General features: G+C 44.8%; 87 protein-coding genes, 3 rRNA genes and 1 pseudogene (2 of these 91 cut by a window edge). 43 read left to right on the forward strand and 48 right to left on the reverse strand.

Features of this window, described 5'->3' with window-relative positions:
• The 7 genes from ACZ5QV_RS03260 to ACZ5QV_RS03290 all read right to left on the reverse strand — a co-directional run.
• Window positions 1–354, reverse strand: partial view of a reverse transcriptase N-terminal domain-containing protein gene (locus ACZ5QV_RS03260; protein ID WP_464599831.1) — the 5' portion only. It extends 42 nt beyond the left edge of the window; only the first 354 of its 396 coding nucleotides appear in the window; the start codon lies at window positions 352–354; the stop codon falls past the left edge of the window.
• Window positions 355–845: 491 nt separating this feature from the next.
• Window positions 846–1,781, reverse strand: a complete 936-nt coding sequence (locus ACZ5QV_RS03265; protein WP_464601203.1) for an RNA-guided endonuclease TnpB family protein — start codon at window positions 1,779–1,781, stop codon at window positions 846–848.
• 209 nt (window positions 1,782–1,990) lie between these two features.
• The gene (locus tag ACZ5QV_RS03270) at window positions 1,991–2,161 is read right to left on the reverse strand and encodes a hypothetical protein (protein WP_464601204.1); all 171 of its coding nucleotides are present in this window, start codon (window positions 2,159–2,161) and stop codon (window positions 1,991–1,993) included.
• 305 nt (window positions 2,162–2,466) lie between these two features.
• Window positions 2,467–3,153 (reverse strand): ABC transporter ATP-binding protein, encoded by a 687-nt coding sequence (locus ACZ5QV_RS03275; protein ID WP_464601205.1) that lies wholly within the window; start codon window positions 3,151–3,153, stop codon window positions 2,467–2,469.
• A gap of 2 nt (window positions 3,154–3,155) precedes the next feature.
• Window positions 3,156–4,364 (reverse strand): ABC transporter permease, encoded by a 1,209-nt coding sequence (locus tag ACZ5QV_RS03280; RefSeq protein ID WP_464601206.1) that lies wholly within the window; start codon window positions 4,362–4,364, stop codon window positions 3,156–3,158.
• A gap of 14 nt (window positions 4,365–4,378) precedes the next feature.
• A complete protein-coding gene (locus ACZ5QV_RS03285; protein WP_464601207.1) occupies window positions 4,379–5,605 on the reverse strand; it encodes a COG1361 S-layer family protein in 1,227 nt (408 codons plus the stop codon).
• Window positions 5,602–6,093 (reverse strand): GbsR/MarR family transcriptional regulator, encoded by a 492-nt coding sequence (locus ACZ5QV_RS03290; protein ID WP_464601208.1) that lies wholly within the window; start codon window positions 6,091–6,093, stop codon window positions 5,602–5,604. The genes ACZ5QV_RS03285 and ACZ5QV_RS03290 overlap by 4 nt, the downstream gene beginning before the upstream one ends.
• A 245-nt stretch (window positions 6,094–6,338) precedes the next feature.
• On the opposite strand from ACZ5QV_RS03290, the gene ACZ5QV_RS03295 reads away from it, so the two are divergent.
• Window positions 6,339–6,863 carry a dihydrofolate reductase family protein gene (locus ACZ5QV_RS03295; protein WP_464601209.1) on the forward strand — a complete coding sequence of 175 codons (525 nt, stop codon included), beginning with the start codon at window positions 6,339–6,341 and terminating at the stop codon, window positions 6,861–6,863.
• Between the two features lie 247 nt (window positions 6,864–7,110).
• Here the strand turns inward: ACZ5QV_RS03295 and ACZ5QV_RS03300 are convergent, their stop codons facing one another.
• The 7 genes from ACZ5QV_RS03300 to tnpC (ACZ5QV_RS03330) all read right to left on the reverse strand — a co-directional run bounded on the left by ACZ5QV_RS03300 (window position 7,111) and on the right by tnpC (ACZ5QV_RS03330) (window position 15,918).
• Window positions 7,111–7,536 (reverse strand): hypothetical protein, encoded by a 426-nt coding sequence (locus ACZ5QV_RS03300; protein WP_464601210.1) that lies wholly within the window; start codon window positions 7,534–7,536, stop codon window positions 7,111–7,113.
• Window positions 7,537–7,649: 113 nt separating this feature from the next.
• Window positions 7,650–9,212: an IS66 family transposase gene (gene tnpC, locus ACZ5QV_RS03305; protein ID WP_464599444.1), complete on the reverse strand. Its 1,563-nt coding sequence runs from the start codon at window positions 9,210–9,212 to the stop codon at window positions 7,650–7,652.
• A gap of 79 nt (window positions 9,213–9,291) precedes the next feature.
• The gene (locus ACZ5QV_RS03310; RefSeq protein ID WP_464601211.1) at window positions 9,292–9,873 is read right to left on the reverse strand and encodes a hypothetical protein; all 582 of its coding nucleotides are present in this window, start codon (window positions 9,871–9,873) and stop codon (window positions 9,292–9,294) included.
• 146 nt (window positions 9,874–10,019) lie between these two features.
• On the reverse strand, window positions 10,020–11,120 hold the full coding sequence (locus tag ACZ5QV_RS03315) for a hypothetical protein (RefSeq protein WP_464601212.1): 1,101 nt from the start codon (window positions 11,118–11,120) through the stop codon (window positions 10,020–10,022).
• A 94-nt stretch (window positions 11,121–11,214) separates the two neighbouring features.
• A complete protein-coding gene (gene tnpC / locus ACZ5QV_RS03320; RefSeq protein ID WP_464599339.1) occupies window positions 11,215–12,687 on the reverse strand; it encodes an IS66 family transposase in 1,473 nt (490 codons plus the stop codon).
• Window positions 12,688–12,753: 66 nt separating this feature from the next.
• On the reverse strand, window positions 12,754–14,268 hold the full coding sequence (locus ACZ5QV_RS03325; protein ID WP_464601213.1) for a hypothetical protein: 1,515 nt from the start codon (window positions 14,266–14,268) through the stop codon (window positions 12,754–12,756).
• Window positions 14,269–14,355: 87 nt separating this feature from the next.
• Complete coding sequence (tnpC, locus tag ACZ5QV_RS03330) at window positions 14,356–15,918, reverse strand: IS66 family transposase (RefSeq protein ID WP_464599444.1); 1,563 nt, start codon at window positions 15,916–15,918, stop codon at window positions 14,356–14,358.
• A 485-nt stretch (window positions 15,919–16,403) separates the two neighbouring features.
• Between tnpC (ACZ5QV_RS03330) and ACZ5QV_RS03335 the strand changes: the two genes are divergently transcribed.
• Complete coding sequence (locus tag ACZ5QV_RS03335) at window positions 16,404–18,068, forward strand: IS1634 family transposase (RefSeq protein WP_464599431.1); 1,665 nt, start codon at window positions 16,404–16,406, stop codon at window positions 18,066–18,068.
• Window positions 18,069–18,229: 161 nt separating this feature from the next.
• On the opposite strand, the gene ACZ5QV_RS03340 is transcribed toward ACZ5QV_RS03335, so the two are convergent.
• A complete protein-coding gene (locus ACZ5QV_RS03340; RefSeq protein WP_464601214.1) occupies window positions 18,230–18,580 on the reverse strand; it encodes a hypothetical protein in 351 nt (116 codons plus the stop codon).
• Window positions 18,581–18,758: 178 nt separating this feature from the next.
• On the opposite strand from ACZ5QV_RS03340, the gene ACZ5QV_RS03345 reads away from it, so the two are divergent.
• Window positions 18,759–19,241 carry a flavodoxin family protein gene (locus ACZ5QV_RS03345; protein WP_464601215.1) on the forward strand — a complete coding sequence of 161 codons (483 nt, stop codon included), beginning with the start codon at window positions 18,759–18,761 and terminating at the stop codon, window positions 19,239–19,241.
• A gap of 205 nt (window positions 19,242–19,446) precedes the next feature.
• Here the strand turns inward: ACZ5QV_RS03345 and ACZ5QV_RS03350 are convergent, their stop codons facing one another.
• The 6 genes from ACZ5QV_RS03350 to ACZ5QV_RS03375 all read right to left on the reverse strand — a co-directional run bounded on the left by ACZ5QV_RS03350 (window position 19,447) and on the right by ACZ5QV_RS03375 (window position 24,399).
• On the reverse strand, window positions 19,447–19,962 hold the full coding sequence (locus ACZ5QV_RS03350; protein WP_464601216.1) for a gamma carbonic anhydrase family protein: 516 nt from the start codon (window positions 19,960–19,962) through the stop codon (window positions 19,447–19,449).
• Window positions 19,963–20,437: 475 nt separating this feature from the next.
• Window positions 20,438–21,484: a hydrogenase expression/formation protein HypE gene (hypE, locus tag ACZ5QV_RS03355; RefSeq protein WP_464601217.1), complete on the reverse strand. Its 1,047-nt coding sequence runs from the start codon at window positions 21,482–21,484 to the stop codon at window positions 20,438–20,440.
• Window positions 21,485–21,508: 24 nt separating this feature from the next.
• Window positions 21,509–22,171, reverse strand: a complete 663-nt coding sequence (gene hypB / locus ACZ5QV_RS03360; RefSeq protein WP_464602021.1) for a hydrogenase nickel incorporation protein HypB — start codon at window positions 22,169–22,171, stop codon at window positions 21,509–21,511.
• Between the two features lie 393 nt (window positions 22,172–22,564).
• Window positions 22,565–22,957 carry a hydrogenase maturation nickel metallochaperone HypA gene (hypA, locus tag ACZ5QV_RS03365; protein WP_464601218.1) on the reverse strand — a complete coding sequence of 131 codons (393 nt, stop codon included), beginning with the start codon at window positions 22,955–22,957 and terminating at the stop codon, window positions 22,565–22,567.
• A complete protein-coding gene (hypD, locus tag ACZ5QV_RS03370) occupies window positions 22,950–24,131 on the reverse strand; it encodes a hydrogenase formation protein HypD (protein ID WP_464601219.1) in 1,182 nt (393 codons plus the stop codon). Before hypD ends, hypA begins: the two co-directional genes overlap by 8 nt.
• On the reverse strand, window positions 24,121–24,399 hold the full coding sequence (locus ACZ5QV_RS03375) for a HypC/HybG/HupF family hydrogenase formation chaperone (RefSeq protein WP_464601220.1): 279 nt from the start codon (window positions 24,397–24,399) through the stop codon (window positions 24,121–24,123). The genes hypD and ACZ5QV_RS03375 overlap by 11 nt, the downstream gene beginning before the upstream one ends.
• Before the next feature lie 747 nt (window positions 24,400–25,146).
• On the opposite strand from ACZ5QV_RS03375, the gene ACZ5QV_RS03380 reads away from it, so the two are divergent.
• The 7 genes from ACZ5QV_RS03380 to ACZ5QV_RS03410 all read left to right on the forward strand — a co-directional run bounded on the left by ACZ5QV_RS03380 (window position 25,147) and on the right by ACZ5QV_RS03410 (window position 33,748).
• Window positions 25,147–26,301, forward strand: a complete 1,155-nt coding sequence (locus ACZ5QV_RS03380) for a hydrogenase small subunit (RefSeq protein WP_464601221.1) — start codon at window positions 25,147–25,149, stop codon at window positions 26,299–26,301.
• 3 nt (window positions 26,302–26,304) lie between these two features.
• A complete protein-coding gene (locus tag ACZ5QV_RS03385; RefSeq protein ID WP_464601222.1) occupies window positions 26,305–28,089 on the forward strand; it encodes a nickel-dependent hydrogenase large subunit in 1,785 nt (594 codons plus the stop codon).
• Between the two features lie 46 nt (window positions 28,090–28,135).
• Window positions 28,136–28,945, forward strand: a complete 810-nt coding sequence (locus ACZ5QV_RS03390) for a cytochrome B (protein WP_464601223.1) — start codon at window positions 28,136–28,138, stop codon at window positions 28,943–28,945.
• A gap of 82 nt (window positions 28,946–29,027) precedes the next feature.
• Window positions 29,028–29,513, forward strand: coding sequence for a hydrogenase maturation protease (locus ACZ5QV_RS03395; RefSeq protein ID WP_464601224.1), 486 nt, complete (start codon window positions 29,028–29,030; stop codon window positions 29,511–29,513).
• A 387-nt stretch (window positions 29,514–29,900) separates the two neighbouring features.
• Window positions 29,901–31,181, forward strand: coding sequence for a hydrogenase small subunit (locus ACZ5QV_RS03400; RefSeq protein WP_464601225.1), 1,281 nt, complete (start codon window positions 29,901–29,903; stop codon window positions 31,179–31,181).
• 3 nt (window positions 31,182–31,184) lie between these two features.
• On the forward strand, window positions 31,185–32,975 hold the full coding sequence (locus ACZ5QV_RS03405) for a nickel-dependent hydrogenase large subunit (protein ID WP_464601226.1): 1,791 nt from the start codon (window positions 31,185–31,187) through the stop codon (window positions 32,973–32,975).
• A 14-nt stretch (window positions 32,976–32,989) separates the two neighbouring features.
• Window positions 32,990–33,748 carry a cytochrome B gene (locus ACZ5QV_RS03410; RefSeq protein WP_464601227.1) on the forward strand — a complete coding sequence of 253 codons (759 nt, stop codon included), beginning with the start codon at window positions 32,990–32,992 and terminating at the stop codon, window positions 33,746–33,748.
• Between the two features lie 869 nt (window positions 33,749–34,617).
• Here ACZ5QV_RS03410 and ACZ5QV_RS03415 read toward each other — a convergent pair.
• Window positions 34,618–34,725 carry a hypothetical protein gene (locus ACZ5QV_RS03415; protein WP_464602022.1) on the reverse strand — a complete coding sequence of 36 codons (108 nt, stop codon included), beginning with the start codon at window positions 34,723–34,725 and terminating at the stop codon, window positions 34,618–34,620.
• 115 nt (window positions 34,726–34,840) lie between these two features.
• Here ACZ5QV_RS03415 and ACZ5QV_RS03420 point away from each other — a divergent pair, with 115 nt between their 5' ends.
• Both ACZ5QV_RS03420 and cgi121 read left to right on the forward strand, forming a co-directional pair.
• Window positions 34,841–35,686 carry a metallophosphoesterase family protein gene (locus ACZ5QV_RS03420; protein WP_464601228.1) on the forward strand — a complete coding sequence of 282 codons (846 nt, stop codon included), beginning with the start codon at window positions 34,841–34,843 and terminating at the stop codon, window positions 35,684–35,686.
• Window positions 35,687–36,129: 443 nt separating this feature from the next.
• Window positions 36,130–36,660 (forward strand): KEOPS complex subunit Cgi121, encoded by a 531-nt coding sequence (gene cgi121, locus ACZ5QV_RS03425; protein ID WP_464601229.1) that lies wholly within the window; start codon window positions 36,130–36,132, stop codon window positions 36,658–36,660.
• Between the two features lie 3 nt (window positions 36,661–36,663).
• Here the strand turns inward: cgi121 and ACZ5QV_RS03430 are convergent, their stop codons facing one another.
• Window positions 36,664–37,383 carry a type 1 glutamine amidotransferase gene (locus tag ACZ5QV_RS03430; RefSeq protein ID WP_464601230.1) on the reverse strand — a complete coding sequence of 240 codons (720 nt, stop codon included), beginning with the start codon at window positions 37,381–37,383 and terminating at the stop codon, window positions 36,664–36,666.
• 265 nt (window positions 37,384–37,648) lie between these two features.
• Here ACZ5QV_RS03430 and glpX point away from each other — a divergent pair, with 265 nt between their 5' ends.
• The 4 genes from glpX (at window position 37,649) to ACZ5QV_RS03450 (ending at window position 41,322) form a co-directional block, all read left to right on the forward strand.
• Window positions 37,649–38,734 (forward strand): class II fructose-bisphosphatase, encoded by a 1,086-nt coding sequence (gene glpX / locus ACZ5QV_RS03435; protein WP_464601231.1) that lies wholly within the window; start codon window positions 37,649–37,651, stop codon window positions 38,732–38,734.
• Window positions 38,735–39,248: 514 nt separating this feature from the next.
• Window positions 39,249–40,631, forward strand: a complete 1,383-nt coding sequence (locus ACZ5QV_RS03440; protein WP_464601232.1) for a tRNA (N(6)-L-threonylcarbamoyladenosine(37)-C(2))-methylthiotransferase — start codon at window positions 39,249–39,251, stop codon at window positions 40,629–40,631.
• A gap of 6 nt (window positions 40,632–40,637) precedes the next feature.
• Window positions 40,638–41,018, forward strand: coding sequence for a cupin domain-containing protein (locus ACZ5QV_RS03445; protein ID WP_464601233.1), 381 nt, complete (start codon window positions 40,638–40,640; stop codon window positions 41,016–41,018).
• Between the two features lie 70 nt (window positions 41,019–41,088).
• Window positions 41,089–41,322 (forward strand): hypothetical protein, encoded by a 234-nt coding sequence (locus ACZ5QV_RS03450; RefSeq protein WP_464601234.1) that lies wholly within the window; start codon window positions 41,089–41,091, stop codon window positions 41,320–41,322.
• 251 nt (window positions 41,323–41,573) lie between these two features.
• On the opposite strand, the gene mtaA (ACZ5QV_RS03455) is transcribed toward ACZ5QV_RS03450, so the two are convergent.
• The 8 genes and pseudogenes from mtaA (ACZ5QV_RS03455) to ACZ5QV_RS03490 all read right to left on the reverse strand — a co-directional run.
• Complete coding sequence (gene mtaA / locus ACZ5QV_RS03455) at window positions 41,574–42,596, reverse strand: methylcobamide:CoM methyltransferase MtaA (protein WP_464601235.1); 1,023 nt, start codon at window positions 42,594–42,596, stop codon at window positions 41,574–41,576.
• Between the two features lie 158 nt (window positions 42,597–42,754).
• Entirely contained in the window at window positions 42,755–44,227 is a 1,473-nt protein-coding gene (gene tnpC / locus ACZ5QV_RS03460; RefSeq protein ID WP_464599339.1) for an IS66 family transposase, read from the reverse strand.
• 183 nt (window positions 44,228–44,410) lie between these two features.
• Complete coding sequence (locus ACZ5QV_RS03465) at window positions 44,411–46,567, reverse strand: sensor histidine kinase (RefSeq protein WP_464601236.1); 2,157 nt, start codon at window positions 46,565–46,567, stop codon at window positions 44,411–44,413.
• A gap of 508 nt (window positions 46,568–47,075) precedes the next feature.
• A complete protein-coding gene (locus tag ACZ5QV_RS03470) occupies window positions 47,076–48,875 on the reverse strand; it encodes a chloride channel protein (RefSeq protein ID WP_464601237.1) in 1,800 nt (599 codons plus the stop codon).
• A 304-nt stretch (window positions 48,876–49,179) separates the two neighbouring features.
• Window positions 49,180–49,749 (reverse strand): flavodoxin family protein, encoded by a 570-nt coding sequence (locus ACZ5QV_RS03475; RefSeq protein ID WP_464601238.1) that lies wholly within the window; start codon window positions 49,747–49,749, stop codon window positions 49,180–49,182.
• Between the two features lie 203 nt (window positions 49,750–49,952).
• Window positions 49,953–50,423 (reverse strand): IS1634 family transposase, encoded by a 471-nt coding sequence (locus ACZ5QV_RS03480; protein ID WP_464601239.1) that lies wholly within the window; start codon window positions 50,421–50,423, stop codon window positions 49,953–49,955.
• A 164-nt stretch (window positions 50,424–50,587) separates the two neighbouring features.
• A complete protein-coding gene (locus tag ACZ5QV_RS03485) occupies window positions 50,588–52,360 on the reverse strand; it encodes an IS1634 family transposase (protein ID WP_464600267.1) in 1,773 nt (590 codons plus the stop codon).
• A gap of 128 nt (window positions 52,361–52,488) precedes the next feature.
• Window positions 52,489–53,718 (reverse strand): annotated as a pseudogene (locus tag ACZ5QV_RS03490) (IS1634 family transposase); the annotation flags it as partial.
• 212 nt (window positions 53,719–53,930) lie between these two features.
• Between ACZ5QV_RS03490 and ACZ5QV_RS03495 the strand changes: the two are divergent.
• The 3 genes from ACZ5QV_RS03495 (at window position 53,931) to ACZ5QV_RS03505 (ending at window position 56,976) form a co-directional block, all read left to right on the forward strand.
• Entirely contained in the window at window positions 53,931–54,260 is a 330-nt protein-coding gene (locus ACZ5QV_RS03495; protein ID WP_464601240.1) for a zinc ribbon domain-containing protein, read from the forward strand.
• Window positions 54,261–54,531: 271 nt separating this feature from the next.
• A complete protein-coding gene (pta, locus tag ACZ5QV_RS03500) occupies window positions 54,532–55,530 on the forward strand; it encodes a phosphate acetyltransferase (RefSeq protein ID WP_464601241.1) in 999 nt (332 codons plus the stop codon).
• A 219-nt stretch (window positions 55,531–55,749) separates the two neighbouring features.
• Entirely contained in the window at window positions 55,750–56,976 is a 1,227-nt protein-coding gene (locus ACZ5QV_RS03505; protein ID WP_464601242.1) for an acetate kinase, read from the forward strand.
• A 155-nt stretch (window positions 56,977–57,131) separates the two neighbouring features.
• On the opposite strand, the gene ACZ5QV_RS03510 is transcribed toward ACZ5QV_RS03505, so the two are convergent.
• The gene (locus tag ACZ5QV_RS03510; protein ID WP_464601243.1) at window positions 57,132–57,962 is read right to left on the reverse strand and encodes a DUF1638 domain-containing protein; all 831 of its coding nucleotides are present in this window, start codon (window positions 57,960–57,962) and stop codon (window positions 57,132–57,134) included.
• 372 nt (window positions 57,963–58,334) lie between these two features.
• Here ACZ5QV_RS03510 and ACZ5QV_RS03515 point away from each other — a divergent pair, with 372 nt between their 5' ends.
• On the forward strand, window positions 58,335–59,117 hold the full coding sequence (locus ACZ5QV_RS03515; protein ID WP_464601244.1) for an acetate--CoA ligase family protein: 783 nt from the start codon (window positions 58,335–58,337) through the stop codon (window positions 59,115–59,117).
• 610 nt (window positions 59,118–59,727) lie between these two features.
• Here the strand turns inward: ACZ5QV_RS03515 and ACZ5QV_RS03520 are convergent.
• The 3 genes from ACZ5QV_RS03520 to ACZ5QV_RS03530 form a co-directional block, all read right to left on the reverse strand.
• A complete protein-coding gene (locus tag ACZ5QV_RS03520) occupies window positions 59,728–59,919 on the reverse strand; it encodes a 4Fe-4S dicluster domain-containing protein (protein WP_464601245.1) in 192 nt (63 codons plus the stop codon).
• Window positions 59,920–59,949: 30 nt separating this feature from the next.
• On the reverse strand, window positions 59,950–60,141 hold the full coding sequence (locus tag ACZ5QV_RS03525; RefSeq protein WP_464601246.1) for a 4Fe-4S dicluster domain-containing protein: 192 nt from the start codon (window positions 60,139–60,141) through the stop codon (window positions 59,950–59,952).
• Between the two features lie 917 nt (window positions 60,142–61,058).
• The gene (locus ACZ5QV_RS03530; RefSeq protein WP_464601247.1) at window positions 61,059–61,676 is read right to left on the reverse strand and encodes a uracil-DNA glycosylase; all 618 of its coding nucleotides are present in this window, start codon (window positions 61,674–61,676) and stop codon (window positions 61,059–61,061) included.
• Between the two features lie 394 nt (window positions 61,677–62,070).
• On the opposite strand from ACZ5QV_RS03530, the gene ACZ5QV_RS03535 reads away from it, so the two are divergent.
• From ACZ5QV_RS03535 to ACZ5QV_RS03545, 3 genes are all read left to right on the forward strand, one after another.
• Window positions 62,071–63,309: a phosphoglycerate kinase gene (locus ACZ5QV_RS03535; RefSeq protein WP_464601248.1), complete on the forward strand. Its 1,239-nt coding sequence runs from the start codon at window positions 62,071–62,073 to the stop codon at window positions 63,307–63,309.
• Window positions 63,310–63,486: 177 nt separating this feature from the next.
• On the forward strand, window positions 63,487–64,089 hold the full coding sequence (locus ACZ5QV_RS03540; RefSeq protein ID WP_464601249.1) for a TIGR00296 family protein: 603 nt from the start codon (window positions 63,487–63,489) through the stop codon (window positions 64,087–64,089).
• Window positions 64,090–64,502: 413 nt separating this feature from the next.
• Window positions 64,503–65,705 (forward strand): MFS transporter, encoded by a 1,203-nt coding sequence (locus ACZ5QV_RS03545; protein WP_464601250.1) that lies wholly within the window; start codon window positions 64,503–64,505, stop codon window positions 65,703–65,705.
• Window positions 65,706–66,749: 1,044 nt separating this feature from the next.
• Here ACZ5QV_RS03545 and rrf read toward each other — a convergent pair.
• From rrf to ACZ5QV_RS03560, 3 genes are all read right to left on the reverse strand, one after another.
• A 5S ribosomal RNA gene (rrf, locus tag ACZ5QV_RS03550) occupies window positions 66,750–66,871 on the reverse strand.
• A gap of 83 nt (window positions 66,872–66,954) precedes the next feature.
• Window positions 66,955–69,866, reverse strand: a 23S ribosomal RNA gene (locus ACZ5QV_RS03555).
• Window positions 69,867–70,050: 184 nt separating this feature from the next.
• Window positions 70,051–71,528: ribosomal RNA gene (locus tag ACZ5QV_RS03560) — 16S ribosomal RNA — on the reverse strand.
• The 16S, 23S and 5S rRNA genes sit together here, the layout of an rRNA operon.
• A 977-nt stretch (window positions 71,529–72,505) precedes the next feature.
• Here ACZ5QV_RS03560 and eif1A point away from each other — a divergent pair.
• The 4 genes from eif1A (at window position 72,506) to ACZ5QV_RS03580 (ending at window position 76,127) form a co-directional block, all read left to right on the forward strand.
• The gene (gene eif1A, locus ACZ5QV_RS03565; RefSeq protein ID WP_464602023.1) at window positions 72,506–72,829 is read left to right on the forward strand and encodes a translation initiation factor eIF-1A; all 324 of its coding nucleotides are present in this window, start codon (window positions 72,506–72,508) and stop codon (window positions 72,827–72,829) included.
• A gap of 4 nt (window positions 72,830–72,833) precedes the next feature.
• Entirely contained in the window at window positions 72,834–73,616 is a 783-nt protein-coding gene (locus ACZ5QV_RS03570) for a serine protein kinase RIO (RefSeq protein ID WP_464601251.1), read from the forward strand.
• Between the two features lie 2 nt (window positions 73,617–73,618).
• Window positions 73,619–74,167: a KH domain-containing protein gene (locus ACZ5QV_RS03575; RefSeq protein ID WP_464601252.1), complete on the forward strand. Its 549-nt coding sequence runs from the start codon at window positions 73,619–73,621 to the stop codon at window positions 74,165–74,167.
• Between the two features lie 295 nt (window positions 74,168–74,462).
• Complete coding sequence (locus ACZ5QV_RS03580) at window positions 74,463–76,127, forward strand: IS1634 family transposase (protein WP_464599431.1); 1,665 nt, start codon at window positions 74,463–74,465, stop codon at window positions 76,125–76,127.
• A 135-nt stretch (window positions 76,128–76,262) separates the two neighbouring features.
• On the opposite strand, the gene ACZ5QV_RS03585 is transcribed toward ACZ5QV_RS03580, so the two are convergent.
• The 10 genes from ACZ5QV_RS03585 to ACZ5QV_RS03630 all read right to left on the reverse strand — a co-directional run bounded on the left by ACZ5QV_RS03585 (window position 76,263) and on the right by ACZ5QV_RS03630 (window position 89,712).
• Complete coding sequence (locus ACZ5QV_RS03585) at window positions 76,263–77,672, reverse strand: dihydroorotase (protein WP_464601253.1); 1,410 nt, start codon at window positions 77,670–77,672, stop codon at window positions 76,263–76,265.
• Window positions 77,673–77,794: 122 nt separating this feature from the next.
• On the reverse strand, window positions 77,795–78,445 hold the full coding sequence (gene phoU / locus ACZ5QV_RS03590; protein ID WP_464601254.1) for a phosphate signaling complex protein PhoU: 651 nt from the start codon (window positions 78,443–78,445) through the stop codon (window positions 77,795–77,797).
• Window positions 78,446–78,450: 5 nt separating this feature from the next.
• Complete coding sequence (gene pstB, locus ACZ5QV_RS03595) at window positions 78,451–79,227, reverse strand: phosphate ABC transporter ATP-binding protein PstB (protein ID WP_464601255.1); 777 nt, start codon at window positions 79,225–79,227, stop codon at window positions 78,451–78,453.
• A 22-nt stretch (window positions 79,228–79,249) separates the two neighbouring features.
• On the reverse strand, window positions 79,250–80,107 hold the full coding sequence (pstA, locus tag ACZ5QV_RS03600) for a phosphate ABC transporter permease PstA (protein ID WP_464601256.1): 858 nt from the start codon (window positions 80,105–80,107) through the stop codon (window positions 79,250–79,252).
• Entirely contained in the window at window positions 80,108–80,998 is an 891-nt protein-coding gene (gene pstC / locus ACZ5QV_RS03605) for a phosphate ABC transporter permease subunit PstC (RefSeq protein WP_464601257.1), read from the reverse strand.
• An 87-nt stretch (window positions 80,999–81,085) separates the two neighbouring features.
• The gene (locus ACZ5QV_RS03610) at window positions 81,086–81,961 is read right to left on the reverse strand and encodes a PstS family phosphate ABC transporter substrate-binding protein (RefSeq protein ID WP_464601258.1); all 876 of its coding nucleotides are present in this window, start codon (window positions 81,959–81,961) and stop codon (window positions 81,086–81,088) included.
• Between the two features lie 371 nt (window positions 81,962–82,332).
• Window positions 82,333–85,122 carry a DNA-directed DNA polymerase gene (locus tag ACZ5QV_RS03615; protein WP_464601259.1) on the reverse strand — a complete coding sequence of 930 codons (2,790 nt, stop codon included), beginning with the start codon at window positions 85,120–85,122 and terminating at the stop codon, window positions 82,333–82,335.
• Window positions 85,123–85,289: 167 nt separating this feature from the next.
• Window positions 85,290–87,038, reverse strand: a complete 1,749-nt coding sequence (locus tag ACZ5QV_RS03620) for a tetratricopeptide repeat protein (protein WP_464601260.1) — start codon at window positions 87,036–87,038, stop codon at window positions 85,290–85,292.
• 171 nt (window positions 87,039–87,209) lie between these two features.
• The gene (locus ACZ5QV_RS03625) at window positions 87,210–88,463 is read right to left on the reverse strand and encodes a P-loop NTPase fold protein (RefSeq protein ID WP_464601261.1); all 1,254 of its coding nucleotides are present in this window, start codon (window positions 88,461–88,463) and stop codon (window positions 87,210–87,212) included.
• A 244-nt stretch (window positions 88,464–88,707) separates the two neighbouring features.
• On the reverse strand, window positions 88,708–89,712 hold the full coding sequence (locus tag ACZ5QV_RS03630) for a PhoU domain-containing protein (protein ID WP_464602024.1): 1,005 nt from the start codon (window positions 89,710–89,712) through the stop codon (window positions 88,708–88,710).
• Window positions 89,713–90,166: 454 nt separating this feature from the next.
• Between ACZ5QV_RS03630 and ACZ5QV_RS03635 the strand changes: the two genes are divergently transcribed.
• From ACZ5QV_RS03635 to ACZ5QV_RS03710, 16 genes are all read left to right on the forward strand, one after another.
• Entirely contained in the window at window positions 90,167–91,210 is a 1,044-nt protein-coding gene (locus ACZ5QV_RS03635; RefSeq protein ID WP_464601262.1) for a PAS domain-containing protein, read from the forward strand.
• Between the two features lie 198 nt (window positions 91,211–91,408).
• Window positions 91,409–93,472 (forward strand): GAF domain-containing protein, encoded by a 2,064-nt coding sequence (locus tag ACZ5QV_RS03640; protein ID WP_464601263.1) that lies wholly within the window; start codon window positions 91,409–91,411, stop codon window positions 93,470–93,472.
• Between the two features lie 23 nt (window positions 93,473–93,495).
• Entirely contained in the window at window positions 93,496–93,627 is a 132-nt protein-coding gene (locus ACZ5QV_RS03645; RefSeq protein ID WP_464601264.1) for a hypothetical protein, read from the forward strand.
• 23 nt (window positions 93,628–93,650) lie between these two features.
• On the forward strand, window positions 93,651–94,457 hold the full coding sequence (locus ACZ5QV_RS03650; RefSeq protein WP_464601265.1) for a helix-turn-helix transcriptional regulator: 807 nt from the start codon (window positions 93,651–93,653) through the stop codon (window positions 94,455–94,457).
• 595 nt (window positions 94,458–95,052) lie between these two features.
• Window positions 95,053–96,972 (forward strand): methyltransferase cognate corrinoid protein, encoded by a 1,920-nt coding sequence (locus ACZ5QV_RS03655; RefSeq protein ID WP_464601266.1) that lies wholly within the window; start codon window positions 95,053–95,055, stop codon window positions 96,970–96,972.
• A gap of 213 nt (window positions 96,973–97,185) precedes the next feature.
• Window positions 97,186–99,135, forward strand: coding sequence for a hydantoinase/oxoprolinase family protein (locus ACZ5QV_RS03660; protein ID WP_464601267.1), 1,950 nt, complete (start codon window positions 97,186–97,188; stop codon window positions 99,133–99,135).
• Window positions 99,132–100,736: a TCP-1/cpn60 chaperonin family protein gene (locus ACZ5QV_RS03665; RefSeq protein ID WP_464601268.1), complete on the forward strand. Its 1,605-nt coding sequence runs from the start codon at window positions 99,132–99,134 to the stop codon at window positions 100,734–100,736. The genes ACZ5QV_RS03660 and ACZ5QV_RS03665 overlap by 4 nt, the downstream gene beginning before the upstream one ends.
• Before the next feature lie 155 nt (window positions 100,737–100,891).
• Window positions 100,892–101,911, forward strand: coding sequence for a methylcobamide:CoM methyltransferase MtaA (gene mtaA / locus ACZ5QV_RS03670; RefSeq protein WP_464601269.1), 1,020 nt, complete (start codon window positions 100,892–100,894; stop codon window positions 101,909–101,911).
• Window positions 101,912–103,334: 1,423 nt separating this feature from the next.
• The gene (gene iscB / locus ACZ5QV_RS03675) at window positions 103,335–104,756 is read left to right on the forward strand and encodes an RNA-guided endonuclease IscB (protein WP_464601270.1); all 1,422 of its coding nucleotides are present in this window, start codon (window positions 103,335–103,337) and stop codon (window positions 104,754–104,756) included.
• A gap of 285 nt (window positions 104,757–105,041) precedes the next feature.
• Window positions 105,042–105,755, forward strand: a complete 714-nt coding sequence (locus tag ACZ5QV_RS03680) for a helix-turn-helix transcriptional regulator (RefSeq protein ID WP_464601271.1) — start codon at window positions 105,042–105,044, stop codon at window positions 105,753–105,755.
• A 992-nt stretch (window positions 105,756–106,747) separates the two neighbouring features.
• A complete protein-coding gene (locus ACZ5QV_RS03685) occupies window positions 106,748–108,646 on the forward strand; it encodes a uroporphyrinogen decarboxylase family protein (RefSeq protein ID WP_464601272.1) in 1,899 nt (632 codons plus the stop codon).
• Window positions 108,647–108,801: 155 nt separating this feature from the next.
• Window positions 108,802–109,032, forward strand: coding sequence for a hypothetical protein (locus ACZ5QV_RS03690; RefSeq protein ID WP_464601273.1), 231 nt, complete (start codon window positions 108,802–108,804; stop codon window positions 109,030–109,032).
• A gap of 193 nt (window positions 109,033–109,225) precedes the next feature.
• Entirely contained in the window at window positions 109,226–110,833 is a 1,608-nt protein-coding gene (locus tag ACZ5QV_RS03695; RefSeq protein WP_464601274.1) for a TCP-1/cpn60 chaperonin family protein, read from the forward strand.
• A gap of 119 nt (window positions 110,834–110,952) precedes the next feature.
• Window positions 110,953–111,972 (forward strand): methylcobamide:CoM methyltransferase MtaA, encoded by a 1,020-nt coding sequence (gene mtaA, locus ACZ5QV_RS03700; RefSeq protein ID WP_464601275.1) that lies wholly within the window; start codon window positions 110,953–110,955, stop codon window positions 111,970–111,972.
• Between the two features lie 1,036 nt (window positions 111,973–113,008).
• The gene (locus ACZ5QV_RS03705; protein WP_464601276.1) at window positions 113,009–114,076 is read left to right on the forward strand and encodes a CobW family GTP-binding protein; all 1,068 of its coding nucleotides are present in this window, start codon (window positions 113,009–113,011) and stop codon (window positions 114,074–114,076) included.
• A gap of 347 nt (window positions 114,077–114,423) precedes the next feature.
• Window positions 114,424–115,343, forward strand: partial view of a methylamine methyltransferase corrinoid protein reductive activase gene (locus ACZ5QV_RS03710; protein ID WP_464601277.1) — the 5' portion only. 766 nt of this gene lie beyond the right edge of the window; only the first 920 of its 1,686 coding nucleotides appear in the window; it begins with the start codon at window positions 114,424–114,426; its stop codon lies beyond the right edge, outside the window.

Consider the following 115,343-nt stretch of genomic DNA (forward strand, 5'->3'; position numbering starts at 1 on the left):
TTCGCCGTCGATTCCGGGGGTTCTCTTGCCCTTATTCTGTATTGTCTTACGGACTGCCAATAATTTGGCATAATACGAATGGGTTAACAGGTAGCTTAGCCTTTTGACAAGATTCCAGTTACCTTTTTTAACAGCTTTCGTAATTCGGACTTGCATCCAATTGACATGTTCCTCTACCTTTTTCCAGTTGATGTTGTTCCATCTGGAATAGGGTCGAACGTCTGTGAGCTTCTCATTGGTTGGTTTGGTGTGAGCAATGTTTATGCCGTTGGCTGTTTCAGGGTTTTCCCACAACAGTTTAATGGTTAATGCTTCCGCTTCTTCAATCAATGTATTTGAATGTCTCACATTCATAGGGTATGCCTTCGTTCATACGTTGAGCTACCATAGAGTAAGTCTGCATCCTTTCGGATTGGGGCAAATTTTGAACCCTTATACAATTCATTACAGATTGTCATTCGCTTTTTACTCCGTTCCTTTACCCTCTAAGTCATCGTTATCCTTTGCAGGATTTCTACCCTTGTGGGAACTTATAGGGCTTACCAAGTTCTATAACATAAATAATTGTGAGTACCTTAGAAGCCATCTATAAACCGAGAATCATATGTCCATTTCCCTCAGCGTCAATAGAACCGCTGAGGTCTAATTCTACACCTTTTGGTTCAAGCGTATCAATCTAGTTTCGCTTGTTGCTGTTAACGATTCTTACGATGGTTCAACTTACGTTTCTTCATAGCACTCTTACCTTAACAGATCGTTTGTATTAGATTTACAAACTTCTCCATATTGTCCTATGAGCTTCACACCCAGCCGTTGCCAGCCACGCATGTCATAGTAAGGTTATCTCAGATGGAGGAGATAGCATTTCTGCAATTCATGTTATAACTTCTTGTCACACCTACCGCTACAGCTTGGTTCTCGCTTATAAGGTCATTACTAACCTTGTGCTGAAAATCGTTTCTTTGATTGCTTATCTTTTCATGAATTTTTGCAAGTTTTTGTACTGCTTTCCTTCGGTTCTTTGAACCTTTTTCCTTTCTGCTTACTCTTCTTTGAAGAGTTTTGAGCCTTTTAAGAGAATTTTTAAGAAATCTTGGGTTCTCGATCTTTTCCCCGGTGGAAGTTATTGCAAAATCTTTTAGCCCTACATCTACGCCTATTGTAGTACTTTCAGAATACTCTTGAACTTCTGGATATTCTTCTCCATCTTCGGTTAAGATGCTTACGTAGTACTTACCAGTGGGCGTTCTTCGAACTGTTGCCGTTCTAAAAAACTTCGAATTTAAGTTCTGTTCTATTATGGTTTCCCCATTGACTAGCGTTTTTTCAATGAGGTTATCCATAATTTCAGGGCTTAATAGTTCCCGATGGATTTTAATATTCATCCATCCAATTCCGGGAAAAAAGATCTCTGAGGAAGTGAGATTAATCTTGTACCGTTGGGGCACCTTGAATGATTGTTTAGTGTCTTTTTTTGATTTCCTTTGTGGGAATCCGTTCTGACCTTTGAAAAATCTTGTATATGCATCTTGCAGGTTCCTTCTGGCCTGCTGTAATGACTGCGAATTGACTTCTTTAAGCCACGGATATATTTCTTTGAGAACCGGAATTAGCTTATCAAGTTCAGTAAGAGATATGTTGATTCTAAATTTGTCATAGTAAATTTGTTTGTACTCTAGTAACTTGTTATAGATGAATCTGGAACACCCTATATGCTTTTCAATTAGCGTTCTTTGTTCATCATTTGCCGGATAGATCCGGTACACAAGCCCCTGTTTCATGCAAACCCCTATATACATTTAATATAATTTAAAAATACTTATCTACAGTTAAACATATTTAAACCGGCCCCTGTAGCCTTTACGCATTCATCTCCCACCTGCCAGTTCCGGCAAAGCCGGAACTGTCGAGGAAGGAGTCTTCTGCTGTTTGAGATAAAAATTGCATCATTTATTTCTGGCTTCAAACTTTTTTTTCCTAGATTCCAGTTTCACTTTTCTGGCTTCAAGTGCTTCATTTTTGGCTTTAAGAGTTTATATTCTGCTTCAAGTTTCTCTTTTTTAGTTTCAAATTCTTCATTTTCGGCTTCAAGTTCCTCAATATAAGATACAATCGCCTCGGGGTTCGAACGGGAAAGACTGAGAATTTCATCACGTTTCATGAACAACTCTCCAAAATTCAGTTACCTTTATATTAATCAATATGAAGAAAACAACAATTGAGTTTATACGAAAAACAAGTCAGAAATAAAGGTCTTCGGCACGAAAATGTGCCGCTTGCAAGCGAGTTTGAAAAGCTCTCCCTGAACACTCTTATTTTCCCGCCCCCGATTTCAAAGTTTGTAAATTATTTTAAGAACCCGGCCTACCTCACCGGCCATCAGGCCGGTTTCCGCGGTTAAGAGACCTGACTGAGATAGACCTGGACTGAGATAGACCTGACTGTGTGAACCTGAACGGGATGGTTTCATCTCTTTTCTATTTTCTCATCACTAATTAAATTGCCATCTTCGAAAGTGATTACTCTGTCAACATACTCAGTATGCCACGGTTCATGGGTTACCATTACAATTGTCTGGCCGTATTTTTCATTCAATTCTTTGAACACATCCAGTACCTGTTTTGAGTTTCTGGTGTCCAGGTTTGCACACGGCTCATCAGCAAACAATATGTCAGGCTTTTTTGCGATGGCCCTTGCGATTGCCACTCTTTGTTTTTCTCCACCGGATAATTCATCAGGAATCCTGTTATGTTTTTCTTTCAGACCAACCTTATCCAGGGCTTCAAGAGCAGTCTCATAAGATTCCTTTCTTGATTTTCCTTCCATCATGGAAAGGATATAAACATTTTCTGCAGCACTCATTTCATTTATGAGTGCATAGTCCTGAAAAACATAACCGACCTGCGTTAGCCTGTAATAACTTCTTTCTGCTTCAGGCAGGCTGGAAACCTTTAATCCCCGAATGGTATATTCCCCTTCCGTTGCGTCGTCCAGTAAAGCCAGTATCCTCAACAGAGTCGTTTTTCCGCTTCCGGATGCCCCCATTATCGCTACAAATTCCCCTTTCTTTATTTCGAATGAAACCCCATTGAGAGCCCTGGCAACAGTTTTCCCTGACCCATAATACCTTTTCAGGTTTTTTACTGTGATCATTTTTATCGACTCCATATGGCTTTGAGTATGCTCTCTTTTGATACACTCCAGGCAGGGAGTATCCCGGCTATCACTGATAGTGTAAGCATGGTAACTATGCTTTCAATAAGCAGCATATAATCGACCTGGGGTCTTATTTCCATGGTTTCGTAGAATGTTACCGGATTCATCTGGAAGTAGAACATAAGTGAAAAATATAGTATCAATCCTGCGAATATTCCTAAGGAAACATAGAACGTACTGAGGAATGCATAGGATAAGACTATTGATCCTGGAGTAATGCCTACTGCTTTTAAAATACCGATCTCTTTTTTTCTATTAAGGACGTTGATATAGATAATGATGAGGACCAGGGCTGCACCTACGATCAGACTCACAAACTTTGACATGATATTTATAGCACCCATGCTTTGCATTGCTTGCTTTATGAGAGTTTCTGACTTATCGGCCCAGGTGAAGATTTGCTCATTAACCCCGGCTTCTCTGATTTTATCCTTTATTTGATCTTCACTCCCCGGCCTGTCAACCCTTACGACTACACTGGTAGCTTTACTTTCTTCTAAACCATAAACGTCTTCAATTTCTTTGTAGTTAACTAACGCATTAAGATCAACAAGTTCAAATGAGCCTTCCATGATGCCTTTGACTTTATAGGTCCTCTTTACGCCATTGCTGTATGTTACATCAACAAGCGCTCCTGGTCTTACTTCACCCAGGTTATCATAGATTTCTGATCCGAAACCTGTACCTGCGATCATAGCCCCAATGATAATCTCGTCTCTGGAAAGCTCTCCTAAGAAATCGCCATCACTGATAATATAGGGGTATTGTGAAACGTCATATTCTTCTGTGGGAAGCAACCCCAGTACCGACGCTCCTACCACTTTTTGCTTATGTTCAATAGATGCTCCAACGTCCAGTCGTTTTGTTGCAGCTCTCACACCTTCTACTGCTCTGACTTTCTGCAAGACGCTATCAGCATTGTTAATGTAGCTGTTGTCGCCTGATGGTTCAATGACAATATCCCCGTAAGGGTAGTCTTGCATCATACCGGTAAATAGAACGGTCATTCCTCCTATCATTGATGGAAGAAATACCAGGTTCATAAAAATGAGCGAGAGAACAAAAACTATGAACATCAGTGTTTTTTTGTTTCCTCTTTTTACACTACAGTATGCAATGAGGGCTCCTACTCTGATATCATCGATCATGCTGAGACCTCTCATTATTTATTGTTGTTAGCAGAGTTATCGCTGCCTTCCATTAACTGCTTAATTATCTCATCTTTTGACTTTTTTGTTCTATAATTAATGTAAATTAGTCCTCCAATAACTCCCAGGATAAGCAATACGATTGCAACTGTTCCTGCTCCCCCAGTACTTTCCAGGACTATAAGATTAATTTTAGTTTCAATTTGTTCTTCCCCAAAATCATCACTATACGTTATGGTTACAGGAATTTCGTATTCTCCTGCTTGATCAACTATAAAAGTAATTACTGCAGGTCCATCTTCATTTGGATCAAGAGTTCCTATAAAGGATTCTTTTAATCCTTTGAACGGATGGTCAGCATAGACTCTTATTGAATTAATTGTCCTGTCCCCGGAGTTTTCAATTCTCATAGTCAATTCTACAGTATCCCCCATGTAAGGAAGGACAGGATCAACCTTTACAGATGCAAGGTTTAAACTTCCTTTTTTGTCAAGCACAGTTATTTTAATGGAATATTCATCTTTTTGCTTACCAAAATCATCATCATACGCTATAATGACAGGGATTTCAAACTCCCCTGACCTGTTTGCCTTAAACTTGAATAATGCAGTTTGACTTTCATTTAAGCCAAGAGTTCCGATTGTAGAAGTTTTAATTCCTTTAAACTCATGATCTAAACTAACTGACACGGATTTTGCTATTGCTTCCCCAAAATTTTCGATTCCTAATCTTAAGTCAACCGTATCTCCCTCATAGATATATTCAGGATTGGTTTTGACAGAAGAGATTCTTGGTTCTGCATCTTCGCCTATCACCCGGAGTTCAACTTCATAATATTTAGTAGTTTCAACGGGGGTATTTGCATATGTTAATTTCATTTTTATAAGATGAGGACCAGGTTTGGCATCAGGAGTTGTTCTCATGTGGTATATCAGGTACCTTTCACTTGTACTATAAGATAATTTAGAAATTTTTGTAACCAGGTCTTCCGTAACTATGATATCCGGGGAGATGCTGATTATTTCAAAGGTAACATCTTCAGGAGTTTTAGTACCGCAGCTCTCAAGATTAATTCCCAGGGTGAATTCTTCATCGATACCTATTGAACTGGGACTTATTTTTTGTAACTCTGCGTTTACGCATGAATAACTGGAAACTTCTGCTTCCGCAGTAGAGATTCCCATCAGGATAATTGCAAAAACGAATAAGAGCAAATATGTTAGCTTTGTATTCCGATTCATTTTTTATTCACCTCTGTTTGAATTTTTTCTGTAAATTCAACAAGATTTTTTAAAATTAAATCCAGTGAAATCATTTGCTGATAATAATCTTCGATTATTTTGAGCAGTTCTCCGGAATCCTCTGCTTTACTATTTTTACACCTTTCAATTATTGCAGGAAGATCTTTAATCGCAGGGCTGACCATGAGTTCCTTTTTGGATTTTACTGCTTTAATCGTCATTGTCAACATATCTCTTTGAACTGAGAAGTACAGTTTTTTTGAACCGGCTTTCTTTGTTTTTTCCACTGATTTTATTCCACTGAGCATTTTCATTGCTGCACTGACTGCTGAAAAACTATACCCGGTCATTATAGAAAGTTCTTCCAAAGTTAGTGGATCTGGTTCGGAGTAAAGTATTGCTAATAATTTAGAGTAAAGTTCATCTAGTCCCTGGGATTTTATCCCCTGATACACAAGATTCTCAAATTCTTTTTTTGCTGTGTTCATTTCAACGCCCTATTTACACAATTTACAGTAATTACTGTATATTGCAGAAATCGTAAATATACGTTTCGATTATGAAGGTTTTGACCAAAAAGTCAATTTTATTTTCGCGATATCAGAGACTTAAAAAGTAATCTGCTTACCCAAAAAACCGGCCGCTGGAAGTCCATGACCAGAGCATGACAAAATAGAAACCGCACTTCAAACTCAAACATTAATATAATAATTCAGTATTCAGGGTGGAAAAAATGAGTAGAAAAGTTATTCTGTATCTCGCAATGAGTCTGGACGGCTACATCGCACGAAAAAACGGAGATATCGACTGGCTCGACGGCGACGGCTCCGAACTGAATGCCGATTTTGGCTATGATGAATTTTACAGCTCCATCGACACAGTGATCATGGGCCGGAAAACATACGATCAGGTACTCACTTTTGGAGAATATCCCTACAAAGGAACCCAAGGATATGTTTTCACATCCGAAAAAAGGCCCAACAACGAAGATGTCATATTTACCGACGAAAACGCCGGGGCCCTCATCACAAAATTAAGAAAAGAAAAAGGCAAAGACATCTGGCTAATAGGCGGCGCAGAAATCATTGACACCTTCATAAAGAAAGGCCTGATCGATGAATATTTCATTACCGTCATACCCTGCATCCTGGGAGAAGGAATCCCCCTTTTCAAGGCCGGCAACCCTGAGATTAAGCTGAAATTGTTAAAGCATGAATCTGTGAATGGAATGGCAATGCTCCATTATGCAAAAAGGTAAACGAAGGTTGTGCGGTCATGTTGAGGGGTGGGTTTGCAGAGGGGCGAGGGTTTGAATCCCATCCCTCGCGCCAAAAGTATGGGGATAAAGGTAACTCAGAAAAATGCAACTCTTAATATTTTAATATAAAATCATGTAGTAAGGTTAATAAAATATGATTAAATATGAAATAATAATTTATTGAATTTCACAATAAAATCATCAAGGAATATATCCTTCAATATTCTTTACTAGAAACAATTAAAATTTAATTTTTGAATAAATCATTATTAATAAAGGTTAATAATTTATTGTCTAATTCTTCAGTAATTTTAATTTTGGGAAAATCAAATCCCATATTAAATTCTTCAAGCATTTTCTCAATTGACTTACGTTCAGTTTCACTTAATCTATTTTTTAATTTTGAATAAATGTGAAGCACTCGAGTTTCGACAGGTGGGTGTGATTCATCTTTATCTTCTTTTTCCTCTTCACAATTGTCTTGAATTAAGTAAAGCATTGCAAAAATTTCTATAACTACATGGAATTCATTCGCAAAGATCAACCAATCTTTTGCTAAATTTTTGTTTTTAAAATTAATTATCCATTCTGCAGCCTGTAAATCAGCTTCTAATTCAAGTTTTTGTCCAAAAGAAAGATATTCATAATCAATGCTGCTTTCGTTGAAGCTCATTTTTTTGACTTCAGCTATATCGAGGTGACCTAAATAAATATGTGCAAATTCATGCGCTATTAAAAATAATTCTTGTGCACAAGCAAATTGTAATGAAGATATTTTGTATCTATTCAGGGTAAGGGTGGCACATTTTCAATCGCCGCATGAAGTGAACTTATAGTAGGTATATTATTCTTTATTAGTGTAGATATGTATCCCCTAATTCTAAAGAAAACATCTGCTCCATGGGGTTTCCTAAAATCTCCCGATATTTTTTGCTGAACTGTTATCATTCTGAGATCTCTTTCTGCTTGGTTGTTACTGAAAGGAACTCTTAGATCCGTAGCAAACCTCAAGATTTCTTTTTCATACTTTGAAAGTCTATCAAGGAGATTTTTTGCATCGCTCTGCGCTTTTCTTCCTCTTTTAACCCCATTGTCTTTCGAGATTTCAGGTGGAGGATTGTCCTCAAATCCTTTCATTAGTATTGACTGATACTTTTCTTTAAAGGTCTTGAGCGTATCTTCATCTATTTGTATGCCCTGTTTTCTGGCAAAGTCTGCGCATTTTTTAATTTCATATAGGAGATCAGACATCTCCTCAGCCCACACTTGCTTGAATATGTTATAAATGTCTTTAAGTTCTCTTTGAATGTGGACATTACATGCCGCATGTTCACATTTGTATTTAAAATAGGGTTTCCAGAAATCGTGGACTATAATTCCTCTATATTTAGGCAACACTCCCATTTTATTCATTGCTTTTGATCCTCGACTCCTATTATGGAAATAGTATGTATATTTTTTTGTAGAGATTAAATGGCAGTATTCCCCTTGACCACCAACGTCGATTCCAGTTTCATCACCATGGATGACATTTTCTTTTATCAGTTGCTTCTTGATGTGGTTTGTAGCACCTTTCAACTTGTGAAATAACTTATTTTCTGCCCTAATTATTGTACCAACGCTTATATCAAATCCAAAGGCATCTTTAAATAATTTCTTGATTCGGTCATAGGGAATCAATTGGTAGTTTCGGAGGTAAATTGCAATTGTTAAAACCATATTGCCATATTGGACAGGTTTTGTAATTGATTTCGGAAAAGCAGCTTTGTTTTTGCGGTTACAATAAGGACATTTTTTGATCTCAGCACGATGTTCGGTCACTTTACGCCTTACAATTATTTCAAATTCTTGTCTCTTCTCGTAATTTATAACTTCAATCTTCTCAATGTTACAACCACAATGTTCACATTTATGTAGCTTATAAATGATTGTTTTATCAGGATTTTTAATCATCCTTAATGTAGAACCAGGATGCCCTTTTTGGCCGCCAGGACGTCTAAAACTTCCTTTTTGTGAACCTTTTGATTGAGGTATTTTATCAGTAGAATTGTTAGTAGAGGGAAGTCGATTTCTTTTTTGGTTTTGGTTATTCTTTTTTAGGCGAGATTCTAACTCATTAAGTCTTTCTCGAAGTTCGGTGTTTTCGGATTCAAGATTTTCATATCGAGATTCAAGCTCTTCGTGTCGAGATCCAAGATCTTCATACCGAGATTCAAGCTCTTCGTGTCGAGATCCAAGATCTTCATACCGAGATCCAAGATCTTCATACCGAGACTCAAGATCCTCAATATATGAAACAATGGATTCAGGGTCTGAACGGCATTGAGTAAGAATCTCTTCACATTTCATAAACCTCATTCCAAAATCCGATGATTTTTATATTAATCTATATGAAAAAAGTAATTGTTGAGTTTATACGAAATATAAGTTAGAAACAGAGGTAGCTGAATAGATACGATATTTTTACTTCAGAGGGTAAACTGTATACTGGTAATTTTTCGATTTTCTTTGTGAAAAAATCAACTAGTTTTTGCGAAGAATAATACAGATAAAAATGTGCTATTTTTTCATTATGCTTAAGTAATTCTGAAAATATTAAAAGTGATTCAACCTTGAAACTTAAAGCACCCAGTATTTTATCATGAATGATAACTACAGGTAGTGACATCGTGTTAGGCACATACTTACAAAGTGCATTGGGTCTATGAATGGGCAAATGTCCCACCCAAACATCTTTAAGTATTTCTTGAGCTAAACCCTCCAAACTATTGATAAATGGTTCAACTATTGTAGCTCTAAACTCAGCGACATTAACTTTGCGCATTTCATCAAAAGAAATATTTTCGCAAATTAGAGGATACATCTGTTGTATCTCATAAGGGTACACGTTATCTGTACCTATAAGCTCTTCTTCTAAGGAATTGACATAGTCTATAGATTTGTACATTTTAGAGTAATACTTAGAATATTGTTGAAGGCTCTCAGCGAATATTTTTTCAATATCTTCCATGTTGAAGAAGTTAAAAACATTTACTATATAAATTAGTTGTTACTTTTAATTTATTTTTTTGAAATATTCTGATATAAAATGATGGTCCAACTCTTTAAAATAAAAATGTAAATAAATTGACAAGATCAATATAAAATTGATTTATATCAGTTAAAGTACCACTCATAAATTGATCCAATCCCATCCAACACTATACAAAATCGTTCAGATAAGATTTTTGATCTTTGTTTTGCTATTCTTTTGAGTCCTGGTGTCTTGTCATAATGTTTTTGAATAACATGTTCGAAGGCATTAGACACATCTTTCTTGCTGATGGTTTTATTATGCAAGTCAACTGCCAATGAGTATAGGGAATTTACCCCTATATCTTCAAGATGATCTATCAAATCTCTTTCAAATGTAAGTGAATCCAACGTATCAATTTCAGCTTTTTTCAAATCATCGTTTTTCTGTCGAATAAATTCTGATATTGTTTTTGTCTTGATAACTTCGAATAAGTCGATATCTTTTTCTAAACCACCAATTACCATTTGTTCTTCTGTGCTAACATATCTGCTCGCAAGCCTAGTCATATATTCAGCAATATCTAAATTTTTGATATTAACATTGATTGGAAGATCTTCATCTTCTAAAATTCCAAAACTATATTTTGAAGGTGATATGCGTTGTATAATTAATCCACTTTCAAATGTTTGGTTTGTGTCACTAAGCATTGTTTTCATATCTTTTAAGAAATTATTTTGGAATTGAATAAATGACTCTCCTTTGTGTAATATTCCAATTCGAGTACTATCTGAAAAGTTAATAAAATCGTATGCTGGCTGAACTTTATAGTCTTTCTGAATGGCATTAACATCTTTAGACCTTTTCATCTCCCATCTCTTATCATAATTCGGGTGACCAGAATTCCGGATAGATAATTTATCTACCAATGTAAGAAGACTACCTTGACCCTTTTTGCTCATTATAAGATAAGCACCAAATGCTTGCGAATCAATGGCTTTGTCAATTGTTCCAATTTTAACTTTTCGAAATATCTGTTTGATAACTTCATTTATTATTTTATAATTTTCGAGTTTAGATAATTCATTCTTCAGTTCATAGGTTTTTGTCTCAATAAAATCAATCATAAAAGACGCACTGTTATCATACCAATTTCCTTCTTTTAGTTGGCTTTTCAAGAACTGAAAATCTTTATCATTGAGATTAGACAGATTTTGCTCAATTAACCCAATATCGTTTATCAATTCTGACAAATAGACAATATTTTGCCGATTTACTTCTTTGTTCTTATCGTAATATGCTGTAACTATTCAGCCTACTGATAAAAAAAGCATAGTTTCAGCTAATGTTGCAACTATCGGATAATAGCGGCGCTCCATTGAGCGCCGCTCGAATAGCATCCATGACATTCAAGCTATTCTTTCTAATAGTGGATATGTATCCCCGAATTCTGCAGAAAGCTACCGCTCCTTCGATGCTTCGGAAAGTTCCCGAAATCTTCTGTTGTAGCTTCATCATTCTGATGTCTCGCTCTGCTTGATTATTATCAAATGGAACTCTCAGGTCATTGAGGAATTTCAGAATCCTATCCTTGTATTTTATGAACCTATCAAGGAGATTCTTTGCTTTTGTTTGTGCTGGTCTTCCTCTTTTTTTAACCTGTTTTGAGAGGTCAGGAGGTGGATTTTCTTCAATTCCCTCTTTAATTATTTTATCGTATATTTCCTCGAATGCCCTGACTTTTATTGGATCTATTGGAATTTCCATTTCTCTGCATTCGTCGGTATATTTTTTTACTTCACTCAGAAGTTCATTTACTTTTTTAGCCCATTGCTGCTCAAAATTCTCTTCAACTCCAGTGAGGTCCCTCTTAAGATGAGCATTGCAGAGAGCATGTTCACATCCATATTTGTTGTATGATGCCCAACCATCATGAACTACTACCCCCTTGTATTCTGGAAGAAAACCCAAAGCATTCATTGCCTCTGATCCTCTTTTTGGATGTACAAAATAGTATGTCCACAGACTGTTTGAAACAACATGGAGCCACCATTTTGTCCCTAAAACCCTCATTCCTGTTTCATCACAATGTACAGAATAGGCTACCCGTAGATGTTCGAAAACAGCTTTTTCGAAAGGTTCCAATTTCTGGAATAATTCCTTTTCAGCTCTTTTTATGGTAGCAGGGCTGATACGTATTCCATAAAAGTCCTCTGACAAATCACAAATCCGTTTATAAGGAATCAATTGAAAGTTCCTTAAATATACAAGAGAGGATAAAAGGCGAGGTCCATATTGAATAGGGAATTTTATAGAGTCTGGAAAAGTACCTTTGTTTATTTTCCCACAGTGAGGGCATTTCTTGGACTCAGCACGATGTTCGGTAAATATGATGTTCACAGGAGGAATATCAGCTTCTTGCCTGCGTTCACAGTCCCGAACTTCAGTATCTTCAAGATCATGACCACAATTTTCACAGCAGTGAGGGGAATGAAATATTATATGGTCAGGATCCCCAACCATTTCGAAAGTACTTCCAGAATGACCTTTTTGACCACCAGGTTTTTTCCCACTTCTTGTGCGGCTACTCTTAGGTTTAGGTTTTTCATTCACAAAAACGTCAGTAGAAGGAGGTTTACTGCTGTTTTGGCTGTTTTGATTTAGACGAGCCTCTAAAACCCTTACACGTTCCTCAAGTTCAGCAATTTGAGAAGCCTGTTTCTCTATGATAGTCTCAAGTCTCTGAATTACAGCAACGACTGCTTCAGGGCCTTCTTCATAGATTTCAAGAATCTCTTCACGTGTAAGCATGATACTGAAGAGATAGAGTTATTTTATATGCAATTTTTCCTCGAAACGAGGAAAAATTGCCTTTGTTCAAAGTATGGCTGAATAGTTACAATATGCTTTAATAACAGCTGTGGAATTGTCGTTTCCTGAACATTTGCAAGCAAACTCACGCAATGAAACTTCATCATGGAATTTTATTGATATAGACACATTGACAAATCCATCCAATAATTCATCTAATTTATACTGTTTGGACAGTGCTTCGTAACCGATTTTGTATGATAGATCAATTATCTGTTTTTCAAATTTGTCATCTATATCATTGATTTCCGCGACTATAAATGCAATATTTGGATTGAAAGTAGTATCTATTCCATTTTTCACTAAAAACTCAACATATGAATTGAGGTAACCTAAAAGTCTAATTACTTTTGAAAGTATTTTGTTTATTTCTGATATGTTAAAATCATCAATCAATTTCAATATTGGAATAATATCTTCTGGATTATGTGAATCCGAATTAGGCATATCGACAAGTCTTTGACTGTAAATTAGTACGTTAGATAATGCACATAATTCATCGTCAGACTCTTTAATTAATCTATAAATACTTCGTGTATCAGTTCCACTATGCTCCTTGTAAAGCATTAAAATAATGTCAGGAGAAGGCCCAAACCCTTCTTTTTTGAGACTTATTGATATTTCCTCAGAAATTGTATTGTTCCATTCATTTTCGTTGGTTAATGAATTGAGATGTTTTGTAAGTTGGGTAATAGAATACACACCATTTTTGTAACTAAGTAACAAGTTGTAATACTCCATAGTTGCTATAAATGATTTTACACGTTGCTTTCGATTAACAACAGTATTTATTGCACCATAAGTTTTGTTTATAACTGGAACAAATTCATCGGCGAGCATGTAGCATGTATCGATTATATCAGCTATAGATTTGAAATGAGTATTCAGCGGTTTTGTTTTTTGTGTTAATTTATTTAAATCAGTTGAAGAGGGCTTGGCTTGGATTATTATATCTTTATTTTCACGTAAATGAGGTTCATCAAACTTGGATTTCTTGTATGCATCATTGTATTTTTCTGAAATAATTAAAATTCCAGCAAACATAATCATACATGGAATCAACTGGGAAATTTGTATTGAATAAATAGCGCTATTGAGTTGTGGATATACGTTGGGTAAAAAAATAGAGAGAAGCATCGCTATGGACAAAACAAATAGAAATTTCTGGTTTTTATCGTATGCTGATTTTAGTTTCATACGATTTTCATGATGATTTTTTATCGCAACCTCTAGATTTTGATTGAACTTGTTTTGTTGTTGTTTATACGTTTCATATAACTCTTTATTTTTTTTATTGTATAAGTCAAGTATATATTCGTTCAATCCAGAAATTGTTTCATCAAGGACATTAGGTGTAGATTCTATTTCACCTGCAAAGTTTTGTGCGTTATTAGCTGCTTTCGTTTTTAAAGATTCAATCTCATTTTTTATAGGTGATAATTTTAGTTCTTCCACGAGTTCCTCTCTGTTATCTGCAGTCTCCATATTTTGAAGATTCATTTTTGTGGGATTGTTTACCATCCATAATCATTCTCAATTAATTTTATTATAACAGTTGCAATACATAAAATATAAATTTATTGCGATATCTTCTAAAAAGGTATCTATTCAGGGTAAGGGTGGCACATTTTCAATCGCCGCATGAAGTGAACTTATAGTAGGTATATTATTCTTTATTAGTGTAGATATGTATCCCCTAATTCTAAAGAAAACATCTGCTCCATGGGGTTTCCTAAAATCTCCCGATATTTTTTGCTGAACTGTTATCATTCTGAGATCTCTTTCTGCTTGGTTGTTACTGAAAGGAACTCTTAGATCCGTAGCAAACCTCAAGATTTCTTTTTCATACTTTGAAAGTCTATCAAGGAGATTTTTTGCATCGCTCTGCGCTTTTCTTCCTCTTTTAACCCCATTGTCTTTCGAGATTTCAGGTGGAGGATTGTCCTCAAATCCTTTCATTAGTATTGACTGATACTTTTCTTTAAAGGTCTTGAGCGTATCTTCATCTATTTGTATGCCCTGTTTTCTGGCAAAGTCTGCGCATTTTTTAATTTCATATAGGAGATCAGACATCTCCTCAGCCCACACTTGCTTGAATATGTTATAAATGTCTTTAAGTTCTCTTTGAATGTGGACATTACATGCCGCATGTTCACATTTGTATTTAAAATAGGGTTTCCAGAAATCGTGGACTATAATTCCTCTATATTTAGGCAACACTCCCATTTTATTCATTGCTTTTGATCCTCGACTCCTATTATGGAAATAGTATGTATATTTTTTTGTAGAGATTAAATGGCAGTATTCCCCTTGACCACCAACGTCGATTCCAGTTTCATCACCATGGATGACATTTTCTTTTATCAGTTGCTTCTTGATGTGGTTTGTAGCACCTTTCAACTTGTGAAATAACTTATTTTCTGCCCTAATTATTGTACCAACGCTTATATCAAATCCAAAGGCATCTTTAAATAATTTCTTGATTCGGTCATAGGGAATCAATTGGTAGTTTCGGAGGTAAATTGCAATTGTTAAAACCATATTGCCATATTGGACAGGTTTTGTAATTGATTTCGGAAAAGCAGCTTTGTTTTTGCGGTTACAATAAGGACATTTTTTGATCTCAGCACGATGTTCGGTCACTTTACGCCTTACAATTATTTCAAATTCTTGTCTCTTCTCGTAATTTATAACTTCAATCTTCTCAATGTTACAACCACAATGTTCACATTTATGTAGCTTATAAATGATTGTTTTATCAGGATTTTTAATCATCCTTAATGTAGAACCAGGATGCCCTTTTTGGCCGCCAGGACGTCTAAAACTTCCTTTTTGTGAACCTTTTGATTGAGGTATTTTATCAGTAGAATTGTTAGTAGAGGGAAGTCGATTTCTTTTTTGGTTTTGGTTATTCTTTTTTAGGCGAGATTCTAACTCATTAAGTCTTTCTCGAAGTTCGGTGTTTTCGGATTCAAGATTTTCATATCGAGATTCAAGCTCTTCGTGTCGAGATCCAAGATCTTCATACCGAGATTCAAGCTCTTCGTGTCGAGATCCAAGATCTTCATACCGAGATCCAAGATCTTCATACCGAGACTCAAGATCCTCAATATATGAAACAATGGATTCAGGGTCTGAACGGCATTGAGTAAGAATCTCTTCACATTTCATAAACCTCATTCCAAAATCCGATGATTTTTATATTAATCTATATGAAAAAAGTAATTGTTGAGTTTATACGAAATATAAGTTAGAAACAGAGGTAGCTGAATAGATACCTAAAAAGAAAGCTTTTTCAAACGAAGGTCTTCTCAGATACAATTAGCTTTGAATGAAATGTGGCATTCTTTCAACCAATGATGCGAATTATCGGTCAAAGCATTAAAATCAAATTGCGTACGGCCACCCCGCCCTAAAGAAGCTGTCCAACAATTCAATTTCGGAGCAAAAACAGGAGACAAGAAGGCATATAAAGCCTTTAACTCAGCTTTCAAAGAAGAGCTATTTTTGCCTTGATTTGCCACAAAAATCAGTGGCAAGGAAGATCCGTTAAAAAAAATATTTGTAAGGCCTAAGTTCTAAATTACATTTAAAAAGCCTATTGTATCTGTTTTTTGAAGAAATATCTTTATATACGTAGAACCTAAATTTATATCATGGTTTTTTTAAAACAGAAAATAATCAACGGTAAAAAATACTGGTATATTATTAAAACTGGCAGAATTGATGGAAAAGTGAAAACTATATTTCAGATATATTTAGGCAATGCCGAAAAAATATTTGAAATGAAAAAACAGAGTGAATCATTGCCCTACATGAAACTGAAATCTTTTGAGTACGGCAAACTTGCCGCACTTCTTCATGTGAATGAAGAGCTTGGATTCGTTGACATAGTGAACAAGCACACTATGAAAAAATCAATCGATGGTTTAAGTGTCGGAGAGTATCTTTTACTTGATATAGTGGGGAAATCTCATGGAGTTTTAAGTGAAAACGGTATTGGGGAATGGTTCAAAAAATCGGCCTTATCTTTTAAGTGGAAATTCCCTCATAAATTAAATTGTCAGAATTTTTTGAATCATATGAATTACATTGATTCCGACACAATGAAAAATATTGAAGACGATTTGTGCCGAGTTCTCATCGAAAAAGGACTAACCCCTTCAGTACTGTTTGTGGATGAATCAAACTGGTTCACTTATGCTACCAATTATGATGAAAAAAGTGAATTGCTTCATAAAGGGTATAACAAAAAGCATCGTAAAGACAAAAATCAGGTATCTGTAGCGCTGGCTGCTAATGATTACAACTTACCTTTTATTCACGAGACATATCCAGGAAATGTGCATGATTCAGAGGAATTTTCAGGTCTGGTTGACAAAATAGTAAACCGTCTAACCGAATTGAATATTTGTTCGGAAGACCTTGTTCTTGTTTTTGATAAGGGAAACAATTCAAAGGACAACATTGAAAAAGCAACTTCAAAGATGAATTTTGTAGGGGCTGTAAAAGCAAATCAGGCAGATGATCTTCTTGAAGTGCCATTATCTAAATATCAATTTTTATATGAAAGCTCAGAAGGCCACAAAATTTATGGCTATCGGACAAAGCATCAGTTTTACGGGACAGAATTTACAACAGTAATTACTTTCAATGAAGGAACTCACAAACTTCAAAAAAGAACTTGTGAGTCAAATATGTCAAAAATAACTGAGAATCTGGAAGACCTACAGAGGAGACTGGAAAGCAACAGAGGAAAAGCAAGAAACAGGAGCAGTGTAGAAAAAGAGGTTGCAGACATTATTATCAAAAAATACAGAAGTATGGTGAAATATGAAATTACTGATGCTCCTGAAGGTAAGAAAAAACCTCAGTTAAAGTTCTGGATTGACGAAGAGAATAAAAATAAGCGCGAAAATTCATTAGGAAAAAATATACTATTTACAGATAAGCACCGTTGGCACACTAAAAAAATTGTGCAAACATACAACAATAAAGGCGCTATAGAGGATGATTTTAAGCTATTGAATGATCACCTGCTTGTCCCTGTGGGACCGGTGTACCACCACAAAGATGAAAATATCAAAGTTCACGTATTTCTGTCTATAATTGGCTTACTTTTCTACAGATATTTAGCCTGGGAGACAAAGAGATATGGTCTTTCTATGAGAAGACTAATTGAAAATTTGTCCGAAATTAGGCTGGCAGTTATCCAGGATAAAGAATCAAATAAGTGTAATATTATTCTGGAAGAGATGAGTACAAAGCAAGCATCATTATTTTCTTTCTTGAACTTGGGTAATTACCTGCCACCCCAATAAAAACGTCATCAGTAGGATTATTCATTCCTTAGGCCCACACAAACAAAGCCGCTTGATAACGGAAAAACATGCATCTTTGAAAGTAAAGTTTAAATCGAAAAAGACGGATTTCAGATATTACTGATAGTAATTGTCGGACAGCCTGTTTAGCGTGAGGCAGTTCACTTTACGGACGCATAAAGATAAACAATGTATGCAAAAACTGCAACAGCCAGAATGAGCCGGAACTTTTGTCCTGAGGAAGAGCGTGTATTCCCTCTGTCAGAAGACCCTGATTGAAGCATGTAGCCAATTATTGAGAAGATCGAAGAATCGATCAGGCCTTCTTTTTTCCTGTAGCGGACCATGAGTGAGAAGTGGCCGACTGTTAAAAGAAAAGCCAGAAAAATAGTTGTAAGCCCCCCGATTGAGACATATCCTTTAATATTCAGGGCTCCGATGACTAAAAAAAAGAAAAAGTAAACCGCAACCGACCGCCATAACTCTTCTACCTCAATCGGGTCCCGTTTCATATTTTGTCCTCAAGGATTAATTCAAAGATTATTGTGTAAGTAAAGCTTGTATCTTTTCTATATTATTTATACTATTGGAACCCCCAATCGCTTGAAATCTCCGGGCCCACCCCTGCACTTCCGTATAAATCAAAGGCAAAAAGGAGTTTTTTTAAGATAGCACGGCCCCCTATACCACATGGCTGTTGCAATCATCTACCATAGCATGGGCGGACATACGCAAGAAATCGCGGAGTACCTCGCCAGTGCTTTTGACGGCATGCTCATCGAGGTCGTCAGCCAGACCCATTACAACTTTGTTACCCGCTACCTGATAGGCGGGAAACGGGCATTGAGAGGGGAAAAGGATGAAATTGAGCCGGAGGTGATCGATGTTGCCGGCTTCGACCGGATAGTGGTGGGCACCCCTGTCTGGATTGGCCACCCAACCCCGGCCATCAATGGGGCGGTCGGTGCACTGCGGGGGTGCGAAGGAAAGGACGCCGTCATCTATGCAACCTGCGGTGGAATCGCGAGGGATGCGCTCAAACTACTACAGGCGGCCCTGGTAGAAAAAGGAGTGCGGGTGAAGGGAGAAGTGGTGTTTACCCGGCCGGAAATCCGGAGCGAGGAGAAACGAAAGGAGCTACTGGAACTGATAGAGTCTGCTGCCCTTCAGTAGCTCATTAGCCGGGGGATGGCGGCCCCGGCCTCCATGACCTCCGCTGCTTCAAACACGCACGACTCGCTGCCTCCCCCCCGGAGCACATTTTCCCCGCCGGGTAAAAGGCCCTTAAGAGGGCGCAGGTGGAGCGATAGCCGAAGTGCTCGCTCCAGGGCCTGTCGCAATCCGGAGTGGCGTGTGGATTGAAAGAAAATATCCTGTCTTAATTTTTACCAATTTCCATGTACTCTACGGCCAATACCACATACTCTGCCACATTTTCCAGTATGGCTCCAATATCCGTTTGCGTAAGTTCCCTCTTAACTTTTGCAGGAACTCCAAGAATAAGACTGTTTTCCGGAAAGACTCTTCCCTCAAGAACCAGCGCATTTGCTCCCACAATTGATTTTTTCCCGATTTCGGCCCCGTTCAGCACCGTTGCGTTCATCCCGATAAGCACATTGTTCTCTATTTTGCAGCCATGAATGACGGCCCCATGTCCGATTGTCACATTATCCCCTATCTCAACCTCATCACCCTCATCAACATGGATAACCGCATTGTCCTGAATACTCGTTCTCTCCCCAATCTTTATCCGGTTCCCGTCTCCTCGAATTACGGCCCCAAACCACACACTTGAGAAATTCCCAATCTCAACATCCCCGATTATATCCGCAGAACCTGCAACAAAGGCCTTTTCGGAAATCTTCGGGCTTTTGCCTTGAAAATCCATTATCATCGTCAATTCTCCCCTTTTGTTGAATATCGTCTATTTTACAATCATTTACCTTATGTGATACCCAGGAATACTTAGGAATGAGTCAAATATAATATCAAGTATTTTTGTTTACCATTCCTTAACCACGGAAAGACACGGAAACCGGCCTGATGGCCGGCGAGTACTTTGGACTTTTATATAATTTGATTCAAAAACAACTCCGGATTCTTGAAAGCGAACTAAAAAACACCAGAGCAACCTTCATTGCCGTCTTCCTGCATTCTTTTTCCGTGCTTTTCCGTGTCTTCCGTGGTTTGAATGCACACACACCAAACACCACCTTACACAAAAACACAACATGTATGAGTATGAAACAACTCCCAAAATAAAACATGAAGTTATATTTTCACCATTCCTTAGATACCTTTTATCCCTCAACAGTGATAAAAAATGACCCAAAAAATGGAATAAATGAAAAAAGAAGAATTGGGGGATCTCAACAGACTCTCGGAATAGGATCTCCGGCCGGAACATCGACATACCGCATCCCGCCAAGCCCGGTCCTCAAAATAACGTCCCCTTCGTTTTCCGCAGTAACCTCACCTATGACGGCCGCATCTTTTCCGTAAGGGTGTTTTCTGAGAATTTCCAGCACCTCTTCTTCAAATCCCACTTTTACTCCGATAATCGCTTTTCCCTCATTTGCAACCTCAAGAGGGTCAAGGCCCAGCATCTCACAGGCTGCGGAAACGGCGGGCTTGAAAGGAATATCGCCTTCTTCGAGGAGAATTCCGACCCCGGACTTTTCGGCCATCTCGTTTAAGGCATTTGCAAGGCCTCCCCGGGTCGGGTCTTTCATGGCTGTAATAACCGGCTCGCCTTCCGGGGTTTTGAGGTCGAGGAGGGGCTCGATCAATTTCCAGAGGGGAGCCGCATCCGAGACCAGGTCTGTATCGAAGTCAAAGCCTTCCCTGTGGGCCATAAGGGAAATCCCGTGGTCTCCTATTGTGCCTGTTACGAGCACCCGGTCCCCGGGCCGGAGGCCGCAGTCTCTTATCGGGTGCTCGGTTATGCCAAGACCCGCCGTGTTCAGGATGATCGAGTCAAGAGCGCCTTTTTCCAGGGTTTTGGTGTCCCCGGTAATTATCGGGACTCCGGCTTCGGCTGCCGTCTCGTCCATGGTCCTGATTATCTTTTCAAAATCAGATAGGAGAAAACCCTCGGGCATAATGACCGCGCAGGTCAGAGCCAGGGGCCTTGCTCCCATGACGGCCAGGTCGTTGACCGTTCCTGAAACGGCCAGCCTTCCTATGTTCGTGTCCGGGAAAAAGGTCGGGGAAATTACGTGGCTGTCCGTTGTCAGGACAAGCTCGGAATTCGAGTTGAAATTTTCAAGTTTTACCGTTGAGCCGTCGTCCAGGCTTTCCAGGCCCACGGAGCCCGCGCTTTTGTTCCGGAAGTTCTTCAGGATGACTTCGCATATCAGGGCCTGCATTACTTCTCCGCCGGCCCCGTGTTCCAGGGTAATTGTTTTTGAGTCCATTCTATTAAATCCCCTTAAATCTCCTTAAATACCCTTAATTTCCCTGATGCCTTTTTCAAGAAAGCCTATCCAGGCCTCAAGGCTCTCCTTATCGCGCTTTGAGGTTAAAAAGACCGGGATATTGGGGTTCAGGCTCAGAACATCCCGCTTCATCGTTTCAGGGTCCACATCCACAGCTTCCGCGATGTCCACCTTGTTAATCACGGCAAGTTCCGAGGTCTTGAAAATCATCGGGTGTTTGAGGATGATGTCATCTCCTTCACTCACGCTCACAATAACTACCCTGAGCTGTTCCCCGAGCTTGAAGTCCACGGGACAGATGAGGTTTCCCACGTTCTCAATTATCAGGAGGTCCGTATTCGCAAGGTCAAGCTCCCCCAGGGCCTTTTCCACAAGTTTTGCGTCCAGGTGACACTCTTTTCCCGTATTAGCAGGCACCGTGGGAACCCCCAGTTTCCTGATCCGGGAGGCGTCCATCTCGGCGATAACGTCGCCTGCGATCACGGCTATATTGTACCTGTCTTTCAGGGCTTTGACAGCCTCCTCGATAAGGGTGGTCTTTCCGGAACCGATAGCTCCCATGATGTTGACTGCAAAGACCCCGTGTTTTTCAAAATTCGTCCTGTTTTTTTCGGCAAGCTTGTCGTTTGCCTTGAATACGTCGTGTCCCATATGGATTACGTGCATTAACATGATTACCACATCACAAGTTAATCAGTTCAAAATTTAATAAAATCAGCTTAAGTCAACCGTTAAGGAATGAGTCAAATATAATATCAAGTATTTTTGTTAACAATTCCTTAACCACCCGAGTTTCGCTTCGGCACCCGAGTTTCGCTTCGGGAGCACGAGGTCCGTTTCGCTCGCTTCGCGAGCTCAAGCAGACAAAAAAACGCCAGAGCAACCGTAATTGCCGTCTTCCGGCCTTTCTTTTTCCGTGTGTTCTGTGTGTTCCGTGGTTTGAATGCCTGCACCAAACACCACCTCACACAAAAACATAACGTGTATTAGTATGAAGCAATCCCCAAAATAAAATCTGAAGTTATATTTTTACAATTCCTAAACCAGATCAACCTAAAATTATTTATCAATGTCAATGGATCTTATCAACAGTTCCCTGCCCCCTGTAATCCGGGCATTTTTCCCGCATTTCGGGCAGGCGAGGGCTGAGATGTATTCAAGGAGTTCGCTCTGTAACTTTTCCTCTTCACTTTCTCCGGCAGGCTCCTTGATCAGGCCGGTGTACCCACAGTCACATTCGATGGAAGGGGAAATCATCTCAACCTTAAACTCCGCCCCTTCGGCAATACTGTCTTTCGCCAGGACCTCGAAACAGAACGCGAGCTGGTCCGGGTTCGTATGGGTCAGCCGGCCCATTTCAAGGGTGACGGATTTTACTTCTTTAGCCTCGTGGGTTTCGGCCGTTGCGAGCACCTGGTCCAGGATCTCACAGGCAATGGAATACTCATGCATCTCTTCGGCCTCCCTCCCCTGTATCCCTGCGATCTCCGTCCCTTGCGTTCCTGCTGGCTCCGGCCCTGGCAGGCCGATTATATTTGAACCAGTTATAGCACATGCCCTCAAGGCTCACCATGCAGGGGCCTGTAGGGGCCTTCGGGGTGCAGGCCTTCCCGAACATCGGGCAGTCTGTAGGTTTTGCCTTTCCGGTCAGGATCAGGGAGCAGATGCAGTTCTTCTTTCCCTTCCCCTCTGCCTGTTTTTCGACATTTTCCCGGATTTCTTCAAGAGCTTTCCCGTAAAGGTCCTCATGCCGCTTTGCGGCGTCCTGTGCCTCAAACTCTTTTTTAAGGACCAGACCCGAAGCCTCTATTCTGCCAATACCTCTCCATTCCGAGGAGGCCGTATCGAACACTTCCTCCATCATCCTGAGGGCTATCACATTTCCTTCGGGTTTCACGACCCTCGGGTAGCCGTTATCAACCCTGGAAACCCCTTCCTCTACCTGTTCCTGCAAAAGGTTTATTCCCAGGAGGATGTCCCTGGCCTCAAAGCCGCTTACCACGACCGGGAAGCCTTTCTTTGCGAAGGGCTCGAAGGGTTTCGTCCCTATGATCGTTGCCACATGGCCGGGGGCGATAAAGGCGTCCACCTCGATATCTTTTGTGAGCAGGTCAATTGCGGGAGGGGTGCGTTTCTGAGAGGTCAGGAGGCTGAAATTTTCCGGGACTCCTCGCAGCAGGGTAGCGGCGTTTGCGGGGACTGTCGTCTCAAACCCTATCCCGAAAAAGACCACTTCCTTATCCGGCAGTTTTTCTGCCAGATTCACGGCGCCGTCAATGCTATAGACCATCCTCACGTCGGCCCCTTCGGCCTTTGCGTCGAGCAGACTGTCGCTTGAACCCGGTACCCTCATCATGTCTCCGAAGGAGACAAGCACGACCCCGCTTTTTGCAAGGGCAATGGCAATATCTATGTCCGCTTCCGGGGTTACGCAGACCGGGCAACCGGGGCCGCTCAGGACTTCGATTTCTTCGGGGAGCACAGTTCTGAGCCCGTGTTTTGTGATGGCTCTTTCATGAGTCCCGCAGACGTGCATTATACGCAGGGGCCGGGCCCGGGCCCTGAGCTTTTCCAGAAGATTTTTCTCAAGCTCCGGGATTGTTTCAGGGAATTTTTTACTGTCCATCAGGACCAGCTTCCCCTTCTTTGACGTCCGTTCCTTCGACGTCCAGGCCCACCATCAGCCTGAGGAGGCGCATGGTCTCTTTCCCTTCCTCTTCCGAAATTTCCGAAATTGCGTATCCGACGTGAACCAGCACGTATTTTCCAAGAAGGGACTCACTAGCCCCTCCGAGAAGATCCAGGTTCACGTCCCTGTTGATCCCGCCCATGTCCACGCTGGCGGTGTTTTCATTCAGAATTGCCGTTATTTTTCCAGGAATAGCTATACACATATTACCTCTGATGTTTTACATTCAGATTATTAGTATCCCATTGGGATTTGGTCAAATATTGGTTATTGAAATCTGGGAATTGAGTCGAGCAGGAGACCTCCGGAAAGCTATGGTTTCCGGAAAGTTTGAGCTTCTCCAACACCCGGGATTCGGGACAAAGCCTGAAATTATTAATGAGGCCCTCCTAAATTTTTTTGAAAATAAATATATATTTGTGTATATTTTCCGGATTTATAGTCTTCTATTATAACCTTTTTGATTTAAACCTGTTTTTGTACAGTTCCGGATAAAGGGATTTTTTGCGAATTCAGGGGGAAAAATACCTTTATTCCTGAAAGAAAAGGATATTAGCCCCCAATTCGATCACCCCTGCTAGAGCATTTACCAAAAATTGCTACGTAGATTCAAATTTTTAATACAACATATTAATTTTTAGTAATGTGTAAACTTACCTATAAAATTGTCATGATTAATTAATATAGATTATGCATACTCGAAGAATAGATTTTGGACACTGATGAACATAGATGGTTTTTATGCCGCATTATTTTTTTAAACCCCGTCATATATTAGTACAATTCAAGGCACCTGGCCCATAAAATTGCAAAATATATTTAAAAACTTATTTAAAAAACATTATATACCATTTGATCATTCAAAATATTATTGGTGAAATTATAAGACGTGGTATATAATTTGCATTGAATAAATTGTTCAGGGTTATTGAATAAAAAAAGATGTGGTAGAATGAGTACAGGAAAAAAGAACCTGGTTCGTACACTGGAGAGTATGGACTTTTTAAAAATGAATAGGCGTACATTTCTTAAAGCTGTAGGGGCCGTAGGAGCGACTGCTTTTCTCGGGACTTACAAAACAGATATAGTCAGTGCGCTTGAATTTGCCGAAACAAAAATCATCTGGCTTCACGGAGCCGAATGTACGGGCTGCTCTGAATCTCTTTTAAACGGAGGAAACCCTGACATCATACAGGCCATCTCAAAACTTAATGTGAACCTTGCGTACCATGAAACTCTGCTTGCTCAGCAGGGGATCTTCGTGGACGGTAAGGCCGCAAACACCTCAGAACTCAACTCCGAAATTCTCGTTGACGAACTTATCGAGGAAGGAAATTACATACTGATCGTTGAAGGAGCCATTGCAAACGGACCTGATGGGTCCGGCCGCTACTGCGTGATCGGAAACCGTACCTTCAAAGAACTTTTCTCAAAGGCCGCAAAGAACGCAAACGCGATCCTTGCCGTGGGCACCTGTGCCGCTTATGGGGGTATTAACTGCGCTGACAGTGCAATTGAAGAGCTTACCGACTTCAGGGGAGTGGCTTTCAAAAAGGAAAACGGGGACAAAGGCATGCTTCAGGAACTCGGAATCCGCAAGCCCGTAATCAACATTCCCGGCTGTCCTGCCCACCCTGACTGGATGCTCCTGACACTTGGAGCCGTAATCCTCGGAAAGATAAGAATCCCGGAAGACCTTGAAAACATACTTGATAAATATGGCAGGCCCAAAGTCTTCTTCCCACCCGACCACACGGTCCACGAAAACTGCCCCCGCCGCGGATACTACGACAGGGGAGAATTCGACACCGAAATCAGCGGGGACAAATGCCTCTGGAAACTCGGCTGCAAGGGCCCATACGCTCATGCAGACTGCGGAATGCGCAAATGGAACGGCGGAAACAGCATGTGTACCCAGGCAGGGTCTCCCTGTATCGCCTGTGTGGAACCCGGCTTCCCTGACAGTGCAAGACCATTTTACATCGAAGCCGAAGACAAGGGCATCCTCCTCGGGGCAAACATCGATACCGTGTCCAAAGTCGCAGTGGGAGCCGCAGCCCTTGCTGTGGGGGTACACGCAGTACGCAGAATGAAAGGAGATGAATAAAAAATGGTAAACGTTACAATTGATCCCTTAACCCGGATCGAAGGACATTTAAGATTATCCACGGAGGTTTCCGAAGCCGGGATTATCACCGATGCCCGGACCTCAGGCTTACTCTTCAGAGGCTTTGAGCGCTTCCTCCAGAACCAGGACCCGAGAGACGCAGCTCTTCTGGTCCAGAGGATCTGTGGAGTCTGCCCGACTTCCCACTCCCTGGCAGCCGCTGGCGCCCTTGACCAGCTCTTCGGGGTTGCCGACACCGTCCCCAAAGATGCCCTTGTTGCAAGGAACATCAACCAGGCCCTCAATACCCTCGCAAGTCACGCGACCCACATCTACATCCTCTGGGCTCCTGACCTTGCAAACCCCGCATACAGAGACATACTCACCCCCCTCGGAGACACAGGCTCAGCAGTCTGGAAAGAACTGGTTGGCAGGTTCGCTCCTATCAGTTACAAGCTCGACGGGCAGTCCGTGGCCCCGGGCAGTTCCTACCTTGCGGCAATCCCCGAAAAGAAGAGGCTACAGGAAGCAATCGCGGTTATTGGCGGTAAGATGCCCCACCAGGTAACCTCTTTTCCCGGCGGCTACACCTACAAGCCGACCATCGCGGACATCACCAAAGTTTCCTCTTACTACCTTCAGGTAATGGACTTCGTCTCCAGATACACCCTCAGGGTACCCTTCGAGACCTGGATCGAAAACACTTACAAAGCAAGTTCTCCCACAAAAGCCGTGAACTTTGTATTAGAACATCTGCAGGGCCTTGTTGACAGAACCTCAGGCTCCAACAACTTTAGCAGGGAAGCCGGCTGGGGAGACGCGGAGTTCTACACCGCCTTCGGGTCCGAACTCGTGGGAGAAACTCTTCTGGGCCTTCCGGCCTCCCTCAAGCACGACCGGACCGGCGGCTACTCCGACCCCTCAAAGATCGCCTTCCTCGCCTACGGGGCCTTCTACAAACCAGAAGCAGGAGAAGGATACGATCCGAAAAGCCCTGAAGGGGCCCGGTTCCAGACCTCGGGGGTTGTTACCGGAAACCTCGAGTACCAGACGTTCAACCCTGACCTCATCACGGAAAGCGTTGCTCACGCCTTCTATGAAGGTGGCGAGCTCCACCCCTCAAAGGGTGAGACCAACCCGTTCACCAACCCCGATGAAATCAGATACGACGGCGGTTCCGACAGCAGGTATTCCTGGATTAAAGCCCCGAGATACGGCGGAATCCCCGCAGAAGTCGGCCCTCTGGCAAGAATGCTTGCCATGAAAGAGCCCCTCACCACCGGCCTTGCCCTTGCTTTTAAGGAAAACGGCTACTCCCCGGCAAACACCTATACCAGGATGATCGCCCGGGTCCAGGAAATCGCAATCATTGCAAACGAACTCCTGAAATGGGTGACCGTGGACCTGGACCCGAACGGAAAGTATGCGGTCCACACCGACCTTTCCATGGCAAAGGACTCCGAGGGCATGGGGCTCTGGGAAGCTCCCCGGGGAGCCCTCGGACACTGGATTTCCACTGACAGCAACTCGAAAGTCGTGACCTACCAGCCTGTTGTCCCGAGTACCTGGAACCTGTCTCCGAGAGACGATGCAGGAGTTCCCGGCCCGCTTGAACAGGCCCTTATCGGCTCAAAAATCAACGCCCTGGAAAATGCGGGTGGAGTCGAGTATTCAAACCCTGTTAACATTCTTCACATCGGCAGGTCCTATGACCCTTGTATTGCCTGCGCCGTGCATACAATTGATCTCAGCGGGAAAAACGCTCCTCGTACCCTGAAACTCGTATGAAATCCTATGAAACCCGTATGAAATTTCTATAAAGGAGACGAACCCAATGAAAACCAGAAAGAACGAAACGGTTGTTGAGCGCTACACTGCCCTTGACAGGATGGCTCACGCCGTCCACGCTTTTGCGATGTTGGTGCTTATTTTAACCGGTTTAAAGATCTACGCAGGCTGGGACTTCATGAGTTTCCACAACGCCAGGGGCCTCCATATGCTCATGGTCCCGATTCTGCTTGCCGTGAACTGGATCCTGATCCCCTACAATATCTTCTCCGCAAGTGAGGGGGGAATCCAGAAGAAACTCGATCATTTCATGGACCACTATATCTTCGGGCCTGAAGACGCGGAACGGACGGTTGCAATCGTAAAGAATTTCTTTGGAAAAGGAGATTATCCGGCTTTCTCCATCTATGATAAGGAAGAGGGCCACTACATGACCAAGCTCCATCCCGTAATGAAGGTCCTTATCGTGATGGAAGGAACTGCAATCTTCCTGATTGCGGTCTCAGGCATTGTCCTCTACAAGCTTGACTGGTCTCTCTTCGGACTTCCGGTCGCGTCCTGGATCCTTTCCGCAGGCGACCTCTTCGCTCCGGCTCTGGGCCTTTCTTCCCTGCAGTTTTTCAGGCTGCTTCACCTGCTCATGACCTACTGGTTTGTCTTTGAGCTTGTGGTCCATGTGGGGGTCCTGGAATTTGACCCACACGTCTGGAAGTATTATAAAGCCATCTTCTGGTCCGGAAAAGAAGACCTCTCGGACAAACACTTTGTTGAAGTCGTGGACCATGCCCCCGGAAAAACCTATCCGGACAGCGAATTTGTCTGGTCGGATGCGGAAAAGGTCGCGGTAAAGGACTGAACCTCCGGGTTCAGTCTTCCGGAATATAAATAAGGAATAGACCAACCAAAATATCCGGAAACAAGCCTGTGCTGGTGAAAATATGCCTATATTAAACGCTCCAATCCGCATCCTGGGCTGTGGAAGCCCCCTCATGGGAGACGACGGGGTCGGCCTGAAGGTCATCGAGGCCCTTAAAGAAACGGAACTGAACGAAATCGAAGACCTTGATATAGAAGATGCTGGCGTCTGCGGGCTGGACCTCCTGAACCTCCTGGATGAGGCAAAAAAAGTAATCATCGTGGATGCCGTGATTTCCGGTTCCACCCCCGGCCTGGTCTACCGCATCAAAGGCTCCGACCTCCTTGAAGGAACGGCTTCCCATGATGTCCTTTCCGTGCACGACATGGGAATCTCCGACGTCCTTAAAATCGGCCGGGAAGTCCAGGAACTGCCCGAGATCGTCGTCATCGGGATCGAGATCGGAAAGCCTGTGAGCGGGCTCTCGATGGACCTTTCTTCGGCCGTTGCCGAGGCGGTTGAGAAAGCGGTAAGGGCGATTAAAAAAGAAGTTCTAGGGTCTGTCTGAATCCCTTTTTCTACTTTCCTCTTTTTTTTGAATTTTATTGTAAGCTTCGTTTTTTGCGAGATACCGGCCCGCATCATTTGAAGCCAAATATTCCCGGGTGTATCCCCTCTGTCTCCTCTAAATTAAAGTTTAAATTTTTTTCAGGGTATAAGAGAGCTTATTTAAAAGATACTCCCCAACTGGTAATATAATAATTAACAATTACATAAAAGAGAAAAGTGGCAAACAGACGTTAAAACCTGTCAGCCAGAGTAAATAGCCTTTAAACGTCATCTAATGCCGTTAAAAGTCTTCAACAATTATCAATATCATTTTCTTGCTCTATTTAAGGGGGGTAGCGGAGTGGGAGATAAATCTTTACCTGAACGGTTTAAACATCTTGATTTTATGAAAATGGATAGGCGGACCTTTCTGAAAGCTGTTGGGGCCCTTGGAGTGTCCGTCTTTTTGCAAAATTACAGGAGCGATATCGTAAAAGCTCTGGAATTTGCCGAAAACCGGATAGTCTGGATCCAGGGAGGGGAATGTACAGGCTGTTCCGAGTCTCTTCTGAATGGGGGGGTACCTGATATCGTACAGGCAATGCAGCGCCTGAACCTCAAAATTGCCTACCATGAATTGCTGATGGAACAGCAGGGGATTTTCATGGATGGGGTCCTGGTCAATACCTCCGAGCTCAATTCCGAGATTTATTTTGAAGAAGTGATTAAAGAGAAAGGGTATATCCTGGTCGCTGAAGGGGCAATTGCCAACGGGCCGGAAGGTTCCGGACGCTACTGTATCCTTGGGGGAAAGACCTATAAGGAAATCTTCCGGAAGGCTGCGGAAAACGCCGCATTCATCGTGGCCGTGGGGCAATGTGCGGCATTTAGCGGGGTAAACGCGGCAGATAGCGATATAAAGGACCTGCTGGACTTCCGGGGAGTCTCCTTTACCGGGGAAGACGGGACAAAAGGTATCCTTCAGGAGCTGGGAATCGACAAACCTGTGATCAACATCGCGGGCTGTCCCCCTCACGCGGACTGGATGCTTCTGACGCTTGCGGCGGTCGTGCTCGGCAAAATAAAAGTCCCTGACGACCTGCCCGAGGTGCTGGACAAATGGAAGAGACCAAAGATCTTTTTCCCGCCCGACCACACAATTCACGAAAACTGCCCGAGGCGCGGGTATTACGATCGGGGGGAATTCGACACCACGGTCGGAGGGGAAAAATGCCTCTGGAAACTCGGCTGCAAGGGCCCGTACACTCATGCCGACTGTGCAATCCGGCGCTGGAACGGTTACCACAGCCTCTGCCCCCAATCAGGTTCTCCCTGCATCTCCTGTGTTTCTCCCGGCTTCCCTGATAGTTCAAGGCCCTTTTTCCAGGAAATCGAAGACGTCGGACTTGTGGGAACCAATATCGATACCGTCGCAAAGGTAGCTGTTGGGGCTGCCGTGCTTGCGGCAGGGGCCCATGCTGTAAAACGTTTTTCCGGAAAAGATTCTGAGGAAGAAAAGGAAGAAGAAAAAGGAAAACGGGGAGAAGAAACCAGAAGAAGGGAAGAAGAAAAAGAAGCCGGAAAAGGAAAAAGTGGAAAAGAATCCGGAAAAGGGGGAAAAGAAACCGGAATAAGTGAAGGAAGAGGAAAAACAGAAACGGCCCCCGAAAAGAAACGGGAGGGATAAGCAGTGGTAAGGGTTACAATTGACCAGTTAACCAGGATTGAAGGGCATTACAGGATAGATACTCAGGTCAACGAGGAAGGGATAATAACGGGGGCTCTGAGTACGGGGCTCATGCCGAGAGGCTTTGAACGCTTCCTTGAAAAACAGGACCCAAGGGACGCGGCCCTTCTGACCCAGCGGATCTGCGGGGTCTGCCCGACCTCCCATTCCATTGCCGCCTCAAACGCCCTTGACCAGCTTTTCGGGGTGGAAGACAGTGTCCCGAAAGACGCCCTTGTCATGCGGAATATCCACCAGGCCCTGAACATGATAACCAGCCATGCGACTCACATCTATTTGCTCTGGGCCCCGGACCTTGTAAACCCCGCCTACCGGGACCTGCTTGGAAACTACGGGGATGCGGGAAACGCGGTCTGGAAAGAGCTCCTGGGAAGATACACCCCAATCAGCTACCGGATCAACGGAGTGGATATCCCACCGGGAGAGGCCTATGTCCAGGCCATCCGGGAAAAACGGCGGCTACATGAAGCAATTTCCCTGATGGGAGCAAAAATGCCGCATTCGGTCATGGCGCATGTGGGTGGGGTTACATATGGGGCCACGGTTGCGGATATAGGGCAGCTTGCTTCCTACTACTGGAAAACCATGGACTTTATTGAAAAGTACACCCTGGGAGGAATTTCTCCAGAGGCCTGGGTTGAGAATACCCATCTGGCAAGCTCTCCGCAAAAAGCCGTCGCTTTCGTCCTTGACCGGCTTCGGGAACTGACAGACGCCTCCCTGGTCTCAAACGACTTTTCCTATGCAGCAGGCTGGGGAGATGCGCCCCTCATTGCGGCTTTCGGCTCGGAACTTGTGGGGGAAGAGACCCTGGGTCTGCCCGTGAGCCTGAAGTTCGACAGGAGCGGGGGCTACAATGACCCCGGAAAAATCGGCTATCTCTCCTACGGGGTCTACTATAAACCCGAACTGGGAGACGGCTACGACCCCACAAGTCCGCCTGATTCCAGAATAATCCCTTCCGGCTTCATGAACGGAAACTTCGAGCTGGAACGTTTTGACCATACAAAAATCTTTGAGAGTAACGCTCACACCCTGTACGTTGACACGGAAGCAAACCGGGAACCCTTTAACGGGAGCACCGAGCCGGAACCTGACCCCGCAAAAATAAATTTTGATACGACTCCGGAAGCCCGTTATTCCTGGATAAAGGCCCCCAATTACGGGGGGATTCCCTGCGAGGTCGGCCCCCTTTCCCGTATGCTCATTATGGGGGACCCCCTTATAACCGGGCTTGCGCAACTCTTCCGGGAAAAGGGTTACCCGGCCACCAACAATTATCTCCGAATGCTTGCCCGGATCCAGGAAGTCCTGGTTATCGGGACCCGGTACTTCAAGTGGATTTCAGAGGACCTTAACCCGAACGGGAAGTTTGCGGTCCCGACCGACCTTTCCATGGCAAAGGACTCCAGGGGTATGGGGCTCTGGGAAGCACCCCGGGGAGCTCTCGGACACTGGATTACGACGGGGTCGGACTCAAAGGTTACGCGTTACCAGGCAGTTGTGGCGAGCACCTGGAACCTTGCCCCACAAAATGCCGAAGGAATCCCCGGCCCTGCGGAACAGGCCCTTTTGGGGACAAAGATATCGGCTGCGGAAAACGCCCTCGGGATAGATTATACAAACCCCCTGGGAATCCTGCACACGGTCCGTTCCTACGACCCCTGCCTGGCCTGTGCTGTTCATGCGGTGGACCTGACAGGAAAACATAAGGAGTGGAAAAGAGTAGTCTGAATGGAGGATTGAAAATGGCTGCCAGACAGATGATCGTTGAAAAACAGCTGGTCGTTGAGAGGTACACCTGGCTTGAAAGAGCCACCCACCTGATACACCTGGTCTCGATGATCCTGCTCCTTATAACCGGATTCAAGATCTACCTGGGCTGGGACTTCATGGTGTTTCACACGGCCCGGACCCTGCATATGATTGCGGTCCCTTTCTTCCTGGTCGCAAACTGGGCTCTGGTCCCCTATAACATATTTTCCGGAGGAGAAGACAGGTCTCTTGCCGGAATGATATCTCATTTCTTCGAGTCCTATATCTTCAATACGGAAGATGCCACCCGGGTAAAGGAAATGGTACTCAATTTCTTTGGCAAAGGAAAATATCCAAAGTTTACGGTTTATGATGCGAAGGAAGGTCACTACAGGACAAAGCTGCACCCTGTCCTGAAGCTTTTAATTGTTTTTGAAAGCACGGCAATTTTCTTTATTGCCTTTTCCGGAATTGTGCTCTATTCCCTGAACTGGACCCTTTTAGGGCTTCCGATCTCCCAATGGATCATCTCCGTGGCCGGGGTCATAGCCCCGTTCTTCAACGTCTCCGCCCTCGGGCTGCTCCGCATCGTACACCTGGCCGCAAGCTACTGGTTCCTGTTCGAACTTATCGTCCATGTGGGGATTCTAGAACTTGACCCGAAAGTCTGGAAGTATTATAAGGCAATCTTCTGGTCCGGAAAAGAAGATCTTTCGGACAAACATTTTGTTGAGGTAATAAAAGAAAAATGAGAGTTATATCATATAATATATTTTTCTTGTAGAACCCTTTGAATATGTATAAAAATTTCCAAATGCACATATAGTGGAGTTTACATAATAGTATATGGAGCTATATATGCACAGTATAGCCATTTCCAAGGCAGAAATCGGAAAAGCCACCCTCAATATCATTATACTTTTTTTGGCAGTTTTGTTTGGACTTGCCCTGTTTGAGGTTGTGCTCAAATGTTTCGTGATTTGGTGCCATGTATGAGGACATAGAGTATTAAAAAACGGCAGGCATCACTTTTTTTAAGTATCCGGATTCGGGAATCTGGGAATCCTGAAAATGGTTTATAAGAGCGAGTCTGACTTGACTTATAAAATGTGTAATTTATTGAGTAAATTATTGTAATTTTGAATGGACTAACTCCTTTTGCCTAAAGAGAAATAATAGTGAACTATCCCCCTACCAGCCTTCGGCTGTCTGAAATAAAAATTTCCAAATCCAAATGATTTTGGGGTATGAAATCCAGATCTACCTTTCTGAGCGCTTATATACTTTTATATATATGTGAATATAGGATTCATGAACTACCCCTAAGCTAAACAGGCTGTCCGGCAATTCAATTTCAGGACAAAAACATGTAAAAAGAAAGGCATTTAAAGCCTTTAAATCGAAAAAAAAGGATTTAAATTGTTATTAATAATAATTGTAGGACAGCTTCTAAAGTAGGGGGAATCCTGCTGAGAGGTCTTGAACAGACCCTCTCGGATTTCAGATTCGGAGAAAAACCGGAGAGCTTTGGAGGTCTCAAAGCCGGGGATTTTTTAGAGATCTTTGATGAAATAAGTTATCTTTCTTGAGCTTATCAAATTAGGTCATAATTTTCTCCATTCTAATTTGATAGTCTCTCTGAGGAAAGATTATAAAAATCATCATACTCTATTTCCCAATCTCTCAGTTGGTTTAAAAATGGAATGATGTTTTTTCCTTTATCTGTAATCGAATATTCTACATTTCAAGTTAAGTCTCTACTTCATGCGAACAGAATTAACATAAGGAAAAAGATTAACGTATTATTATTCCATATGTGCAACAATTATGATCAAGAGGACTATATGAACATCTTACATATTTCGGATATGCATTTCGGCCCCCGTCATTGGGATGGGGACGATCAAATTCTACTGGAAATGATCAATTCATTTGATGCTGATATCGTTATCAACACCGGGGACAATACAACAGATGGTCTGGAAGACGAGTGTGCTAAAGCAGGTCGTTTTCTAAAAGCCATCAAGTGCAAAAATGTAATATCTACTTTGGGTAATCATGACAAAAGAAATATGCGCTCTCATGAACTATTCCGGAAATATATTGATAATTCCGAGGTAATCACTATCTCCGAAACAATAAAAACAAAAAAGAAAAACCTTTTTTTAAACCGGGAAATTACTAAGGTTAATGAGAATTTCACCGATATAAATTTCATCAAATCCATTTTGATAAATGGAAAAATGGTATTAATTCTCAGTATCGATACCAGTGAACTATATAGTGATGATGGGTATGTTGAAAAAGAGATTCTAAATGCTGTTTCGAAAGAAATTGAACAGATAGAATATGACCTGCTTTTGTTGATGACCCATTATTCTATTTTGGGTACAGATGAGCTTCCTCTTAAAAATTCCGCAGCCCTGATTGATTTTGTACAAAAACATAAAATTGAATACGTTTTTTGTGGCCATACTCATGAACTGGAAATTATGCTAGCCAATGATCTATATAATGGTTATGCTTTTATCCATTCTATGTGTGGCAGTTTATCTTCTAGCAATCATCCCAATGATGATAACATGTTCTTGTATTATGAAAATGTGGGCAGTGAAGATATGCATCTGCATCTGATACGGATCTTTTTGGAGATGGGCAAGGTACATTTCAAACAAGAAAAGATCTTTTAAGGGGTATATAAGTAATAATATTATTAAAAGTTTATTTAATCCACCTTTCGACCCCCTGCCAAACAAGAAAAAAAAAGGATTTTGATTATTACTGATAGTAATTGTCGGACAGCTTCTAAAGGCTCAGGGGTTTTACGCTGCATTCTATAAATGTATATACGCGGCGCTTGTGGAAAAGGTAGACCAGGCTCTCTTCAACCTTATTGTAATTTTTCTAGCGGTTGTGCTCGGGGTTCTGGCAGTTCAGACGGCACTCAGAGGGTTGCGGTTCATTGTTAACTTCTGAAGTATGACCGACGTTCCTATTTCAGATCCCGGATACATCTTTTTTAAAATATATGCATTTAGAAACTCCTATTCCTGAAAATTCCATCCAGAATGTTCAGGAATATCCCATCGGATAACCGAAATCCTTATGGGCCCCCGTGTAATCTGGAATTCATATGGAAGCACATATGGAATACCGGATAATCTGCGGGACTTTGAGTATCCCAAAACTTCCCGGTTTTTTGAAAAAAACAAATGCTCTTTCCGCGGAGTACGGGGTTACCATCCAGGGCTTGAATTCGGACCTTATCGCAGGGGAACGACACCTCAATTTTGCGGTTGAAAAGGCGCTGCGGGCCTTTGCCGAGGGAAAGAACGTGGCAAATGACCCCGGGATAGAGATCATGCGTTATGCTGCCGGGGAGCGACAGATCGAAAAGAGTTTTTTAATTGGCTTATCGGAAGGAGAAAACCGGGCGGCTTTTGTGGTGCTCGGGGAAAAAGAAAAGGTTGAAGAGGCCCTTTTGGGACTTAAAAAACTCATTGAGGAAAGGCCCTGCGCCGGGCAGCTTGCCTATACGGTCAAAAAACGGGAAGGGATTCTTGAAAAATTTGGAATTGAAGATCCAGAACTCGAAGCCGCCGGAGAAAAGAAGATTCCGGAACTCGTGCTTGAAAGAGTCGCACTTGCGGACCTTTTGAAATGAGTATTAATTTTCCATTATTTTTCCAAACCAGTCCAGCAGGCCGAAGGTCAGTTCCTCAGCTTCCCGAAGGTTGGAATCCTGCCCGAGAATTTCGGCTTCTGTCTGAACGTATTTTCCGCCCGCAAGTTCAGACTCGCAGTTTTCCACAAGTTTCCCGATCCAGGCCCCATCGGCTTCGGGGTGAAACTGAAGCCCCAGCACTTTTCCGTTATAGATAAAACCCTGATTTTGACAGGCCTCACTTTCAAAAAGCTTTACTGCCCCTGCCGGAATTTCAAAAGCGTCCCCGTGCCACATGAAAGCGGTGAATTCTTCAGGGAAGCATTCCGGAAAGTCTTTCGGACTACTCTCTTCCAACCCGGAAGGCGAGCTGACCTTTTTCACCCCGTGCCAGCCAATTTCTTTAAACCTGTTTTCTAACACCCTGGCTCCAAGGACCTCCGCAATCAGCTGGCCGCCGAAACAGCTCCCAAGTATGGGTTTATCGGCTTCAATCATTTTTTTTACAAACTCCTTCTCAAGCTTTATCCAGGGGTGGTATTCTTCTCCGTAAACACTCATGAGCCCGCCCATGATGATAAGCAGGTCAAAATCACCGGGGTCCGGGAAATTCGGGGTCTCATGGGGAAGGGTTATTGTCAGCTTATGCTCCCTCTTTTCAATCCATTTTCTGATGGTACCAAACGTTTCAAATTCAAGGTGTTGCAGGCAGTGGACTCGCATAATCCGTATCATCCGATTGTTTTTAAAAATTGTTTATTAGTAAGAACCGACCGGAAGGCCAGCCATGCATAACACCAATTACTATATATTATGTTTTTCTTCAGGTAGATATTCTTTATTCTCGCGGAAAAAAACGCATATCTCTTAAGATTTCATTTCCATTATCAGGACAACAAATTCTTTAAACATTATCACATTAACTGGATTCATAAAGAAACACAGAATTCCAGGTTAAACATAATAAAAAGGAGAAGAGTTGACTATCATGCCTCATCCAAAAACCGTAGAAGAAATGACAGAATGTGCTGGCCCTATAGAATGCGACGTACTGCCCAAACTCATACAGGTAACGGAAGCAGCCGCCATTGCCGCCGCTTACCAGATGGGGCGCGGAGACAAGAACTTTGCCGACCAGGTCGCGGTTGCGGCCATGCGGAGGATGCTGAACAAACTTGATATTAAAGGCATAATCAAGATCGGAGAAGGGGAAAGGGACGAAGCCCCCATGCTCTTTATAGGCGAAAAAGTCGGGACCGGGAAAGGAGTCGAGGTGGACATCGCAGTGGACCCCCTTGAGGGCACAAACCTGACGGCTGATGGCGCTCCCGGCTCTGTTGCGGTCATGGCAATGGCAGAAAGAGGTGGGATCTTCCACGGGCCTGACATCTACATAGACAAAATCGTTGTGGGACCTGACGTTGTGAAATATGAAAACGAGCACCCTGACGAGAAAATTGACCTTGACGCCCCTGTAAGCCACAACCTGGAAATCGTCGCAAAGGCCCTTGACCGGAGTATCGAAGAGCTTGTGGTCGTAATCCTTGACAGACCGAGACACGCCCAGAAGATCACGGAAATCCGGGAAGCCGGAGCCAGAGTAAGGCTCGTCACGGACGGTGACCTTATGCCAGGAGTTGCAACCGGCATCCGCGGGTCCGGGATCCATGTGGTCATGGGAGCAGGAGGCTCGGGAGAAGCTGTCCTTACGGCCGCCGCAATAAAAGCCCTCGGCGGAAAAATCCTCGGCCGGCTTGTGCTGCCAAGTGTTGCAAACGAAATGTCTCAGGAAAAAATAGACGCCGAAATCGAGGAAAAACTTCCAAGGCTCATAAAGATGGGAATAACCCTTGAGTCCCTCAACGAGGTTATGGACACCGACAAACTTGTGCCCGGAAAGGATGTTATCTTTTCAGCAACCGCCGTGACCCCAGGCCACTTCCTGCGCGAAGTTAACCTTTTCGGAGACGGAGACGCAAGGGTGCACACGGTCTCCATGGGAAGCACCGGGACTGTCAAGTTTACGGACAGTATTTATATAAAGAATAAGCAGAAGACGCCCCTCTATCTGTAACTTTCTTTTATTTTTTCCATTTTTCCATTTTTTAAAAACCCTTTTAATCCTTCAATTTTTTAAAAACAAAAGGTCCATTGTTTAGGAATGGCTAAAAAATAACTTCATATTTTCAGTCAGGAAATCACTTTATACCGATACAGGTTGTATTTTTGTTGATTGAGACATTTAGTGTGTGCATCCAAACCACGGAAAAGCACGGAAAAAGAATGCAGGAAGACGATATTTAAGGTTGATCTGGCGTTTTTTAGTCCGCTTGAGATCGCACAGCGAGCGAAACGGACCCCGTGCTGTTGCACTTGCAGTGCAACTCCCAGGAAATCTTCGATTTCCTGTGATCCCGAAGCGAAACTCGGGTATTTAAAGTCCCGGCGTACTCACCGGCCATCGGGCCGGTTTCCGTGTGTTCCGTGTGTTCCGTGGTTAAGAGATGGTAAACAAAAATACTTGATATTATATTTGACTCATTCCTTAGCATTCACCCACAATTTAAAAATTTTCAATGGTTTTTAATATGAAAGTCTACCTTGAAACCTTTGGCTGCTCGGCAAGCCAGGCCTCGGCCGAGGTCATGCTTGCGGCTATAAGAAAACTCGGGCACGAACTCGTGACCCCGGAGGAGGCCGAGGTCTACGTCTGCAACTCCTGCACCGTTAAGTACACAACTGAGCAGAAAATCCTCTATAAAATCCGGCACATGGGCGAGGAAGGCGCGGAAGTGATCGTCACGGGCTGCATGCCTGAGGTCCAGTTAAAGGAAATTTTAAACGCCAACCCAAGGGCCCACATCCTGGGAATAAACGCAATCTCCCGCCTGGGGGAAATCCTCACCTCGATAGAAGAAGCCCGGCAAAAAGGCCAACCTGTCAAGCAGATGCGTCTCTCGGCCCCGGCCCCGTCCGGCTTTTTAAACGTTGCCCGGGAACGCTATAACCCTAACATCCACATCTGCCAGATTTCCCAGGGCTGCAATTTCGCCTGCTCCTACTGCATCGTAAAACCCGCCCGGGGCAAACTCCGGTCTTTCCCCCCCGAGGCCATTGTCGAGGACATTCAGAGGGCCGTTTCCGAAGGCTGCCGGGAAATCTGGCTGACCTCCCAGGACGACAGCCAGTACGGCATGGACACCGGCTTCAAACTCCCGGCCCTCCTCAGGCAAATCTCGGAAATTCCAGGAGACTTCAAGGTCAGGGTGGGCATGATGAACCCCTTTTCCGTTCTCCCGATCCTGGACGACCTGGTCGAGACCTTTGACTCCGAAAAAGTTTACAAACTCCTCCACATCCCCATCCAGTCGGCCTCCCACTCCGTCCTCAAACGCATGAACCGCCGGTACAAAATGGAGGCTGTGGACAGCATCATCACTAAATTCCGGGCCCGCTTCGAAGACCTCAGCCTCTTTACCGATATCATAGTCGGCTTCTGTGAGGAAACGGACGAGGACTTTCAGGAAACCGTGGACTGGGTAATAAAGTACAGACCTGAAAAGGTCAACATTTCTCGCTATTCCCCCCGCCCGCACACGAAGGCCTTTTCCTGCAGAAACCTCGATTCCCGCATCCCCGCACATCGCTCCCATGTCCTGCACAAAGTCTGCCAGCGGGTAAAGCTTGAGTCCAAGCAGGAACTTATCGGATGGAAGGGCCGGGTTTTTGCCTCAAAGTACACAAAAATAGGAGACATCATGACCCGCACGGACTCTTACCGACCTATCGTCATAAGCTCCCCGGAACTTCTACCCGGCCAGTACGCAAACGTGGAAATCATAGACACGAAGCCCGGTTATTTCCTCGGGAAAATCATTGAGGAATGCAACGAGGAATTTGCCGGAGAATGTATTAAGAAATGTACTGAGAAATTTACAGAGGAACGTGCTGAGAAATTTATAGAGGAATGAGTAAAATTGGCTCTCAAAACCGAATACGAAAAAGTCGAACCCTACACAACAAAAGACGGCTCGGAAATCCGCGAACTCATGCACCCGGCCGTCCACGGAAATCTTAAGCAGAGCCTGGCCGAGGCCACCGTACCGGCCGGAGGCGTAACCCTCCTCCACCGGCACATGGAAACCGAAGAAATCTATCATATTAAGGAAGGTGAGGGCCTGATGACCCTGGGAGAAGAAGAGTTCAAAGCCCGGGCCGGGGATACGGTCTGCATCCCGCCGGGAACGGGGCACAGGGTCAAAAATACTGGGCAGGTTCCTTTGAAAATTTTCTGCTGTTGCTCGCCGGCCTATGCTCATGAAGATACGGAATTATTGATAAAGAGATTTTTGAAGTGAACGGTATCTTCCTCGACAGCCGAAGGCTGACAGGTGGGGGTAGTTCACGTAAAGTATTGAGGAAAATAATATGAATAGAAATGATATTACACAGTTAATTGTCAAAAATTCAAAATTAAAATCTACAATTATGCTAGTTTTAGTATGTGGAATATTAAATGTAGGTACAGACTTAAGTGTTGGGCTAGTTCCTGGTGTGGGAGATGTTGCCAATTCTTTCATTGATACAATACTTCTTATTATTCAGATAGGGGCAATTGCTTTATTAAAATATAATGGAATTGAGTATAATCCAAATGAATAATTACAATAGAAGATAACTTGAATACTTCAACCACACCAGGTTTTTGGATCTAATCAGAGGGAAGCCCAGGGTTCCGGCTTCTCAATATACAATTTTGATGTGTCCTGTCCCGTTTTTTGTCCATCCTGCATCCAAATGCTGGCTAGGATTTTTTTGAACCGTATTTTTCTGTCTGTCACGAAAAGGCCGCTCGCAAGCAAGCGTGAAAAGAACGACCGGGATACGGCTAATAAGGTCGCTATGCCTTTTTTTTATTCTATTTCCTCATACCACTCGTCCCTCGCCTCTACAAGTGCCCGGAGATTTGCAAGCGGGGTCCGCGGAGCAATCCCGCAGCCTGGGGCCAGGATGTCCACACCATCTGAAAGGCACTGCTTCGCCTCCTTTTTTATATCAGCGGGAGTCCCGAAGAGCAGGGTATCAGAAGGAGAAACATTTCCGATTAGCACGGCCCTGTCTCCTATTGCGGCTTTCGCGACTTTTATACTCACCTTTTCCTCGATACTGATGCCTGCAAAGCCGCATTCCGAAAAGGACTTCAGGCCCCCTTCGACGTTTCCGCAACTGTGCAGGATTACAGGCCCCTTTACTTCCCGGCAGAGGCGGATATAACAGGGTTTTACGAAATCGTCCAGGCAGGACAGGGGCATCAGGTCCGAGCCCACAAGCCCGCCGTCCGGCATACAGAGGGCATCGGCACCGTGGTCGAAAAGGGCGTTTGCATACTCAATACAGATATCCGTACAGGGCTCCATAAACCGGGTTACGTAATCGGGTTTTATTATGAACCATTTCAGGAAATTGGCCACTTCCGCAAGATGGGAAAACAGGGTTGAAGGGCCTTCCATGCCTGCGATAAGGGGAAGCTTTGCGGCCCCTGTCTGGACTTTCAGGATTTCCGTCGCTTTCAGGACGACCGGGATTCTTCCCCTCTCAAGCAGGTTTACGGGAACTTCCAGACCTTCCGGACCTTTTGAAAAAGGGCTGGAAAGGACCGAGGGCTGGATATCCTTTGTACCCATACGGACCTCACAACCCATGATTTCCGCAAGAACGGTCAGGCAATAAGGGTAGCGCACAGCCTCAAGGCCCGCTATCCGGTGGCCGGCCAGAGCAAGGGCTGCCATCTTTTCAGGGTCAGAATGAGCTTCTGGCCAGGCCGCCCCGGTCATGTCCATCAATTCTACGGTCCCGGTTTGGGTGACCGAAACTGCAGGGATTTTCTCAACAGGCTTTCCGGCCAGAGCATTCATAAAATTTGTTTTCAGATTCATATTCGAGTTCGCCCCCTACGGGATTCTCTGTGAAATTATCTATAGAATTTTCTGTGGAATTGTCTACAGAATCTTTCACGGAATTGTTTACGGAATTGTCTACAGAATTATCTAGGAAATTAGTAACTATTCAGCCTACTGATAAAAAAAGCATAGTTTCAGCTAATGTTGCAACTATCGGATAATAGCGGCGCTCCATTGAGCGCCGCTCGAATAGCATCCATGACATTCAAGCTATTCTTTCTAATAGTGGATATGTATCCCCGAATTCTGCAGAAAGCTACCGCTCCTTCGATGCTTCGGAAAGTTCCCGAAATCTTCTGTTGTAGCTTCATCATTCTGATGTCTCGCTCTGCTTGATTATTATCAAATGGAACTCTCAGGTCATTGAGGAATTTCAGAATCCTATCCTTGTATTTTATGAACCTATCAAGGAGATTCTTTGCTTTTGTTTGTGCTGGTCTTCCTCTTTTTTTAACCTGTTTTGAGAGGTCAGGAGGTGGATTTTCTTCAATTCCCTCTTTAATTATTTTATCGTATATTTCCTCGAATGCCCTGACTTTTATTGGATCTATTGGAATTTCCATTTCTCTGCATTCGTCGGTATATTTTTTTACTTCACTCAGAAGTTCATTTACTTTTTTAGCCCATTGCTGCTCAAAATTCTCTTCAACTCCAGTGAGGTCCCTCTTAAGATGAGCATTGCAGAGAGCATGTTCACATCCATATTTGTTGTATGATGCCCAACCATCATGAACTACTACCCCCTTGTATTCTGGAAGAAAACCCAAAGCATTCATTGCCTCTGATCCTCTTTTTGGATGTACAAAATAGTATGTCCACAGACTGTTTGAAACAACATGGAGCCACCATTTTGTCCCTAAAACCCTCATTCCTGTTTCATCACAATGTACAGAATAGGCTACCCGTAGATGTTCGAAAACAGCTTTTTCGAAAGGTTCCAATTTCTGGAATAATTCCTTTTCAGCTCTTTTTATGGTAGCAGGGCTGATACGTATTCCATAAAAGTCCTCTGACAAATCACAAATCCGTTTATAAGGAATCAATTGAAAGTTCCTTAAATATACAAGAGAGGATAAAAGGCGAGGTCCATATTGAATAGGGAATTTTATAGAGTCTGGAAAAGTACCTTTGTTTATTTTCCCACAGTGAGGGCATTTCTTGGACTCAGCACGATGTTCGGTAAATATGATGTTCACAGGAGGAATATCAGCTTCTTGCCTGCGTTCACAGTCCCGAACTTCAGTATCTTCAAGATCATGACCACAATTTTCACAGCAGTGAGGGGAATGAAATATTATATGGTCAGGATCCCCAACCATTTCGAAAGTACTTCCAGAATGACCTTTTTGACCACCAGGTTTTTTCCCACTTCTTGTGCGGCTACTCTTAGGTTTAGGTTTTTCATTCACAAAAACGTCAGTAGAAGGAGGTTTACTGCTGTTTTGGCTGTTTTGATTTAGACGAGCCTCTAAAACCCTTACACGTTCCTCAAGTTCAGCAATTTGAGAAGCCTGTTTCTCTATGATAGTCTCAAGTCTCTGAATTACAGCAACGACTGCTTCAGGGCCTTCTTCATAGATTTCAAGAATCTCTTCACGTGTAAGCATGATACTGAAGAGATAGAGTTATTTTATATGCAATTTTTCCTCGAAACGAGGAAAAATTGCCTTTGTTCAAAGTATGGCTGAATAGTTACGGAAATTAATATATAAAATAATACGGGGGCCTTCCAGAATAACGTTTCCGGCCGGAATAAGGTTTCGATCACCCCTTTCGGACCTGAAAGTTTTTCAGGTTAAAGGGTCTTTCTTATTCTCTATTCCGTTTATCGGGAGCGTGAACGAAAAGGTGCTCCCACTTCCTTCTTTGCTCCGAAACCGGACTTCTCCCCCATGTAGGATCACCATCTTCTTTACCAGGGTAAGCCCGAGCCCCGTCCCTCCGTACTTTCTGGAGTGGGTGGAGTCCAGCTGCACAAAGGGCCTGAATAGTTTTTTCTGGTCTGCGTCGGAAATACCAATCCCACTGTCCATGACTGAAATTTTTGCAATCGTGCCTGAAATCCCGGCCTCTATGCGGACCAGGCCCTTTTCCGGAGTGAATTTTATGGCATTGCTCAGGAGGTTGTACATCACCTGAATGAATTTGTTTCTATCCGCTCTGAGTTTTCCCAAGCCAGGTTCAAGCTCAGTTTCAAACCTGAGCTCCTTTTTTGCGGCAAGGGGTTCGAGAGTAGCCTTTACTTCATCCAGGGCCTCGTTTAACCCGAAATCACTGTATTGCAGTTCCATTTTCCCGGCCTCCACTTTCGAAAGGTCCAGAATATCATTGATAAGCTTGAGCAGGTGTCTGCCGCTTGTTGAAATGTTATTTGCGTACCTTAACTGTCTTTCATCAAGAGGGGCGAATAACTGTTCCGAGAGGAGGTCCGAAAAGCCTATGATTGAGTTTAAAGGGGTCCTCAGTTCATGACTCATGTTGGCAAGAAAGGTGTTTTTTGTCTGGTTTGCGGCTTCAGCAACCATTTTTGCCCTGAGCACATGCTCCTCGTAGTTTTTTCTCTCCGTGATGTCGATGAAGTTTTCCAGAATGCCTGTGATCTGGCCTCTATAGTTTTGTACCGGGTTTGCTTTTACCAGCCAGGTCTTCCCGTCAGCAGTCCTGACCTCTCCTGAGACTTTTGCCCCACTGGATAAAGCCTCTTCAGCAGGGGAATTTATTATAAATGCTCCAGGGATGCTGGCTATTTCCTCCCTGCTCTTTCCAGCAGCGCTTTTCAGGTCCTCATTCATATAATCAAGGGCTGCTTTATTCGCCCACTTTACTTTCATGTCGGAATCCAGGAAAAACAGCAACTCAGTAAGGCTATTGAGTATCTCCTTCTTTTCCCGTCCACTGTCCCTTATTTCCTGCTCAGCTTCCAGAAGAGAATCCATCATAGTGTTTATTCCCAAGGACAGGCGCGTCATCTCGTCATTTCCTCTCGGAATAAGGCGTTTTGAGAGGTCTTTTTCCTTCCCGGTTTCCGTGACGAAGCTTTCGATTTCCAGAAACCTGGAAATAAATAACCTTTCCATGAGGACTTTGCTACCCCCTATTGCCAGAATACATGCAGAAAGCAAAAAGAGAATGATCAATCTTCTGATCTCCAGGCCCTGGGCATAGAGGTCCCTTTCCATCTCGGTCTTCAATATAAATGCAGGCTGCCCCTGGAGATCAGATCTGACGCCATACCCTGCAATTGTTTCATCACTCAGGGGTTTTACATAGGTTCGGCCTCTGGCGTTTGTGTACGCTTCCTGAAATTCCGCGGGCATGTTTCCATTTATTGCCCGGATTTCGACCGGCAAACGGACAATCTTTTCGAGTATTTCAACAAAACTCCGGTCCAGATACCTCCCCATAACAAGATTGCCTCGCACAGGCCCCTTCCAGTTAGAGGTAGTGATAGGAAAAACCGAGATGAGCATGGGCCTTTCTTCGACAAGCACCACTCCCTCAAGTTTGCCATCCGGTTCCCGGACCAGAAGCTCTCCGTTTTCCACCATTTGAAGCAGCTCTTCAGGAATGGAAATTTCTTCCCCACCTTCAAGGTCTATCATGTTCATATAGACCACACTGCCGTTATTGTCTGCAAAAAGAATGAGGTTCATGCCCAGGTCCTGGAGTGTACCTTCCGGCAGGTTCGACTCGATATATTCCGGAGAAGGAGCTACGATAAACTCGTAAGTATCATCCCAAGCGGCCCAGTCCAGATTTATTCTGCCCATATCAGATATTTCGGAGTCTATCAGCTCATTTAGCCGATCTATGTTTTCCTTTGCGTCTTCTTCTTCCAGTTCCAGAAAATTAGACAGGATTATGCCCTGGCTTACATATATCAGGATAAAGGTAAAGACCGCAAAAAACAGGAATATACTGAGAAGGACTTTTTTGTCTATATCCACGCTCAATTCTCCGGATTTGTTTTTATCTGGCCCCAGCCAAGGTAAGAAATTATGAAAATGTCATTCATATTTTTCAGCAGGAAACCTCCCCCCCAAAAACTTTAGCTGTTAGGCAAAGATTTTAGGAAAGGGTAGTTGACTGAACAACGAGTCTATTGAGTCTATTAATTGTATGTGAGAAGGTAAAAACAGAGAATCTGTTTCAGGTTTCAGGTTTCAGGTTTCAGGTTTCAGGTTTCAGGTTTCAGGTTTCAGGCCGAAAATCCAGAACCTGTTTTACCCTAAAATCGATAACTTGCAATCAACTACCCCTCCCTGTCGGCCTGCGGAGGTAAATCTGTTTTTAAAAACCGGAACTATTATTGTATTATAATTGATGCACTCATATCTATTTAATAATATATTGTTAATGTATAAAAAGGGGTCTTGCAAAAGGTTAGACAGAAAGTGGATAGGCAGGAAAAAAGTTGAACAGAAAAAGGTCGAACAGAAAAAGCCCCTTTCCCTCTTACTGCCCTTCTTTCTTGTCCCGGACCTTGTTAACGACTCTCTTATTATACGAATTTACGACATCGCTCCGGGTGATCAGGCCCAGCAGTTTTCTTTTGTCAGTGCGGGAGACCACGGGAAGCCTGCCGATTTCCCGAACTCCCAGGCGCTTTAAGACAGCATCCAGGCTCTCATCCGGGTAGGCGACTTCCACGTCCCGACTCGCGATGTCCCCGATTTTCTTGTCCAGTTCCCCGTACTTTACCTTGCTCCGGAGGTCGGAGAGGGTGACAATACCTGCTAGTTTTCCTTTTGAGTCCAGAACCGGAAAGCCCGCGTGCCTGCTTGCCTGCATGAGGGTAATGAGGGTACCTACATTTTTATCTTCGGAGACGGTCTGGACGTGCCTGATCATGGCGTCTCTTACTAACATGGAGACCATGACGTCCACTTCCCTGCCTTTCCGGATCTTGTAGCCTTTCCTGCGGAGACCTTCCGTGAAGATGGACTCGGGGTAGAGGGCGCTTGACATGACGTTACTCATGACGCAGGCGAACATTAAGGGGAGAATCAGGTTGTAGTCCCGGGTGATTTCGAAGAGGATGAGGATGGCGGTCAGGGGAGCCCTGGCTGTACCTGCAAAAACGGCTCCCATTCCCACAAGGGCGTAAGCTCCGGAGCCTGCCAGGATTCCGGGGAAAAGCAGATTTGCAACGGTCCCGAAGGCCCCTCCGAACATTGCTCCTATGAAAAGGGCCGGGACAATCGTGCCTCCGGAACCACCTGATCCAAGGGAGAGGGAAAAGGCAAGCATTTTCAGGACAAGAAGGATGATCAGGAACTTAAACGCAAAATGGGCTTCAAGAGCTGCTGTTATTACCGGGTAGCCGAGCCCGAAAACCTCCGGGTAAAAAAACCCTATGATTCCTACCCCGAGCCCTCCGAGGGCGGGTTTAAGGACAGGGTGGAGAGGGATTTTTTCAAAGCTGCTTTTGGTCAGATAGAGAGCCCAGATGAGGATGGTTGAAAGCACTCCCGCAAGCAGGCCGAGGATGAGGTATAAAAAGAGTTCATGGTAGGGGCTTACAAGTTCATGGTAGGCGATCTGGAAGGGCTTGATCCCGAAGACCGTGCTTGAGATCAGGGTTGCAAAGACCGAGGATATGACAATTGGGATAAAGGTTTTGGTCTCCAATTCCCCGTAAATGACTTCAACAACAAAAACGACCCCTGCAAGAGGAGCGTTGAAAGCGGCTGCAATCCCTCCGGAAGCTCCGCAACCAAGCAGGATCCTGAGCTGCCTTTCCGAACTTTTGAGAAGCTTCCCGATAAAGGAACCTATTCCCGCTCCGGCCAGGACACCAGGAGCTTCTTTCCCAAGCGAACCCCCTGACCCAATTGTGATTATCGAAGTTAATACTTCCAAAAAAGCATAGCGAGACCGGATTTTTGCCCCGTGGAGAGTTACGTTTTCTATAAGGCCCTCTACCCCGTAGTGCTGTTTTTGCAGAAAATGCGCAATTATCCCCACAAGGAGGCCGCCCAGGGCGGGTATAAGGATGATGGAATAGGGAGGAAGGAAAGAAGATAGAAAAGAAAATAGAGAAAAGGAAGATGTTTCCGCCCCTGTCCCGGCCTGCATCCCAAAGAATATGCTGCTGTATCGGAGGGTACGGTCGTAGATCCCAATAACAAGTCCCGTAAGGACACCTATGACTGCCGCTATCGAATTAACCCTGGCGGATTCAGTGTCGAACCGTCTGGCCAGGTAGTCCGTAATGCCATTTAACCGGGTTTTAGACTCTGAAAGCTCCTCCAACTGTGTGCGCCTCTTTAAGATCCGTTTTCTGCTGATTATACCTGATGAGTTTTATCTGAAAAAATGAAAGTGAATGGAACATGCGATTTCCTGAAAAATCAGGTTTTCCTGAATAATCCAGATACCCTTTCCCGGTCTATGGATTTCGCACAGTTATTTAAAAGTATCTATTTAAAGATAGTACTCCAATAGTATTTAATTTTAAAAAAAAGAAAAGATTGTCCAAAAGATTGTTTTTTGGACTGGTTTTAATAGAGTGGTTTTGAGTGTTGTTCACTTTTAATAGAGTTGTTTTGAGTTTTAGTCATTTTTTTTGGAATAGTTCCAGAACATCACAGACTTTTTCAACGGTGTCCCGGACAGTCTGCATCCCTACATTGTTATCTTCCGCCGGATTCCAGGTAATGCCTCCGAAATGGGCCCCATCTCCCACGATTATCATAGAATAAATGTGCGTCCAGTCCTGAACCGATTGAATTGTTTTTTCCTGGCCTCCGTTTCTTGAGCCGCCCACGGAAAGAGCCGCATCCACCTTGTTTTTAAGGACAAAGTCCTTCCGGCGCAGGAGGACGCTGCGGTCGAAAAGAGCTTTAAGCTGAGCCGGGTAATTTCCCATATATACCGGAGTGGCCACGATGATACCGTCGGCCTCTTCCAGTTTCTCGTAAACCGCATCCATGTCGTCCTCAAGGACGCAAAAACCCGTTTCCCGGCAGGTCCCGCAGGCTTTACATGGGGCCACTTCTATAGAGGAAAGCAGGACAGAATCGGTTTCAAAACCCCGCATTTCCGCAATATTCAAAACCGTTTTGACCATCTTTACACAGTTCCCAGATTTTCTGGTCGTCCGTTGTTGCATGATTGATGTTATCATGGTCATATATCCAATGGGTCTTATGCTTGTGTTTTTTGACCCCGTGCGCAGGTTGCCTCCGGCCGCAGCAAAAAATGGAAAACAATGGTTTATGGCCCCATTCTGATCATTTTAACTTTACTTTCAAAGATGCATGTTTTTCCGTTATCAAGCGGCTTTGTTTGTGTGGGCCTAAGGAATGAATAATCCTACTGATGACGTTTTTATTGGGGTGGCAGGTAATTACCCAAGTTCAAGAAAGAAAATAATGATGCTTGCTTTGTACTCATCTCTTCCAGAATAATATTACACTTATTTGATTCTTTATCCTGGATAACTGCCAGCCTAATTTCGGACAAATTTTCAATTAGTCTTCTCATAGAAAGACCATATCTCTTTGTCTCCCAGGCTAAATATCTGTAGAAAAGTAAGCCAATTATAGACAGAAATACGTGAACTTTGATATTTTCATCTTTGTGGTGGTACACCGGTCCCACAGGGACAAGCAGGTGATCATTCAATAGCTTAAAATCATCCTCTATAGCGCCTTTATTGTTGTATGTTTGCACAATTTTTTTAGTGTGCCAACGGTGCTTATCTGTAAATAGTATATTTTTTCCTAATGAATTTTCGCGCTTATTTTTATTCTCTTCGTCAATCCAGCTTACATTTCGACCCACCCTTGATTTTTCCACTTAATATTGATCCAATAACCATACTTTCTGGTTAATCCAGTAGTTCAACTTATCAAAATAGTTATATTTTCGTCCTTCATTAACCAAATTGTCAGCAAAAAACGTATAGCTACCGCTACAAGTTTACTTAGGTTTAACCTTTTATCCCTTTTGATTTAATAAGATCATCCAGGTTCAAGATTCAATCCCAATAGCCGTAGCAACTTTTGCAAGTGATCGACTTTACCGTTTTTTGCAAAAACTATATGTTTCCCACCCATAGTGATAACATTATGAAAGGAAAGTAACCTCAATAATTTTTCAGCGGTAGGATTTTTCAGGATATTCCTGCCAAAATCGATACGAAGAGGGTCTTTTTCGGTTTTCAAATTATTTCTTGCAATAATCCTCATAAGTACCCTTACTAACAAGGAAACATGCAGCAGCATCAGCAATGCTTCAATACGCTCTGGTTTTTTCAGAAATATACTGTAAAACATAGAAGGTTTTTTCAATTCTTCAAAATTAGTCTCAACGACATATTGACCTTTATATAACTGAAAGATTTTTTTATCATTTTTTGTTTTGGGTAGAACATTTGTAATCAGTACTACCGTTTCCAATGATCGCTTGCGTTTTTCCACTTTTTCTTTGTTTTGTTCAAGGCTTTTGAGTTTTACATGGAATTTACTGATGATTTCAAATATTTCTTGACTCTTTGATGGCCTTCCCCTTGGTCTTTTTATAATTGTTTCTTCCTGGATTTCGAATTTGATATTGAATAATGAGTTTTTATATTTTTTAATGAACTCATCAATTTCTTTCTGTGCATCTGGTTCACAGGAATAAGGGTCTTTAAAATTCTTCTTTATATCTGCTTCAATTATTTCCCTTTGTTTTTTAATCTCATAAACTATCTTTTCATTGTCACCGATGTCCCTATAAACAATCACACGACACTCTTTTTCATGAGCAATTTTATTAAAACTCTGTGCTTCATACTCCATTGCTCTTTTTGATTCTTCATCTTCACAGCAGGCCCCTATGTATTTCCATTTATTCTGAGAATAAGCTTCATTTATTGTCTTTTCTGCAAGTCTTGCACTGAATTTTTCTGGACACCTGGAAATAAAAGTGATTGGATTTGTTTTATCATAAAGAATTTTAAAATTGTTTTTACTGATCAGCTTACAATCTGCTATGAATATTGATTCATCACACATTTTACCAAAGAATTTTCTAAAATTGCGTATTGCATTTGGGATCCAAACAATGTCAGCAGTATTTCCATCAAGTGCTTCTGTATAAAGAGGAAATCCTGAAGAATCTGTGATCATACCACTCATTATTTGTTTTTTATCAGAACGATGAGCTTTGCTATGGCCGTAAGTGACTTTCAGGCCTTCATAATTTTCCTGTTCACATGCCTTATAATCCCCATAGCAAACGTGGGAAGTAGTATCCGCATGAAATACATTATCAAAAGGAATTTTGAATTTTACAAAAGTTTGCAATACAATCATGCTGAAAAGGCTAGAACACCCTGCTTCGTGAATTCGATCCAACAGCAAGCCTAAACAATCATCATTGAAGTAAAAATTGGGATATTCCTTACCAAAAACGAGTTTAGAATCCATGAATTCAACAATTTCTTCGACACTGCACAAAGGATATCGTTTATCTGTTCGAAAAAAAGGAGTTAACACTATACTCAATGCAAGTGTTCCTGGAGAAATTCTCCACTGATCTTGATCCCATCGAATATTGTCATTGATAATGGATTCAAAATTCATTTTATCCAAATAATTTTTGGAGGCCATAACTGTAAATGGGGTCGTTTTTGTCTGTGGAAATTCATTTGCATTCAAGTGTTTTGAAATGTTATTACAGTTGTAGTCCACTTCCATAGAAGATATCGCTTGTATTTTATTAAGAAGTGGAAGTGATTTATTCATCATGTGAATATATATCAATCACGTTTTATAAAAATCGTTTCTTATTTAATAAATTGTTATGAAGGGGAGCTCAAAATACTTATTTAAAAAAGAAATTATGTTTTATTGAAGGGTGGGGTCGAAATACGAGTCCAGAACTTTAACTGAGGTTTTTTCTTACCTTCAGGAGCATCAGTAATTTCATATTTCACCATACTTCTGTATTTTTTGATAATAATGTCTGCAACCTCTTTTTCTACACTGCTCCTGTTTCTTGCTTTTCCTCTGTTGCTTTCCAGTCTCCTCTGTAGGTCTTCCAGATTCTCAGTTATTTTTGACATATTTGACTCACAAGTTCTTTTTTGAAGTTTGTGAGTTCCTTCATTGAAAGTAATTACTGTTGTAAATTCTGTCCCGTAAAACTGATGCTTTGTCCGATAGCCATAAATTTTGTGGCCTTCTGAGCTTTCATATAAAAATTGATATTTAGATAATGGCACTTCAAGAAGATCATCTGCCTGATTTGCTTTTACAGCCCCTACAAAATTCATCTTTGAAGTTGCTTTTTCAATGTTGTCCTTTGAATTGTTTCCCTTATCAAAAACAAGAACAAGGTCTTCCGAACAAATATTCAATTCGGTTAGACGGTTTACTATTTTGTCAACCAGACCTGAAAATTCCTCTGAATCATGCACATTTCCTGGATATGTCTCGTGAATAAAAGGTAAGTTGTAATCATTAGCAGCCAGCGCTACAGATACCTGATTTTTGTCTTTACGATGCTTTTTGTTATACCCTTTATGAAGCAATTCACTTTTTTCATCATAATTGGTAGCATAAGTGAACCAGTTTGATTCATCCACAAACAGTACTGAAGGGGTTAGTCCTTTTTCGATGAGAACTCGGCACAAATCGTCTTCAATATTTTTCATTGTGTCGGAATCAATGTAATTCATATGATTCAAAAAATTCTGACAATTTAATTTATGAGGGAATTTCCACTTAAAAGATAAGGCCGATTTTTTGAACCATTCCCCAATACCGTTTTCACTTAAAACTCCATGAGATTTCCCCACTATATCAAGTAAAAGATACTCTCCGACACTTAAACCATCGATTGATTTTTTCATAGTGTGCTTGTTCACTATGTCAACGAATCCAAGCTCTTCATTCACATGAAGAAGTGCGGCAAGTTTGCCGTACTCAAAAGATTTCAGTTTCATGTAGGGCAATGATTCACTCTGTTTTTTCATTTCAAATATTTTTTCGGCATTGCCTAAATATATCTGAAATATAGTTTTCACTTTTCCATCAATTCTGCCAGTTTTAATAATATACCAGTATTTTTTACCGTTGATTATTTTCTGTTTTAAAAAAACCATGATATAAATTTAGGTTCTACGTATATAAAGATATTTCTTCAAAAAACAGATACAATAGGCTTTTTAAATGTAATTTAGAACTTAGGCCTTACAAATATTTTTTTTAACGGATCTTCCTTGCCACTGATTTTTGTGGCAAATCAAGGCAAAAATAGCTCTTCTTTGAAAGCTGAGTTTAAATAAAGTCAATCGAATATAAATGGATCACCAGCATGTTAAACAACACACATATTGGAACTTTAAGGAGCGTTGTTAAATGGGTGGCTGAAAAAAGTGGTAAAACATTTATAAAAGTTGATGAATACCATACCACTAAGGAATGTTGTATTTGTGGCGATTTGGAAGCGAAAGCTCCAGCCATAAGAACATTCACATGCAAGTCATGTGGTACAATGTTATATAAAGACATCAACAGTGCCATAAATATAGCTAAAAAAGAACTTAATTTGTCTTGCACGGACTATGAAGGTAATTTGGAAAAACCTTTGTATATAGCACAGTGGCGATTTAATAAATCCCAAATTAATGTGCTAAAAAATTAAACGAGAAAGATGATACGTTCTTACCTAAATATACAAATTTATATATAATTGAATAAAATTGTATATATGTAGGAGTGCGGAACTTCAGCAGGAATAAGATCCATTTGTCATAGATATTCAGTAAAATTATTATAATATATGTATATATACATCAATAGAGTAATATATATATATAATATTTTTATATATTTATCTATGCTTTTTACGTAAATTTATATATCAAGAACCTTCTAACTTCTAATTACTTATAAATATGTAGGAGGTTGGCTTATTGGCTAAATTTTTAGACAAAATCAGTGAAAGAGCAAAAAAGCTCAACAAAACAATTGTCCTTCCTGAATCTGAAGATATCAGAACTATCCAGGCCGCCGCAAAGGCAACAGAACGCGGTGTCGCTAAAATCATCCTTATAGGCAAAGAAGCCGCAATTAAAGAACTTGCAGGTGACCTGGACATTTCAGGGGTAACAATCATAGACCCCGAAACATACGAAAAGAAAGACGACTATGTGAAAGCTTTCTTTGAATTAAGGAAACACAAGGGCATCTCAATGGAGAATGCGGCAGAAGTCATGAAGGACTACATGTACTTCGGCGTTATGATGGTCAAGCTGGATGAAGCAGACGGTATGGTAGCCGGAGCAGCCCACTCCTCCTCAGACACCCTCAGGCCAGCACTCCAGATCGTGAAAACAGCCCCTGATGCTGCCCTCGCATCCGCTTTCTTCATCATTTCGGTGCCTGACTGCGAATATGGATCCGACGGGACATTCCTTTTCGCCGACTCCGGCATGGTCGAAATGCCAAGTGTAGAAGACCTGGCAAACATTGCAGTCATCTCTGCAGATACCTTCAAACTGCTGGTCCAGGATGAGCCAAAGGTCGCAATGCTTTCTTACTCCACATACGGGAGTGCAAAGAGCCCGCTGACCGAAAAGACAATTGCTGCAACAAAGCTTGCAAAAGAACTTGCGCCTGACCTCCTTGTAGACGGAGAACTTCAGGTAGACGCCGCTGTTGTTCCATCCGTTGGAGCAAAGAAGTGTCCAGGCAGCCCCGTTGCAGGTCAGGCCAACGTCTTCATCTTCCCGGATCTGAACTGCGGAAACATCGCATACAAGATCGCCCAGAGGCTTGCCAAGGCTGAAGCTTACGGCCCTATCACCCAGGGACTGGCCAAGCCTATCAACGACCTGTCCAGAGGTTGCAGTGACGAGGATATCGTCGGAGCTGTTGCCATCAGTTGTGTCCAGGCAGCCGCAAAGAAGTAACCCTTTTTCATTTTTTTTATTTTTATAAAATACGCTAAAATAAGCTGATTGAAGGAAAAACGACGGGTTAAGCCTGACGGGTTAATTCCGGAATAAGTTAAACCCGAATTGGTTAAACCCGAAATCGTGGATTGAACAGAAGTCAGCTACCTCTGAGTGAAAACTCAGGGGTTTTCTGCTGCATTCTTATAAAAAGAAGGATTGAATCGGGAGTTTTAGATGAAAGTATTGGTAATAAACGCCGGAAGTTCGTCTCTTAAATACCAGTTAATTGATATGACGAACGAATCAGCTCTTGCAGTAGGGCTCTGTGAGAGAATCGGAATCGACAACTCATTCATAACTCAGAAGGGATCTGACGGCAAGAAGTATGAGGTGCATATCGAACTGCCAAACCACAAAATCGCCCTTGAGGAAGTTATCAAGGCCCTTACCGACCCTGAGTTAGGTGTTATCTCCAGCATGTCTGAAATCAACGCTGTAGGGCACAGGGTCGTTCACGGCGGCGAGAACTTCACCTCATCGGTTATAATCGACGAAAGTGTTGAGGAAGCTATCGAGGGTTGCATTGACCTTGCTCCCCTGCACAACCCGCCAAACCTTACGGGAATAAAGGCCTGCGCAGAGATCATGCCCACTGTTCCGATGGCGGCTGTATTCGATACCGCCTTCCACCAGACGATGCCCGCATACGCATACATGTACGCCCTTCCCTACGAATGCTATGAAAAGTATGGGATAAGGAAGTACGGTTTCCACGGCACATCTCACAAGTATGTGGCCATGAGAGCTGCTGCAATGCTAGGCAAGCCTGAAGCAGAGACAAAGGTCATCACCTGCCACCTCGGAAACGGCTCAAGCATTGCCGCAGTAAACGGCGGGCATTCCGTTGAGACCAGCATGGGTTTCACTCCGCTCGAAGGTCTTGCAATGGGTACCAGGTGCGGATCCATTGACCCGGCTGTTGTCCCCTTCCTGATAGAGAAGGCAGGCATGACAGCAAGGGAAGTTGACACCATGATGAACAAGAAGTCCGGGGTACTCGGAGTATCCGGCCTGAGCAATGACTTCAGGGACCTCGATGAGGCAGCTTCCAACGGAAACGAAAGAGCCGAACTCGCCCTCGAGGTCTTCGCCTATAAGGTCAAGAAGTTCATCGGAGAGTACTCCGCCGTACTCAACGGGGCCGACGCTGTGGTCTTTACCGCAGGAATCGGAGAGAACAGCGCAAGCATCAGACAGCGCATCCTTACCGGTCTTGAAAACATGGGCATAAAGATCGATGCGGAGAAGAATAAGATAAGGGGCGAAGAAATCGACATCAGCGTAGAAGACGCCTCTGTAAGGGTTCTCGTGATCCCGACAAACGAAGAACTTGCAATTGCAAGAGAAACAATGGAACTGGTAGCAGACAGTCTCAAAAGTCAACCCATGCCTGCAATTTGATAACGGAAAATAATGACTTATCAAATGTAGTTTTGAGACAGCCTGTCAGGCTAAATTTCAAACTATTCTTTAAGGTGAAGGGAATTCTCCTTTGCCTTTTCAATCTTTTTTCTGTTAATCTAACTCTTTTTGTCTATTAAGCTGTTTTTAGCCAGTCAATAGATCCTGCATCCTGAAATACGAGCTTTCGGCAAGGCCTTTATATTTCTGGTCAACAGGTTCCGCATCCTGAAATATGAGCTTTCGGCAATTTCCGTACTGCCTTCAAGTTCTATCACCTCGAAACCGAAATCATGGGCGAACTTCTCAACGTTTTTGCCAAAATCGGGTTCGTATGAAAGCCCTGTCCTTATTTTCGCAACCTTCCTGTAGCCGAGTTCTTTCAGATGAGAAGGAGTGAACTCAAAGTTACTGAATTCCTTCTCCGTTTCTCCAAAAACAAGTTTCCAGTTTGCAGCCCACATGGGTGTGAAAAAAAAGGTATGTCTATAGCTTTTAAGGAGCTTACGGTACCGGAAGTTCCCCCCAAGGGCAACCGCCACGCAGTCGTCGAGAGGGGATTTTGATTTATCCTCATTTACTTCCTGTAAAAAACATACCGGACATTTCTCAGATCCTAAATAATTTTCCTCAAAATAAATAGGCTGTCCACAGAGCCCGTAAAAAAGCAGAACCCCATCCGTAAGCCGGGAAATAAAGTTCACGTTAGTGTGGATTGCTTTTTTGAGGCGGGCTGGATTTATGTGAAGCCCCATACTCTGGAGTTGAATAACCACATTGAATCCTCTGCTTTTTTCCAGTTCGGATTGGATTTCATAGAAGGGCAGGACCCTCGGGGCAAGCTCCACAGCTTCGAGTTTTTTTAGGATGCCTGCATTCTCTTCGTTTTCAACGATAAAGATCCGCTCTATCGCAGGGTCATTGACGAGTACATGTACGATTTCGTCCTCAAATATCCTGCAGCCCACTATGCCCAATGTTGTCATATTCAAAAGCTTGGTTTTGAACTATTAAAGAATATCCTGAACAATTGACCTAACAATCCTTAGTCCAAACCAAAATTATTTATATAATGTTTCAGAAAAAATGCGACATTCTGCTGATGAACTCAAAAAAGAACATTTTTTCCATTATCGTATTTTATCTCTTCAGGCGAGAGGGGGTCCAGTCTCCGCCTTCGATATCCGAAGGCTGGCGAGGAGGGCATTTAACCCTGATTCCGGATCATATTCATAGTTTTCAGGATTTCTTTTATCAGGAATCAGGTCCTTCTTTTCATTATCTGAAAAAGATTAAGAATACAATCCCACAATCGGCCCTTCGTTGGGCCTAAAGAAATATAGACTGAGGCCGGGTTAATGAAACTTCATTCTAACAGCAAAGCAAAAGAGGAGCAGAAACTCCCGGAAACAGAAAAAGAAGGATTTGATGTGGACAAGGAAAAGGTATCAAAAATCCTCGAAGCCGCAAAAGTGAAGGGGAACTACACCCTGGGCCTCGAATCCTTTGAAATCCTGAAAGCGTATGGCATCCCGACGGTCGGGACCGCCAGCACAGAGACCCTGAAAGAAACCGTAGAGGCCGCCGAAGAAATTGGCTATCCGCTTGTGATGAAGATCATCTCTCCGCAAATATCCCATAAGTCCGATGTCGGAGGGATCAAACTCGGCCTTAAAAACACCGACGAAGTGAAAACGACCTACCGGGAAATGATGCAAAAGATCCCAAAAAAACGGCCGGATGCAATCCTTGAAGGTGTACAGCTCCAGCAGATGCTCGCCGCCGGAAATGAGGTTATCATCGGGATGGTCCGGGACCCAACTTTCGGCCCCATGCTGATGTTCGGACTCGGAGGGGTCTATGTTGAGATCCTCAAGGACGTCAGCTTTGCTATCACCCCCGTAAGCGAAGCCGAAGCCAGGGACATGATTCGTGAAATTAAGACCTACCCGCTGCTTGCCGGAGCCCGGGGGGCCAGGCCAGCCGATATTGATGCGCTTGTGAGCTCCATCGTCAGGGTCTCCCGGCTTGTCTGTGATTTTCCGGAAATCTCCGAGTTTGAGATCAACCCGATGATGGTCTTTGAAGAAGGCAAAGGAGCCTTTGCAGTCGATATGAGGTTGATTTTGAGAAAAGAATGAGGGGCGGGGAAGATTTACGGCCGCCTTCTCAATTGATGCCGCAAATTTTCATTCCACTTTTTTACTCAGGCCCGCCAGTTATTCTGATTTATATTTTCACGCAGGACTGCCGGTTTATCTGATTTGTATTTTCACGCAGGATTGCCGGTTTTTCTGATTGGCGTTTTGTGTCAATTTATTTCAAACCGGCCGGCCTCCTCCGTCGGCCGTTGAGAGTGTCGGTTTCTGAGAAAACGAGCCATAATGTTTGGAGGGACGGGGGCGGTAATAGCATTTACAGAAACCTGGCCCCCGTAATTATCCGAAACATCAGAATCAAAAAAAGTTTTGGAGAAGTGAAAGAAACTGGCCAAAGCAACCGAAAAGAAAAAATAAGAATTTAACTCAGACAGCAGAAGTTCCCTTCCTCGGAAGCCGAAGGCTGACAGGTGAGGATAGTTCACATCCTCCATTTTTCGTCCGCTTGAGCTCGCGCAGCGAGCGAAACGGACCTCGTGCTCCCGAAGCGAAACTCGGGTGCCGAAGCGAAACTCGGGTGCCGAAGCGAAACTCGGGTGCCGAAGCGAAACTCGGGTGCCGAAGCGGAACTCGGGAAGTGAAACTCGGGTGTTCAATCTACAAGTTCAATGGCATCCGTCGGGCATTCGTCAACGCACTGCTCGCATTCCGTACAGTCCTCGGGCCGGACCACGACCGCCTGTTTAACTCCGTCTCTTACTTTGACTTCAAAAACATCGGCAGGACAAACTTCATAACAGGCGAGTGCGCCTGTGCATTTTTCATAATCTATTTTAGGATGCATTTTATATTCCCCCTATTTGACTAAATCAGGTCAATCTACAAGTTCAATGGCGTCCGTCGGGCAGGCATCCACGCACTGCTCACATTCAATACAGTCGTCGGCCCGGGCCACTATGGCCTTTTTAACTCCATCTCTTTCTTTGACCTCAAAAACATCGGCAGGGCAGACCTCATAACAGGCAAGTGCGCCCGTGCATTTGTCATAATCTATTACAGGATACATTTTTCCCCCCCTGTTTATTTTATTTTTAACTTCACCTGATTAGGAAACTATATTAGGTGAAATTTTAGCCCCCTTTTCAAAAAGAATAAAATCAAAGCTAAATAAGTAATGGGCGGATTTTTATATATAATTTCTCAATCATTAATTGTAGGTGTCGGCCTGTTGTCAAAAATGAGGACAGGAAGGTTTGAGAAAAAAAGAAGTTTTTGTTAAGAATCAAGAAATGGATTCCTGAAGGGCCCTGAAAAGATTTTTAGCGGGAGAAGAGAGCTTTTCGTCCTGTTTCCGCAGGCTGGTTGGCTGACCTCAAATGAAGAGCTCAAAGCTTTATCCCGAATTTCTTTTCAACTGTCTCAGCAGGAGTCCCCTTCCTCGGAAGCCGAAGGCTGACTGGTGGGGAAGGAATGCGTCAAGACTACAGGGCCCGGTTTTTTCATCCAACGTTTTTAAATATGATTAATTATATATAATTCGTTGTGAAACAGGTTGCCCCGGTACCTCTTTAGAGGTTGGGCACTCTCACTGAGAGATAACAGCTATAAGATTGGGTCTACAACCTGAAATAGTTCTATAGGACATGATTGTTTGGTAACAAACACGTTGAAATTGCCTTTGAAACGTTTCGATAGAATTGGGTCGCCGTTCTTGAAAAGGAACTGGTGGTTGGCAGCCACTAAGTCAACCGGCCATACGAATAAGATGATCTGAGAACATAATCAGTGATATTCAAGCCCCTTCCTCGAAAGCCGAAGGCTGACAGGTGGGGGTAGTTGACACTCAGCCCCTGAAACAGTCCCTACTTTTTTATATTGTCCAACCTTTCAAGGTATTCCTCATTGACTGGATGTGAGCCAGCATCACTTTTTCCGTGAGTTTCCTCAATTTTAAAAATATTCTTCAAAACCCACCCTCTTCTCTTACTCCCACAACTCTCTGTTCTTATCGATCATCTCTTTCTGAACCTCTTCCCTTGAACGGGTATAAATCAGGGCCGCCGGATGATAGAGTTTCAACACAACCCTCCCGTCAAACTCTTCAGGAATTCCCCATTCCAATTTCCGGCCGGGACAAAAAGCTCTCTCAGCCGTATTTCCAAGGAGAATTAGAACTTTAGGGTCAAGAAGCTCGATCTGGGCCAGCAGGAAAGGTTTGCAGCACTCCAGTTCGGCCTTTGTCGGGTTCCGGTTTTTTGGGGGCCTGCACTTGAGGGTGTTGATTACAGCCCAGTCCTCAGCCGGCAGAGCCATGTATTCCAGCATTTTATCGAGCTCTTTTCCGGCCCGGCCGCAGAAGGGAATTCCTTTTTCGTCCTCGTTTTTGCCGGGGGCTTCCCCTATGAAAAGGACTTTCGGAGCCTCAGAACCTTTTCCAATTACCTTGTTGGTCACGGTTTCATGGAGAGGGCATTTTTCGCAGGCGAGGATGGCTTCTTCGATTCCCGAAAAACCACTTTTTACAAGATCACGGATCAATTTCAGGGCCTCGACATTCTTAGCGGCATTCTCATCATTGTTGTTTATTTCTATGGTTGCCATGGTTTCACTGTCATTTTAATTTTCCTTAATCTATATAAAGTAGGAAGGAAGGAGGTGGAGAAGAGGAAGAAGGTCCCGGTCTAGTTGAGACGAGTCCGAATGTTATGGTTGTCTCGATTTATCCCGCAGGCCCCAAAAATCCTGCTTTCGAGGAAAAAAAGTGCTGTAAAAACCTATTTATGGCAATAATCCTATCAAAAAGGAAAATCATTAATATACATTTGAGAATTGATTAACATTTACTTAAATTTACTCAATTCTTAACATTCACTCAAAATACACTTAACTCTTAATATTTACTTAAATTTGCTCTTTGCTAATATTTATCAAAATTCACTTAAATTTACTCCATAATACTTAAGAAACTTTATTTTCAAGCGGCGTTGAGGGAAACATGACTTCCAGAGACTTTCTTACTATCGATGACTTTGATGTAGATGGCAAGACAATTCTAGTGCGGGTAGACCTGAACTCTCCCATGGACCCTGAAGGCAACATTCTGGATGATATGCGTATCCGGAGCCATGTTGCCACCTTAAAGGACCTGGAGAATGCCAAAGTCGTGCTGCTCGCCCACCAGAGCAGGCCGGGAAAACAGGACTTTACCACCATGAAGCCCCATGCCAGGCTCATGTCCAAACATCTCGGACGAGAGGTCCGTTATGTGGACGACATCTTCGGGACTTACGCGAAGATCCAGATCGCGTCCATGGAAGACGGAGATGTAATCATGCTCGAAAACGTCAGGTTCTACTCCGAAGAGACTCTGGAGAGACCGGCAGCCGAACAAGCCAGGAGCTATATGGTGCAAAAGCTGGCTCCCTTTGTTGACATCTTCCTGAACGACGCCTTTGCGGTGGCGCACAGGGCCCACCTGTCAGTCCTCGGCTTTACCGAGGTCCTCCCGTCAGGAGCCGGCCGGATCATGGAAAAGGAGATAAAATCCCTTAACCGGGGGATCAAAGGCGGGGAGCGGCCCTGTATCTTCGTGCTTGGAGGAGCAAAGGTAGACGACTCCCTCAAGGTTGCGGAAAACGTGCTTGAGAGCGGGGGGGCTGACCGGGTGCTTCTTACCGGCGTCGTTGCCAACGTGGTGCTTGCAGCCAGCGGGGTGAATATTGGAAAGGTCAACCTCGACTTCATCAGGGCCCAGGGCTATGAGGGCCAGATCGAAAAGGCAAAGGGAATGCTTGAAAAGTTTAAGGACAAAATAGGTATCCCCAAAGACGTTGCCCTGAACGACGGGGGCAAACGGGTCGAGGTCCCGGTTTCGGAACTACCTTCGGACTCCATTCCGATCAACGATATAGGGCTCGAGACCATTGTGGAGTTCACAAAGGAAATCGAAGAGGCCAAGACCGTTGTCCTGAACGGGCCGGCAGGGGTCTCTGAAATCACAGACTTTTCCCTCGGGACCCACGAGATTATCAAAGCGGCCGTCAAATCCGAGTTTTCCATCATCGGAGGAGGACACATTTCGGCGGAAGTCGCACACCTCGGACTGGCACACCGCTTTTCCCACATCAGCACCGGTGGAGGGGCCTGTATCGACTACCTTGCGGGAGAAAAGCTGCCTGGAGTCGAGTCCCTGAAGACCGCTGCGGCCCGATACAACGAAGCGAAGAACCAATGAACAGTTACAAATAATTACAAACAGTTGTAAACAGTTGTAAACAGTTGTAAACAGTTGTAAACAGTTGTAAACAGTTATGAACAGTTAAGACCCTCAGAGTCCTTAACTTCCCCCATACTTATAACATAATTATCAACAGGATACAATCCAGTGCTCAAAGGATAGGTGTTAGCAAAGATGCTTACGGAAACTGAAGGCAAGGTTGCAGTTAAGCTTGCAAGGACCACCATAAAATCATATCTGGTAGACGCAAAACATTTTGAACCCCGGGAGGAGGACTTTGACTATTCTCCTGTTTTCAGGGAGAAACGGGGAGTCTTCGTAACCCTTACAAAACACGGGCTTTTGAGAGGCTGCATTGGCCACCCCTATCCCGACTCCCTGCTCGTGGAGGCGATAATCGATTCCGCAATCTCCGCGGCCTGCCGGGACCCCCGCTTTCCCCCGGTGCAACCCTCCGAGATGCAGGATATCATTGTCGAGGTAACAGTCCTTACCCAACCCGAAAAATTCGAGGGCCCGGCCGAGAAACTCCCGGAACTTGTGAAGATCGGACGGCACGGGCTTATCGTAAAACAGGGCTACTACCAGGGCCTGCTCCTCCCACAGGTCGCGCCGGAAAACGATTTCGATGCCCTTGACTTCCTTAACCACACCTGCATGAAAGCGGGACTTTCTCCGGACGCCTGGGTCACAGGAGCCGAAGTTTACTGGTTTGAGGGCCAGATCTTCAAGGAAAAGGAAGCCGAAGGCGAGGTCTTTGAGGAAAAATTCGAATAACATTTCTTCTTTTTTTTCATAATATTTTCTGAGTCCTTCTTCAGGATTCAGGCCTCATTTGTAAAAACTGGCAGGTGCAGACCTGTTCGGCCCAACTAAAAACGGATTGCTCTTTTTGATCCAGACTTAATTTCCGTTAAGGGACTGGTTTTTATTTTTAGACCGGTTCCCAGACCACACTTTCATTTTTGTTATTAGAAGGCGTGGAAATGCCTCATATTGGAACTGGTTAATTATATTTTAAGTATTAATAAATCCAGTCCTGAAACTCCTTTTCAGAAAATTTCAACATTCTTATATATGGCCGGGTAAAAGTTACTTTTCAATTAAATTATAGGTAAACCATGAAGACATCTCACTCCTTCCCCCTACTCCATCAAAATTCTTTTGAGGGCATAAACCCGGAACTTTACATGCTGTCCCTTTCAAGGTTCTGCGAGGACCTGGGCTCCGGTATGTTGGTGGCCCTTATCCCCCTCTATATCGCCGACCTCGGGTCCTCTATTTTTACGGGGCTCCCCCTGGTAACGAAAGCCGGGCTTGCAATGACGATTTTCGGGCTTTTCAGTGCTCTTACCCAGCCCCTGATGGGCAGGCTCTCCGACCGGCTCAACATGAGGAGGCCCTTTATAATTTTCGGACTGGTAGGCTACACACTTTTTTCCTTCCTCTACGCAAAGGTCGCGAGTTACGAGGCCCTGCTCTTCATCCGCCTCCTGCAGGGAATCACTGTCGGGGCCACAATCCCGGCGGTTATTGCGATGGTGACCCGGATCTCAACTCCGGATACGCGGGGAAAATCGGTTGGAGTCTACACCACCATCCGCGGGGTAGCCTTCGGGCTTGGGCCTGTTGTCGGGGGGGCTATTGCAGGCCGGTATGGCTTTGATGCTGGGTTTTACTGCTGCACCCTTCTCGGGGTCGTGAGTCTCCTCCTGGTCAGGATTTTTGTCAGGGAGACGAGCGATGGGGCCGAAGATAAAAGGGGACCGGAAAACGGAAAGGAGGGGCTTGGGTCCATCTACTCCCTTGCGGGAGCCATGCTCATGATGATGGTAGGAATTATGATGGTCGTAGCCCTCCTTCCCGAATACGAGGTCAGGCTGGAAGCTTCCGAATTTTCCCTGGGGGTAGCTGTGTCGGCCTATATTTTTGCAAGGCTCCTCTTCCAGGCCCCTCTGGGCAGCCTCTCGGACAGGATCGGGAGAAAAAAACTGATTATCGGAGGGCTTTTCCTTAGCGGGCCCATAGTCATCGGGATGGGCTACGTTACGAGCGTGAACCAGTTGATCTTTGCAAGGGCCCTTCAGGGCCTGTTCGTGGCCGCAATCGATACTCCTGCCATGGCCCTTGCAGCCGACCTCTCGGAAGGCTCCTCCCTCAGCTCGAAGCTCAGCATCATCACCACAGCCCAGGCCGCAGGCATGGCTCTGGGGCCCATTTTCGGGGGGCTTCTGGCAGGTTACGTCACTTTCACAACCCCTTTTTATGCCTGCGCGACCCTTATGGGCCTGGCCGGACTTGTGGTGATGAAAAAAGTTGAGGAGCCAGCAAGGAAAGGAAACCCACAGGCAAAGGAAATTGAGGGGAAAAACAGGACAAAGTTGAAAAATTGAAACATAAACACAGTCGGAATCTTTATCCACTCTCTCCCCTGCATCCTCGGCTTTGGGCCCAGGAGTAGTTTTACACCCCTTGGAAAAGGGACAAGCTTGCTGAACCTTGAGGATTTCATCCTGAGAAATAACCGGCTCCCTATAGAGCCCTCGTCTTCGTACTATTCTATACGTACAGGGTCGGCTGGGGCTGGGAGAACTTCATTGAAGAGGCCGATACGGGAGAAGGAATCAAATTCCCGAAGTGGCTGAAACCCTACCTCTACGTCCTGCCTCTTATCATACTTGTGGTGCTGGTTAAGGGCTGGATGCCAATAATTACAAAGATCCTTGCCTGAGTGATCTAGAAGCTTTTCAGAGGAAAACCTGTTAGTTTCATTCAGGCAGAAAAATACAGGTTTCAGGGTTAAGCCTGAAACCACCTCTTTTTTTTAAATGTTATACGATTCTTCCGAAAAGGCCCGGAATCTGAAAGGTCTGTTTTCAAAAAATTTGGACTGGAAATGAAAGTATATCGAAACAGATTATTTCGGGCCCGAAAATTTCGCGAAACGGTGGAGCAGCCTGCAAGAGAAAAAAGAAAAACTCCCGGAAAGAAGGAAACGAAATGAAAAACGCATTTCAGAAAGCAAAAGAAAAGAAACATAAGACAGGACAGGAAAAAAATTATCAAACCTCTTTCCAGACCCCAGTTTTCCGCGAAGCGGACAGCGCCCCCCAGAGAAAACAGAAAGGTCCCCGGTAAGAAGGAAACGAAAAAAAAAGAAAAATAGCATCCTGTAACAAGAAGAAACGAAACAAAGACAAAGCCGGAAATGAAGCTAAAACTATTATTCCAGACCCCAATTTTCCGCGAAGCGGACGGCCTCCCCCGGAAAAGAAAAGAAACAAAAAAAACAGATGCTGAAAAGCAAAATATACGACAAACAAAAAGCCGCCTGCTATAGAAATGGTATAGAAATGAAAAAAATATAGAAAAACAAAAAAACAAAGCTCTTAATAAAAAGTATCAGAGAAAAGTTTGAATGAATTATATTAAGGTGAGTATGGCAGCGATCCAAACTTCCCGAAGGCTCGCGCACTTCAGTACAATAGAGAACGTGGGCAGGCTTATCTTCTGTGTTCGGGATGGGTACAGGAGTACCCCTGCCGCTATGGCCGCCAGACTCAACTTGTAAAATGGATTGGATTTTACGAAAGATGAATCATGTATATTGGTGCTGCATTTTGGATTTCGCCTGGACCTGGAAAAAGCAACGGAACGAATGTTTAGTAAACGCGGACTTAACACCTCGTTGCCTTGGTGCGCACATCCCGTTTCTATCAAACCGGTCTTTTACCGGGATTCTTAAAAAGGTCTCTTTTTAGGCGGGATTTCGAGCTTAGATGCATTCAGCTCTTATTCCGTGGCGCGTAGCTGCCCGGCGATGCCTTGTCAGACAACCGGTACACCAGAGGCGCCGTTGCTCTGTTCCTCTCGTACTAAAAGCAACTTACCCTCAGACCTTGAACACCTCTAGTAGATAGTAACCGACCTGTCTCACGACGGTCTAAACCCAGCTCACGATCTCCTTTAATAGGCGAACAACCTCACCCTTGGCTGCTGCTGCACAGCCAGGATGGAAAGAACCGACATCGAGGTAGCAAGCTGCCGGGTCGATATGTACTCTTGCCGGCAACGACACAATTATCCCCAGGGTAACTTTTCTGTCATTTTTGGCCCCCACCAAGGAGGCTCAAAAGTTCGCTAGAACCGACTTTCGTCTCGTCAACCACTGCTATGCTGATTAACGTCAGGCTGACTTATGCTCTTGCACTCTTCAGCGAGTTTCCGACCCGCTTGAGTCAACCATTGCGCGCCCTTGATATCTTTTCAAGGGCGTCCCGCCCCAGGCAAACTGCCCACCTATCGGGGTCCTCCTCGCGGAGTTAGGGTCGTAATTTCGGAAGGGTAGTGTCCCAATTGTGACTCCACGAATGCTGGCGCACCCGCTTCGACGTCTCCTACCTACACTGTACATCCAAAATCACAACACAACGACAGGCTGCAGTAAAGCTCCATGGGGTCTTCACTTCCCCCTAGAGGTCTCTAGACTTTGCACTAGAATGTAAGCTTCACCGGACTCCAGTTAGGGACAGTAGGGCTCTCATTGATCCATTCATGCAAGTCGCCAATTAAGCGACAAGGTACTACGCTACCTTAAGAGGGTCATAGTTACCCCCGCTGTTTACGGGCCCTTCTTCCCGTTGAACCGGGGTTTCAGGTACCCGCACTGAGCAGGATTCAGAGATTGTACTAGCCCTTACGGGTTTGCAATCTCCTATGTTGATATTAGACAGTTAGAGCCCCCTGGTCACTGCGACCTGCTGTTCTCACAGCAGGCACTCCTTCTCCCGAAGTTACGGAGCTAATTTGCCGAATTCCCTTAACTGAATTGATCCGACACGCCTTAGCCTTTTCAGCTAGGGGCACCTGTGTCAGTTCTCGGTACGGACATTTAACCGCCCTTTTCACGGGTTCCGGGGTGAAGCTGACTTTCGCCATAACACATTCGCCCGCTTCTCGCCATTACGGCTCTCCACGGGATTCGGTGCTTGGACGGCGCGACAACGCCGCTCAACCTGCCCCAAAACGTCAGGCACTTGGTGTTAAATGGTACAGGAATATTAACCTGTTTCCCTTTCGGCGTACTCGAATTACGATACGTCTTAGGACCGACTAACCCTCGGCTGACGAACATTGCCGAGGAAACCTGGCCCCTTCGGCGGTAAGGATTCTCACCTTACTTTGCTGCTACTATTACCAGGATTTTCGTTTGTGAACGGTCCACAGGACTTCACAGCCCTGCTTCTGCCCGAACACAACGCCTTCCTACGAGATTACCTTACGGTACTCCGTGGTATCGGTGGTCGACTTGAGCCCCGTCAATTTTCGGGGCCCCAAACCTCGACTGGTGAGCTGTTACGCACTCTTTAAAGGGTAGCTGCTTCTGAGCTAACCTTCCAGCTGTCTTGGGCTTGGGACGCCCTTTAGAGTTAACACTTAGTCGACACTTGGGGACCTTAACCACGGGCTGGGTTGTCTCCCTTACGGACTACAAGCTTACCCCAGCAGTCCGGACTCCGGTCTTCTTAGATGACGGTGGGTTCGGAGTTTGACAAGCGAGTGAGGGATTTCTCCCCCGGGATCGCCAATCAGTGCTCTACTCCACCGACGGTCTCCAACCAGGTCATGCTGCGACATGTTTCGGAAGGAACCAGCTGATGCCGGGCTAGATTAGCATTTCACTCCGAGACGCAGGTCACACGAATGATTTGCAGATCAATACCGCTTGCGGTCCTCCACGTAGCTTTCGCCACGCTTCAACCTGCCCACGCCTAGATCGCCCGGCTTCGGGTCGTATCCCGATGACTCCACGCACTTGTATACGCCGTGCCTCACCCCGAAGGGTTGCGCACATGTTGCTTTCGCTTCGGCTGCCCAATTAAAAGGTTAGCCATCGCCATCAAGATACACTCCCTGGCCCGTTCTTCAAAACGTAAGATATGACATCGGCAGTGATACTCGTACTGCAGCCTCACGGCTGTTTCCTTCGTATCAAAGATCCTTGCACGCCATATCGTTCTATCACCACCAGGTTTCAGGCACTTTGCACCTCCCTTCTCGGGGTACTTTTCAGCTTTCGGTCACCCTACTATTTCGCTATCGGTCTCAAGGAGTATTTAGTTTTGGAGGTTGGTGACCCCCAAATTCCCGCGCGATATCCAACGCACGGTACTCAGGGACTTGCTCCCATCCGTTAACATACATCTACGTGACTATCACACTCTACGGTCTGCCGTTTCAGGCAAGTTTGATTTCGTTGAAGGATTTTTGAGCAGCCCTATAACACCACATGTCCCCGAAGGGATTCGGTTTGAACTGTGCCGCTTTCACTCGCCGTTACTTACGGCATCTCAATTGATTTCTCTTCCTGCCCCTACTGAGATGTTTCAATTCGGGGCGTTCCCGATCATTACTGATCACTAGGAGAGGTCTCATTCGGAAATCTCGGGTTCAAAGGTTCCTTGCACCTAGCCCGAGCTTATCGCAGCTTGGCACGTCCTTCATCAGCTCTTGAGCCGAGCCATCCACCTGGAGGCATAATACCGGATACTTTAACCAGATCCAGTAAGCGTCCAAAATACAGCACCTATACATGATATCATATGCTCCTGAAGTGGGTACTTCAGAAACAATCCATCCTTCCCCGACAAATTGCTTTGTCGGGTGCATTTTTGAGAAATGTAATGGGATATTGGATCTGTTGGTTTTACGGCTTCTGATCGGTGGCTTCTTTTGCTTAGGAGGTGATCCAGCCGCAGATTCCCCTACGGCTACCTTGTTACGACTTAACCCCCCTTGCGAAATTCAGGTTCGAACACGACACGATGTTCGTGCCCTCACCCATACCTCACTCGGGTGGTTTGACGGGCGGTGTGTGCAAGGAGCAGGGACGTATTCACCGCGCTATGTTGAAACGCGATTACTACGGATTCCAGCTTCATGAGGGCGAGTTACAGCCCTCAATCCGAACTAGGGACAGGTTTGTGAGATTGCCAACCCCTTTCGGGGAAGGGACCCATTGTCCTGACCATTGTAGCCCGCGTGTAGCCCGGGAGATTCGGGGCATACTGACCTACCGTAGCCCGCGCCTTCCTCTGATTTAACATCAGCGGTCCCCACAGGGTACCCATCATTCCGGAGAATATGCTGGTAACAGTGGGCACGGGTCTCGCTCGTTGCCTGACTTAACAGGATGCTTCACAGTACGAACTGGCGACGGCCATGCACCTCCTCTCAGCGATTCAGGTAAAGTCTTTAGCTTGACCTACATATTGCTGTCGCCCCCGGTGAGTTTTCCGGCGTTGAGTCCAATTAAACCGCAGGCTCCACCCGTTGTTGTGCTCCCCCGCCAATTCCTTTAAGTTTCAGCCTTGCGGCCGTACTTCCCAGGTGGCTCGCTTCACGGCTTCCCTGCGGCACCAAACACGGTCGCACCGTGCCTGACACCTAGCGAGCATCGTTTACGGCTGGGACTACCCGGGTATCTAATCCGGTTCGTGCCCCCAGCTTTCGTCCCTCACCGTCGAACCCGTTCTGGTAAGACGCCTTCGCCACAGGTGGTCTCACAGGGATTACAAGATTTCACTCCTACCCCTGTAGTACCTCTTACCTCTCCCGGTTCCAAGTCTAGCAGTATCCCCCGATAGCCTACCAGTTAAGCTGGCAGATTTCCCGGAGGACTGACTAAACCGGCTACGGACCCTTTAGACCCAATAATAACGATCACCACTCGGGCCGCCGGTGTTACCGCGGCGGCTGGCACCGGTCTTGCCCGGCCCTTGCTAACACGTGCAATTTAAGCACATGGACAGCCAACAATTGTTGCTGGCACTCGGTGTCCCCTTATCACGGTTGCCCGCATTGTAAAGTTTTCGCGCCTGCTGCGCCCCGTAGGGCCTGGATTCATGTCTCAGAATCCATCTCCGGGCTCTTGCTCTCACAACCCGTACCCGTCGTAGGCTAGCAGGTACATTACACCCGCTACTACCTGATAGGCCGCAGACCCATCCTTGGGCGGACGAATCCATTTCAACCATAAAGCATTCCAGCATATACGGTTTATCCGGAATTATCCCCAGTTTCCCGGGGTTATGCCGGTCCCAAGGGCAGGTTATCCACGTGTTACTGAGCAGTACGCCATGTTCACGAAGAACATATGACTCGCATGGCTTAGGCGAACACCGATAGCAGTGACCTCTGGCAGGATCAACCAGAATTTTGTATTGCACACTTAAAGGAAAATTGTTGATGCGGAAAAACAGTGTTTTATTCGAAAAACACTTTCTTGCACTAAGATGGCCTGATTCGACCAATCCAAATTGATAGATAGAATACCTACCGATCAGAATTAACCGAACCAACAGATCCAATGTCGGACAGAAAAAGCTCCTGTCCCCATCACATGATAAAATAGAATTTTGAAACCAGTGCACCAAAGATACACCAGATTTTATAGTTACACGCTTATGTCATATAAAGGTTATCATTGTCCGAATTAACGGAAAATAAACACCAATGACCATAACATACTAATGATGTACATTATGATAAACATAACACGGTAAATATAATAATGGAACTTGTCCTATATAAAGGCTTCTGTTGATCCATTTTAGAACAACTTACACCGATACCCTTTTACCCTCACCGAAAGATCAGTGAAGTAGGGATCCATAGTACAGTGACTATGATATATAAACCTATTCATTCAACGAATTATTTCGCTGAATCCCAATCCGAATCGACTATAAAGCAAATTCCGGATCAAGCCCCGCAAACATTTCACGGGAACTCATAGAAAGCAATAACTTATATATATAACTTTCGCAATAATTAGGAGCTCCCACCTGCAAGTTCCGACAAAGTCGGAACTGTCGAGGAGTGGGTCTTCTGCTGTCTGAGATGAAAACTCCTGTAGGAAATAACAAATGAATGAACGTTTTGAAAGAGCACATACTTAAAATAAAAACCGGCAATTAAAGAGGGGACCCCTTCATCCATATACCAGAAGAATCAAAGTGGATAAGCTTAAAGCCAAAAAACAATATATATAAATCTAGTTTAAAGTGCTTTAGTCAACTATTCCTGAACTAAAAAATTCAGGGTTTTTCTACTGCATTCTTATAAAATATTTAAAAATTTCACAAATATTCAGAATTATAAAAATTACAACCGAGGAATCAAACTGCCTGCACTGAGAAAACCCACAACAGAAAGCAAAACCGGCACCGAAGAACCGGTATCAAGGGTCCGCACCCCCCGCAAGGACAAAAACGAAATCCTGGCAACCGTGGAAAGTTTACTTGGCGCAAACCGGTTGAAATTGCGGTGCATGGACGGAATCGTTCGGATGGGAAGGATCCCGGGCTCAATGAAGAAGAAGAAAGCCTGGATAAGGGAAGGAGACCTTGTGATAGTCGTGCCCTGGGCCATCCAGGAATCAAAGGCCGATGTTATCTGGAAGTATACAAGACCCCAGGTTGACTGGCTTGATAGCAAAGGGTATCTGAAAGGATAAAAACATGACAGAAAAGATGGATAAAAAAATAAGGCGCATTGATACGGATGTAGACAAACTGCGCATAAAGATAAAAAACTCGAATTCCCTGAAGCTTGAGGAAAACGTATTCGACGAACCCACCTTAAAAATCCTTTACAAGCTCTCAAGAAAGGATTTCATAAAAGAACTGGGTGGATCAATCAGCACAGGGAAAGAAGCAAACGTCTTTTATGCGGTGGGGCCTGAAAGAGAGCTGGCCATAAAAATATACAGAATCACAACAAGCACCTTCAAGGCTATGGACGCCTACATAACAAAGGACCCGCGTTTCATAAACATCCGACACACAAGAAGAGATATCGTATTTGCCTGGACACAGAAAGAGTCCCAGAACCTGAAACGCGCAAGAAGTGCAGGTGTCCGGGCCCCTGAGCCCATAACAACCGAAAAAAATATCATGATCATGGAATTTCTCGGGGAAAATGAGGTCCCGTACCCACAGCTCAAAAACATATCTCTTGAAGAGGAGGACGCTAAACGCATTTTTGAGATAATCGTGGAATACATGCGGCTGCTCCTTACAAAAGCAAACCTGGTCCACGCCGACCTGAGCGAATACAACATCATAATAGACCCCAACACCTTGGAACCGATAATCATAGATATGGGGCAGTCCGTAACCAGAGAACACCCAAACGCCCGGGAATTTTTAAATAGGGACGTGCAGAATATCCTCAGATACTTCAGTCGCTACGGGATCAAAATGAGTCCTGAAGAACTACTTTCTAAAATACAGGCGAAATAACTATGACCCAATACGTCAAAATCCCAAAAGAAAGAATAGGTGTGATCATAGGCCCTAAAGGGGAAATGAAAAAACTCCTTGAGACAAAAACCGCGGCTCAGCTTGAAATCGATAGCGAAAGCGGAACAATTGAAATCAACTGCGAAGAAGACCACCTGCGGGAATTCAGACTGCTTGAAACCCTCAAAGCCGTAGGCAGGGGTTTCAGTCCCGAAAAGGCCCTCGAAATCCTGGACAATGACCTGCTGATGCTTGAAGTCATCGACCTTTCCGACGTTGCCCACACCCCCAAAGAAATGCTGCGGATCAAGGGCCGTCTAATAGGAAAAAACGGAAGGACCCGGGAACTTGCAGAAACCCTGATAGACGTAAAGATCTCCGTGTACGGAAAAACCGTGTCAATAATCGGATACCCTGACCACAATACAATCGTCAGGAACGCAATCCAGATGCTCATAGACGGGGCTCCCCACGGAGTGGTCTACAAATTCCTGGAAAAGAAACGCCAGGAACTTATACGGTCTCAGCTTGACTCAATCGAACTTTACTGAAAGCCGGGAAAAAACCTGGGGGGAATAATTATTCAACCCCCCGAATCCTCTTTTTGCCATTCTGCTTCTGGAATTATCATATTTATTAATCAGGGCTAAGAAGCCCTCCAGCTCATTTTAACTCAGCTTTCAAAGAAGAGCTATTTTTGCCTTGATTTGCCACAAAAATCAGTGGCAAGGAAGATCCGTTAAAAAAAATATTTGTAAGGCCTAAGTTCTAAATTACATTTAAAAAGCCTATTGTATCTGTTTTTTGAAGAAATATCTTTATATACGTAGAACCTAAATTTATATCATGGTTTTTTTAAAACAGAAAATAATCAACGGTAAAAAATACTGGTATATTATTAAAACTGGCAGAATTGATGGAAAAGTGAAAACTATATTTCAGATATATTTAGGCAATGCCGAAAAAATATTTGAAATGAAAAAACAGAGTGAATCATTGCCCTACATGAAACTGAAATCTTTTGAGTACGGCAAACTTGCCGCACTTCTTCATGTGAATGAAGAGCTTGGATTCGTTGACATAGTGAACAAGCACACTATGAAAAAATCAATCGATGGTTTAAGTGTCGGAGAGTATCTTTTACTTGATATAGTGGGGAAATCTCATGGAGTTTTAAGTGAAAACGGTATTGGGGAATGGTTCAAAAAATCGGCCTTATCTTTTAAGTGGAAATTCCCTCATAAATTAAATTGTCAGAATTTTTTGAATCATATGAATTACATTGATTCCGACACAATGAAAAATATTGAAGACGATTTGTGCCGAGTTCTCATCGAAAAAGGACTAACCCCTTCAGTACTGTTTGTGGATGAATCAAACTGGTTCACTTATGCTACCAATTATGATGAAAAAAGTGAATTGCTTCATAAAGGGTATAACAAAAAGCATCGTAAAGACAAAAATCAGGTATCTGTAGCGCTGGCTGCTAATGATTACAACTTACCTTTTATTCACGAGACATATCCAGGAAATGTGCATGATTCAGAGGAATTTTCAGGTCTGGTTGACAAAATAGTAAACCGTCTAACCGAATTGAATATTTGTTCGGAAGACCTTGTTCTTGTTTTTGATAAGGGAAACAATTCAAAGGACAACATTGAAAAAGCAACTTCAAAGATGAATTTTGTAGGGGCTGTAAAAGCAAATCAGGCAGATGATCTTCTTGAAGTGCCATTATCTAAATATCAATTTTTATATGAAAGCTCAGAAGGCCACAAAATTTATGGCTATCGGACAAAGCATCAGTTTTACGGGACAGAATTTACAACAGTAATTACTTTCAATGAAGGAACTCACAAACTTCAAAAAAGAACTTGTGAGTCAAATATGTCAAAAATAACTGAGAATCTGGAAGACCTACAGAGGAGACTGGAAAGCAACAGAGGAAAAGCAAGAAACAGGAGCAGTGTAGAAAAAGAGGTTGCAGACATTATTATCAAAAAATACAGAAGTATGGTGAAATATGAAATTACTGATGCTCCTGAAGGTAAGAAAAAACCTCAGTTAAAGTTCTGGATTGACGAAGAGAATAAAAATAAGCGCGAAAATTCATTAGGAAAAAATATACTATTTACAGATAAGCACCGTTGGCACACTAAAAAAATTGTGCAAACATACAACAATAAAGGCGCTATAGAGGATGATTTTAAGCTATTGAATGATCACCTGCTTGTCCCTGTGGGACCGGTGTACCACCACAAAGATGAAAATATCAAAGTTCACGTATTTCTGTCTATAATTGGCTTACTTTTCTACAGATATTTAGCCTGGGAGACAAAGAGATATGGTCTTTCTATGAGAAGACTAATTGAAAATTTGTCCGAAATTAGGCTGGCAGTTATCCAGGATAAAGAATCAAATAAGTGTAATATTATTCTGGAAGAGATGAGTACAAAGCAAGCATCATTATTTTCTTTCTTGAACCTGGGTAATTACCTGCCACCCCAATAAAAACGTCATCAGTAGGATTATTCATTCCTTAGGCCCACACAAACAAAGCCGCTTGATAACGGAAAAACATGCATCTTTGAAAGTAAAGTTTAATTTTCGTTATTTTCCGTTATTTTCTTCGTTATTCGTTATTCGTCATTCTTCGTCATCGTCTTCATTCTCGTCCTCGACCTCATCCAGGGACATATCCTTAAAACCGGCCCCTTCAAGGAACTTTCCACGCCCCGCTTTTGCCGTAATTGACTCCTCCATCCAGATTACCTCCCCCCTCGAAAGCGTATACTCCGGGAACACCCCTTCCATACCCTCAAACGGTGTCCAGCCGGCCTTGCTATGCAGCAGTTCACCCTTAATCGGACGGATGTCCCTCGGGTTTACGATAATCAGGTCCGCGTCAAAACCTTCCGCAAGCCTCCCTTTGGAATGCCGGTCAAGCCCGAAAATCTTTGCGGGGTTCAGGCTCGTAGCCCGGATCATCCGCCCGAGAGGCAGGATATTCTTCTTTACAGCGGCGAGCATAAGGGGCATCAGGGTCTCAACCCCCGGGACTCCGGAAGGCGCTTCCCGGATATCCGTATCCTTTTCGGACAGCCGGTGGGGGGCATGGTCCGAGGCGACCATGTCAACAGTCCCGTCATTCAGGCCGTTTGTCAGGGCCTTGATGCTCTGCAGGTTCCGGAGAGGAGGGTTCATCTTACCAAAAGCCCCGAGCTTTTCCCAGTCCCTTGTTGAGAGGAAAAGGTGATGGGGAGTGACCTCACAGCTTATCAGAGAAGCCTGTTCAGCCTTTTTTGCAAGGTACTTCTCTTTCCGGATAATGCCCACGGCTTCAAGGGTGCTTATATGACAAAAATGGGCCCTGGTCTTGAGGGAAGTTACAAGTTCCACAGCCTTTTGGACCGCCGTTGCCTCGCAAACTGGAGGACGGGCCTTTGAATGATAGTCAGGAGAAGTATAGGTATTCAAAAGGGCCTCACACTCCAGCCTCAGCTTCTCGTCCTCGGCATGAATGGTAGCGAGAGCCCCAAACTTCTTGATTTCTCCCAGAGCGTCCTCAAAAGCCTCCTCGCTGATATTGAGCCCCCCGGTGGACTCGGCCATGAAAATCTCCCCGAAAGCCATGGACCCCAGCTCCCAGAGTTCCTCCAGTTTTTCAATGTTGCCGGTAACCCCCCCGTTAATCCCGAAATCCACAATGGACTTTCTCCGGGCCAGTTTGTGTTTCAGATAAAAAGAACGCCTGTCCGTGGTGGGTGGTATGGAATTGGGCTGGTCTATGACCGTGGTAATCCCCCCCGCGGCTGCAGCACAGGAACCCGTGTACCAGGTCTCTTTGAACGTCATCCCCGGATCTCTGAAATGCACATGCACATCAATTCCCGCTGGCAGGGTGAGGGCCCCCTTAGCATCAATTATAAGGTCCGAACTGGAGACCCTGAGGTCCTTTCCAATCCGGGTGACCTTCCCGTCCTCAATGATGATTTCAGCAGGCTGAAGACAGTTATCATGGTAAATTTTGGTATTTTTGATGAAAATATCGGGCATGGGCGATTATATGCTCAAAAACATACTTAAAGCCCGCACCTGAGAGGAAACCGGGATAAAATAGAAGAGAAAAGGGGTTCCTCTGACCCCGTAAAAAAGAAAGCGGCTCAGTTCAGTTCAATTCAGTTCAGCTTAACCCTTTCAGCCGTTGCAAGGTAAACAGCGTCCTCGCAGACATTGCAGCAATGGTCAGCAATCCTTTCCAGATAGCGTATCAGGAAAAGCAAATACGTCCCCCTGGAAATAATGGTCGGGTCCTTTGCCATCATCTCAATCAGTTCCACCCAGACCGCATAAAAAAGCTTATCGACCCTCTCATCCAGGGCAGCGGTTTCCCGGGCCAGGTCAGAATCCCGGGTTTCAAAGGCCCTGAGGGATTTTGAAATCATTTCCCCTGTGAAATCAGCCATCTTTTTTGTGTCCACAAGTGGCTTTATGTGCCCGCCTTTGATTTGTCCGGGAATTTTCGCGATATTAATGGAAAGCCCCACAATTCGCCGGAGGTCGGCCGTGACCTTGAGCCCGGATATGACAAAGCGGAGGTCCCCTGCAAGGGGTTGCTGAAGGGCCAGCAGCTCGAAAGTGGAAACCTCGATTGCCCGCTCAAGTTCGTCCACCTCAGGCTCCAGGTCAAGCGTCCTCTGCGCAAGCTCGACATCGAGCTCCAGCACCGACTCCATGGAATCCCGGAAAATCTGCCCGGTCATTTCCCCAAGCGAGACTATAGACTCCTTCAGGAAATCCAGTTGCTCATGGTACTTGTTCCGGACCATTTAAATCACCCGAACCTTCCGGTAATATAATCCTCGGTACTCTGCACCTTCGGATTCTCAAAGATCTGCCTCGTCTCGCCAAATTCAATCAGCTTCCCCATAAGGAAAAAGCCTGTATAATCGGATATCCTTGCTGCCTGTTGCATATTATGAGTTACGATTACAATGGTATAATCCTTTTTCAACTCCATTATCAAATCCTCGATCCTGGCCGTGGAAATCGGGTCAAGCGCACTGCATGGCTCGTCAAAAAGGAGGATTTTCGGCTTTACGGCAAGGGTCCGGGCAATACAGAGCCTCTGCTGCTGCCCCCCGCTCAGAGAAAATGCAGAAGATGCCAGCCGGTCCGAGATTTCGTCCCAGATCGCGGCCGAGCGAAGGGCCTCCTCGACAAGCCCGTCAAGGTCTTTTTTCCTGACCCCGTGGATGCGCGGGCCGTAGGCGATATTGTCATAAATGGACATTGGGAAGGGGTTTGCTTTCTGAAAAACCATCCCCACATGTTTTCTTAATTCCACCACATCCAGGTCTCCGGAATAGATGTCCTTTCCCCCAATTGAGACCGGACCTTCAATTCTACAACTTTTAATAAGGTCGTTCATCCGGTTCAAACAACGGATAAAGGTGGACTTCCCGCAACCTGAAGGCCCTATAAGAGCGGTGACACTTTTTTCCGGAATCACTATAGAGATGTCCTTAAGAGCCTGTTTTTCCCCGTACCAGAGATTCAGGTTTTTAACTTCTATCTGGGGCTTAGCCATGTTTTTAACAGCTTTACTCATTTAATGTACCTCAATGAAATAATCAAAATTTCAACTTTTTCCGATAATGCCTGCGTATAAGAACCGCAAAGAGGTTCACACTCAACACGATCATCAACAGGACCAGGGCCGTCCCGTACTGGAGAGGCCTGGTCTGACTAATGTTGGTACCAGCTGTTGCAAGCACGTAAAGGTGATAGGGTAGAGCCATAAACTGGGAATAAATGGAGTCCGGCAGTCTTGGCAGGAAGTAAGCCGCCCCGGTAAGCAGGATAGGAGCCGTTTCCCCTGCAACCCTTCCCACACTCAGGATAGCTCCCGTAGTTATCCCCGGGATTGCGGCCGGAAGCACCACATTCCTGATAGTCTGCCATTTGCTGACCCCGAGCGCCAGGGAAGCTTCCCGGTATTCCATGGGAACCGTTATCAGGGCCTCCTGGGTGGAACGGATGATCACGGGAACAATCAGGAGCGCCAGGGTCAGGGAAGCTGACAGAAGCGAAGCCCCGAAGCCCAGATACTTAACAAACATGGCAAGCCCGAAAAGCCCGAAGACCACGGAAGGAGTCCCTGCAAGGTTGTTTATTGCCATTTCAATAGCCCAGGTAGCCCGGCTTTCCTTTGCGTATTCGTTTAAGTAGATGGCAGCCAGGACCCCCAGAGGTAGCGCCGCGGCCAGGGAGCCCACAATAAGGCCCAGAGTCCCCACGATTGCCGGATAGATCCCGCCTTGGGTCATCATTTTCCTGGGCATCTCAGTTAGGAACTCAACACTTATCGCCCCGTACCCGCTGGAAATGATGTTGTAGAGGATAATAACTACAAAGGAGACGACCAGCAGCGGAGCAAGAGTCAGGAAAGTAAAGGCTATCTTTTCGCTTGTTTTTGCACTCAGGCCCATTCAATCCACCTTAAACCTGTATTTCTTCTTAACCGCGTCCGCGAGCAGGTTAATCAGGAAAGTGATTATGAAAAGCACGGACCCGACCGCAAACAGAGCATGGAAATGGGCACTTCCCTGAGGAACTTCCCCCATCTCAAGCGCAATCGTGGCAGTCATTGTCCTGGCCGGGTTCAGTATCCCTCCCGGAAACCCGGGGATTATCGCGGTATTTCCGGTTACCATCATGACAGTCATGGTCTCCCCGATTGCCCTGCCCATCCCAAGCATCACCGCCGCGGAAATTCCGGAAAGGGCCGCAGGCACAATAACCCTGTAGATAGTCTGCCACCTTGTGGCCCCGAGAGCCAGAGACCCTTCCTTGAGAGACCTGGGAACCGAACTGATCGCATCCTCGGAGATGGAAATGATCGTGGGTAGAGCCATTATCCCGAGCATGACCGAACCTGTAAGAGCTGTCTGGCCCGTGGCAAGCCCGAAGGTCTCCCGGATAAAAGGAACAAGCACGACAAGCCCGAAGAACCCGTAGACAACAGACGGGACCCCCGCAAGGATCTCAATAAAAGGCTTCAGGAACTCGGCGACCTTCGGGTGAGCCATTTCAGAGATGTATATGGCAGAGGCGACCCCCAGAGGAACTGAAAAAACAATTGCTCCGGCAGTCACAATCAAAGACCCAAAAAACAGAGGCAAGAGCCCGAACTGCGCATTTACTGAAGTTGGGTACCAGAACTTTCCGCCTGCAAAGTCCATGAAGCTGAAATTTTCAAAGAGGGCAAGCCCGTCTTTGAATAAAAAAATACATATAAGGAAAAGGATGACGACCGTCAGGGCGCTCACCGAAAAGAGAGCGGATTCGATCACTTTTTCCTTATAAATTCTGTTGAACATTATTTCCCCTTGTTAAATTGTATTCCCGGATTACGGTTTTATGATTCACCGAGATTTGCATTACTGCTAAAAACTTTAGTATACAGTTTATTTTACAGGGAAATATCCTACTTCCTGTACGAGTTCCTGGCCTTCGGCACTCAGCACGAAGTCGATAAATTCTTTTGTAAGCCCGGAAGGCTCGCCGTCAGTGTAGAAGAAAAGAGGCCTTGCAAGCGGGTACTGCCCGCTGATGATGTTTTCAGAACTCGGGTATTGGAAACCATCTCCGCCGTCCACACTCAGCGCTTTTAAGTTTTCGTCGAGATAGGCCACTCCGATGTATCCGATTGCATTGGGGTTCAGGGAAATTTCACCGACAATTGCCCCTGTGGTCGGCTGGGTAAGGGCATCAGGCCGGAATTCGTCTCCCAGAAGAACATTCTCTTTGAAGTACTCATAAGTCCCTGAACTGCTGTCCCTGGACATTACCGCAATCGGCCCGGCTTCTCCACCGACTTCCTGCCAGTTGCTGATGCTGCCGTTGTAGATCCCGCGCAGCTGGTCAAAGCTGAGCTCGGAAACAGGGTTTTCAGGATTGACGACAACGGAAATCCCATCCCAGGCAATTACATGCTCCAGAGGGGTGACACCATTTTCCTCTGCGTTTTCGAATTCCGCACCCTTCATATTTCTGGAGGCGGCAGCAATGTCAATTTCCCCGTCAATAAGAGCGGCAATTCCTACCCCGGACCCGCCCCCTGTGACTGCAATATCCTTGCCTGTATAGCGGATCATAAACTCTTCAGCTTCATACTGGGCAACGGGCAAAACCGTGTCAGAGCCTTTTACGGAAATACTCTGTGTATCAACTGCCGGAGCACCCTCTCCCCCATTATCACCGCCAATGCAGCCGATTCCTGAAAAAACAAGCCCCATTAAAAGGACCGAGAGAATTGCATATTTTTTAAAATTGCCTGCCATGTTGTGGTTATTCCTCCGAAACTAAACACGAGAGATATCAACAATCTATATCATTACACAGTATTCTTTAGTAAATCCCAGTATAAAGAAAGGTGTTTATAAAGATTGTCCATATAAACTATAGATGGAGTTGTTGAATTCATATAATCAGAATAAATGAATAGAGTATATAGAAATTGAAAAAGCGGGGAGATTGAAATTGCAAAACATGCTGCAAAACAAAAAATGCAGAGAACAGTTTAAAAATTGAAAAGTAAACTGAAAGACTCAGAAAAAGTAGAGAACAGTTTGAAATTTTAAAAAATCAGAACCGAAAGGCCCGGAAAAAGAGGACGAAGAGGAAGAAAAGGAAGAAAAAAAGGCTAGAAGACTCAGAAATCAAAGAGTGAACTCTGAGCAGCCTTCTCATTCCCGCATGTTTCCTGTTTGTTTTCCATTTTTCTGAAAGGTTTTTCTTCTTCCTTAGGCTTTGCTTCAAAATCAAAAAGCCCTTTCTGCTTCGAATCGAAATCAAGAGAAGAAGACTTTACCCCGAAAACCCCCAGGATGCGCTCCTCGGGGGGCAGGATCTGCTTTTTAATATAGTAATCCACATCAATCGAGATGTTGTGTTCCCGGACATAGTCAGGGTCTTCGGCCCGGGTCACAAAGAGCCCTCTGCCGGCCACAATGACAAAGGGAATTCTCGTCCCGATGGGGGTCATAATCCCGGTGCGTTCTTTAATCTTCTTGACAACGGTCAGGTGGGGCTGCTTGCTCTTATAGCTTTCAATTTTCCGGGAAAAGGTGCGGGTAAGGATCAGGTCTTCAACGAGCTCGGTGTCTTTTGTCGGGTCAAGGTTCCGGACGGAATTTACCACCTGCCGGACATGTTCCACGGCCCCGTCAATGTCACCCTCAATCAGTACGAGTTTCAGCACCTTATTCAGGGTTTTGGAGGTCAGCTCGCACCAGTCCCTGCGCACCGTTTCCATACCTTTAACCTTGATTTTGTTCTCCCATCCGGAGTTTTTGGGCTCAAACAGCCAGAGAGCGTAGCGTTTCTTGGCAATCAGGAGGGCACGCTTTGCAATCGACTCGAACTCAAGCTCCATGGGATCAGGAAGAGAGTCCGAGACCAGCTTTGCCAATCGGTTTCCGACAAGGCTCACGTCCTCAAGGGAAATGTCTTTTTCAGACTTACATTGGACAAAAACACTGTCCGTATCCCCGTAAGCGACCAGAAGCTCCACCGCCCGGTCCTCCGGAAAAGGAGCCTCAATTTCTTCGGTCAGGAAAGCCACTTCGTCCCTGAGGATGATCTTCCCGATGGTATCGTTAATAAGAGCCCGCGTGTTCAGGATATTGCTCCTCCCGAAACTGGTAACGGCGTTGGCAAGGGGCAGGCTGTAGAGCCTTGCGCGGGCGTAGCCCGAATAGCCGTAGAAACTGTTAAGGAGGATCTTTAAGGCGAGCTGGGTTGCGTCAAGGACCCTGTATTCATTATCATCCGTGGCCTTTTTCATCCTGACCTTGGTCTCGCCTCTCTGGGCCAGAAGGTCTTCCAGGATGGAAGGCACGATCCCCTTTGAGACACTCGCAGGCACGAACTCCCCTCCGGAAGGAGGTTTAATAGTATCTTCCTCAGGCCGGTCTCCGGTCACGACGGTCGTATAACAGAGGTTGTGCGCCATCATGATTGTCGGGTAAAGGGACTTGTAGTCAAGGATCACAACCTCTTCAAGCAGGCCTTTCATGGGCTCAAGCACTTCTCCGCCTTTCAACTCGGAACTTTGCTTGTACCGTTTTGTCGAAAGTTCATCATCGGGCTTCGGGGGAATTACCCTATCTCTTGACCCAAATTCCCGGAGCATGAGCTGCTCGACCATGGAGGTCTGCCCCCCGTCCACCACTTCCTGCGGAAGGGCCCCACTGACGCGGGAAAGGGCAACGTATTTATCGAGCAGTTTCAGTTTGAGAATTAGTTCCAGAGCAAGCTCGGAGTCCCTTCTTGAGTAATCAATGAATTTATGCAATTTTTCTCCGGAATCCAGCCAGTGCTCTTCCATCTCTCCGGGGAGCACATCGAGCTTTTCCCGGTCCAGGAGTTCCTTTGAGACCACCCGCAGGGTGTACTGCTTGAGACTGAAACCCCGGCGCACCAGGGGAAGGGCGTCGGCCACCACCCTGCCCTTCATTTCGGTCCTGGTAATAAGCCCGAACCTCCGGTAACCCATGGGACTGCCATCCCGCCCGGCCGTGGAGTTGATCTTTTTCCCGGCTTCGGTCAGGGTTTTGACCCTGTCCGTGATATAGGGGATGTCGAAGCCCTGGTGGTTATAGCCCACAACGATGTCGGGGTCATATTCGCAGATGATTTCAAAAAATTTGTTCAGCATTTTCCCTTCATTCGGAAAGTGCAGGACATCGGGGGCTGCTCCCTCGACAGGTTTTGCGACCAGGATAAGAGTCTGATGCCCCTTATAAGCAGGCTCGAAGCAAAAACTGATCATGATAACCGGAGATTTATCCGGAGTTGGCATCCCCCCATCCAGGGGCAGGCATTCGATGTCAAAAGCCAAGTAGCTGAGAGGAGCGTTGGAAAGGTTTTCGATTTTCCGGACTTCCGATGCAAGGATTACGGAATCACAGGTAAATTCCCAGGGAGAAAAAGAGGAAGAATAGGAGGAAGAAGGAGAAGAGGAAGCCTTAACTTTCTTATTTAACCCGAGTTCGGCTGCAAACTCCGGGTATCTCTCATTATCATCTTCTGCGGAGACCCAGCCCATTCCCCCGAGACCCCGGTCAACCAGGAAACGGTTCCTGAAAAGAATGTCAGTTTCGTAGACCTCTTCTGCCCCGCGTATTTTTAAAATTTCGTCCCTGATCGCGGGGACGTCTCTTGGTAAAAGGGTAGTGATCTTGAGCATGTTTTTCCTGGCTTTCTGGTAGCCCACAGGCTCGAACTTTTTAACGGTCTCGACCTTTTTCACCTGCTCAAAGGTGTCTTTTATAAGCCGGCCTATGGCATCCAGATCCCCCTCGGCCCGGAGATAAAAATAGGGCTCAAACCCGGGAACAAGACAGCACACACTCCTGCCGTCCGCCCCCCGCCCGAAAAGACGAATGACCGGTTGATTATTGATAACTTTATAATCCGCATCCAAGACCTGAAAATCCATGGGCAGGTTTACTGTTTTAGGTAAACATATATCTTTTGTTGTAGGTGGGCAAAATAAGCTTTAAATGTAAAATAGAGCAGGCCCTGAAAAGGGATAAAATGAAAGTGAAAAACCTGCCTGAAAAGTGAGAATACCTTATAATGGAAAATAGTCATGTTAAAACGAATTCAGTTTGGTTGAAGCGATTTCAAATGTTGCTCACAAAACCCAATTATCTTTGAGTCTTTGATTTTTTTTCCAATTGCCAGGGATTTTTTCAAAAAATCAATCGCTTTTCCTGATTCTCCGAGATCGCTGTGTGCTGACCCTAAATTTCCAAGGGCTGCACTTTCTCCGCGCCGATCTCCAAGTTCTTTAGCAATTTTGAGGGCCTGTTCATAATATTCAATTGCTTTTTTTAGGTATCCCAGAACACTGTAGACATTCCCTAAATTCCCAAGGTGAATTCCTTCTCCAAGTCTATCGCCCATTTCCTTATCAATTTTAAGTGCTTGTTTATAATATTCAATTGCTTTTTCTGATTCTCCCAAAACATTGTAGACATTCCCTAAATTCCCAAGGTGAATTTTTTCTCCGCGTCGATCTCCGAGTTCTTTAGAGATTTTGAGGGCCTGTTCATAATATTGAATCGCTTTTCTTGGTTCTCCGAGATCACTGTATGCTAACCCTAAATTTCCAAGGCGATTTCCTTCTCCTCGCCTGTCCCCAATTTCTTTAGAAATTTTGAGGCCCTGTTCATAATATTGAATCGCTTTTCTTGGTTCTCCGAGATCACTGTATGCTAACCCTAAATTTTCAAGGGCATTTCGTTCTCCTCGTCTGTCCCCAATTTCTTTAGAAATTTTGAGGGCCTGTTCATAATATTGAATCGCTTTTCTTGGGTCTCCGAGATCGCTGTATGCGTTCCCTAAATTTCCAAGGGCATTTCGTTCTCCTCGTCTGTCCCCGATTTCTTTAGAAATTTTGAGGGCCTGTTCATAATATTGAACCGCTTTTCTTGGTTCTCCAAGATGACTGTATGCTAACCCTAAATTTCCAAGGGCATTTCCTTCTCCTCGCCTGTCCCCAATTTCTTTAGAGATTTTGAGGGCCTGTTCATAATATTGAACCGCTTTTCTTGGTTCTCCGAGATCACTGTATGCGTTCCCTAAATTTCCAAGATCTGTACATTCCCCTCGCCTGTCCCCAATTTCTTTAGAAATTTTGAGGGCCTGTTCATAATATTGAATCGCTTTTCTTGGTTCTCCGAGATCACTGTATGCTAACCCTAAATTTCCAAGGGAATTTCCTTCTCCTCGCCTGTCCCCAATTTCTTTAGAAATTCTCAGAGAAATTTCAAAATATTTAATGGAATCCTCAGAATAACCCCTCAGTAATTTAATCATTCCAAGATTAGAATTCCAATAAGCCAGTTTATAAAGATCAATAGACCCTTTTTCCATATGTTCCCTTAATAAACGGGAATAATAATCCCACCTGTCCTCGAGTTCTTTTTTGCTTAAGGATGAAAGTTCCGAGTCCCCAAAATCAACCGATGTTACGGCCCTTATTTCTTTTTCCATTTCAAACTCGATAACAGTGGTGCGCCAGGAAAAAAAGTCCTGAGCTTCGGAAAGGACCGCCTGAAAAGATGCGGTGTTTACCCAGATAACTATCGTATGCTTGAAATCGAGAAACTTTTCCCTCATCATGTTTAGAATTGCAAGGGCCTCGGACCTTCCTGATTGGCTTTTTTTTCTTATTGCTTTATCAAGCCCGAAAACGAAGAAGGCGGGCTTTTTGTTCTCTCTTATTTTTGAAGCATACAGGTCCGAGGCCACGGCCTCATTTAAAAGTTCCAGAAGATCGGGAGAGTCCTCATTCATATTAACAGGATAAACAAAAAGTTCATGTTCCAGCCTCTCTGTAATCTCCACACAGATAGCGTCACAGAGGACGGGTTTGTTGCAGCGCACGAAAACAATTGTAAGGTCTTCCGAGATGCTGAGGACGGTGGCCAGTTTATCCAGTTTGAAAAGGTTTTCAGGCGTAAGTTCAAGCTTTTTTCCTGTTGAGAACATCCGATAAACCCCTGGAATCAATATCATTTATTGAAGCATATTTTTTTCAGCAAGGATTGCGCGAACAACCGGGTTCAGGTCACACCAGCTCCTTCCGTTTGTATATTCAAGGACACTTAGATTGTGAAGCAGGCCCACGAGCACCCTGTTCCGTTTCATATCTTTGGAACTGGAAATTTCAAGAAGCATATCATAGTCTTCGTCACTTAACTGGTTCTGGTAGGTATTTTTGAGGTCATTGACCACTTCTTCCACAACCGCCTTATCAATAAGCGTTTTACCTCTCGTAAGAGCTGTAACCGCCGAATCCCTGATAATCCTTATGTATTCCCTCAAAACCCCCCCGCTCATATCGATAATATACTCCAGGGCTTCGGGTTCAAACAACTCGGGATTTACCCTTTTAGCAACAATTTTCTTCATGAGTGCCCGGTCTGTGGACTCCCTGTCCACACTACCGTCCTGATTGTGGACCTTGATGTTGGGATACATTATATCATCACTGAAATTCATCCGGATTTGTGAAAATCGATCCGAATTTTTCAGAGAGATTGGGAAGGTGTAAATAATTTTGCACTTCGGCTGAGCAAGCTGAGTACCGTGGATTTCGAAGAGGTCAAAGGCATTTTCAGGGTTTGATTTTTCGAGGTTATCAATAATTATAAGCACCTGTTTCCCGGTTTCCTCGATTTCAACAACAATATCATTGATGATGCTTATTAACTCCGAGATCCTTGGCCTGATTTCCTTTCTAATTTCTTCTCTGGTCTCTGTCTCATTTTTCATTCTGGCAAAAAGCTCCATGAAACGCAGAAAACGGACTCCAATGCCAGCCCCAAGTTCATTTTTTTCAGAAGAGATGATTTCTTTAGTAATGGAAGAGCCCCATTTATTTGCCCGCTCAATCGGATCCTTTCCAATTTCGATTTTCTCTTCCCTGGTTCTTTCAATTAACTGGGCAAGAATAGAAAAGAGAACATCGGCATAATTGACATCATTCGGATCCAGCATTTCCAGAACGTCGTAACTTACCACAAAAAAGTCATCGCTCAAACTGGAAACGAGCCGGTTTAAGGCTGTCGATTTACCTGACCCCCTGTGGCCGGTGAAGAGGATTTTAATAGCCTCCTTTGACTCCAGACCCAGATCCAGACGGGTTCTGAGTTTGCGGATCCGGGTCTCATTTTCCCCGATTTCAACGTAGTATTTTTTCAAATCCTCATCAAACAGGGCCTTGTCGGGATTAAAAAGGTGATAAACAGCTTTAAGATCGTCAGTCATTGCCTGTACTTCCTGTAAAAATACTGAATTTTTAGATTATGTTCTGTGAAGTCAGTATTTATTGCCGATATTATAAGAACATGATCTGTCAGCCCCCGGCATATTGGAAAATATGCAGAAAATGACAGCAGAGATATCAGGCAAGAAAAAAATCGAAATGATGGGGAAAATGAAAAATAGAGAAAATAACTAAAAAATAAAGAAATCGTTCAAAAAAAAGTAAAAAAGTAAAAGCCCTGAAAACTCAGGAAACCTTTATGTTCATATTAATGGCAACTTCCGCGATATCGGCACTGTACTCAGCAACCCTTCTAAGACTTTCCAGGATCATGGTGAGTTCTATTTTATCTTCCCCGGCCCATTCATGAGACTCAAGGGAGACCCCGAACTGGGAGACTTTTTTAGCTTCCACAACGATATCGTTGATTGCCTGAAGGTCCTCCTGGCTCATTGAGTCGATGGAACTTTCGAAAACCCGCCTGGAGAGATCGGACATTTTGAAGATGGAGTCGTCTTTTTTCACGCTGTTTTCCATCTTTATGACGTTTTTGGCAATCCGAACCGCATGGTCCCCCACACGTTCGATACTCTTTGTGATAAGCCGGTAGCCCAGGCAGTCCCTTGGATGCGCGATTCCAATCTTTTCGGAAAGTTCGATGTCCTCGATGGAAGCTTTGAGCTGACGGACCGAGAGCAGGTAGAAACGGTCCACGTCATCGTCTCTCTGGATAACGTCTTCGGCGATTTCGACGTCATGGTCCCGAAGTGCACTCATCGAGTCCTCAAGCATGGAGAGGACAAGCCCATACATATTCTTGATTACCCTTGCCAGAGGCAGGTCGTTGTAGTTCAGGAGACACTGAAAAACCAGCTCGTTCCTGGACTCTTCAACAAGCTCGAGCCCGATCAGTTTCTGGCGTACGGAATCCTTGATAAACTTCCGGTCGTAAGCGCTGAAGCCTTTCTGAGTGGTCAACCTTATGACGTCATATCCCACGAGGTAATGAGAAATCAGGATCCTGAGGTTGTTCTCCGCACTCTCGGAATGGATGTACTCAATAGTGGCCTTAAGAAAAGAATGTTCTCTGGAAGTCGCACCTGAAGACACGAGCAAAGTCTTGTTGGGCATAGGAGAAAGAGTGAGTATGTCCCCTGCGGAAAGTCCGATCTCCCGGACCCACTTTATAGGCAGAGACACAATGTAAGTAGAATTACCTGTAAACTGAACTTTTCTTTTATCCTTGGTAATGATGAAACCCCCTAAGAGATTATACGGCATCTATATAGAACATTGGCATATAAAAGAGTATCCAGCAGGTAGGGGAAGATATTGAGATCTAAAGACAGAAAATAAAAAAATTTTAAAAACATGAAAAGATATAGAGAATGCTAAAAAAATAGAGATCAAAACAAAAATTCTAACTTTTGCAGGAAAACAAACAAATTAAGGACGCTGCCCCTGACAAATTCACAGTTGAAAATATAAAATATAATAATATATAAGGATGTGCGTAAGTAATTGGTCAACAATCAGGAAACATGCATTAATTATAAGTTCTCAAAATAAGAGTGGAAATATTGATTCAAAGCAGGTCAAAAAAATAGAAGAAAAATTCAAAATCCGGATAATTCTCTAACCCTGATGTCTCCAGTAGTTCGAAAAAAGATGTTTCAGAGAACAAAAAGCTTGGGAAAGGACCACAATGCAATTTGACATTAAACTTCAATCACTTATTAACAACAGCCCTGTAATTATCTTTTTGTGCAAGGCAAAGGAAAACTGGCCGGTAGAACTACTCAGTGAAAACATCAGTCAATTCGGGTACAGGGAAGAGGAGTTCATCTCCGGGAACTTACAGTACCTTGACATTGTCTACCCGGAAGATCTGGAACGGGTAAAGGCTGAAATTTTCGGATATTCGGAGGAAGGCCGGGAAGACTTTACTCAGGAGTACCGGATCCAGACAGATTCCGAGGATGTTTTGTGGGTGGAAGCGAAAATCCGTGTCCAGTTCGGGAAGAATGGGGAAGTGACCCACTATCAGGGCACCGTATACAACATCACGCAGCGGAAAATTGCAGAAGAGTCAATGCAGAAGGCCCTGGAAAAAAAGAAAGAACTCGAAACGGTCATAAACAGCAGTCCCGTAATCGTCTTCTTATGGAGGGCCGAGGAAGGCTGGCCTGTGGAATTGGTATCGGAAAATATCACAAAACTGGGATACAGTCCGGAAGAATTCACCACAGGAAAGCTCCTTTACACCGATATCATACACCCCGAAGACCTGGCCCGGGTATGGGCGGAAGCCTCCCGGGCCGCTGAGGAAGGGAAAAAGGAGCTGACTCAGGAATACAGGGTCCTGACGAAGGACGGGGATGCGCACTACGTTGAGGAAAGAAACCTGATCCGAAGAAACGGAGAAGGCAGGGTCACACATTATCAGGGAATTATCCTGGACATCAGCGAAAAGAAAAAAGCAGAAGAGTCAATGCACCTCGCCCAGAAAAAGAAGGACGAACTTACAGAAGTCATCAACAGCAGTCCCCTTTACGTCTTCCTTTGCGGGACGGAAGAAGGCTGGCCCGTGGAATTTACTGCGGAAAATATCAGAAGACTGGGTTACACCCCGGAAGAGTTCACTTCCGGGAAAATCAAATACCTGGACATAGTTCACCCCGAAGACCGGGAACGCATACTTGCCGAAGTGGCCAGGTATTCCAGAGAAGGATACACGGAGTGCACCTAGGAGTACAGGGTCCTGACAAAGTCAGGAGAGGTCCGCCACATAGACGACAGGACTCTGATTCAGAGGAACGAGAAAGGAGAGATAACCCACTACCAGGGAATCGTCCTCGACATCACCGAAAAGAAACAGGCCGAAGAGCGGATAAAAGGCCAGAACCTGGTCCTGGGAAAACTGGCGTCCGGAGCACCGCTCAAAGAAGTGCTCCTCCTCCAGGCCCGGAACGTGGAAAAAGCCAGACCTGGCTCTTTATGCTCGGTAATGCTGCTTGACAGGGAAAAAGAGAGGCTTTTTTACTGTGTCTCCCCCGGGCTTCCGGAATTTTACAGGCAGGAAACCGACGGTTTCAGGATAGGTTTTGGTGCTGCCTCCTTCGGAACCGCGGCCTATCTCGGAAAACGGGTAACCAGCGATAACCTGCAGGAACACCCTTATTGGACCGAATACAGGGAACTTACGGAAAAAGCAGGATTGAAAGCCTGCTGGTCGGAACCAATCATCTCAGCCGGAGGGGAAGTGCTTGGAGTCTTTTCCATCTACTATGGAGAAACAAACAGGCCCGATAAAGAGGGGATAGAGTTCCTCAGGACAAACGCCCAGCTTGCCGCGATTGCGGTCGAGCATAAACTGGCAGAAGAAACCCTTCGAGAATCCGAACTCAAATTCAGGACTGTTTTTAACAATATAAACGACCAGCTCTACATCCGCGAACCGGACGGAAAGACCTACATGGACGTAAACCAGGCTGTGGTGGACCGGCTCGGCTACGATAAAGAAGAAATCCTGAAAATGAAAGCTGAAGAGATCATTCCAGCTGAGTACTGGGACTCGGTCAGGGAAAACATGAAAAAGATCCGGACCGAAGGCTCCCGGATATTTGAAGCCGGAGCAATCTGCAAAGACGGGACGAGAATCCCCCTGGAGGTAAATGCCAGGATCATTGATTATGAGGGCAGGAAAACAATCCTCTCGGTTGCCAGGGACGTGACTGAACGCAAAAAAGCGGAAGCTGCCCGGAGGCTGAACAAGGAAAGGCTCGAAGCCCTGGTGAAACTTAACCGGATGGCCGGAGCTTCCTTAAAAGAAATAACGGACTTTGCCCGAGAAGAAGCCGTCCGGCTGACCGGGAGTAAACTGGGATACCTGGCCTTCATGGACGCCTACGAGACCGCCCTTGTCATGCATTCCTGGTCAAAGAGTGCAATGGAAGAGTGCGCAATCGAAGACAAGCGTTTTATCTATCCCATCAAGACCACGGGGCTCTGGGGAGAAGCCATACGGCAGCGAAAAGCCATAATTACAAATGACTATGAAACTCCAAGCCCGCTCAAGAAAGGCTACCCGAAAGACCATGTCCACCTGAGCCGGCATATGAGCGTGCCCGTGTTTGACGGAGAAAGGATTGTCGCCGTCGCAGGAGTCGGGAACGCGGACAGAGACTACGATGAATCGGACTTACGCCAGGTAACCCTGCTCACCCAGGGCATGTGGCAACTCATCCAGAGAAAACAGCTTGAAGATGCCCTGAAGACCTATGCGGAAGAACTTTCGAAGTCCAATGAAGAACTCAGGTCCATTAACAGAATAAAAGCGGAATTCATAGAGGAAAACCTTTCCGAGGCGGACTACAGTGAGATTATCGATTACGAGACCTGGGAAGCCGTAGAGGGGCAGCAGCAAAAGGCAATAGACACGGTTATTAACAGTTCGGAAAAACTAAAAAATATGGTAAATTCCCTCCTCTATCTGAGCCTTGAACAGGCAGGCAAGATAGAATACGCCTTTACACGGGTCCAGCTCGATAAAATATTCTCAGATACTTTCCTGAACATGATCCTCTTGATTGATGAAAAGGAACTGGATGTTGTGAGGGATTTGCCTGAAGATTTGCCACCCATAAAAGGAGACAGAAGCAAGCTGACCGAACTTCTGACCATCCTGGTAGGTAATGCCATCAAATTCACCCCCCGCAGAGGAAAACTGGAAGTAAAAGCCGAAGAAGAAGCCGATAATATCCACATAACGGTCAGGGACAGCGGGACAGGAATTCATAAAAGGTTGATCCCACACCTTTTCCACAGGATATATCAGGTGGAAGACTCCCCCACCCGCAGATACCAGGGACTCGAATACGGCTATTACATCGGCAAGAATATCGTCAACGCCCATAACGGAGAGATCTGGGTTGAGAGTGAAGAAGGCTCAGGGACCACCGTGCATGTAAGGCTGCCCAGGGAAATCCCGGATTCGGAAGAGGGCACGTAAACCGGGTTAAGAGGGGTGAAAGGATGAAGATAACAAAGGAATATTCAAAACTGAATAATTCAAAACCGGAAAATTCAAAACTGGTAGGTTCGGAATTCGGAGGAGACGAAAACCCGGCATCCTCAGGAAAAAAGAGAGCAGGAAGAAAAACGTAAAATCAAAGGGCTGGAGAATTACGATGAAACTTGAACTATTAGGCACTCTCTTCCTTTCCGATAAAAGGAAAGACCTTCTGCTATTATTAATGGAAGAAACCCGGAATATTGATGAGATCAAAAACATACTGAACGTGACGTCCAGTGCGATCATGACCCAGATCAAGATCCTCATCAACCAGGGGTTAATTATCCATGAGGATGACCTCTACAGGCTTTCGGACATAGGGGTAGTAATTGTCAAGAAGATGAACCCCCTGTTAAACACCCTGAGGGTGTTTTCGGAAAACAAGGATTACTGGGAAAACCACAACATCAGCGCAATCCCCCCCCACCTGCTGGAGAGGATTGAGGAACTCGGACACTGTGAATTCGTGGAACCGGAACTTGACAGAATGTACGAAACTCCAAAAAGAATCGAGGAAAAACTGATCCGGTCCACTCAGGTCATGGAAATCTCTTCCTATTTTAACCCGGCCTATTCATCGACCTATATAGAGCTTATAAAGAAAGGAACAAAAGTTTGCCTGATAATAACAAAGCCCATATTTGAAAGATTAAAAAACGAGTACAGTGCAGTACTTCAGGAATACCTTACCCGGGAAAACGCGAACATCTTTGTATGCAACTGTCCCATCAAGGTGGCCTCAAGCGTTGTAACGGACCGCTTCATAGCAATCTCCCTATTTTACAAAAACGGGATATTCCACAACCACGCCATGATGAGTTCCGAAGAGACGGCCCTGAAATGGGGAGAAGACCTTTTCCTGCATTACATGAAAAACTCAAATCTGATAACGGAAAAAGAATTAGAAATTCCCGGGGCATGAACTAACCATTGATTCCCTCACCTTATTTGTTCCAGCGCTTACGGAACAGATATTCACTTTTTTCAGATATTTCAACCGGATGCCCGGTCCTCAAAAACTTTCGCCATCATGCGAAGGTTTTAGGGATGGGGAGTTGACCAAAACACAACCTCTTTTTTTAAGATTGCCTGAATCAGGCTGCTTATTTGATCTGCCAGAATCAGGCCACTTATTTGATCTGCCAGAATCAGGCCACTTATTTGATCTGCCTAAATCTGGCCTGAGGAGATCAAAGCCATTGATCAGATTAAAGCCTTTGACCGGATAAGCCAGCTCCACGAAATCCGGGAAATGCATGAAATCATGTAGATGTATAAAATCAGGCAAATATGAAAAATTAACATCGGGAAAGGTGTTAACCCCGTTAATCTGATGCCTGCGCTTAGGTTATATTCTAAAAAAAGAATGTAAGAAACAGAAGTTAATGGTGGTAAACGGTTACAAACATAAGCCCCGTAAAATGTAAACTGAACGGGACCGCTTCCCTGTTAACAAAGGGATTATCAAAAAAGTAAGAAGCATTTAACTTAAAAAAAGATACAGGGAGATTTTTTTTATGTCAACCGATATTCTGAACCAATTAGCGGAAGCTGTCGTCGAGGGAGAAGACGAAGAAGCAGAAGAACTTGCACAGAAAGCCCTCGATATGGGCGTTGACCCTTATGAAGCAGTCATCAACGGCCTGGCAAAAGGAATGACAATTGTCAGTGACCAGTACGAGAAAGGAGAAGCCTTTGTCCCCCACCTCCTGCTCGCATCCGGAGCAATGTACGCAGGTATGGACATCCTCGTCCCTCACATGAACAAAGATGGGGCCTCCAAACAGGCTGTAGGTATTATAGGGACCATCGAGGGAGACGTGCATGACATAGGTAAGAACCTTGTTAAGACCATGCTCAGTGCAAACGGGTTTGAAATGATTGACCTGGGCGCAGATGTCCCCATAGAGAAATTTGTGGAGGCCGCAAAGGAGCACAAGGCCGACCTGATGTCCATGAGCGCGCTTATGACCACGACCATGACAAACATGGAAAAGGTCATTGAGATCCTCCAAGAAGAAGGGATCCGCGATGCCATGAAAGTCATGGTAGGTGGAGCCCCCGTCTCAGAAGAATATGCAGCATCCATCAGCGCGGACTCTACCCACCCCGACGCTTTGCACGCAAGCACCTGGGCAACCGAAATTGTAAAGGAACTCGGGACTACGGAGGAACGCTGGAGTGACGAGAAGGTCAACCTGGGCAAGATCAAATACAGGGAGATCCTGGCAAAGAAGGGAGTCTCTGAAAAAGTAGACATCGGCCTGGCAACTGCCACAATGATCAAGGAAGAATTTGAAAGGGCAGAATTCGAAAATATTGGAGTAAAGACCACCGAAGAAATGTCCCACATGGACAGGACCCTGGCCGCTCTTGGCGACAAGAAAGTTGACCGCCTGCCTGTCTACCCACTTGCCTGTGGAGTGCTCAGGAAGTTTGTACCTACAACTTACAAGGAATACGCAACAAACGAAGACGCCTTTGTAGAGAGCGCCTTCCTCGGGTCCAAGTACCTGGACATGGACATGTTTGTGGGGCTCATTGACCTTTCCGCAACCTCCGCGGACTTCGGATGTAAGATCAAATACCCCGAAGACGACACCCCCTCCTCCGAAGGTCACCTTAAAGCCTACGAGGAGCTCGAAGTCCCCGAACTCAAGAAAGGCACCCGGGGCTACGACCTTGTCATGGCTTCAAAGAAGGCAAAGGAAAAACTCAACAGGGAACTCAACACCCCCTTCGTCGGTTTCCACGAAGGCCCGCTTCTCACCCTTACCCAGCTCATGGGAGCGGACAGGGTCCTTATGGACATGAAGACCAACCCTGAAGCTGTTCTTGAAGGAGTTCAGAAGTGTACCGACTACATCTGCCAGCTTTCCGAGCTCTTCTTCGAAGAAGACGCCTGTGACGGACTCTGTGTGGATAACCTCTGGTCCAACAACATCATCATGAGCGAGGAAGACTACTGGAAGTTCGATGGGCAGTTCGTCTACGACCAGCACATCCCACTCTACAAGAAGTACAACCAGCCCTACATGATCCACAACTGTGCGGACGCGGTTCACTTCGAGACCCAGATCAAGAAGTTCGGAACATCCCTCTTCAGCTACGCCTACTACGAAAAGACAAAAGAAAAGGGCTCCCAAAACTACGCAGACCTCATCCCCAAATACGGAGACATGTGCTGTATGATGGGAGAAGTCAACCCGGTCGATTTCATGGACGGCTCCGCTGCAGGTGTCCAGAAGGTCACCGACGACACCAGGACTCTGCTCGAAAACGTAATCCCCGTACTCAAGGAGAGCGGACTCCAGTCCAAGTACATCCTGTCTACTGGCTGTGAAATCCCACCTGCCGGCCCGCTGACCACCGTAAAAGCAATGGTCGATACCGTAAAGGAACTCGGCCCGGAACTCCAGAAGAGCAACATGGGATAAAGAGATCATCCTGGAATAAAGAACAGATATACAACAATACAAACCATAGAGTGAGGCAGAAATCACTGAGTGAGGGCCTGTCTCCCCTATATTTCATATTTAACTTTCCCGTTCCTTAATTTCCCGTCTCCAGGGAAGAAAGGACGAGACCTGTTTCTGAAAAATGTTTCTGAGAAATGTTTCTTAAAACTCAGCGGAAAAGGAGGCGATGCCATGGATCTTGGGCTGGGCGTTGATACGGGCGGAACCTATACCGACGCTGCAATTATGGACATGTTAAAAGGAACAGTAATCGATTCGAACAAGGCACTGACAACATATCCCGACCTAATAACAGGAATAAAAAATTCACTTGACGGTTTAAACCCCGCATACCTGAAGAGTATAAAGTATGTCTCGGTTTCAACCACTCTTGCCACTAATACCACTCTTGAGGGAAAGGGATACCCTGCAGGACTGGTCCTTATCGGACACAGCGTTCCGGAGAAACTTGCCGGGGCTTACGCGATATCCGTCAATGGCGGGCATGACAACGACGGGAATGAAATCGCACCCTTAGAAGATCTCGAAACAATCAGGAATTTTGTCCTGAAGGTTAAAGACAAAGTCACAGCCTTTGCGGTTTCAGGCTATTTCGGAGTCAGAAACCCCGAACACGAACTCCGGGTAAAGGAAATAATCCGGGAACTTACAGGTCTGCCCGTGGTCTGCGGACACGAACTCTCTCAGAGCCTCGGAGCTTACGAAAGAGCTTCAACGGCCCTCCTGAACGCCCAGCTCATCCCGGTCAGTAAACAGTTTATAGGAGCTGTCCAGACCGTGATGAAAGAAAAGGGGATTAAGGCAACCCTCATGATGATGAAATGCGACGGGTCTCTGGTAAGTATTGAAGAGGCCCTGCAAAAACCTGTGGAGTCTATCTTTTCAGGACCTGCCGCAAGCCTTGTGGGAGCTGCCTACCTGACAGGCTTAAAAGACTGCGTAACCGTTGACATCGGAGGCACCAGCACCGACATAGCCATGATAAGCGGGGGAATTCCCGAAATCAGTGAGACGGGCGCAAAAGTAGGGGACTGGAAGACGATGGTAAGGGCCATCAGGATGGAGACCTCGGCGCTTGGCGGAGACAGCCTCGTTTGGATCAAAAGAAAACCTTCCCTCGGCCCCGGAAGAGTAGTCCCCCTCTGCCTTGCTGCAACACAGTTTCCAGGCCTTCTGGAGAAACTTGAAACCGCGCTCAGGCAGAACGGAGGCATAAACGAACGCATAATGGACGAGACCATACAACCCACGGTGTTTTACCTCAGAAACGAGCCGGACTCCGGGGGACTGTACGGAGGAGACCTTGAGGAGCAGGAAGAAAAACTCCTTGAGTACCTGGGTCCCGAACCCCTCTCAATCCTCGAAATTTCAGAACGCTCAGGAAAACACCCCCTCCTGTTTTCTTCGTACCTGCAAACCCTGGTCCGGAAAAGGTACGTGAGCCAGATCGGGTTTACTCCGACCGATGCCCTCCATGTGCTCGGGGAATACGAGCAGTGGGACGCCAGGGCTTCCAGACTCGGAGCAAAAATCCTTGGAAACTACCTGAAAAAAGGAGAGGAAGAATTTTCCGCGGAAGTCAAGGCCAGGGCAGTGAGAAAAATTGCTCTTGAGCTGATTTCCTTCTTTGCCAGGGACCTGAAGAAAGCAGACATTGAGAATATATTTAAAGAAGGGGACTTCCTGAATTTCCGCATAAAAGTCCCTGTGGTGCTCGTCGGAGCCCCGGTAAGACCTTATCTTGAGGCCCTGAAAAAAATAATAGACGCTGACATAAGGGTTCCGGCCTACCATGAAGTCGGAAACGCCGTGGGAGCCCTTGCAGGCAAAGTGATCCGCAGGACCGAAGTGCTCATCCGGCCCCTTGATTCCGGAAACAATGGGTACGCGGTCTTTTCCGAACTCGGAAAAGAAAGCTTTGAGGAATACAGGGAAGCCCTGGATTACGGGCTTTCCCTCAGCCAAAAACTTGTCTCGGAATACATGGACGGGTACGGGCTGGAAACGGATAATGTAAAATTCGACCTTAAAAGAAATGATGTGAGCAGTGCAGGTAAAAACCCCCTGGAAACCCGGCTTGAAGGAGTTGGAGTGGGGACCGTAGGGAGAATAACAGCATGAGCGCAGTCATAAACCCCCATACAGAAACAAGCCAGATGCCCGAAACCATGGAATCCCTGAGACAGGGTATAAAGGACAAGATAGGGATTAAAGAAGCGATAAAAGAAGATGGACTGATCGACCAGCTTGAAAAAGCGGCTTCGGAAATCGGGGAACTTTTATCTTCATCCCTGGGTCCCCGGGGAATGGACAAGCTCATCGTAAACCCTGTAAATGATATTTTTGTAACAAGCGACGGGAAGGTCATACTGAAGGAAATAGACATCCTCCACCCGATCGTGACGACCCTCAAGAAACTTGCGGAAGCCATGGACAGGACCTGCGGAGACGGGACAAAGACCGCGGTCATCCTTGCGGGAGGCCTGGTCAACGGGGCTATCAAATTAATCAGAGCCGGAGTCCACCCCACAACCATAATCAAAGGCTACGACCTCGCCCTCAGAAAAGCCTATGAAATGCTTGAGTACAGCGTAAAGCAGGCAGATGAGGAGGAAATGCGCACGACCGTTGCCTGCGCCGCCATGGGCAAAGGGATGGAAAAAGCCCGGGCAGAAGAGATTGCTGACGCCGTCCTGAGGGTTGTAGGCCACATTAACGAAGTCCGGGAAAAGAGTTTTGACCTGAACCGGAACGTGAAGGTCATGAAAAAGGTGGGTGGGCCGGAGATAGTGACTCTTGAGGGGGTCATTCTCGACGAAAGCCCGGCAAGGTCCGATATGCAGGAAGAGTTTGAGAAACCTGCCGTGCTCCTCCTGAACTATGACCTGAAAATCAAAAGCGAGTATCTGAACCCCCAGCACAACCTGAGGATGGATTCTTTCCAGACGGCCAGGGCTTTTGGGGAAAGAAAGGAAGAGATGTGCAGGGAAATTGCGAATAAAATCATTTCCGCCGGGACAAACGTCCTCTTCTGCGAAGGCGACATTGACCCCTATATCGAAACTCTGTTGCGAGACGGCGGAATCCTGGCTTTCAAGAAACTCAAAATGAAGGACCTGGAAAAACTGGCCGAAGCCACGGGTACGACACTTATGAGCATGAGAGACGAGATCCTCCCCCACCATCTCGGAAAAGCCGACGGTGTAAGAGTGGAGAAGCGAAACCGGGAAAGTTTCGTCTTTGTCACCGTGAAAGAAAAAGCGATTTCCACCATCCTGATCTGGGAACCTGTAAGATACTGGCTCGAAAAGGTAGAAGGGGCTGTGGATGACGCTCTGAATACCGCGGCCTTCCTCGGAAAAAACAGGAGCATTGTAAAGGGCGGAGGAGCCATCGAGTTTGAGCTCGCGCACATGCTGAGAATCTTTGCCTCAACCCTTGAGGGAAAGGAACAGCTCGCAGTGCAGGCCTACGCCGAAGCTCTGGAGAAAATCCCGGAAGCTCTTGCCAGGAACGCAGGAATGAACCCCATTGACGCTATGGTGGAGCTGAGGACGGCCTATTCCAGAGGGATCGAGGCAAGGATAAACCCCGACAGGAAGGTCACGGACAAAGGCCCTGCAGTTTATGATTCGGCGAGCATCAAGAAACTGGCCCTCGTTTCAGCCAGCGAAACAGCCCGTAACATCCTCAGGATTGACGAAATCATCCCTAAGAGATAAACAGGGAAAATAAACCGGAGATTAATTACGCTGATCGCAGTGCCTGGAACGTTGATAACCCCCATTTTCCAGGCACTGTTATCATAATAAGTATCCCCTATTAGAAAATTACGATTATAGATATAACAAAATTTATGGACAGAGATGTGACAGATATGAGCAATTTTACAATGAAAACGAGACTTTTAGCCGCCCTGAAAGGCGAAGCTGTTGACAAAGTACCGGTTTGTTCCGTAACCCAGACAGGAATTGTGGAACTCATGGACGAAGTGGGTGCAGCCTGGCCGGAATCCCACACCGATGCTGAACTCATGGCAAAACTCTCTATCGCAAACTATGAACTCAGCGGGCTTGAAGCCGTGAGAGTCCCCTACTGCCTGACCGTGCTTGTCGAGGCAATGGGTTGTGAAATCAACATGGGAACAAAGAACAGGCAGCCCTCTGTCACGGGCCACCCTTACCCAAAGACCCTGGACGATGCAGCAATTCCCGAAGACCTCCTGCAAAGAGGTAGAATCCCCGCAGTACTCGAAGCCATAAAGCTTGTCAGGGAAAAGGTCGGCCCTGAAGTCCCCATAATCGGGGGTATGGAAGGCCCGATTACCATTGCCTCTGACCTCTCAAGCGTGAAGTCCTTCATGAAGTGGTCCATCAAGAAACCCGAACTCTTTGGACAGGTCCTGGACCTGTCAACTGAAGCTGCAATCATCTACGCAAACGCAATGGTCGAAGCAGGCGCTGACATAATCTCCGTTGCAGACCCCGTGGCCTCCCCGGACCTTATGAGCCCGGACTCTTTCAGAGACAGCCTTCAGCCCAGACTCCAGAAGTTCTCCGGAAGTGTGGACTCCGTTACCATCCTCCACATCTGCGGAAACGTGAACTCGGTCCTGAGCTACATGGCCGACTGTGGTTTTGAAGGACTCAGTGTTGAGGAAAAGATCGGCAGTGTAAAGCAGGCCAAGGAGGTCATCGGAGACAGAGCAGCCCTTATAGGAAATATTTCAAGCCCCTTCACCCTGCTTCCTGGCCCCGAGGACAAAATCAAGACCGAATCAAAGCGGGCCCTTGAAGAAGGCATCGATGTACTGGCCCCCGGCTGCGGAATTGCTCCCATGACTCCTCTTGAAAACATCAAGGCCATGGTCGCTACAAGAGACGAGTACTACGCCTGAAAAATTTTGAAAATTAAGAAATGAACCAGAATGATGACAGTGTCCAATCCTCCATAAAAAGACACTGTTATCAAAGATCTCCAGAAAAATTTATCACGCTGATGACAGTGTTCATCCCTCTCTCAAAAGCACTGTTACCAACATATCTCCAGAAAAGTGGGGTATAGACCTGTAACGCCTTCCCGGACAGCACAGATTTGCCATTTAAATGTGGATGCCCGGGTATTAGGATCTATATCCGTAAAATACCTGAAATCCGGTAAAAAGGGAACTTGCTTTGCCATTTTGAAGGACCCCTGCCGAGCCGGACCATCAGGCCTCAAAAGAGGGGCGTTGCCTCAGGCCCATAACCTCCGGGCATGAAAGGCATCAAACCTCCTGGTTTCAGGAAACTACCAGACTTTATACCCCGGTTTTGCCATTTCTGGGATTAAAAAAGGTTTGGAAATTCCCGACATTCAAACCTGGTTTCGCCATTTCCAGGTTTGAAAAACCTTATCACCCACTTTTCGCAGATGTCTTTTCAATTTTCATTATTTTACTGCTATCATTTTTTTCTAAAAAATTATTGAATTATTCTAACCTGTCCCTTTGATCTCTCGTTCATTTCAACCCTGGGAAGTGAACTACCCCACCTGTCAGCCTTCGGCTGTCGTGTTAAACCACAGGTTTAACAGGAGTTTCTAATTTTCAATTAAAAACATCGAGGAAGGAGTCCTCTGCTATTTCAAGATAGAAAAGGTTTCTCTGATCTTCGCTTTTTTGATAGCAACAATTAGGATGCAAGCTTCAAATTTTTGAAAATTGATTCGATAACGATAGCAAGAGATATGTGATTTTTTATAAATCAACTGTGGAAAATCGTAGATATAATGGATACATCATAAAATATATAGAGTGTGAAATATAAAAAGAGATATATTAGATATAGGCAATAAATAGTAAGATATGATTGTATTTGAAACTTAGTGAACTACCCCTCCCTGCCTCCTTCGGAGTCGTGTTAAACCATAGGTTTAACAGGAGTTTCTAATTTTCAATTAGAAACATCGAGGAAGGGGACTTCCCGCCTGCGGAGTTAAAAAATGGCACAATACCTCCCACATTTCAAAAAATGAATTTTTTTCATAAAGAGAATGTATTGCTCAGGACGACTCCAATAAGTCAACTACCCCCACCTAAAACCTTCGCCTAACGGCTCAGGTTTTTGAGGAGGGGGCTTGTTTCGACAAGTCCCTAGTGTAATGTCATGCATGTAATGTCGCATGAAATCAATTATAATAGCTCGTAATTACTAAACACTTTGTTGTTGACGCGACACTAGTTGAATAGCCTTTCGTTATACTGGTCATGATATTCGAGGATACTCCACACGTTCTCGGAGATTTCGATCTGGATTAAACATCCCTGAGAGGTAGGGGAAGTGTTCAGGTCATTAACAAGCCAGTATAACAGTGGCGATGTGGACCCACTCCAATCAAGGAGGACAAAACTTTTGAAGGTCTTTGTTATTAACAACAAAAAAGAAACACTAATGCCCACGTCACCCAGAAAAGCGAGAATATTGCTAAAAGAAGGACGTGCGGAAGTGGTACAAAGGAATCCTTTCACTATCAAACTTCTTTATCCATCGGGAAAAAATACTCAGGAAATAACCCTGGGAATCGATACTGGGTTCCTTAACATAGGATTTTCGGCAGTTTCCGAAAAAGAAGAACTTATTTCAGGAGAGGTAAAACTTCTTGCTGGAATACCAGAGCGAAACGAAGAGCGGAGAATGTACCGAGGAAACCGAAGAAACCAGATCAGACACCGGAAACCTGGGTACAACAAAAACACCAACAAAGAAGATTGGTTGGCTCCATCTATCACGCATAAGCTTGAAAGCCATATCAGATTAATAGAGGATCTTGCCGAAATCTTGCCCATAACAAAAATCGTTGTCGAGGTTGCGAACTTCGACATTCAAAAAATCAAAAATCCGGAAATGGAAGGCAAACAGTATCAGGAAGGGGAACAGGCAGGTTACAATAACGTTCGGGCCTATATTTTGCACAGAGACGGCTACTCTTGCCAGAACCCGGACTGCAAAAACACATCAAAACAGCCTTTGCTCCAGGTGCATCATATCCAGTACAGAAGTAACAGTGGTTCTGATCGGCCTGAGAACCTTATCACACTTTGCAATAAGTGTCATACTCAAAAAAACCACAAAGGATTCCTTTTAACATGGAAACCAAAGGTAAGAGGCTTCAAAGATGCTACATTCATGAATATAGTACGCTGGAAGCTCATTGATATTTTAAAAGAAAAGTATGATGTTGAGCACACTTTCGGATATGTCACAAAAGCGAAAAGGTACGAGCTTAATCTTGAGAAAACTCATTCAACCGATGCCTTCTGTATTGCTGGAGGGGGAACTCAGGCTCGATATGCTCCCCATGAAATACGACAAATAAGAAGAAATAACAGAAGCCTCTCGAAATTCTACGATGCGAAGTATATTGATTTGAGGGATGGCACTCAAAAAACCGGACAGGAATTAAATTCTGGAAGAACTACCAGAAACAAAAATCTTAACGGGGAAAATTTGAGAGTGTATAGGGGTAGGAAAACAAAGAAAGGAAGATACAGCATAAGGAAAAATCATTATCCAATTCAGCCAATGGATTTAGTTGAGTACGAAGGAGAGCTATATTATGTAGCTGGAGCACAAAATTACGGAAAGTATGTGAAACTTCGAGCCTCAGCAATTAAATCATCCAAAGTAGTAAATATTCAAAAAGTTAAAATTGTAAAGTACGGCAAAGGATTCTGTTGGATTGACCAATCAGTACCACGTTAAAAAAATATAGAATCCGGCCCCCGTAGTCTCGACGCATTCATCTCCCACCTGCCAGTTCCGACAAAGCCGGAACTGTCGTGTTAAACCATAGGTTTAACAGGAGTTTCTAATTTTCAATTAGAAACATCGAGGAAGGAGTCTTCTGCTGTTTGAGGTAAATTATTGAGAGTACAGACTATAATAAGATCCGGGAATTTTCCGGTAATGAGGGCAAAAGTTGATACCATGAGTTCTCTGATAGATTTAATCTTTTTTTCTGAGAAAAGGAAGAAAATCCTTATCCTGTTGGCAAAGGGGCCGAAAGACGTTGATGAAATAAAAACCATACTTAAAGGCAATGCATGTGCGATAATGCCACAGATAAAAAAACTAAGGGACATGGATATCATTGTCCAGACAGGAAATACTTATGAATTATCGGACATCGGAGAGATAATTGTTGAAAAAATGTTGCCTTTAACCGAACTTCTTCAGATCTTCGAAGGAAACAAGGATTACTGGTCAAAGCATGACAGGAGATCGATTCCCCCACATTTGATGAAGAAACTTCACATGCTTGGGAAATGTAAACTGGAAGAACCTGAGCTGGACCACCTTTTTGAGTTCCCTGAAAATTTAAAAGGGATGCTGTCAAGGACAACAAAGCTCAGGACTTTCTATTCATTCTTCTGCCCGGATTGTCCTAAAATACAGGCAGAATGTGCAAAAAAAGGCGTGAAAGTGGAGCTGGTCCTGAATGAAAAGGTATACAACAGGTTGAAGGATGACTTTGAAGATGAATACAAGACCCTGATTGAAAACAAGGCTTCTATTTACATCTACAAAGGTGAAATGAAGCCATCTTCTTTCATAGTCACGGATGAATTCATGATACTGAAACTCTTCGGAAAAGAAGGAGAGTTTGACCACAGGAAGATCGAAAGTTTCAGTAAAAGTGCCATTGAATGGGGTAATGAACTGGCTGATTACTACATCGAACGTTCTGAACAAATTCACTAAACTGCCTCCTGCATACCGCCTTCCGAGTTCAGGGGGGACTTTCCTGCCTGTGGACTGAGGACAAACACCCCTGCTAAAGCAAGGGAGTTTTCTCAGTCCAATGTACCCAATTTCATAACAGAACGCATTTTTGTCTTTTTTGTCAGAGGTTTCAACGAAGCCGTATGTGGAATTGTTCAAAAAAGGAAAGCAAAATCTATATATGTTAGAATAAATTGTATTACCCATTAAAAAGGCTATAGAACTCGAATAACTAAAAGATAAGAAAATCGATAAATATATATAGCAGAATATGCATACTGAGGGCAAACAGGAATAAGGAAAACAGAAAAACCTGGAAGAAAGCAGATAACAACACAAAAAAACCAGGACATTCCAGAAAAAGCTATTTTTGAAGGCATCTATTATTTCATATGATCTATTTTTTCACGAGTGTTATTTTATCACATGAACTAATTTTTTAAGAGTTCTAATTTTCCAAAAATCTGATTTTTTCACGAGTATCATTTTACCCAATTTCTCAAAAATAACTCTGCCAGTAAGAAAGTGAAGGGTTATAAAAATAAATCCTGTATTATTTTATAGGAATATAAAAAAATTCAAGGGATAAAAAAGAAGGAACCCCGGAAAAAACAAAGTTCCTGTAAAAGAAGTCAAATACTCTTTTTTGATGCCGGGAAATATTATAGAATTTCTAAAAAGCAGTAGCGGACATGCTATATAAAATCAAGGATAACTTTAAAATAGTCATTAACTTTAAGAAAAGATGGTCTTCCGAGATCCGGGAAAAGGCCATTTTTATCAGGAAGCGCCTGATGTAAAAATGACTTTTTCCGGTCACGTTACTGACTGCTGGGATATGAAATCGAGCAGCAGGGATTCTTAAGGAGGGTCTCTGCCCATGCTTATAAAACAAAAAAACAGGAATGCCGGGACCAGAAACAAACAGGGAGATTCTGGCCCTTCTCGTCCTGAAAAAAGGAGATTTTTCAATGGCTAGAGAAGATATTTTTAACGAGTTAGCGGATGCTGTGGTCGAAGGCGACGATGATATTGCAGAAGAGCTTGCACAAAGAGCAGTCGACGAAGGTGTCGATGCTTATGAAGCAATCACAGAAGGCCTTGCAAGAGGAATGAAAATCGTCGGTGACATGTATGAAAGGGGAGAAGCCTTTGTACCCAGTCTTCTGCTTGCAGCCGATGCCATGTATGCCGGAATGGAAATCCTGACCCCCTATATGAACATTGACGGAAGCACAGCCCCTCAAAACGTTATCATCGGGACAGTGCAGGGCGATGTCCACGACATCGGAAAGAACCTTGTAAAAACAATGATATCGGCTGCCGGATACAATGCCATTGATCTCGGAACAGATGTTCCTCTTGAACAGTTTGTGGAAGCCGCAAAGGAACACAAGGCCTCCGCAATTTCCATGAGCACCCTGATGACAACCACAATGGGCGGCATGGAAACTGTCATTGAGCAACTTCAGGAAGCAGGATACAGAGACTCCGTTGTTGTAATGGTTGGCGGCGCTCCTATTTCATCAGATTACTCAAGCAAGATCGGAGCCGACGGGACAGCTCTTGACGCAAGCATGGCAGTAAGTACCCTCAACTCCCTTGTAAGCGAACTTTCGGACTCCAGATGGGAAGACAAAACCATTGTTGACAACAAAATGAAGTACAAGGAGATCCTCGCAAAGAAGGCTCCTAAAGACACTACCGACATCGGCCTTGTCACCGCCGAGACCATCGTTTCAGAATACGACACTGTTGTGCCCAAGTTCAACGAAACGATGACCAAGAAGGAAAGGTTCGTTTCAGCCTTCCAGGACAAGAAGGTAGACAGACTTCCGGTAGCTCCCCTCGTCTGTGGACTTGCCAGAAAGTTCGTACCCGACTGCAGTTACAAAGATTATACTACAAAGGCAGAAAAGTACGCAGAAAGTGTCTACGGCGGTATCAAGTACTTCAACATAGACAACTTCGTCGGCCTTACCGACCTCTGTGTGGTTGCCGGCGACTTCGGTGCAGAAATAAGATTCCCTGAAGAAGACACCCCTGCGGCAGTCGGGCACCTTGAAGACTATGAAAGCATGGAAGTCCCCGAGATCACGGAAGACAGCCGTGCCTACAACCTGATCCAGGGCAGCAAACTTGCAACCGAAAAGGCCCACGAACTCGACGCATGCCACACTGCACTCTTCGAAGGCCCAATGGTTGCCCTGACCCAGATCATGGGAGCTACCCGTGTGCTTTCCGACCTCCAGACCAACCCCGACGCCGTCCTCAAGGGCCTTGAAAAGACCACCGAGTACTGTAAGGAAATGGCCAAGATGATGTTCGAGGAAGCTCAGCCCGACAACCTCTGTCTGGTAACCCTCTGGACAAACAACGTCATCATGAGCTCAGACGAGTACATGAAAACTGAAGGCAAGCTCCTGCAGAACGTATTCGCTCCACTCTACAAGGAATACGACAAGCCCATGGTCATCCACAACTGTGCTGACGTTCCCCACTGGGACCTCATCAACAAGTGGAACACCCAGTACTACAGCTACACTCACTATCCGGATGAGGTAGACAAGGGGTCCAGAGACCACAAGTATCTCATTGAGAACTACGGCAAGGACGTCATGTTCGGCGGCGAAGTCAGCCCGGTCATATTCATGGACAACAGCCCCGAAGGTCTTGAAAAGATCAGAAACGACACCATGGTCCTCCAGGAGAGCGTCCTGAACACCCTCAAGGAGAACGGAATGCAGTCCAAGTACGTGATTTCAACTGGCTGTGAAGTCCCACCAAAGGGTCCATGTGACTCCATCACCGCCCAGACATACACTGTGGCAGATAAGGGTCCTGAACTCTACAAGAAAATCATGGGATAAGCTGAAAAGCCAGAATTCCCGGAGATAAAAGAATTAGTTGAAAAAATAGACATGGGACGGTCTTTCCGGACCGCCTCTATCCCTATTCCCAAAGGCCTGAACTGATAGCGAAGATCCCGAGCATCGAATCGTTTCCGTGACAGAGGTGAAAAAAAATGGAATCCTTCGGAAAAACAGAAATTGAAGAGAAAGAGGAACTGACATCGTTTCCGTATAGCAGTACCCGGAACTACAGTTACTACATGAGCTATTCCTCAAATGGACATTTCTTCCGCTACTCAGTTCTTGAAAATTACCCCCTGAAATATGACGCCTGCGGAGATCCCCGAAACACCCCATATACTCCGTTTAAGGAAGTTTATCCACAGAGGGGACCAGAGTTTTAAAAAAACGTTAAAAACGGAATTCTAAAAATGGAATTCTAAAAACGAAATTCTAAAAACGAAATTCTAAAAACGGAATTCCAAAAAATAAACATTCAAAACAGAACTCTGAAGACGGGCCTCCGGAATTCTGGTCTGCATAAGACCCGAATAAAGGTCTGCATAATATTCATGTTATTCATGGGAGAGCGAAAAAATGGCAAGTGAGATAAATATTCCGGGAAGTCAGGGCAGCCTTACAGGACCGGCTGGAATGGACCGGCTGGTAAAGACGGTCAGAGACAGGGTCATGATAAAAGAGCCCGTAAGCGAAGATAACCTTATAGACCAGCTTGAAAGGGCCGTTTCCGAAATTGACGAATTGCTGGCATCCTCCCTGGGCCCAAAGGGAATGAACAAGATAATCGTAAACCCGGTAAACGACATCTTCCTCACGAGCGACGGGAAAGTGATCCTGAAAGAAATGGACGTCCTTCACCCTATCGTGACTTCCCTGAAAAAACTTGCCGAATCCATGGATAAGGCCTGCGGGGACGGGACAAAAACCGCAGTGCTTCTCGCAAGCAACCTTATCAAAAACGCTATTGAGTTAATTAATATGGGGATGCACCCCACGACGATAATCAGGGGTTATGAGCTCTCCCTTAGAAAAGCGTACGAGATGCTTGAGTACAGTATTAAAGAGGCTGGAGAACAGGAACTGCGAACCGCAGTCATGTGCTCGGCCCGGAGCAAGGGCGTGGAAGAGCATCAGGCAGAGGAAATTACAGAAGCTGTCCTGAAAGTCACAGCCCACCTGAATGAAAAAACGAGAGGCCGTTTTGACCTTAACAGGAATGTAAAGCTCCTGAAAAAAGTAGGCGGCCCCGAAATCAGGGTCCTTGAGGGAATCATACTTGACGAAAACCCCGCAAGGACCGACATGCTCCGGGACTTTGAAGAGCCTGCCGTGCTCATCCTGAACTACGACCTCAAGATAAAAAGTGAATACCTCAACCCGCAGCACAACCTGAGGATGGACTGCGCTAACACCGCTTTCCTCTTTGAGGAAAAGAAAAAGGAAATCTGCAAAGGGATCGCAGAAAAAATAATATCAAGCGGCGCAAAAGTCCTTTTCTGTGAAGGGGACATCGACCCCCATATTGAAACCCTTCTGAGGGACAGTAATATACTTGCCTTCAAGAAGCTCAAGCTAAAGGACCTTGAAAAAGTCTCAGACGCCACCGGGGCTCCCATAACGACCTGCAATGACGAGCTCACACAGCAGCTGGGAAAAGCCGACAGGATCTGGACCGAAAAACAAAACCGGGAAAACTTTGTTTTCATTGCCGTAAAAAACAGCGCGATCTCCACCATCCTCATCCGGGAACCCTCGAAATACGGGCTTGGCAAGGTTGAAGAAGCTGTGGATGATGCCCTCAACAACGCGGCCTTTCTCCTGAAAAACAGGGGTATAGTAAACGGCGGGGGAGCCATTGAGTTCGAACTGTCGTACATGCTCAGGCTCTTTGCATCCACCCTCGAAGGAAAAGAACAGCTTGCCGTCCAGGCTTATGCGGACGCCCTTCAAAAAATCCCCGAAACCCTTGCGAAAAACGCAGGCATGAACGTCATTGATGCCATGACTCAGATGAGAAGCGCATATGGCAGGGGAGAAGAAGCAAGGATTGACCCTTCCCGTAAGGTGACGGCCGAAGGACCGGCAGTTTACGATGCGGCGACCATTAAAAAACTGGCCCTTGTTTCAGCCAGCGAAACGGCCCGCAACATCCTGAGGATTGACAAAATAGTCCCCAGAAGATAAAATTTAAAAATTTCCTATGGAAAACGTGCGATTAAATATAAAAATCATATAAAAAATAATTATACCGAAATATAATTATACTAAAAAGTGATTATATAAAAATAAAAGGTGTGACAGATATGAGTAATTTTACTATGAAAACGAGACTTTTAGCTGCTCTGAAAGGCGAAGCTGTTGACAAAGTACCGGTTTGCTCCGTAACCCAGACAGGAATTGTGGAACTCATGGACGAAGTGGGTGCACCCTGGCCGGAATCCCACACTGACGCCGAACTCATGGCAAAGCTCGCTATCGCAAACTATGAACTCAGCGGACTTGAATCTGTCAGGGTCCCCTACTGCCTGACCGTACTCGTCGAGGCAATGGGTTGTGAAATCAACATGGGAACAAAGAACAGGCAGCCCTCTGTCACGGGCCATCCTTACCCCAAGACCCTGGACGACGCAGCAATTCCCGAAGACCTCCTTCAGAAAGGTAGAATCCCGGCAGTACTCGAAGCCATAAAGCTTGTCAGGGAAAAAGTCGGCCCTGATGTTCCCATAATCGGGGGTATGGAAGGCCCGATTACAATTGCCTCTGACCTCTCAAGCGTGAAGTCCTTTATGAAGTGGTCCATAAAGAAGCCTGAACTCTTTGGACAGGTCCTGGACCTCGCCACCGAAGCTGCAATCATCTACGCAAATGCAATGGTCGAAGCAGGCGCTGACATAATTTCCGTTGCAGACCCCGTGGCCTCCCCGGACCTTATGAGCCCTGACTCTTTCAGAGACAGTCTCAAGCCCAGGCTCCAGAAGTTCTCCGGAAGTGTGGACTCCGTTACCATCCTCCACATCTGCGGAAACGTGAACTCGGTCCTGAGCTACATGGCCGACTGTGGTTTTGAAGGCTTAAGCGTTGAAGAAAAGATCGGCAGTGTAAAGCAGGCCAAAGAGGTCATCGGAGACAGAGCAGCCCTTGTCGGAAACATCTCAAGTCCCTTCACCCTGCTTCCTGGCCCCGAGGATAAAATCAAGACCGAATCAAAGCAGGCCCTTGAAGAAGGAATCGATGTACTGGCCCCTGGTTGCGGAATTGCTCCCATGACTCCTCTTGAAAATATCAAGGCCATGGTTGCAGCAAGAAACGAGTACTACGCCTAAAAAAGCAAAAATCCAAAAAATCCAACAAACCCAAAAATTTATCACGCTGATGACAGTGCTCATCCCTCTCTCAAAAGCACTGTGGTCATAGATCTCCAGAAAAGCGAGTTATAGACCTTCAACGCCCTTTCCCGGACAGCACGGATTTGCCATTTAAATGTGGATGTCCGGGATCAGGGTCTATATCCGTAAAATAGCTGAAAAACGATGAAAAAGGACTTGCTTTGCCATTTTGCAGGAACCCTGACGATTCGAACCAGTGCATCAGAAGAGGTGCAGTGCCTCAAGCCCACAACCTCCGGGCAAATAAGAGGCAGCCTGACCACCTGATTTCAGAAAAATACCTGAAATTCAAGCCCGGTTCCTCCATTTCCGGGTTTGGAAAAGTATAAAGGTAGCAGTAAGTCAAACCCGGTTTGCCATTTCCGGGTTTGGAAAAATATAAAGGTAGCAGAAATTCAAGCTCGGTTACTCCATTTCCGGGTTTGGAAAAGTACAAAGGTATCAAAAATTCAAACCCGGTTTGCCATTTCCGGGTTTGGAAAAGTACAGAGGTATCAAAAATTCAAACCTGGTTTTGCCATTTCCGGGTTTGGAAAAGGGTACTGAAAACCATCGAAAAACCTTAAAAAAACCACGAAAACGGCAAGGGATCCTCACATTAAAACCTCCAGGTGAAAGGAGTTCCTTGCCACCCTTTTTTTAAAAAAGATGACAAACGAATAATCAGACCTTTAACCGCTGGATTCAGAGTTATGGAATTTCGTCGTTTTTCGGCGTACATGAGATCAAAGCCTTTAATCAGATTAAAGGGCCTGATAAAACAAAAGGGGCCGGAATTATCAAAAACCCGCATAAAACATCCCAAATTATGTTATATATATTTAGATTTAAAAAAGTATTGTAGGCAATGCGAAAACAAAAAGGGACAAAACATTTCCCGGTAAAAATCACCGGTATAAATTCCTCAAACTCACAACTTCTAAAATAGATTAAAAATTATTGCAATAAAACCGAACAGAGGGCTGGTAAAACCATGAAGTGCATGATAATCGGGGGTTTTCTTGGAAGCGGGAAGACCACAACGATCAGAAAGCTGCTGGAAACCCTGGAAAGGCAGGGAAAGAAAACTGCTATCATTGTCAACGAGATTGGGGAAATCGGAATTGACGGAGACACGGTTTCCGGAAGCGGGGTTGAGACCCGGGAACTTACAAGCGGCTGCATCTGCTGCACCCTCAGGATCAGCCTGCAGGACACACTGAAAACCCTGATAAAAGAGTACTCTCCGGACACCGTGATCATAGAGCCCACAGGCATAGCGTTTCCAGCGCAGATAAAGGACACTATAAGCGATATGAAACTTTATGACCTTTCTTTTGCCCCGATAGTGACCCTCGTGGACGCCAGCCGTCTGAACACCGATCCTGAAAAACTCCAGAACTTCATGAGAAACCAGATAGAGGACGCGGAAATCCTTGCCATAAACAAAGCCGACCTGATAGGAAAGGAAAGGCTTCTGGAAATCTGTGTCTTCCTGCGCAGGCTTAACCCGAAAGCCAGGATGCTCCATTTTTCAGCCAGGGAGGGGGGAGAAGAATTCGAAAAGTTCCGGGGAATGCTGGGAGGCTTCGGTAGAGAAAATGCAGCGGAGAGGGGGCCTAAAAGAAATTCAATAGACATTTCCGGGGTTTCGGCTTACTCTTCCGAATTTAAAATTGGAGCCCGGGAAATTAGCCCTGAAAATGCCATTTCGATTTCTGGACAAATCCTTGAAAACATAAGGGATGAAGCCAGGAAACTGAACCCCGAGTTTACAGGCCACATAAAGCTTTCTTTCACCCACCAGGGCACCCGGATAAAGGGAAGTGTGACTTCAGCCTATGAAAGTCCTGAAATTGAGGTCCTTGAACAGACCGGAAGCACGCGGTCGAAAATAAAGGTGCTCTCGGCCCTGACGGATGTTTCCGGAGAAAAACTTGCCGAACTCGTGGATGCGGCCGTATTAGGGCAATTTGAGAGCCAGCAACTTGAGGTTGAAAAAATAAAGCAGACTTTAAAACACACTGAAATGCATAATCAGGGCCTTCCGATGAAACTCTAAAAACCCCTTCGGAGTTATGGAATTTCGTCGTTTTCCGACGTATGGGAAATCAAAGCCTTTGATCAGATTAAAGGGGCCTGAATTATCAAAAACCCGCATAAAACACCCCAAATTATGTTATATATATTTAGATCTAAAAAAGTATTGTCGACAGTGGAAAAACAATATAGTACAACACATTTCCCCGGCAATGATCACCTGCAATAATCACCTGTAACTGATTACGAATTCCGACCTTAGCAACAGGCCATTCATTGTTATTTTTTTGTTTTTTTATTTTTTATTTTTTATTTTTTTAGTTTGTTTTTATCTTGATTAACATGGAAAGAGGAAAAAGAGGGACAAAAATGTACGGAATTGCACTGGATCTGGGAACCAGCGGTTTTAGGGCACATCTAATTGATATGGAATCGAAAAAGACCGTAAGAACCGCAATGACGATGAGACATCCCCTCCCCGGAGGAAATGTCATAGACCACCTGGACTTTGCCCTGGAAGTGGGAGAAGAGGTTACGCACTGCATAATTATGGACGCGGTGAAAAAGGTCATTGAAACCCTGGAAGTGGACCCCATAGAGGTTGAAAAACTGGCGGTCTGCGGAAACCCTATACAGCTCTCCCTCTTCCAGAAATCGGAGATAAGGGACCTGGCCTATGCCGGGAAGAACATGCAGAAACGCCTTGGGGTTGAAAATGTAACGCGGGAGGCCAGGGTTTTTCCGGCATCTGAAATATTCGAAGGCGTCCTGGATATGCCGAACTGCAAAATCATTGTGCCCCCGGCAATTGCCCATGAAATCGGAGCCGATGCCCTGGCAATGATGATAGAGACCGATTTCCTCAATCAGGACGAGGTCTCTATTGTTACCGATTACGGCACGAACGCCGAGATGGCGATAAAGGTGGGAAACAGGATCATCACGGGAAGCGCAGCCGCAGGGCCTGCAATCGAAGGGCAGGGTATAAGCTGCGGGATGGTCGCAAGTCCGGGGGCGATTGCGGACGTGAACCCAGAGGGGGCTTACTGGAGGCTCACGGTCCTGGACGACCGGATGGAAGGACAACCCGGAGCCCTCGTAAACCCCGTTACGGGAGAAGTTAAGGAAAAGGGCTGGATTGACGCCGTGGGGATTACAGGCACCGGAGTGATTGCAGTTATTGCCGTCGCAATTGAAACGGGCCTGATGGAACAGCCTCCGAAACTGCCCAACGGGAAACTTATCCTGGGCGAGGGTATTGAGATTACGGAAAAAGACATTGCTGAAGC

Source organism: Methanosarcina baltica, from assembly GCF_055394095.1.

What these genes read in the sequence shown, in the direction of transcription:
- ACZ5QV_RS03530 (WP_464601247.1), bottom strand. Translation starts at nt 61,676, where the DNA reads ATGGCAACCATAGAAATAAACAACAATGATGAGAATGCCGCTAAGAAT.
- ACZ5QV_RS03310 (WP_464601211.1), bottom strand. Translation starts at nt 9,873, where the DNA reads ATGGAAGATATTGAAAAAATATTCGCTGAGAGCCTTCAACAATATTCT.
- ACZ5QV_RS03270 (WP_464601204.1), bottom strand. Translation starts at nt 2,161, where the DNA reads ATGAAACGTGATGAAATTCTCAGTCTTTCCCGTTCGAACCCCGAGGCG.
- ACZ5QV_RS03535 (WP_464601248.1), top strand. Translation starts at nt 62,071, where the DNA reads ATGACTTCCAGAGACTTTCTTACTATCGATGACTTTGATGTAGATGGC.
- hypE (WP_464601217.1), bottom strand. Translation starts at nt 21,484, where the DNA reads ATGGACTCAAAAACAATTACCCTGGAACACGGGGCCGGCGGAGAAGTA.
- ACZ5QV_RS03275 (WP_464601205.1), bottom strand. Translation starts at nt 3,153, where the DNA reads ATGATCACAGTAAAAAACCTGAAAAGGTATTATGGGTCAGGGAAAACT.
- ACZ5QV_RS03285 (WP_464601207.1), bottom strand. Translation starts at nt 5,605, where the DNA reads ATGAATCGGAATACAAAGCTAACATATTTGCTCTTATTCGTTTTTGCA.
- hypD (WP_464601219.1), bottom strand. Translation starts at nt 24,131, where the DNA reads ATGGACAGTAAAAAATTCCCTGAAACAATCCCGGAGCTTGAGAAAAAT.
- ACZ5QV_RS03650 (WP_464601265.1), top strand. Translation starts at nt 93,651, where the DNA reads ATGAAACTTGAACTATTAGGCACTCTCTTCCTTTCCGATAAAAGGAAA.
- ACZ5QV_RS03450 (WP_464601234.1), top strand. Translation starts at nt 41,089, where the DNA reads ATGAATAGAAATGATATTACACAGTTAATTGTCAAAAATTCAAAATTA.
- ACZ5QV_RS03705 (WP_464601276.1), top strand. Translation starts at nt 113,009, where the DNA reads ATGAAGTGCATGATAATCGGGGGTTTTCTTGGAAGCGGGAAGACCACA.
- ACZ5QV_RS03665 (WP_464601268.1), top strand. Translation starts at nt 99,132, where the DNA reads ATGAGCGCAGTCATAAACCCCCATACAGAAACAAGCCAGATGCCCGAA.
- ACZ5QV_RS03690 (WP_464601273.1), top strand. Translation starts at nt 108,802, where the DNA reads ATGGAATCCTTCGGAAAAACAGAAATTGAAGAGAAAGAGGAACTGACA.
- ACZ5QV_RS03625 (WP_464601261.1), bottom strand. Translation starts at nt 88,463, where the DNA reads ATGACTGACGATCTTAAAGCTGTTTATCACCTTTTTAATCCCGACAAG.
- ACZ5QV_RS03420 (WP_464601228.1), top strand. Translation starts at nt 34,841, where the DNA reads ATGAACATCTTACATATTTCGGATATGCATTTCGGCCCCCGTCATTGG.
- phoU (WP_464601254.1), bottom strand. Translation starts at nt 78,445, where the DNA reads ATGGTCCGGAACAAGTACCATGAGCAACTGGATTTCCTGAAGGAGTCT.
- ACZ5QV_RS03395 (WP_464601224.1), top strand. Translation starts at nt 29,028, where the DNA reads ATGCCTATATTAAACGCTCCAATCCGCATCCTGGGCTGTGGAAGCCCC.
- tnpC (WP_464599339.1), bottom strand. Translation starts at nt 44,227, where the DNA reads ATGCTTACACGTGAAGAGATTCTTGAAATCTATGAAGAAGGCCCTGAA.
- ACZ5QV_RS03385 (WP_464601222.1), top strand. Translation starts at nt 26,305, where the DNA reads ATGGTAAACGTTACAATTGATCCCTTAACCCGGATCGAAGGACATTTA.
- ACZ5QV_RS03340 (WP_464601214.1), bottom strand. Translation starts at nt 18,580, where the DNA reads ATGAAACGGGACCCGATTGAGGTAGAAGAGTTATGGCGGTCGGTTGCG.
- ACZ5QV_RS03685 (WP_464601272.1), top strand. Translation starts at nt 106,748, where the DNA reads ATGGCTAGAGAAGATATTTTTAACGAGTTAGCGGATGCTGTGGTCGAA.
- ACZ5QV_RS03585 (WP_464601253.1), bottom strand. Translation starts at nt 77,672, where the DNA reads ATGCCCGATATTTTCATCAAAAATACCAAAATTTACCATGATAACTGT.
- ACZ5QV_RS03515 (WP_464601244.1), top strand. Translation starts at nt 58,335, where the DNA reads ATGAAACTTCATTCTAACAGCAAAGCAAAAGAGGAGCAGAAACTCCCG.
- ACZ5QV_RS03430 (WP_464601230.1), bottom strand. Translation starts at nt 37,383, where the DNA reads ATGCGAGTCCACTGCCTGCAACACCTTGAATTTGAAACGTTTGGTACC.
- ACZ5QV_RS03615 (WP_464601259.1), bottom strand. Translation starts at nt 85,122, where the DNA reads ATGGATTTTCAGGTCTTGGATGCGGATTATAAAGTTATCAATAATCAA.
- ACZ5QV_RS03325 (WP_464601213.1), bottom strand. Translation starts at nt 14,268, where the DNA reads ATGGTAAACAATCCCACAAAAATGAATCTTCAAAATATGGAGACTGCA.
- pstC (WP_464601257.1), bottom strand. Translation starts at nt 80,998, where the DNA reads ATGTTCAACAGAATTTATAAGGAAAAAGTGATCGAATCCGCTCTCTTT.
- ACZ5QV_RS03485 (WP_464600267.1), bottom strand. Translation starts at nt 52,360, where the DNA reads ATGATGAATAAATCACTTCCACTTCTTAATAAAATACAAGCGATATCT.
- ACZ5QV_RS03475 (WP_464601238.1), bottom strand. Translation starts at nt 49,749, where the DNA reads ATGATAACATCAATCATGCAACAACGGACGACCAGAAAATCTGGGAAC.
- ACZ5QV_RS03520 (WP_464601245.1), bottom strand. Translation starts at nt 59,919, where the DNA reads ATGCATCCTAAAATAGATTATGAAAAATGCACAGGCGCACTCGCCTGT.
- ACZ5QV_RS03655 (WP_464601266.1), top strand. Translation starts at nt 95,053, where the DNA reads ATGTCAACCGATATTCTGAACCAATTAGCGGAAGCTGTCGTCGAGGGA.
- glpX (WP_464601231.1), top strand. Translation starts at nt 37,649, where the DNA reads ATGCCTCATCCAAAAACCGTAGAAGAAATGACAGAATGTGCTGGCCCT.
- ACZ5QV_RS03610 (WP_464601258.1), bottom strand. Translation starts at nt 81,961, where the DNA reads ATGGCAGGCAATTTTAAAAAATATGCAATTCTCTCGGTCCTTTTAATG.
- ACZ5QV_RS03580 (WP_464599431.1), top strand. Translation starts at nt 74,463, where the DNA reads ATGGTTTTTTTAAAACAGAAAATAATCAACGGTAAAAAATACTGGTAT.
- ACZ5QV_RS03375 (WP_464601220.1), bottom strand. Translation starts at nt 24,399, where the DNA reads ATGTGTATAGCTATTCCTGGAAAAATAACGGCAATTCTGAATGAAAAC.
- ACZ5QV_RS03645 (WP_464601264.1), top strand. Translation starts at nt 93,496, where the DNA reads ATGAAGATAACAAAGGAATATTCAAAACTGAATAATTCAAAACCGGAA.
- ACZ5QV_RS03400 (WP_464601225.1), top strand. Translation starts at nt 29,901, where the DNA reads ATGAAAATGGATAGGCGGACCTTTCTGAAAGCTGTTGGGGCCCTTGGA.
- pstA (WP_464601256.1), bottom strand. Translation starts at nt 80,107, where the DNA reads ATGGGCCTGAGTGCAAAAACAAGCGAAAAGATAGCCTTTACTTTCCTG.
- ACZ5QV_RS03290 (WP_464601208.1), bottom strand. Translation starts at nt 6,093, where the DNA reads ATGAACACAGCAAAAAAAGAATTTGAGAATCTTGTGTATCAGGGGATA.
- ACZ5QV_RS03390 (WP_464601223.1), top strand. Translation starts at nt 28,136, where the DNA reads ATGAAAACCAGAAAGAACGAAACGGTTGTTGAGCGCTACACTGCCCTT.
- ACZ5QV_RS03575 (WP_464601252.1), top strand. Translation starts at nt 73,619, where the DNA reads ATGACCCAATACGTCAAAATCCCAAAAGAAAGAATAGGTGTGATCATA.
- ACZ5QV_RS03440 (WP_464601232.1), top strand. Translation starts at nt 39,249, where the DNA reads ATGAAAGTCTACCTTGAAACCTTTGGCTGCTCGGCAAGCCAGGCCTCG.
- ACZ5QV_RS03280 (WP_464601206.1), bottom strand. Translation starts at nt 4,364, where the DNA reads ATGATCGATGATATCAGAGTAGGAGCCCTCATTGCATACTGTAGTGTA.
- hypA (WP_464601218.1), bottom strand. Translation starts at nt 22,957, where the DNA reads ATGCATGAGTATTCCATTGCCTGTGAGATCCTGGACCAGGTGCTCGCA.
- mtaA (WP_464601235.1), bottom strand. Translation starts at nt 42,596, where the DNA reads ATGAATCTGAAAACAAATTTTATGAATGCTCTGGCCGGAAAGCCTGTT.
- ACZ5QV_RS03525 (WP_464601246.1), bottom strand. Translation starts at nt 60,141, where the DNA reads ATGTATCCTGTAATAGATTATGACAAATGCACGGGCGCACTTGCCTGT.
- mtaA (WP_464601269.1), top strand. Translation starts at nt 100,892, where the DNA reads ATGAGCAATTTTACAATGAAAACGAGACTTTTAGCCGCCCTGAAAGGC.
- tnpC (WP_464599444.1), bottom strand. Translation starts at nt 15,918, where the DNA reads ATGAAATGTGAAGAGATTCTTACTCAATGCCGTTCAGACCCTGAATCC.
- ACZ5QV_RS03345 (WP_464601215.1), top strand. Translation starts at nt 18,759, where the DNA reads ATGGCTGTTGCAATCATCTACCATAGCATGGGCGGACATACGCAAGAA.
- ACZ5QV_RS03300 (WP_464601210.1), bottom strand. Translation starts at nt 7,536, where the DNA reads ATGAGCTTCAACGAAAGCAGCATTGATTATGAATATCTTTCTTTTGGA.
- tnpC (WP_464599444.1), bottom strand. Translation starts at nt 9,212, where the DNA reads ATGAAATGTGAAGAGATTCTTACTCAATGCCGTTCAGACCCTGAATCC.
- ACZ5QV_RS03410 (WP_464601227.1), top strand. Translation starts at nt 32,990, where the DNA reads ATGGCTGCCAGACAGATGATCGTTGAAAAACAGCTGGTCGTTGAGAGG.
- ACZ5QV_RS03505 (WP_464601242.1), top strand. Translation starts at nt 55,750, where the DNA reads ATGAAAGTATTGGTAATAAACGCCGGAAGTTCGTCTCTTAAATACCAG.
- ACZ5QV_RS03265 (WP_464601203.1), bottom strand. Translation starts at nt 1,781, where the DNA reads ATGAAACAGGGGCTTGTGTACCGGATCTATCCGGCAAATGATGAACAA.
- hypB (WP_464602021.1), bottom strand. Translation starts at nt 22,171, where the DNA reads ATGCACGTAATCCATATGGGACACGACGTATTCAAGGCAAACGACAAG.
- ACZ5QV_RS03570 (WP_464601251.1), top strand. Translation starts at nt 72,834, where the DNA reads ATGACAGAAAAGATGGATAAAAAAATAAGGCGCATTGATACGGATGTA.
- ACZ5QV_RS03295 (WP_464601209.1), top strand. Translation starts at nt 6,339, where the DNA reads ATGAGTAGAAAAGTTATTCTGTATCTCGCAATGAGTCTGGACGGCTAC.
- ACZ5QV_RS03695 (WP_464601274.1), top strand. Translation starts at nt 109,226, where the DNA reads ATGGCAAGTGAGATAAATATTCCGGGAAGTCAGGGCAGCCTTACAGGA.
- pstB (WP_464601255.1), bottom strand. Translation starts at nt 79,227, where the DNA reads ATGAGTAAAGCTGTTAAAAACATGGCTAAGCCCCAGATAGAAGTTAAA.
- ACZ5QV_RS03660 (WP_464601267.1), top strand. Translation starts at nt 97,186, where the DNA reads ATGGATCTTGGGCTGGGCGTTGATACGGGCGGAACCTATACCGACGCT.
- ACZ5QV_RS03380 (WP_464601221.1), top strand. Translation starts at nt 25,147, where the DNA reads ATGAGTACAGGAAAAAAGAACCTGGTTCGTACACTGGAGAGTATGGAC.
- ACZ5QV_RS03540 (WP_464601249.1), top strand. Translation starts at nt 63,487, where the DNA reads ATGCTTACGGAAACTGAAGGCAAGGTTGCAGTTAAGCTTGCAAGGACC.
- ACZ5QV_RS03495 (WP_464601240.1), top strand. Translation starts at nt 53,931, where the DNA reads ATGTTAAACAACACACATATTGGAACTTTAAGGAGCGTTGTTAAATGG.
- ACZ5QV_RS03350 (WP_464601216.1), bottom strand. Translation starts at nt 19,962, where the DNA reads ATGATAATGGATTTTCAAGGCAAAAGCCCGAAGATTTCCGAAAAGGCC.
- tnpC (WP_464599339.1), bottom strand. Translation starts at nt 12,687, where the DNA reads ATGCTTACACGTGAAGAGATTCTTGAAATCTATGAAGAAGGCCCTGAA.
- ACZ5QV_RS03635 (WP_464601262.1), top strand. Translation starts at nt 90,167, where the DNA reads ATGCAATTTGACATTAAACTTCAATCACTTATTAACAACAGCCCTGTA.
- ACZ5QV_RS03335 (WP_464599431.1), top strand. Translation starts at nt 16,404, where the DNA reads ATGGTTTTTTTAAAACAGAAAATAATCAACGGTAAAAAATACTGGTAT.
- mtaA (WP_464601275.1), top strand. Translation starts at nt 110,953, where the DNA reads ATGAGTAATTTTACTATGAAAACGAGACTTTTAGCTGCTCTGAAAGGC.
- ACZ5QV_RS03510 (WP_464601243.1), bottom strand. Translation starts at nt 57,962, where the DNA reads ATGACAACATTGGGCATAGTGGGCTGCAGGATATTTGAGGACGAAATC.
- ACZ5QV_RS03545 (WP_464601250.1), top strand. Translation starts at nt 64,503, where the DNA reads ATGCTGTCCCTTTCAAGGTTCTGCGAGGACCTGGGCTCCGGTATGTTG.
- cgi121 (WP_464601229.1), top strand. Translation starts at nt 36,130, where the DNA reads ATGGAAGCACATATGGAATACCGGATAATCTGCGGGACTTTGAGTATC.